Here is a 113,217-nt window from a genome sequence, read left to right on the forward strand (position 1 = left end):
GGGGATGGCCCGTGATTCGATGCCGATGACGGACACCGGGATTCCGGCGAGGTGGGCGTCGAACACCACGGAGGTGTCGGCGTCGGCCATGTCGGCCCAGCGCTCGAGTACCGAGTGGTCTTGGTCCACCACGGCGCGCATCACGGTGCGAATGTCGAACGGCTTCTTGCGGTCCGGGTTGGTGACCGAGGAGAATATGTCGCCGACGGTGGTGAAGTCGCTCGACGGGTGCACGTGTGGGTAGGTGCGCACGTCGCGCTCGGTCGGGTCCGCGGTGGCTGCGCGGCGCGGGAAGCGTTCTCCCGGTGCGGCATACGCGTGGTCGTAGTGCGCGAACAGGATGTCGCACGCGGCCCGCAGGTTCGGTGCCCAGTACTGCGCCTGGCCGTTGGGGCCCATGACGCGGTCGTAGCCGCCGATGCCGAAGTTGTCCTCGGCCGAGACGCCGCCGGAGTAGTCCAGGGACTGCTTTCCGGTGAGTACCATCGCGCTGTCGGGGGTCATGACCAGGATGCCCTTGGTGTGGGTGAGCATGGTGGCTTCGGCGTTCCAGTAGGGCTGTGCGCCGACGTTGATGCCTGCGACGACGATGTTGATCTCGCCGCCGGCCTGGGTGAAGGTGATGATGCGACGCAGGCCGCGTGATACCCAGTCCATGTTCTCGGTGCCCGATTCCATGGAAATCGTTGCGCCGGAGGACAATGCGAACCACTCGACGGGGGCACCGAGTTGTTCGGCGAGGTCGATGGCCGCGACGATCCGCGAGCACTCGGCCTCGGCGACGGTGCCGAGTGCCTTGGTCGGGTCGCCGAACAGTGCGACGCGGGTGATGCCCTCGGGGTACTTGGCGGTCGGTGTGGTGGCCACACCGACGATGACGCCTGCGGAGTTGCGGCCGTAGGGACGATCGACCGGTGCGAGGATGCCGTCGGCGTCGAAGTCGTACTCGGTGAACGTGCCGCCGTTGCTGCTCAGCAACGGAATGAGCTCGTACGGGTACACGGTGCCGCGGGCCTGGGAGCGTTGCACCTTCTGGGTGTACTCGTCGAGTGGACGCATCGGCTCGGTCGGCGGCGGGGTGATCTTGGCGACGATGCCTGCACCGGATCGGTACGACAGGCGCAGCGCGACCTCACGCGGTGTCGCGCCGGGTGTTTCGGCGAGGCGGGCGATGAGGGTGATCTCCTCGAGGCCTGCACCGATCGTCAGGGGCGCGATGTGCCGGGCGATGGTGGCGATGCGGTCGGCGGGAACGTTGAGTACCGGCCAGACGTAGAGCACGACGCGGTTGGCGTCGAGGCGCTTCTTGCCGCGTCCGGCCTGGGCGCGCCGGATGCCGTCGAGGCAGGCTGCGACGGTGCGTTCGATCTCGGGTACGGCGACGATGTTGCCGGCTTCGTCCAACTGTTTTGTGACACCGCGGATCTCGGCCAGGGCGACCAGTCGCTCGTCCGACGGGTTGGCCTTGGACGTCAGGTGGAAGAGGTATGTGCCTGCGCTGGCGGGCAAGCGAACTCCGTCGAAGTTCTTCAGTCGCCACAGGTCGAGTCGTTGGCCGGTCAGCGGGTGCATGTCCCGGATGGTCAGGTCTTCGACAAGATCCCCATCCCGATCCGGTCTCAGGGTGATCTGGCGCGGCGATCCGGAACCGAACACTGTGACGGTGATCCGACGCCATAGTCCCGCATACGCTTTTTGTCCTACGAGTTGTCGAATTTCCGCGCTGAGTCCGTCCTCGCTCAGCGGTGCATCGGGCCACGAAAGGTAGACATCGACGACCCGATGTTCCGGTGTGAGCTCTGCGACGGCCTTGATAGATGACAGAGCAGAAGGCAACGTGGATCGGTCGGTGCGTGTTGCAATGACATGAACCTCTATTGCATTGAGCACGAACGCCCCGGTGACGAACCTCCAATTGTCGTGATCGAAAGTGTCGACGTGTCGGAAGTGGTGAATCCCGTAGGTCTGACGGGTAACGGCTTCGAGCAGTGCATCGAGATCCACGTCGTCGTCGAGAAGATCGATGAGAGGTTCATCCACGTCGACGATTTGCTTCATGCGGGCGGAGTAGTCGGCGGCGTCGGGGTTCTCGGCGAGGTACTGCAGACTGCCGCGGACGCCGTCGTAGATCTTCTCGCGTGCACTGCGGATCTGCGGCTCGTCGAACAACCGGAAACGCAGATTGCGGGCGACGTCGCCGATGACGGGGTAGCGGGCCTGACTGGCACCGATGAGCCGCTCGAGTACCTCGGCCATGGCCGGGGTGGCCTCGGGCTGCGCCGAGCAGTCGGCGAGCCAGTGGCCGAGCAGAGCTGCAATGACCGGAACCTGGTTCTCCATGCGCTGCAGTGCCAGGAAGACGCGGTAGACGGCCTCTTCGAGTTCGGGTGTGCGGCCTTCGTCGATGGCGGCGTCGTAGTGTGCCAGGGCGCGAGTGAGCTTGCCCCGGAACGATTCCGGCAGCCCCTGCACGTCTGCGTCGAGCGACTGCATGAACGAGTGGAAGTGCTCGCGAGGGGAGTGGACGCGCTCGTCGTTGCTCTCTTCGTCCATCGTCGGTCGATTGCGCGAGAGCTCGCAGATATCGGCGAACGTGTTGAGCAGGTCCAGCTCGGCAGAGACGAGCTCCGAATCGTTCCGCGGCACATCGGCGCGCAGAGTCTCGTAGGTGGACAACAAGTTTCGCGCGCGGGCTCCGCTGACATCGAAACCGGTGATCAGGGCTGCGAGTTCGTCGAGGCGGTCCAGGGCGCGGCGCTGCGGCGAGCGCTGCGCGGCGTCGTCGATACCGCGGAACTGCACTCGCGGTGCCTGCTCGGAGACCTTCTGCTCACCGGCCTGATCGACGCGCAGCAGGGCCGCTCCGGCATCGACCTGTCCGTTGACCGAGGCCAGTACCTCCCGCACGGTGCCCGCGTACGGGGACCGGACCGCGGTTTCCATCTTCATCGACTCGAGGACGACGAGGGTCTGTCCTGCTTCGACCTCGTCTCCGACGGCGACCGGGACGGCGACGACGACGGCGGGAGCGGGCGCGCGGACCAGTCCGGCCTCGTCCTGGGAGATCTGGTGGCTGATGCCGTCGACCTCGACGAGGAAGTGGGCGGCTCCGGCGACGGTGACGACCTGGTAGCGGTGGTCGCCGATGACCAGACGGCTCTCGTAGGTGCCGAGGCGTTCGACGTCGACCTGCAACTCTCCGATGGCATCTCCGTCGATGCTGTAGCGGTGCGTGCCGGTCTGGCCCACTTCGATCTTGTATGCCTGGCCCTGGTAGTTCAGTTCGACGGTGCGGCCGATGGCGTGCGTGGCGCGCGGACGACCGCCGCGAGCGGAGTTGAGGAACGCGGTGCGCTCGCGTCCTTCCTCGGCGTCGTAGGCATCGATGGCCGCGGCGATGATGGCGATGTCGGCGACGGCCGTCGGGCCCACCTGGGAGCCGGCTTCGGTGCGGTCGAGCCAGCCGGTGTCGGCGGACGCGGAGATGACTTCCTCGCGGTCGAGCAGGCTCAGCAGGAAGGACTTGGTGGTGGTGCCGCCGTCGATGACGACGGTGGTCTCACGCAGCGCGTTGCGCAACCTCGCCAGCGCTTCGCTGCGGTCGCGGCCCCAGGCGATCACCTTGGCGACCATCGAGTCGTAGTCGGGAGGGATCACGTCGCCCTGAGCGATACCGGTGTCGACGCGGATTCCGGTGCCGAGCGGGAACTTGAGCAGCTCGACGGTGCCCGGTGCGGGTGCGAAGCCGTTGTCGGCGTCCTCGGCGTTGAGGCGGGCCTCGACGGCGTGACCGAACTCGGTGGGGCACGCGCCGGGCAGTGCTTGACCGTCGGCGACGAGGATCTGCAGCTTCACCAGGTCGATGCCGGTGGTGTACTCGGTGATGGGGTGCTCGACCTGGAGGCGGGTGTTGACCTCGAGGAACGTGAAGATCTTCTGCTCGGGCTGGTACAGGTACTCGACGGTGCCTGCGCCCCGGTAGCCGGCGGCCTTGACGAGTTCGGCGGAGGCGGTACGGAGCTGGTCGGCTTGCTCCTTGGTGAGCAGCGGTGAAGAGGATTCTTCGATGACCTTTTGGTTGCGGCGCTGGATGGAGCAGTCGCGCACGCCCGGGGCCCAGACGTTGCCGTGGCTGTCGGCGATCACCTGAACCTCGACGTGGCGGGCGTCGGTGACGAGCCGTTCGAGGAAGACGACGGGGTCGCCGAACGAGCGCTCGGCCTCACCCTGGGTGCGCTCGAGGGACAGTTCCAGTTCGTCTTCGCGCCAGACCTTGCGGATACCGCGGCCACCGCCGCCCGAGCGGGCCTTGATGATCAGCGGGTAGCCGATCGCTGCTGCATGACGGCGGGCGTCGGCGCGGGTCTCGACCGGTCCACCGGACCACGGTGCGACGGGGACGCCGACCTTTTCGGCGAGGATCTTGGCCTGGACTTTGTCGCCGAGCAGACGCATGGCGTCGGCGGACGGGCCGATGAAGGTGATGTTCAGTCGGGCGACGAGGTCCGCGAACGTCGGGTCTTCGGCGACGAAGCCCCACCCGACCCATACTGCGTCGGCACCGGACTCCACCAGCGCGGCCTCGAGGACGCTGTAGTCGAGGTACGCCGAGCCGCTGGCGGGCTTACGCAGCGTGACGGCCTCGTCGGCCTGGCGGACGAACATGGCCCGCTTCTCCGCCTCGGTGTGCAGCGCTACGGTGCGGATGCCGTAATCGTGTTCGGCGTTGAGCTCTCGGACGGCTCGGATCAGCCGTACTGCTGCCTCGCCTCGGTTGACTACTGCAATCCGCTTGAACAACGAATCTCTCCTGTCTGCTAAGTCCATCCACGATTTCGGAGGCACGGCGGGCGCGAAAGCTGTGCTCTCACAACGTCTGCACACTCGGCGGTCGATGTCTTACTCAGCGTCGGTGGATAGGCCCGTCCAGGTCGGACAGTGCGCGACCGGACGCGGCGTGACGTTCGGCGAGGACCTGCGCCACGATGGAAATAGCTGTCTCCTCGGGTGAGTGAGCTCCTAGATCCAGGCCGACGGGGGAGTGAAGCTGTTTGAGCTGCAGGTCGGTGATCCCGACTTGCCGCAGACGGGCAGTCCGATCCATGTGAGTGCGACGCGAACCGAGCGCGCCGATGAACCCGATCTCGTCGAGCCTGAGTAGGGCAGCCAACGCCGGAACGTCGAATTTCGAGTCGTGCGTCATGACGCATGTTGCGGTGCGGAAATCGATTCTGCCAGCCGCATGTTCACGCTCGATATAGCGATGGGGCCAGTCCACGACCACCTCGTCTGCCTCGGGAAACCTTGCAGGAGTGGCAAAGAGCGAACGTGCGTCGACGACAGTCACTCGGTAGCCGAGTTGGCTACCCGTCACGCTCATTGCACGCACGTAGTCGTTTGCCCCCACCAGCAGCATGCGCGGCGGCGGTGCGTACGTGTGAACGAAGGTCCGAGGAGCTGCTGCAGACGTCGCACCGAACATGCCCCCGTGCCCTGCGTCGAACCGCGGCGTGAGCTCGCTGTCGGCGCGATGGGCTCGATCCGTCATGTCGGCGTCCGTGACCAATTGCCGTTCGGGTGCCGCGGTCACTGTTGTCACGAGAGTGATGGACTGACCGGCGTTGCGGTAGTCGATCATTCGCGCGATCATTTCTCCGTGCTGATGATCGAGGCGCTCGATGAAAACCTCGACTTGGCCGCCGCACGTGAGCCCGATTTCGACGGAGTCTGCGTCAGCATAGGAAAAGCGTTCGGTCGCTGACATTCCCAGTTTGATCACGCTCAGCGCGGTGTCGATGACAACAGCTTCCACGCATCCTGCCGACAGTGATCCGATTGGCCGACCGTCTGCGGTGACCAGCATGGTCGCCCCTACCTCGCGAGGCCCGGCACCCGTGGTTGACACCACCCGGGCCATCGCGATCGGGCCTGTTTCGATCAATGCGGCAATGTCTTCGAGAAGTGTGAACACGGCCTGATCCCTGCTCTCTCTATCGGGGGCTTCGCGTGATGTGCGAGCTATCGGCGAACTGGCACCACTTCGCGATCGGGTGCTTGTTCTCGCTTCTTCGGCGTCTGCTGATGCGCGTAGAGCAAGCGAAGTATCCGCTCTGGTGTCATCGGGAGCGCGGGGACAGACGTCACCCCGAGTGCATTCCGGACGGCATTTGCCAGTGCGGCACCGACTCCGGCGTTACCCCCTTCGCCCACTCCTCGTACCCCGAGGGGGTTGCCTGGAGCTGGTGAATCCTCGAATACGTGCACTTCGATGTCCGGCACGCTGAGGGCTCTGGGCAGTTGGTAGTCCCCGAGCGAGGTGTCCAGAGGTATCCCGTCCGGGGAATAGCGCATCTCCTCGAACAATGCGCCGCCGATTCCTTGGACGGCACCGCCGCGTAGCTGCCCGACAACCGCTTCTGGGCTCACGACCCTGCCTGCCTCGAACGTCAATGCGTAGCGCAGCACGTCGACGACCCCGGTTGCCGGATCGACCTCTACCAGGGCGAAGTGTGCGCCGTAGGGGTAGGTCATCGTCGCTGCGGAGTAAGTCGAGCGGCCGATCAACCCGGGTTCGATGCCGGTGGCCACGAATGCAGGAGTAGTGCTTGCCATTGACACTGATCCCAGGTCGACGCGTTGTCGGGGGTTGCTGACGGATACGACGTATCCATCAGCGACGACGAGGTCGGAGGTGTGCAGTTTCAGGATCGTCGCGCCCACCGCAATTGCCCGCTCGATCACCTGGTCGCAGGCGTAGGCGACTGCCGAACCACCGACTACGGTGGAGCGGCTGGCGAAAGTGCCCGCGCCGTCGTGGAGGATGTCGGTGTCCGACAGCACTACCGATACCTGGGAGATGTCCGCGCCGAGTCGGTCGGCGGCGATCTGAGCCATAGCAGTTTCGATTCCTTGGCCTACCGAGGTGCCGCCCATCGCGACCCGGATGGCACCGGTGGTGTCGATTTCGACCACGGCACTGTCATGGCCCAGACCTGCCTTCTCGAGAATCATGGCCATGCCTGCGCCGACGAGCCGCCCGTCACGTCGGCCGGTCTCGGCATCGAGTTGCCACCGGCGATAGTTGGTCCGCTGCACCGCCGCATCGAGGTGCGCAGCATGGTCCGTGCCATCGAGAAGCATGGGTGCGCCGAATATTCGCATGGGGCGTTCCATGGGGAGCTCGGTATGGTCGAGCAAGTTCATCGATCTCAGATCGACCGGGTCGATTCGGAGATGGGCCGCGGCCAGGTCGAGTGCGTGTTCGCGTGCGTAGTTGTTCTGGAATCGGCCGGGAGCGCGGTAGGTCCCGACAGGGGTCTTGTTCGTGAGCACGACGTGAACGGTGCTGCGGAAAGCAGGTACCCGGTATGGGCCGGCGAACATGCCCGATGTCAGAGCAGCCACGACCGCTCCGTGTGTTCGGATCCACGCTCCGGAGTCCAGCCATGCCGTGTCGCGGATGGCGAGGATGTGGCCGGAGTCGTCGAATGCAAGATCGACATCGTGTTCTTGCTCCCGGGCGTGGTTGGCGGCGATGAGGTGCTCGCGGCGATCTTCGACCCACCGGACGTTGGCTCTGAGTGTTTTTGCTGCCCAGGCCACGAGTAGGTCTTCTGGGTAGAGCTCGCCTCTGATTCCGAAACTTCCCCCGACATCGCTTTCGGTCATGTGGATCGAGTGTTCGGTCAGGCCGAGGAACCGAGCGATGATGCGGCGGTTCCAGTACGGCACTTTGCTGGCACCCCAGATGGTCAGTTTTCGTGACCGCGTGTTCCATGATGCGGTCAGTCCACGGCATTCCAGGGGGATGCCAGATTGCCGGCCGCACGTGACGGTGGTGGAGATGACGTGCGCAGCGTCGCTGAATGCGCCTTCGACGTCCCCGTATTCGGATTCGATGGTGCCTACTCTCGCCGCGGCGTTGTTGAGCGACGGGACATGTTCCCCGTCGGCGCTACGGGCGTCGAGTAGGACCGGGATGGCTTCGTATTCGACGAGAATTTCGGCTGCGGCGTCTTCGGCGACATATTGGCTATTTGCGATGACGGCGACGACCGGTTCGCCGACGTACCGGACGAATTCTCGCGCTAGTGGGTATTGGAGATAGGGCGTGAAGTCGATGCCGGGGGTCGGTTGCCGGGCCGGGATGGCCAGTTCGGAGTTCAGGTCGCTCCATACGAGTACCGCTGCGACTCCAGGCATAGACCGCGCCGCTGAGCAGTCGATACGGGTGATGCGCCCGTGAGGAATGGGTGAGCGGACGATGCGCATCCACAACAGATCGCGCAGCTGAACGTCAGTGTGAAATCGCCCTTCGCCTCGTAGGAGGCGGTGGTTCTCCAGGCGCGGGACTGCGTCGCCGATTCTGGTCATGCGGACTCGTCGATGTGCGGAGTTCGTTGGTTGTCGATGTAGTCGCAGAGTGCTGCCACGATCGGCTCGTAACCCGTGCACCTGCAGAGGTTTCCGTTGATAGCGCGGCGGACTACCGCGCCGGAAATCGGATCTGTTTCGTCACGATGGCGCGCAGCGAGCCAGGCGCCCACCATGAGCATTCCTGGAGTGCAGTAGCCGCATTGCAGAGCGCCTGCGCGTGAGAATGCTTGCTGAAGGTCGGTCAGTACCTGTTCGTCCGGTGAGTTCAGACCCTCGGTGGTGGTGATGTCGACTTCGGACATCTCGGCGGCGAGCGCTGTGCAACTGCGGATGGGCTCCCCGTCTGCAAGAACGGTGCAGCTTCCGCACATCCCCTCGCTGCATCCCTCGGGGATAGCGCGAGCACCGACCTCTGCGAGTGCGTCGATGAGCAGTGTTCGATCCTCGGCTTCGATTTGGTGGGGTGTGTCGTTGACGCTCAGATCTATCAGCATGTTGTCGATCGCCTTTCGTACAGGTCGTGCAAGTGGCGAGGAGCTAATGGCGGCCGGCGTGCGCCAATCGTGTGATCAGCCGTTCGGCTATCGCGTCGTGTGACCACGCGGAGGCCACATGTCGTGGCACGTACGGATCCCCGGGGTGACGGGATGCGTAAGTCGGGAGTCGACCGCGTATTCCGACGACGGTGTGTAAGAGGTTTGTCTCGAAACCCGATACGACGCCCACTACGACGTCCGCTGGAACGTTGGACTGCCGGGCGTATTCGTCGAGGGCGGCCGCGCCATCAGGTGGCGTATGGCGCACGGTCGTGAGGACTTCCGCGTCACCGACGTTCCTCGTCGTGAAAAACTCGTTCAAATCGCGCGTTCGAATGTTTCCGTCGGCGTCGACTGTCTCGCACGAGGTGGTTCCGAGGAGCAGAGCGACGAGAAGCTCGGATGTGGACGAAGCAAGTGCGACTGTTCCGCCGACGGTGGCGCGGTGACGAATCGCGGGGCTGGCGGTCATCGCCAATGCCGACTGTAGGTATCGAGCGTGTGGCCTCTGCGCGACTACGGCCTCGAGGGTGGACAGCGTGCAGAGTGCACCGATGGTCAGCCCTGCGTCTTCCCAATGCGCCGTGTCCATACCCCGAGCGGTTTTGAGATCCACGATGAGCGGTGACGTCACGGCCCGGCGGGTCAATTCCGGAATGAGAGTCTGTCCTCCCGACAGAATTCGGGCTCCGGGGTTGTGGCCGAGCATCTGAGCGGCCTCTAGTGCGCTGCGCGCTCTGACATATTGGAAGGGCGCAGGTCTCATGGTGTGTCGACTGCCGGTACGACCAGTGTCGTGTGTCCCAGTTGGCGCATCAAGTCAGCAAGGTCAAAGTGGGCCGAGCGGCGGACGACTTTGTCGCCGCGAAAATAGTCGATGCCGATGGCGGTGAAGTCTGCTCGTTTGCCGCTCGGGGGTAGTCCCCGAAAGGGCCCGAGTTGGGTTCCCAGGCAACGCAACCGAGTGACGACAACATCGCCTTCTGCGATCTGCTCTTCGATTCGATCGTCCATGTCCGGAAACGCGGTCCGGAAAGCGTTGACCCACTGACGCACACCGTCAGGACCGTGCAGATCGAATTGTGGCCAGTAGAAGTCGGGGGCGAAGATGTCGTCGGCCACCGATAGGTCGTTGTGGGTGATCATGTCCCGGAAGAGCCGGGCGATACTTGCTTTACGTGCGTCGTTGAGGGTCTCGATGTTCGAGGTGGTCATGGAATGCTCCTTCGTTGTCGATGGCTGCTGCGGGGACGGCGGAAGATCTGTTACGCCGACTGCGAGACGACGTGTGAGATGTCGTGCGTGAATTCGGCGCGGATCGCGGTATTGCCTATGACGGAGGTGAATTCGACGAACCTCCACTCGCCGCCGTCCATCGGTACCTTGTCGACCGTCTCGAATCGAACGGCAGCAGGAAACCTCAGACCGGCATCGCCGGGTGCCGTGTGGGCCGATGTGTCGTCGGCGTTGTCGCACGGTGTGATCACCGTCCGCATCATCCACAAGGTATTACTGTCGCTGCGCGAGAGCCCGTCGAGTGCGTAGAACAGCACTTGTGCGAGTTGCAGGGTACAGACGAATGCTTCGACGAAGGGGAGCCTGCAGCCGAGGCTGTGTTCGAGACCGTCCACTTCGGGCCAGTCGCCGGACAATTCGATTGTCCCGGTGGCCTCGAGCGCGTCGATGTCTGCGGTGACGTCGCTGATGGTGTGCGATACGCGTCGAAAGCCTTCGTTCCAGTACGACGAGTCGGTCTGCGGGTCGACAGTAAGGGGTTGTCCCAAGTCGTGGCGAATCTGATCGATACGGAGTCCGGAGACGACGAGTGTGACTCGCAGTGACCCCACTTCGCACCGGAATCGACTGTGCCCCTGGACGGTCTGCAGCTGCAGTGTTCCCGATACAGCGATGTTGTCCAGTGTTTCCTGTGGCTTGTCGCCTCCTACCACCGCAACGCGTACGACGCTCAGCTCGGACAGTGGTTGCGGTGACACCTGGGAGAGCAACGTCGCGCAGGAGCGCATCGCGACGACCATCGCGTCGACAGTGCTGACGTGTGGTGGTTGTACACCGCTTTTCTTGACGGACCAGTTGGGAGGCAGTCCAACGTCGATTGTTGCCGCGATTCGCGATGTGAGCGTGTCGATGTCGTGGCTGGTGGTGATCGTGTGAGTGGTGTACGTCGCTCGCTTGTAGCCGTTGGAGAAGAACCGTCCTGATGGATCTCCGAGGTGGTCGGAAATGTCGGACAGTACGAGCTTGTTGGTCGGTTGGGTGATCGAGGTAGTGCTCATACCGCCGCCTTCTGAACGTTGACGTACGCGGCAGCCAGGTCGGAGACCGATCTGATGTCGGGGATTCGTGCGCTGCCGTCATGGAATGGGTCGGACCCGAATTTTGCTTCGAGCTTGATGAGAAGCCGAGCTATGGCGAGCGAGTTGAGTCCCGTTTCGGGAAGCGACATTTCGGGGTTGATGTCGGTGTCGAGTTCGTCGGTGTCGATCATCGTCTCGATGATCTTGATGACTTCGACTTCTGCAGCATGTTGGGTCAGCATGTGATTCCTCCGTCGATTACGAGGGTTTGTCCTGTGATGAACGTCCCGGGTTCGCTGGTGAGATAGTTGATTGCGCCGACCACATCGTCGGTTGTGCCGAGGCGCCCGAGTGGCGTGCGGTTTCGGATTTGCGTGCGGTGATCGTCGGTGACCACCGCTGTGAGATCGCTGTCGAAATAGCCGGGTACGACGCTGTTGATTCGTATTCCGAACGGACCGAGTTCTCTGGCCAGTGGCCGGACGAGTCCGTCGATTCCGGCCTTGGCCGAGGCGTAGGAGGCTACCCCGCGGTATCCGCGGATCGTGTTGATCGAGGAGACATTGACGATCTGGCCGGCGATACCGTTGCCGACCATGGACCGGGCAGCGGCCTGGATGAACACCATGGGGGCGATGTAATTGGTCGCCACCACTGTCTCCAGTGACTCTTGAGGCTCTGAGATGAACAGACCTTGTGCAATCGATCCGATGTTGTTGATCAACAGGTGGGGTTGGGCGGCGGTGATGATGTTGGCCATCTCGGCCCGAGAGGTGGGTGATGCGGCGTCGACGGAGTGCCATTCGATATCGAACCGAGCTCGTAGCTCGTCCAACGCGCTGGTGGGTTTGCGGCTGCACGTCACGACTCGGAATCCACGCTCGGCGAAGTGTTCGACGATCTTCAGCCCGAGGCCGCGAGATCCGCCGGTGACTATCGCGGTGCCTTGTTCGCTCACAACGACCTCAGCTTCTTGAACCGTTCCGATACGTAGCGTCCGTCGATGAACTCGATCAGCATGGGGACTTTGTACGGTTCGAGTGTCGAGTTGCAGTGATGCAGGATGCGTTGTTCGAGCTCGGGGCCGCCGGTTCCGGCCTCGGCTTGTACGGACGCGACGACGACGTGGCCCATGATGGGGCTCGGTCGTCCGCACACGATGACTTCCCGGACATCGTCTACTTCCAGGATCGCGGATTCGACCTCTGCGGGATACACCTTTTCGCCACCGACATTGATGATGTCGCTGTCTCTGCCGAGGATTCGTACATAGTCGCCGTCGACCTCGACTTTGTCCTGGGTGTTGAAATAACCGTGCTCGTCGAAGGGGTTGGGGGCGTTGAGGTATCCGAGCATCGCGGTGTCTGCGCGGACCCAAAGCACATCGTCGCGGATGTCGTACTCGAACCCGTCGGTTCCCAGCTTCATCCACAGCGACCCGTCGTCCTTGGATCGTGTGGGGATGATGCCCAGTTCGGAGAGTCCGTAGGTCTGCTTCAGCGTGACGTCAGGCAGTAGTTCTGTTACGCGTGAGAGTGTGCTGACCGGCATCGGTTCGGTGCCGTATGTGATGAGCTTGAGTGAGGAAAGGTCATACCGTTCTACCGCCCCGGCTACTACGGACATCGTGAGGAAGGTCGGGGTTACCGGCAACGTGTCGACCCCTCGGCTTTGCACAGTGGAGAAGACGTCGTCCGGTGTTCGTTCTCCGCTGATCGTGACTACCGATCCGCCCAGCGACAAGGTGTGAAGAATCGTGTTGACTCCGCCGATATGATCGAGTTGCATGAAGGCCAAGGTTCGGCGTGCTCGTCTGCGATCACCGTATCGTGCAACGAGTTTCGACAGATCAAGAACGGATCCTTTGCTCCGTCCGGTCGTACCCGAGCTGAAGAGAACCAACCCCGCGTGGTGGGCGGTGCGCAGTTGCTCGTAGAAGCGGTGTGGCGAATCCGTGGACGCCGACAGATGTGTAATGTCGGACGTTCCGAGGTCGTGCAGGGTGCTCAGTTGCGCGACTTCAGTGAAGCTCTGCAGCTTCTCGGCAGGGGTATCGGGGCTGAACGGAACGATCACCGCGCCGAGATCGTAGAGACTGATGAACGCGCCACACAGGTCGGCCGAGTAGTGTCCTCGCAGTCCAACGACACTGGTATCGGTTACACCCTCTCTTCGATAGAACTCGCTCCAGCGATCCACTGTGTCGGCAAGATCGTTGTAGGTGAACACTGTGTCATCGATGACAAGTGCGTCTGCATTGCCATTGCTGCGCAACATCTTTGCAAAGTTCACTTGTGATCCTCAAGGATTGGTGAACGGAATGAGGCACCGGTTCGTCGAGCCGGGTAGATGTTCACGTGTGTGAACACCGTTGAACGATAACGGGATTGATCCCGTCACGCGCAATAGTTAGTGACGAACGCCACAATTGTTTACCGGCGGGTGGCGGATTCGTACGGGAGCGTGCAAGCTGAGACTGTTCACAGGCGTGAACAGTCTCAGGTTGCTGATACTCGCGACCTATCCGAATTCGAGGAAAGGTGTTGTCGTGCAGAATATTCGATTGTCGATCTCGGGCACGTACTCCGCAGGTAAAACGTCGACGGCGCTGGCGCTGTCTCATTTGACCGGAATTCCCAAGACACTGGCACTGACGATTCGTGAGATCATGCCGGCCGCGGTGCCCGGTAAAGCCCTGTCGGAGGTGACCCCCGCCGAGTACTTGCAGCTGGCGATGCGGCGCCACACCGGCCGGGCCGCCGCCGAGGCTGCACTCTCGGCGACCAGCGGTGGCTTCATATCGGACGGATCGTCTCTGCAGGAGTGGATCTACGGCGCAGCCCGAGTCCACTATGGGATGGATCCCAGTGCCACAACGGGACTCGACCCGGTCGAGGAGTCGGACCTATCAGACGAAATGCGATTCTTCGGTGCTGTGGTCGAACAGTTCGGAGTGGCTATGCGCCAGCATGTCGCTGTCTCCTTCGATGCCTTCGTGCACCTGGAGAACGAACGCGCAATCGCCGCCGATGGTCATCGGCCGATGAATGAAGGGTTTCGTCGATTCTGCGACGACATGTTGATTGCAACGGTGCAGGATCTGGGGATTGTGACCCACCGAGTTTCAGGAACCATGCAATCGCGTCTCGAGCAGATCGTGTCCTTGTTCGGGTTGCCCACCGTGATGAGTGTGGACGAGGCTATAGCGGCCGCTGGCATCGACTACTCGGCTATCGACAAGCGATTGGAGACCGAGCGGTCGCGCGCGACGGCACCCGTGTTGACCCGGTAGGTGCCCATTCGGCAAGCCTTGCTCGGGGTCTACCCGAACATGTTGGCAAGTTTGATCTCGGCAGCGATCGATTCGGCGCTCGGTGCTACCGGCATCCAGGCGCACTCTCGCTCGAGCAAAGCAGCGCGGGGTTCATGTGCGAGCATGCGGACTAGATCCACAGCGCGTTCGGTGAGGTCGCTGCGATCGGAACGGACCCAGGACACCCACTGCGTTCCGAAGATCGCTGAGGTGATGATGAAAGCAGAGCGTTCGGCGTCGCTACCTGTCGACCCCACAGCTATGAAACGTTCACCGAGGAAGGTGATCAACTTGGTGAATGGTTGTGGGGCGGAGGCGATGCGTTGCCTGTGATGTGCGTGCAGCGAGACCGCGGCTTTGAAGGTAAAGTCGAATTGAAAGCATCGCAGGAGCCGAATGATGAATGCGTGCAGTTGGTCGTGTGGGTCGTCGTAGTCCGATTGGACTTTGGCGTACAGCACGCGCAAGCGGTGGTCGTAGATGTACGATACAGCGCCCGCTACCTCTTCTTTGGTCGCGAAGTGGAAATAGACTGCGCCTTTGGTCATTCCCGATCGCCGAGCTATGTCGTTGAGGGTCACGTCGGAATAGTCTCTGTCCGAGAATTCTTTAGCGGCACCAACTAGCAATCCTGAACGTGTCAGTTCGGATTTGGTGGGCTTGTCTGCCCGGTGCGCGGACTTGTCGTTTCGTGTAACCACTGTCAAAGCTTACGGCGGTCAGTTGGGTGGGCGAGATCTTGATGGGTCGGTCTGTAAGCACTCACTGCATACACCTCGGCAATTGATGTCAACACTCCGGGAAACCGCGACTCGAGGTCTTCCAGCCGCAGGGTCGTCCACTTTCTCCGGCCCTCCTCTCGTTGGTGGATCACGCCAGATTCGCGCAGGACTCGAAAATGGTGGGTCAAGGTCGACGGAGCAACATCCACGTCGAAGGTGCCACACGGACGCTCGACATCCTCCAGGAGGGTGAGAACGATTCGCATCCTTGTGTCATCGGCCAGGGCATGCAGCACCTCGAGTAGGTCCAATTCGTCCGCGGGTGGATGGTGCATCGATGTGCGTTGCCGGGTCCGCATGGCTTGGTTGCCTTCCATTCGAATTCGAGTTCAATGACTGTTCGACATTCATAGTACTTGGCTGTACGCTACCAAACAGTTCGATATACGACGAACATAGAAGGAGTCATCGTGGTCACGTCTCACAGTAAATCTCCGTCCGATCCCCCTCCACCTCTGGCAGTCCCAGAATCTGCCGCTACTGCGCCTCCCAGTGCTGCGGCCGCAACCGGCAGTCATCCTCTCCGATGGGTGATGCTTCCCGTGGTGCTGGTTGCGATGTTCATGGCGCAGTTCGACTTGTACGTCGTCAATGTTGCGCTACCGGTTCTACAACGAGACTTGAGCGCGTCCGAGGCCAGCCTGGAATTGATCGTGGGGGGCTACGCATTCACTTACGCCGCGGGGCTAATCACAGGCGGCCGAATCGGTGATCATTTCGGTCACCGTCCCGTGTTCTTGACCGGCATGTTGCTGTTCGGAATAGCCTCGCTATTATGCGGCCTGGCGCAGTCCTCGACGCAACTGGTCGTATTCCGCCTTATCCAGGGCGTCACAGCTGCAGTGCTGGTACCGCAGGTCTTGGCGCTGATCACGCGTACGTTCCCGCCGGCCGAACGTGGTAAAGCACTTTCGTGGTTCGGGGTCACGATGGGAGTGGGAGCTGTAGCCGGCCAAGTCCTGGGTGGTGTACTGCTGAACTTCGACATCCTCGGCTTGGATTGGCGTGTCATATTTCTGGTCAATGTTCCGATCGCCTTGGCGACCGTGGCATTCGGCCTGCGTACCTTGCCGCGGCACGAACGTACGACTGCAGCGTCGTTCGACGTGCTTGGCGCAGTCGGCATAACTGCTGCACTCTCGCTGATCCTGATTCCGCTTGTTCTCGGCCGGAGTGAGGGCTGGGCTCCGTGGACGTGGATATGTCTTGTTCTTTCTGTGCCGGTGCTTCTGTTGACTCTGAACAAGGAGCGGAACATGGAGCGCCGTGGGGGTCGGCCGATCATCCCGTTGTCGCTCTTCACGGAGAAGGCTTTCAACCTGGGCCTCGGCACGTCGATCGCTCTGTTTGCAGCGTTCTTCAGTGTGGTGTTCACCCTGACGCTGGTTATGCAGAACGGGCTCGGGCTTTCTCCGTTGATGGCCGGGTTGACGTTTGCGCCCCTCGGAGTGGCGTTCGCCGTCGCCTCGATTGTGGCGAAGAAGCAGATCGTCAAGCGGGGGCCTTCGGTGATCGCGTTCGGCACGGGAGTCGTGATCCTCGGACTCGCCATCCTCATTGCATTGCTCTATGTCGCAGGCGATGAGCTTTCCGCGCCGATGCTAGTCATTCCGATGATCCTGATCGGGTTCGGCAACGGAACTGCAGTACCCGCGCTGATTGGCGCTGTGCTCGCCAAAATCAGCGCGCAACACGCCGGTGCCGCAGCCGGAGTGCTCACGACGGCGCAACAGTTCTCCAGCGCCATCGGCATAGCGGCAATCGGAACGGTGTTCTTTTCGGTGCTCGGATCTGCAAACAATGCAAGCGTGGGCAGCTATGCGACGGCACTCGCGGCGGCCGCGATTTGCAGCGTGGTCCTTGCTGTACTCGGTTTCATCCTGACCTCACAGCTCGTGAGGACCACTCGTTCAGAGACTTAGTCCCCGACTCGAACGGTCAACGGTCTGCAGCGCTCAAGCGTCGCAGACCGTTGACCGTTTTGTGTATTTTGTTGCCTTTATTGTCTTTTTCGTGTGTCGCAATACACAAAAACCCACATACCGGCTGGCAGGTTTCAGGGTACAGTTATTACATGGCCATAGCGGGCTCGGGACGCACCTCATCGAGGTCGACCAGAAAGCTGGGGGGTACGCCAAAGTAATTCGCCAACGCAACAACTAGCTGGACCCGTGGATTGTCGGATACGCCATTGCGGAGCTCCGACAAGTACCCAAGGCTGAGCGTCGCCGAAGATTGAGCGTTGAAACTCTCGAGGAATCGTCTTGCGCTCAGAGGCTTCCCATTGGCGTCCGTATGGGTATCGAAGAGTTCGTTCAACCGCTCAGCCAGTGTCGCCTGCATCGTCACACCTTTCGAGAAACCGGGCAGAGGCGCGAGTAAGTGCGCCCAGGCCATCACGACGCGCGAACGCAGTCGCTACTGCACATGTCAACAACTTTATTTGTCTCAGGGAGTTGAGTCAACGCAGTGGGGGTATGAAGTGCACGACCTCAGATCGGATAGACATATATGCCGCCTCCTCAGGCGAGCAGAGCAAACCTTGACCGGCCACCATGAAGCAGCCCTCCGCCGCTACAACCTCAGTATGACTCAATATACCGTTCTTTTGACGTTGTCGGACGTGCCCGATATGTCGGGAGCGCAGCTGGCGCGGTCATGTGGGGTGACCCAGCAGAGCATGGCCGGTGTGCTCAATGGCCTGCACCGAAAGCGCCTGATTGCACGGCAGCAGTCCGACACGCACGGCCGAGTCGTCCTGAGCAACATCACAAGCGAAGGGAGCCTTGTTCTCGGCCGCGCCCTGATCGACGTGGAGCGGGTCGAACGGACCCTGGCTGGAAGCTTCACTCCCGAAGAACACGCTGCCTTTTGTGACTTTCTGGTCCGAACTTCTGCAGTCTTCACTGGTGATGCACTCGATTGACGAACCAGACGACCCTCGTACAACGGCGCGCCACACGGCGTCCGCGGTGAGGTCCATGGCGCACTCCTTGACGTCGAAAGGAAATCGGCAAGGTCCACGGAACTGGTTGAAGATCGGAGAGGGCGACGAATTCCGGGCCCCGACACCCACTGCCGGTCACAGGCTGTCGAGTCCGGATTCAGCTGCTTAAACAGCGGCGTTACGCCCTATCTGCGTTCGCGTCCAACAAGCATGACACTACGGACGAACCTCCTATGTGGTCAGCCGCCGTTGGATCGCGTCGACGAGTTCGCGCTGCAGACGGAATGTCCTTGTCGGGATGGGCCGCTGGATTCCCGCCCCCGCGAGGTAATCCTGCAATGACGTCGGTGGTGTTCCAGTCACGACGGTGCCGCTCATTGCTGCTCTGCGCCAACCGACGATCGCTTGGGCAATGTCGGGTCCCATCGCGCCGTAATGTTCGGCAATCCCTTCGAGTAGCGCGAGGTCGGAGTAGGTGATGACGGTGGGCGTATACAGGCATCGAGTGCCTGCCAAGTCGCCGAACACCTCCTCGGTCCGCCACACCAGGTCGCCCTCGGTGGTTCCGAGGTTGGGTACACCGCTGACCGGCACCACCACGATCGGGACGAACACAGAGTCGTCGGATGCCCCGAATGCGTTCCGTCGCCTGATTTGACGGATGGTTTTCGCGATTTGATCGCATTTTTTGACCAACGATTGTTGGGCGTCCACGGCGTAGTCGTCGATGGTGCCCAGGCCCTGTGCAAGAGCGAAGTTCAGCGAGTGGTTCGTTGCATCGAGTGTCATGAATCCTCGCGGGCCCAAGGGGATTACGAAGTCGCACACAGATGGTGGGCTTCCAACGCTCTCGGTCCACGCGGATTGGAGTTCGTTTTCGCGTATCAGTCGTGTCATCGCTGGGCTTTGGTCGACGATCCGCGTCAGAACCTCGGCGACCGCTTCCTCGAACACGTCGTTCATCGCGAGGCTGAATGATTCGGCCGCGGAGCCGGGATCCGGGCGCCCCAAACTGGAGAAGGTCTGCCAGTAGAGCTGGGACCCGAAGAATCTGTCGAGTGCCCATTGGTAGCGGAGAAGAAGTGCGCTCCCGTCGCTCATGAGTACGAAGGGGTGTTCCGTCATGGCGTACCGCTGGTTCGCGACCTCACCCCGTCGGCGGTCGCGAGCAAGTCGGCGTTGGTATCGCTCGAGCGGCTGGGTCATGTTGGCGAACATGAAGTCCACTGCTGCCTGAGGGGCACCTGCGGACAGCAGGCCGGCGCGTGTGAACTCGTACTCACCGTCGGCGGCGTGTTCGATGACGATGTGTCCCAGCGCAAGCACATCAAGTAGTTCGACTCCGTTGGCTGAGTTGAACGTGTCGGCAGGTGTCGCCCCGAGGCGTGGGTCGGTCACACGGTCAGGCCAGACAGTGAATCACGTCCGCTGTGTGTCAGCTTGAAGTATTTCTATTTTCTGGGGGAGGTTGCTGTGGAATGTGGCGATCTCGTCGAGCATCAGCTCGCGGAGCGTCGTCTGCGTTTGCTCGAGGTCGAGGCTGTAGGCCATCTCTGCGATTCGGTCCATGGCATCGGGGTCCATGGTGCCGTCCTGGCTGTACTCGGTGCGCATGTGTTCGGTGTTCACCGACAGGATCAGGCGTACGAACTCGACCGGTGGCACTGCGCCGGCTGACGGGTTGTCGGTCGAGGATTCGAGTACTTCCCTGAGTAACTGGGTCATAGATCGTGGTGGTACTAGCCGGCCGTTCGTATCCAACCGACCGAGGAGCTGTTGGACCCATGGTTCGTCGATTGCCGCGAGGATAGTTCCTTCGACCCGAGTTTCGGACCACGTCGTTGATGCGGCGATGTCGAGTCGCGACTGGATGATGGCGAGTGAGCGCACAGTTTCCTGGCCGTCATAGTTCGACAGCAGCGTTTGCCTCTCGGTTTCCGTGAGAGCTGTGAGGCCGGCATCGGCCGACACCAGTGGAGTGAGTTGTTTCGCAAGCTCCTCCTCTAGACGCCGCCGTTCGTATGGCGATGCAAGAGCTTCACGGCTGGCTGACGCGTTAGAGCCGTCTGGTGGGGCAGGCCGCTTTTTGGGTGGGCGGTTCTGGCTTCTGCGTCCGTTGCCTTTTGCCACGAGGCCCTCCCTTGTGTACCACTGACCGACTCCGACTGGCCCCCATCCGTATGACTTGCACGGGAGCGTGGGAGAAGGTTAGGCGACTGCACCGACACAGTCGTTCACCATCGGCAGAAGCGGACACGTCACTCAGAACCGGACTGCCTTCGGTGTCACGAGCGTGTCACAAGTTGGTACCTACGACGGTGGATTTGGGTGGTGCTGCCTGGACTATTCAGCCAGCTCAGGACAACTGTGGTGGTTCCATCCGGACGTATCTGGTTGTCTCACAACATACTTGTAAGCGAGCGGTCAACGGTTCAATCCCGTTAGGAGGCTCCACCGCTCTGATCCCGCTCCTGGGGATCGGAGTTCTCTTTGCCCATTGACCGCTGCGAATCAGCTCCTCGGTTTGGAATACCCGACGCCGATCGGAGTCAGGTATTCGAAACTGAGGAGCCGATCCGAGGCATTTCGGCGTGTGAGCGCAGCTTCAGCAGCCCGGCCGGCCACAGCTGAACGATGCGGGCCACCGACCATCGTCGCCGTTGATCGCGAACTCGTTCACATGGATTCGTCCCGCGACGTGCGGGGATGGATGGTCGTCGAGGGTGGAGCGAGTGTCCAACTGGCGAGCAGGTCGAGTGCCTGATGCGACGGTGAGTCGGGCTCGGCGGTGTAGACGTAGAGCGTGCTGTCGGTGTCGCCGGGCAGGGTGAAAGTCTCGTAATCGACGGTGAGCTCGCCTACTACGTTGTGGCGCAGTCGCTTCGAGCCATAGGTGCGCTGATACACCCGGTGCTGGTCCCACCAGTCCGAGAACTCCGCGCTGGCCTCGCGCAGTTGCGTGACGAGCTCGTTCGTGGCGCGGTCGTTGGGGTCTGCGCCGAGTTCGAGGCGCAGACTCTCCGCAGCGGCCCGAGCCTGGACCTCCCAGTCGACGAACAAAGCACGGGCGCCATCATCGAGGAACATCCATCGGGCGTAGTTGCGCTCTGCCGGCGAGCGTGCGTCGAAATCGGCGAACAACGCTCTCGCCATGCGGTTGGTGGCCAGGATGTCGGTGCGCCGACCGAGAACCATGGCGGGTTCACCGTCGAGGGCATCGAGGAGTTGGCGCAGGCCAGGGCGTACCCGCTGGATCGCGCGGGACCGCAGCCCGGGGCGCTCTCGCTGCACCGCGCCGCTGCGCAGACGGCCGGGGGCACCGATGAGGTCGTCGAGGTGTGCCCGGCCCGCGGCGTCGAGATCGAGGGCGCGGGCAAGCGCATCGATGACCGCCGGCGAAGGAATGATGCGCCTGCCCTGCTCGAGGCGAGCGTAGTAATCGGCTGACACGCCGGCCAGCAAGGCGACCTCCTCGCGGCGCAAGCCTGGCACTCGGCGCACGCGGCTGTCGGCGGGCAGCCCGGTGCGGGCGGGGTCGCTCTGGCTACGCGCGCGGCGCAGAAAGTCCGCGAGCTCTCGGTTTCTCTCGGCCATGGCCCTCAGTATGCGCGCTTTTCGCACCGGCACGCCTGGACCTGCGCGTCCTGGTCTGCCTCGTCCTGGGCACCGCAGGGCCGAAGATGGCGACCCACAGCCTCGTTTTCCCGGCCATCGTGGACATCACCGCGGACGGAGAGACCGACCGCTCACCGGAAAGGCACAATCATGAATTTCCCGTCCGACCGTCCGGCCACCTGGTTCGTCACCGGGACCTCTCGGGGCCTCGGTCTCGAGATGGTCGTGCAACTGCTCGAGCGCGGTGACAACGTCGCTGCGACCACCCGCTCGGCGCAGCGACTGACCGACGCACTCGCATCCCACTCTGTCGACACCGCGAATCTGCTGGTCCTCGAGGTGGACCTGCGTGACCAGCACGCGGTCGACGCCGCCGTGGCGCAGACCAGCGAACGATTTTCCTCACTCGACGTCGTGGTGAACAACGCCGGCTACGGATTCCTCGCCGCGGTGGAGGAGACCAGCGAGCGGGCGGTGCGCGACATGCTCGACGTGCAGGTCGTCGGCGTGTGGAACGTCCTACGCGCCACCTTGCCCAGGCTGCGGGCAGGGGGTGGCGGCCACATCGTCAACGTGTCCTCGGTACTCGGGCTGGTATCCATACCGGGGTGGGGTCTGTACTGCGCCGGCAAATACGCGCTGGAGGGTCTGTCGGAATCGCTGGCCGGTGAGGTCGCAGGCCATGGCATCACCGTGACGATCGTCGAGCCCGGCTATTTCCGCACCGATTTCCTCAGCGCGTCGCTGACCCTGCCCGAACAGACCACCGACGCCTACCCCACCATCCGCGACATGGTCGCCACACACCTGGAGATGCCGGGCAGTCAACTCGGCGACCCCGCCAAGGGTGCCCGGGAGATCATCTCCAACGTTGTCGAAGGCGGCACCGAGCTGCGCCAGATTCTCGGCTCGGATTCCCACGCCTACGCGACGGGCAAGGTGGCGTCACTCACCGCAACCCTCGTAGCCACCCAGGACAGCGCCCCGCGAACCGACTTCGCACAGGCCTGAGCCGATTACTCGGCACACCGCTACGACGTGGAATACGGAGGGCCGAGGGGTCGTTGACTACATCGACGGCGTTCGATCCCAATGCCCCGGGTACCAACCATCAGCCGCTACGAGCGGCCACCTGCCGAGAGGCGCACTGGCGAACACCGTCACCCAACAACGAACAGAGCCGCGTACCAACAGGTGCGCGGCTCTGTTCGTTCCACCTGCCCTGTATCACGGCATGTCTTGCTTCTCTGCGGGAGCCAACGATCCCATTTCGGCGGCGAATTCTGTCGCCATGGCTTTCGAGAGTGCCTGCGCAGCCGACAGTGGACGCACCATCACGGTGAAGTTGTCGATCAGACCATCGGAATCGATGTGGAGGATGTCGCAGCCATGGACGGTCACGTCGTCGATGCGGGCTTCGAAGAACAGGACGTGATCGCGGCCGCCGATGTCTTCGACGGTTTTCACGTAGCGCAAGTCCCGGAAGACGCGTGTGACCGCGCGCAGTATCGCCGCGGTCGTCTGCTTGCCGTGGTAGGGCTTGAAAGCAACCGGTGAGCTGAAGACGACGTCGTCAGCGAGGGTGGAGGCCATGGCATCGTGGTCGTTCGCCTCGACGGCTTCTCGGAACAGTTGCACGCGTCATCTCCTGAGTGAGGCCAGGACCTGGACGGCCCACGATCCGGTTGTTACCTGCGAACGATACACAACTTTGCGACTATCGATTAGGCTTTGCGGCGTTCAGCTCGAGCGGAGAGCACCTCGAGGACGCGGGCACCCCAGCGGAGCGATTCCTCCTCGAACATTCGCCCTCGCATCAGGGTGAGGTAGGGGCCGATGCGATCGGCCGTCGCGAGGAAGTCGGTCTCGGTGCGCCCGTCGAGCAGTCGGTGCGCCATCCTGTCGTATCGGGCCAGCTTGTCGCGAGAGAGCTGCATTCGTTCACGGATCGCGCCCGTCATCGGCTCGAGGTCGCCGGCCTCGAGGGCGTGGACTGCGACCAGATGCTCGTCGCGGATGGCAGGAAGTTTCGATCGCCTGTGACTGACCTGGCGTAACGCCGCTCGACCCTTGTCGGTCAGGCTGAACAGTTTCTTGTTGGGCCGACCGTCCTGCTCGACCAGCCTTGCCGAGATCACGTCGTCTCGATCCATTCGATCGAGCTCGCGGTAGAGCTGCTGGGGAGTGGCGGTCCAAAAGTTGGCGACCGTTGCATCGAACGCCTTGGACAGGTCGTAGCCCGACAGCTCCCCGTCGACCAGTGCGGCGAGCACGGCATCACGTAGCGACATGATCCGGCACAGTACCCGTCGGTCATGCCACGGGGCGTTCAGATAGTCAACTTGTTGTATATTGACGCTCGACGAAGGAGCGGTGAACGTGGTGAAGGAAAAGGACCAGTTGCGTTACGTAGCCCTCGGCGACAGTCAGACGGAGGGGCTGAACGATGGCGACGAGGAAACGGGCTTTCGTGGCTGGGCCGATCGGCTCGCCGAGCACATGGCCGAGAGCGACGACGGGGTCGTCTACGCCAATCTCGCGGTGCGTGGTCGCAAAGCCGCGCAGGTCAGAGCCGAGCAGTTGCCCGCTGCTTTGGCAATGAGGCCGACCGTCGTGTCCGTCGCTGCCGGCGTCAACGACATCTTGCGGCCGAATTTCGACGCGCGCACCGTGGCAGGTGAGCTGGGCACAATGTTTGCCGCGTTGCAGTCCGCCGACTGCACCGTCATCACCATGACGTTTCCCCGTCTTGCTCACCCGGTCCCCGGTAGGTCGGTCATTGCGAGGCGTATGACCGATCTGAATACCGAGATTCGCAGGGCTGCAGAGGAATTCGGTGTCGTGTTGATCGACCTCGAGCGGCATGACGTGGCCTCGGACCCTCGGCTGTGGAGCTGGGACCGTCTGCATCTGAACGAGACAGGACATGCGCGACTTGCCGCGGCCGCCGCGTACGCACTGGGTCTGCCGGGTGCCACGGACGCGTGGAATCGCCCTCTGGCACCACTCCCACGTCCGCAGCGGGTACAACGAGTTCGTGCCGACCTCACCTGGGCGGGAATGTTCCTCGCGCCGTGGTTGACTCGCCGAATCCGTGGACGCTCCTCGGGCGACAGTCGTACGGCCAAACGACCCGAGCTGACCTCCGTGCTCGGGTAGAGATCGGTTCAGCTCGTTCGTCGTAGCGGCTTGGCGACCAGCGCTAGTTCGAGATGGCGGGCGCGCGGCCGATGTAGCGGGTGTCGTCGACTTGTGCGGCGGTGAACGCTGCGATGTCGGCGCGGGTGATCGCGAAGCCGAGTTTGTCGGTGCCGAAGAAGCCCGACCTGACCGTGCCTGTCGCGTCGCCGTTCGTGGGACGAATGAAACGCACTATCGTCCAGTCCAATCCGGAGCTCATGATCGCTGCGGACATGGCGGTCATCTCGTCGTACGCGCGGCGAATGAACGTGCGTGCGGTGTACGAGACGAACCGAGTCATCATGGTCGGATTCTCGTGTGGGTCGAGCACGGAGGGGGTGCCGTGCCCGACATATCGGGTGATGCCGTGACGACTCATGGCGGCGAGGATGTGCCGCACTCCTTCCGTCAGAGGCAGTCCGGAGATCTTGCGGTCCGTCAACGGCCCGAGGGCGCTGACGACAACGTCGGCACCGTGGACGGCGCGGTCGACGGATCCGGAATCGGATAGTTCACCGACCACCAGGCGTACGCGGTCTGCCCACCGCTGGGGGACTTTGGCGGGGTTGCGGGCATGCGCGGTGACGGTATGGCCGGCCTCCAGCAGGCGGTCCACGGTCAGGGCGCCGATGACGCCGGTGGCGCCGAAAACAGTGATGTTCATGGCAGTCGAATCCTCGGATTTGGGTCGCAAGCGAAAGGTGGCGCGACGTGAAGAGCGCCCACGCCGGGTGTCTTCCCTTCGGCTCGATAAGTGGAATGTGCGCTCCGCTTGATTGAACCACATATCTGGAGGATCTATTCCACTTGGCTGCTAGGGTGGCAGATGTGGCCGATGAACAGCGACCGTTGAGGGCCGACGCAGAGCGAAACCGCCAAGCCATCCTCTGTGCGGCGACGACGATTCTGTCGGAGCAGGGCACGGCCACGACCCTCGAACACATCGCCAACGTCGCCGGGGTCGGAGTGGGGACGATCTACCGTCGGTTCCCGACGATCGACGATCTGGTCGCAGTTGTGTTGGAAGAGAAGATGACCCGCTACGCCGACCGTACCGAGGCCGCAGCCGAGCGAGCATCGGTCGAGCCGTGGGAGGCCTTCCGCGACTACGTTCTCTTCTTCTTGTCCGAGCAAGCTGCCGATCTCGGGTTCAGTGACGTCATCCTCTTCGGTGCGAACGGCGCAGGAACCGCCCTGTTCCGAAGCGAGATCCAACGTGCGTTCGACGCATCGGTGACGCTGGTGGATCGTGCGAAAGCGGCCGGTGCGATTCGGGCGGACTTCCACCACAGCGACCTGTTGCTACTCCATCATGCCAACGCCGGTCTCTTGCGTGGTACCCAGAGTACTGCTCCGACTGCATGGAAACGTTTGGGCGACTACATGCTTCAAGCGTTTCGCATGTCGGACCCAGAACCGCTGACATCGGTGCCCGACGCCTGGCAGTGACAACCGCGTCCGAAAATGCCCCGGTCCCGACGATCGGGTCGAGCTCATCAGCGAGTGCGTCTTCGACCGACAGATCTGCATCGACTCCCAGGAGGAACGCCGGACTGTTCGCGAGTCCGCCCTTGGCACCGTAGCGCCAGCAGCGATTACGTCCACGCTAGCTTGGCTCGGTTGTGCCAGTACTCTTCTGGAGATTCCTCAATGTCATGGCGGCTGGCCGCGGCCAGCTCGCGGCCGATCGAAAGCGCGGCAACATTCTGCTCGAGTTGCGCCGCGTCGGCAGCGCCGGAGAGCACGACATCGGCCCACGGTTGTGCGAGTGCAATCGCCAGTGCGAGTGCGTCACGACCGACTCCCGCCGAATCCGCGGCCCTGCCGAGTGCTGAATCTTCGGCCACGAGTCGGCCATTGGCCATTGCCTCTTTGACGACGACGAACCAGCCGGCGTCGTGTGCACGTTCCAGAGCAGGGCCGGCGGACGGCTCGAGGGGGTTCCACGTCGATTGCACCGAGCTGAACACGTCGATCTCCAGCGCAGCATGCACCACATCGGCTTGGTGCGGCCCGCTGGTACTGATGCCGATTCGGGTGCCACTCTCGGCCACGGCGCGCAGGTCGTCGAGCAGTGTCGTGTCGGTGAGAGCAGGACTGTCCGGGGTGACGCTGTGGATCAGGTAGTGATCGGGTGCGCCGCCGAGGTCGTGCAGGGTCTGGGGCCACTGTTCGGCCAGACGGGCAACCGTATGCTCCTTGACCTCGTGCACTTCGGCCCCTCGCTGGAAATCGGCGACGTAGGCGTATCCCCATTTGGAGCCGATCACCAGGTTCTCGCGCCGATTCGGGTGTCGAGACAGCCAGCTGCCGAGGAACCGCTCGGCCAACCCGTAGGAGCGAGCGACGTCGAAGTGTCGAACTCCGCTGTCCCACGCGGCGTCCAGCACTGCGTGGCACAGTTGCTCCAAGGCTGCTGGATCGAATCGCCCGTCCACGGCAACAGAGTGCCCGACGGTCAGGTACTCGGGTCGCCCGAGTGCGGCAAGGCCGAGGCCGAGTTGTGTCATGTCGTCATTACCTTCGTTGCGTCAGGGTTGGAATGCGCGAACGCTCCTCGGGTATGCATACCAGCATGGCTGAGGCTCGATGGTGACTGTCGTCGGGTGCTGGTTCAGAAGCGGGCCGTCCTAGGGCATCATGAGTTGATGAGCGATCTCGAGTACCTTGCCACTTTGCTTGCCGGACTGGATGCTGAGATCGCGCGACTCTCAGCTGCCGAATCGGGGTCTGACGAGCAGTCGTCTGCCGTCGATGACGCGGCCGCTGCCGTCTTGCGGCTGCGCTCGAAGGTCAAGGCCGGTTACCCGGGCAAGAAGGCCTACTACATCGCAGTGTCGACCGATCCGAACGGAATCAGAGTCGAAGGGATTGCAGCGTTGCAGGGAAAACGGGCCCACGAATTGGTGCGAGACGGCGGTTGGATGCATGTGGACTCCACCACGGTGCTCGATCTGCTCGATGACGATCAGATCAGCCGGTACAGAGCCATCGCGGGACGCGGCGTGGCGCAGACATTTCGCGACTCGCGTGAATATCTTGCTACGGCAACAGGTCTGGCCGAGAAGTAGATCACGACCGGAGGAGTGGATCGGATTCACCGACCAGCGCGCGCCGCATCCAGCCGTACACCCTCTCGTCGTTGAGGAGTGTGAAATGGTGCGCGCTGTTGATCGCCAGGCCATCGTCCGGCCGAAGGCCTATGTTGCGCAGCTTGTTTCGTCCTCCGGCGCTGTCGGTGCGGACGAGGCCGTCGCCCACGAAAATTCCGATCGGGTTGCGCGGGTTTCCGGTGATGACGGCGGACGCGTGATGATGCCGCACCCCGTCCGGGACCGAGATGTCCGCGGCCGCTCCGACGTCGAATCCGTCGGCGTAGCTGGCATGTCCGTCTTCTTCGGTGATCGATCCGTGAATCAGGTCGCGGACTCCGGCGCTTCGACGCGCCAACAGGTGTGCGAACGGCCGGGTCTCCGGTGCGAGTGCCAACGCCGCCGCAGCGACATGCACGCCGCGCGCAAGCGGCGCACCCAGATGTGGTGTCCCCAGGGTGAATACGTCCGTCAACAGCTCCACCCATCGGCGGCCGTTCTCCGCAGCGTGGTGTGCGGCGCTGCGTGAGACCAGCCCGCCCATGGAGTGCCCGACCAGTGTGATTCGGTGAACCCGTACTGGCCAGGCCGGCACGAGCTGTTCCAGCAGGTCCGACAGGTCGGCACCGTTGGTGGCAATTCGACGGCCGGTGTTGTAGCGCAGGAAGATCGAGGTGGTTCCGGCTTCGGCGTCCAATCGCTCCCCGTATGTGGGCCGCCCACCGAGCCGCCATGCCGATTCGGTCTCGACGAGACCGTGAAGGAAAAACACGAGGTGCGCTCCCGCGTCGGGAAACGCCGTGGCCAGAGCGCGGTACTTCGGAACTACCGGGCGTCCGTCGACACGTATCGACATCGGGTAGGCGAGGACCCGGGCAGTGCGCTCCATATCGTCGCCGATGAGACCGTGCAGGACAGCGATGGTCTGAGCGCCGCCGGTGGTGTGCGACGGAGACGGTCGGGTGTCGTCCTCGGTTACCTCATCGCCGGTCACTTCGAAACTGCCGGTCAGCGCGCCGACTGCCTTGGCTGCGCCGGTGCAGGCGGCGGCGATGCCCGCGTAGGTGCCGGCGGCGATCGCGTCGTGCATGAGCTGTGTCGGCAAGGCAGCCGGCCCGACGCCGAGTTTCACGGCGGCAAATGTGCGTCGTGCAATAGCCGAGTGAACTGAGCGAACACCACCCGCGGCCGACGCCAGCTCGCGAAGCGCGATTTCTGCGAGTTCACCCAACTCCTGTGTGCGCTGAGTTCTCTTCCCCACTCTTTTCAGAGTACGTATGTCCACTGGATCTGTCAGGGCTGGGATGGCTGCGGTTTCCCACGTCACCGTCGCTCGAAATACTCGTGGACCTGGCGTACCGACATCGCTCCTTCACCGACTGCGGATGCGACTCGCTTCACCGAGCCGCTGCGGACGTCGCCCGCGGCGAACAGGCCGGGTCGGCTCGTTTCGAGCGTCCCGCACAGCGCTGCTCCGATCTGCAGGGCACCGTCTCCACGAGCGAGAGCCGCGTCCGTACCGGTGACGACGAACCCGTGTTCGTCGAGTGCGATGGCGTCGGCAAGCCACCCCGTGTAAGGCGTCGCTCCGATGAACACGAACAGGGCGTGCGCCCTGATCGTGTCCTGTTCGCCCGTGCGGTTGTTCTCGACCACGACTTCGTCAAGGTATTTCTTGCCGCGGACCGCGCGAACCTCGGTATGACGATGCACGGTCACGTGCGGGTGGTGCTCGATCTGGTCGACCAGGTAACGGGACATGCTCTTTCCGAGATCGTCATTGCGGATGAGCAAGTGGACGTCCGAAACATGTTCGGCGAGAAACACTGTCGCCTGGCCTGCGGAGTTACCGCCGCCGACGATGGCCACCGGGTCGGTCCCGCACATGCGGGCTTCCTGATGAGTGGCGGCGTAGTACACACTCGTGCCTTCCAGTTCCGCGATACCGGGAACGGTCAACTTGCGGTAGCGCGCGCCGGTGGCGAGCACGATGGACCGGCCGCGAACCGTGCCGCCGTCAGAGAGCCGGAGCACGTGGTACCCGGCTTCGGACGTCAATCCGGTCACCTCTGCCGAGACCAGGATGCGGGCACCGAACTTGTCGGCCTGGATCACAGCCCGCTCGGCCAATTCGGATCCGGAGATTCCGGCCGGGAATCCCAGATAGTTCTCGATTCGGGAGGAGGTGCTGGCCTGTCCCCCTGCGGCGATCGTCTCCAGTGTCACCGTGTTCAACCCGTCCGACGCTCCGTATACGGATGCGGCCAGTCCGGCCGGTCCTGCACCCACGACGACGAGATCGAACACGTCCTGGGCCGCGTTCGGCACGGAGAGTCCGACGATGCGTGCGAGCTCTGTGTTCGTCGGATTGCGCAGTACCTTCTCGCCGTGCCAGATGACGACGGGAACGTCCTCGGGGGCGATGTCCAGGCTGCGCAACAGCCGCTCCGCCCGCTCGTCCCGCTCCAGATCGATCCATTTGTGAGGCAATCGATTTCGCATTGCGAATTCTCGAAGCCGCAACGTGTCCGGTGAATAGCAGGACCCGATGATCCGGAACCCCGAGCCGAGCCCGATCAGCAGGTGTCGACGCAGCAGGTAAGCCCGCAGGATCAGATCGCTCAGCACTGGATCGTGGGCAACCAGTTCGCGCACCCGCTCGGCGGGAGTGACGAGCAGCTCGCCGTATTCGATCGCTTCGGCGGTGTAGAACGCCACCTGACCTTCGAGCAGTCCGAGCTCACCCAAGAAGCGGCCGGGTCCGTGCACGCGAAGTATCCGACGTTCACCGTCCCGGTCACCCTCGTCGAGAACGGCGACCTTGCCGGACAGAACGACGAAGAAGTCGTTGCTGGGCGCACCCTCGCGTATCAGCACTTCTCCGGTACGAACCGATCGACGTGTGCCACCGACCTCGAGCACTGCGACCTGATCGGCCGTCAGCCGCGGGAACGCGCCGTGCTCGTCCGTGGTCTCGTCGACGGCCGCTGGGCCGGCGTCCTCAGACGAAATTTCGGTCGACATAACACCACCTCCAATCTTCTCCGGGTTCCATCGACCGAACGATCGGATGGCCGACGACATGTGCGTGCGCGCTCGCGTGTTGTTCCGGCGAGGAGTCGCAACACCCGACGTGTCCGCACGTCAGGCACAGCCTCAGGTGCACCCACGGGGTGCCGAGACGGAGGCATTCTTCGCAGCCCTGCGGAGTTCTGGGCACCACGGACCGGATCGCATTCACGTGCGGGTCCACATGCACGAACGTCATGATGTCACCTCCTTGCCTTCATTCTTCGAGAGCGCTCGATCGAGCCATTCGCGTAGCTGGGGTACCGGGGCTGCACCGGCCTGCCGAGCGAGGACTTCGCCCCGATCCATCACCAGCAGGGTCGGCACGGCGCGGACGGTGAACCGTTCGGACGTCAGGGGCGCGGCATCCACGTCGACCTTGACCAGCTTGATCCGCCCTGCTCGTTCTCCGGCGAGCTGTTCGAGCGCCGGGCTGACCATGCGGCACGGTCCGCACCAGGTCGCCCACAGATCGACGAGTACGGGTACCGACGATTGTTCGGCGACCGCTGCGAAGTCCTCGTCTCGTGCTGCGGCGATCCACGGCAGCGGCTCGTGGCAGTTCCCGCACCGGGGTGTCCCGTCCGCTGCGGCAGGCACCCTGTTGATCTTGCCGCAGTGCGCGTATTTCACCTTCTCCGGTTCCATGGAGACATCTCCTCTCAGGCCGCCGCGACGGCGGGTTCCGCATACGCGACGACGAGTTCTCCGTCGACCACCGTGACGGCGATGGTGCCGCCGGGTTCGACGTCTCCTCGCAGTAGCGCGCGACCGATCTTGGTCTCGACCTCGTGGGCGATGTATCGACGCAGTGGCCGTGCACCGTAGACCGGGTCGAATCCGCGTTGGGCGACGAGCCTGCGCGCGTCCGGGGTGATGTCCAGGTCGATCCTGCGCTCCGACAACCGGTTCCGAAGATCGGCGAGCTGCAACCCGACGATGTGCTCGATCTGGGGCAGGGTGAGTGGGGTGAACAGCACGATGTCGTCGACCCGATTGAGGAACTCGGGACGGAAATGCCCACGCAGTTCCGCGAGAACCCGCTCGCGGGCGTTCGGCTCGATCTCGCCGTCGGGTGTGACTCCTTCGAGGAGATGCGGGGAGCCGATGTTGGAGGTCATGATTATCACCGTGTTCCTGAAATCGACCTGCCTACCTTGTGAATCGGTGATCCGGCCGTCGTCGAGCACCTGGAGCAGGGTATTGAAGACATCTGCGTGCGCCTTCTCGATCTCGTCGAAAAGCACTACGGAGTAGGGCTTTCGGCGCACCGCCTCGGTGAGCTGCCCGCCCTCGTCGTACCCCACGTATCCGGGAGGTGCCCCGATGAGCCTGCTCACCGTGTGCCGTTCCTGGTACTCGCTCATGTCCAGGCGCACCATGTTGTCTTCGCTGTCGAAGAGAGCACCGGCCAGTGTTTTCGCGAGCTCGGTCTTTCCCACGCCCGTCGGACCCAGAAAGATGAACGACCCGATCGGCCGGCGTGGATCACGGATGCCGGACCTCGCCCGGATCACCGCGTCCGCGACCAGCTGCACCGCCTCGTCCTGGCCGACGACCCTCTCGTGCAGAATCTCGTCGAGCTGCAGCAACTTCTGCCGCTCGCCTTCCTGCAGCCGAGCGACCGGAATCGAAGTCCACGCAGCCACGATTTCGGCGATCTCGTCCTCGGTGACCACTTCGCGCAACAACGGGCTCCGGCCTTGTCTGGTGACCAGTTGCTCCTCTGCCGACTCGAGCCTGCGTTCGAGCTCGACGATCTCGCCGTAGCGCAACTCGGCGGCCCGATTGAGGTCGTAGGCGCGCTCCGCCTCCTCGGCCTCGTGGCGCAGGCGCTCGAGCTCGCTCCGTAGCTCTTGCACCCGGCGGATCGCCTGTCGTTCCGCCTCCCACTGAGCGTGCCGGGCATCGGCCTCGGCCCGCAGGTCGGCCAGCTCCTTGCGCAGCTCGTCGAGACGTGCCTTGCTCGCCCCGTCGGTCTCTTTGGACAGCGCGGCATCTTCGATCTCGAGCCGGGTCACCTTCCGGGTGAGTTCGTCGAGTTCGGCCGGCATCGAATCGATTTCGGTGCGCAACCGGGCGCACGCCTCGTCGACCAGATCGATGGCCTTGTCCGGGAGAAAGCGGTCGGTGATGTAGCGGTGCGAGAGGGTGACGGCAGCGACGAGAGCGCCGTCCTGAATCTTCACGCCGTGGAACACCTCGAGGCGTTCGCGGAGTCCGCGCAGGATCGAGATGGCGTCCTCGGCGCTCGGCTCGTCGACGAGGACGGTCTGGAACCGTCGCTCCAGTGCCGCATCGGATTCGATGTGCTTGCGATACTCGTCGAGCGTGGTGGCACCGATCATGTGCAGCTCGCCTCGGGCGAGCATCGGCTTGAGCATGTTGCCGGCGTCGAGAGACCCCTCACCGCCCACTGATCCCGCACCGACCACGGTATGCAACTCGTCGACGAACAACAGAATCCGCCCGTCGGCTGCCTTCACCTCGGCCAGCACCGCCTGCAGACGCTCCTCGAATTCCCCGCGGTACTTCGCGCCGGCCACCAGGGAACCCATGTCGAGTGAGAAGATCGTTCTGTCGCGCAGGCCTTCCGGAACGTCGCCGCGGACGATCCGCTGGGCAAGGCCCTCGACGATCGCGGTCTTCCCGACGCCGGGGTCGCCGATCAGAACCGAATTGTTCTTGGTCTTGCGGCTCAGGATCTGCGTGACCCTGCGGATTTCGGCGTCTCGTCCGATCACCGGATCGAGTTTGCCCGCCCGCCCCTCGGCGACCAGGTCGCGTCCGTACTTCTCCAGCGCGTCGTACGCACCTTCCGGGCTGGCCGAGGTGACGCGTTGATTGCCGCGCACCTTCGTCAGCGCTGTGAGGAAGGAGTCCCTGGTGATTCCATGACGGGCGAGTACTTGCCCTGCCGCAGTGGCCGAACCCTCTTCGGCGAGGCCCATCAGGAGATGCTCCACTGACACGTAGGAATCTTTGAGCCGCTTCGCCTCTCGCTCGGCGGCGTCGAGGAGCACGGACAAGCGTCGGGTGATCGTCACCTGACCGGTCCCGGCACCGGGGCCGCTGACCTTGGGCCTTCGCGAGAGTTCACGTTCCAGATCGGATTGCAGAGCATCGACCTCGGCACCGGCCTGCTCGAGCAATCGGGGCACCAACCCATCCTGCTGACCGACCAAGGCGAGCAGTAGGTGCTCTCCGTCGACCTCGGTGTGACCCATTCTGGTCGCAAGGCTCTGGGCCTCCTGCAGTGCTTCGCGCGACTTCTCGGTCAGGTTGCCGATGTCCATGTGGTTGTCCTCCTTCTGCGGGAAGATGCTTCGAGTGTCTCGATTCGTTCCAGCAGGTCGAGCACGAGCCCGATTGCCGAGTAGTTCAGGCCGAGACCGGTCCGCAGTCGTCGAATGCGGGCTGCATGGGCCACTTCGTTTGGCGCGAAGAACATTTCGCCACCTACGACGCGGTCGGCGTCGAGCAGACCGAGGGCCACGAGTTTCCGTGCAAGTTCCGGATGCAGCCCCGTACGTTCGGCGAAGGCGTCGGTCGACAATTCGGTGCGTCGAACCAGTACGTACCGGACCACCGGGTTCGGGTCGCTCATGTCTTTGTCCTCGGATCGAAGTTCGATTCTGCGGCCAACTGCTCGAACAGTGCGTGTTCGCGCGCTGTCGGTTTCGACGGCACCATCACCTTGATCTCGGCGTACAGGTTACCGTTGGTGCCACGTGGATTCGGCATTCCTTCGCCGCGCAGTCGCAGCTTCCTTCCAGTCGACGAGCCCGGGGCCACTTTGACTTTCGCCTCGCCACCCGGGGTGGGAACGGCGACGGTCGCCCCGAGGACCGCCTCCCATGGCGATACCGGGAGGTCGACGTGAATGTCTCGGCCCTGTACTCGGAACCGGGAATGTGGCTCGATCCGCACCACGAGGTACAGATCCCCCGGCGGCGCGCCGCCGTTGCTCCGTCCGCCTTGTCCGGCCAACCGAATTCGCTGGCCGTCCACGACCCCGGCCGGAATGTCGACGTCGTACTGCCGTCCGTCAAGACCGAGCGTGCGTGTGCCGCCCCGGTACGCCTCCTCGACCGTCAAGGCCAGTTCCGCTTCCTGGTCGGCACCGGGAATCGGCCCGTACCCGCCACCGCCGCCGAACATCTGCCCGAAGAGGTCGTCGAGATCGACGCCGCCGTCGCCACCGGGACCGAAGTGCACGCGTCTGTCCCCGCGGTCGTATCCTCCGCCGCTGTTCCCGCCAACGCTGTACCCACCCGAGTGGGTGCGGGTCCGTTCGTCGTAATCCTCGGGTACACGCCTGAAGTCGGCACCGAACCGGTCGTAGCGTTTCCGGGTGTCCGGATCGGACAGCACCTGGTAGGCCTCGTTCATCTCCTTGAACGTGTCTTCCGCAGTGGGGTCCTTGTTCACGTCGGGGTGGTACTTGCGAGCCAGCTTGCGGTAGGCCTGCTGGATCTCGTCGGTACCCGCGCCCCGCGGGACTCCGAGTGATTCGTAGTGGTCACGCGCCATCGGTGCTCACCCCTCGGGGCGGCTGACGACCACCGACGCCGGCCGCAGTTGCTGCCCGTCCTCTCCGTAACCCGGACGGACGACGTCGATCACGGTCCCGGACGGAAGGTCGGGCCGGACCACCACGCTGACCACTTCGTGCAGTTCCGGGGAGAACGGAACTCCGACCTCGTCGTGGCGCTCGAAACCGAACCGTGACAGCACCTGCACCGCCTGATCGCGGATCGCCTTCACGCCGTCGACGACGGTCTGCGGATCGCTGCCCGCATGGGCCAGCGCAAGTTCCAGATTGTCCAGAACCGGCAGCCACGCCGCGGACACCTTGGTCGCCTCCGCGGCACGTTCACGCTCCAGATCCTTGGCATACCGCTTGCGCAGGTTGTCCAGATCTGCAACGGCTCTGCGCCAGCGGTCGTCGAGTCGAGCCGCCTCGGCACTCGTGTCGGCGTGATCCGGCACCGTCTCGGTTCGATCTACTTCCGTGACGTCGGCCGCTGGTTCGGGTGTCGAATGATCTGCAGCCCTGTCCATCTCGTAGCTCAACTTCGATCGAATTCGGCGTCGATCACGTCGTCGTCATCGGTCGAGGCCGCGTCCGCGCCACCGACCTGACGTCCGTCACCGCCGTCCTGTACCGGCACGAGCCCGTAGAGGAGCTGTTGGAGCTCGGAGGCGAGTGGTTGTACATCTGCAGGCGAAGCGCCGTCCTTCACGGCCTTTCTGGCATCGGCGATCAGCATCTCGGCCCGTGCCCTGTCGTGCGGTGGCGCGCTGTCGCCGAGTTCGGCGAGTCGCCGTTCCACCTGATACGCAACGGAATCGAGTTCGTTGCGCGCGTCGACAGCTTTGCGCAGCGCCTCGTCCTCACCCCGATTCCGTTCGGCCTCGGCCAGCATGCGTTCGACCTCGCTCGGGTCCAGATTGCTCTGCTCACTGATCGTGATGCTCTGTTCCTTTCCGGTGTCCTTGTCCCTGGCCGTGACATTGAGGATGCCGTTGGCGTCGATATCGAACGTGACCTCGACCTGGGCGTCGCCGCGCGGTGCGGGCCGGATGTCTTCCAGACGGAAACGCCCGAGCGAACGGTTGTCGGCGGCCCGCTCGCGTTCGCCCTGCAGCACAACGACGTCCACGGCGGACTGCTCGTCCTCCGCGGTGGAGAACACTTCGCTGCGGCGGGCCGGGATGGTCGTGTTGCGCTCGATGATCTTGGTCATCACCCCGCCCTGTGTCTCGACGCCGAGAGACAGCGGGGTGACGTCGAGCAGCAGCACGTCGGAGACCTCGCCCTTGAGCACGCCGGCTTGAACCGCCGCGCCGAGAGCGACGACTTCGTCCGGATTGACGCCCATGTGGGGGTCCTTGCCGCCGGTGAGCCGGCGAACCAGGGCTTGCACCGCCGGGATGCGCGTCGAACCACCGACCAGAATCACTTCGTCTATGTCGTTGGCGGTGACCTTGGCATCACTCATTGCCTGTTTCACCGGGTCGAGGCAGCGCTCCACGAGATCCGCCGTCAGATCCTCGAACTTCGATCGCATGACGGTGGTCGTGAGGTGCTTGGGACCGTCCGAATCGGCGGTGACGAACGGCAGGTTGACCTGGGCCTGGGTCACCGAGGACAACTCGACCTTGGCCTTCTCTGCGGCCTCGAAAAGGCGCTGCAACGCCTGTGCGTCCTTGCGCAGATCGATGTTCTCCACCTGCTGGAAGTCGTCGGCGAGGTAATCCACCAGGCGTCGATCGAAGTCGTCCCCGCCCAGGTGAGAGTCGCCGGCCGTCGACCGAACCTCGACGACACCCTCGCCGACGTCGAGCAAGCTCACATCGAAGGTGCCGCCGCCGAGGTCGAAGACCAGTACGGTTTCGTGGACCTGCTTGTCCATGCCGTACGCCAGCGCCGCAGCCGTCGGCTCGTTGATGATCCGCAGGACTTCGAGGCCCGCGATGCGGCCGGCGTCCTTGGTGGCGTTGCGCTGCGCGTCGTTGAAGTACGCCGGAACTGTGATGACCGCTTCCTTGACCTTCTCGCCGAGAAACTTGCTCGCGTCGTCGACGAGCTTGCGCAGTACGAGGGCACTGATCTCCTCCGGCGCATACTTCTTGCCCCGCACATCGATTCGGGCCTCGCCGTTGTCACCGGCCACGATGTCGAAGCTGACCGCTCTTGCCTCATCGGAGATCTCGTCGTAGTGGCGTCCGATGAAGCGTTTCGCCGAGTAGATCGTGCCCTTCGGATTCAAGATCGCCTGCCGTCGGGCAAGCTGACCCACCAGCCGTTCTCCGCTCTCGGTGAAGGCCACCACCGACGGCGTAGTCCGCGCTCCCTCGATATTGGAGATCACCACCGGCTCGCCGCCTTGCCAGCTGGCGATGACGGAGTTGGTGGTGCCCAGGTCTATACCCACAGCAGTCGCCATGACTCGTTCCTTTCGATCGGTCCGGCCGGTGAGCATGTGGACAGCGTCGTCCGTTACCCCGACATCGGCGAAGACTTCGTAGTGAGGTGGTTGTACTGGCTGGTACGAGTCGAGATCGGCACGCCTGTTGGGAAATGCAGGTCGAGAAGGTGGCCGACGCACCCGCAGCGAAAAATGATTGAATGAGAACGAATGCGGCTGGTAGACAGCATTATTCACCGTACAACGGAGGTCGACCGCCTGAATCCCTGGTCGCGACTGTCGTCGTCGGCCAGTGTCGGTCGTTCGATATTTCTGTATCCGTGCAAACAGATCGTGATGTTCGAGCCGATACGCGGTGTGGGCAGTTTGCAGCAGCACACTGAATTGACCGGTAACCCAAAACGTTGGTACATCAACATGTTTCGCGACGTGACCGAAATTCGGCCGGCGCTGCACCTGGCGTGTCTATTCCCTCTACCGGTCGAGTCTCCTCTCTCGGCTCCGAGATTACTGGTGGCAAAACAAAATTCGTTCGTGCGCGGACTGGAAGCTCTTCCCTTTGCCGGTCGATGGTGTGATGCTTGGCCGTGTCCACCACCCCGAACAGGAGAACCGTCATGGTTACCAAAGCACTGCTGGTCCGACTCGAAGCCAAGCCCGGCAAGGAAGGCGCAGTCGAGGAGTTTCTCCGGTCGGCCCAACCCCTCGTCGAACAGGAACCCGGCACCCGACCCTGGTTGGCGGTACGGTTCGGTCCCTCGACGTTCGGCATCGTCGACGCATTCCCCGACGAGGCCGCCCGTGAGACGCATCTCAACGGTCCGGTCGGCCAGGCTCTCGGCGAACGTGCGGACGAACTTTTCGCCTCGCCGCCCGAAATCAGTTATCTCGATGTGCTTGCCGAGAAACTCTGACGGATTCCAAAGTCTGCGATGCGGCCGACCACCGGATTCAGCTCGGAAGCCGCGAGGCCGCCGGGCTCGACGCCGGGGAGGAACTCGCGCCACGTGCCACTGATCAGCGTCGGCGATTCCACGACCCGAGCACCGTCGGCGAAATAGGTGGTGGCCAGCGCACGACGAGGCTGCGTCGTCAGGTTCGGCCCTGCGGTGTGGAAGCACAGCGCGGAATGGAACGACACGTCGCCCACTGCGAACGGTTCCGACTGCACCGCGACGTCACGCTCGACGAAGCGCTGCGCGACGGCCTCGTCGTACGACGTGCCGACTTTGTCGAACTCCAGGTCCGCAACCTCGTCCAGCGCCTTTCGGCCGCGAGCGAACGACAGCGGACCCATTCGGCCGGGGATCGCCGACATGGGCATCCACGCAGTGACCGCCTGGGTGGTGTGCAACGGGAAATGCTCGGCGTCGTGGTGCCAGGGTGTGCGTCCGCAACCGGGCTCCTTCGACAGCGCGTTGTCGTGATAGAGCCGAACGGCCGGTTCGTCGAGCAGAGCCGCGGCCAAGCCTCCGATTCGGGGAGACAGCGCCACGGCGCGCATCAGGTCGTCATGGAGCCACATCTGTTCGAGCGCAGTGAATCGGCCCGCGACGTCGTCACCGTGCTCGGCTCGCAGCAGCTCCTCGAGGCGCTCGGCGAGGCGACGTACGACGGCCGGCGTGAAGACAGCGGGCAGCCGCACGAAGGCTTCTCGAGCGAAGGACTCGACCGCGGCCGGGTCGAGGTCGTACGGCTCGGCAAGCTCACGTTCGACCTGCGAGTCCGTCGCCGGCTCGATGTCGGGTAGGCCGGGACCGTCGACCAGCTCGGTCGGCATCGTGTCGTTGGCGGCCAGCGTGACATACCAGTCCCACCAGTCCTGATCGTTGCCTGCCCAGTCCTGATCGATACCGCCGTCGCGATTCTGTTCGGGGAGAAGCTCATTGGTCGTCGGGTCCAGAGCCGCAGCAGGTTCGTTCAGAGCCACAACAGGGCCGCCTCGTGCGAGAAGGTGTACGAACCGGACGCGTCGCGACAGGAGGCAAGGTAGTCGCCCAACACCGGTGCCGCCTCCATCTCCTCGAGCGATACGGAGTCGTCGAAGGCGCAGCGCTGCAGAAAGCCCTCGGCGACAACGCGATCGGACGTGCTGGTGGTGTAGCTGACGCGCTGGTCGCGCACGTCCGCGCCGGCTCGGATCAGTGCGTCACGCACTTGCTCGGCCGTTGTGTACGGCGTCGCCTCACGGACGCCTGCGCGGAAGGCGTCGTAGAACGCGATGTAGTGGGACGCTTCGGTGGCCTGCGCGACGAGGCCGAGACCGCCGGGGGCCAGCGCGGCGACGAACCGCTCGGCGGCGGCGTCCAGTTCGGCCGGAGGAAGTGCATAGAGCGCGTGGGTGGCCCAGACGACGTCGTAGCCGGTGTTCTCGGTGGGCAGGTCCTGCAGCGTCATCACCAGGTCACGGCGGGCCATGAACGGTGCCTCGAGCGCCCCTCGTGCCTCGGCCACCGAGAACGCAGACGGGTCGAGCAGATCGTAGGCCAGCTCCGGCACGGCGGACAGATCGGTGTAGCGGCGTAGCGCGGTGGGAAATTTGCCGCTGCCGCAGGCCACATCGAGCAGTGACCAGTTCTCGTGCGCCCGTCCGGCGAGCAGGGTGGGCCAGTCGGCGGCCAGGGCCAGCTGGTGGTAGTCCTCGGTAGCCAGAGCGTAGAACGCCTCCATGCCCGTGCGACCGGCCTCGCTCCAATGCTCGAGACTGCGTTCGGCCGTATCTCCGCTGCTCATGCCACTCCTTCTGGAAGCCGACCGCGAAGCACCGGGTGGGTGCGTCATGATGGACTTACTGTGACGTCCAACATAGCTCCGAATCCGCCGACCGACATCGCGGCCGTGCTTCTGGACGGTGTGCGAGTGGCGCGGCGTGGTGCGGTAGCCCTGGCCGGCCTCGAGCCCGAGTCCTATGCACGCGAGCATGCCGCCTTCGAGGGCCTCTCCGACCAGCGCAGCCTGATCGCCGAGCACCTCGCCGGCCGGCTGGCAGCGATCGGGGACAGACCGGTCTCGGTGCTGTCGGTGGGCTGTGGCGACGGCTCGCTGGACGCCCGCCTCGCCGCGGGGATGGTGCGGGATGTTCCCGGCCGACCGGTGCGGTACGTCGGCGTCGACCCCTGGGTGGGGAGCGCGGAGCGCTTCGTCGCGACGATGGCGGCTCTGGGGGCGGACGAGCTCAGCTCCGACGCGTACGTGGCGTCGTTCGACGACTCCTCGGTGGGCGAGACCTTCGACGTCGTGATGTTCGTGCACTCGATGTATTACGTCGCCGACCTGGTGTCGACGCTTCGTGTCGCACTCGGCCTGCTGCGCCCCGGCGGCGAGCTGTGGGTGGCCATTGCGCCGACGGCTGCGCTCAACGCGCTGGTCGGCGTTCTCGCCCCGCCGCTGCAGGGCCACCGGCAGTGGTTCAGCGCCGACGTCGAGAGTGCCTTCGTCGACGCCGGCATCTCCCTCGAGGACGTGGTCACTCTGGACGCGCAGATCGACCTCTCCTCCGCGAGCGACGAGGTGCTCGACTTCTCCGTACAGGCCAGGCTGACCCCAGATCTACGCGGGCCGGTGCGTGCCTACCTCGATGCGGTCTCGGTGCCCGGTGCCGATGGCAGGCCTCGGGTGCCGCATCCGGTCGACGTGTTCGCCGCGACGCGTCGATGAGTAGGCCCGCCGAGTTCTGATTCTTCGGCTCGAAACGAGCCTCTACGGAGGCGCGGGCCCCACCGTCGGATACTCGGGGCGTCCGGGTGTGGCAAGGACGAGGCCGAGTCCACATGTTGCGAGACAGAAGGTTTCGGCTGAGACTGGGACGTCGGGCGGCCGGGCGTGGTCTCGAGAGGCCCAGCCGAAGAACCACTACGAAGGAGAGAGCTCGTGACCGGTTTCGAAGGTAAGCCCTTGATCAACGAGATTCGACTTGCACGCGCACGAGCTGGACTGAGTTGGGCCGGCTTGGCCGCGGCTATCGACATGCCGGTGGCATGGACGGTGTCGGCACTGTACGGCCAACATCCGCTGAGCGTCGCTCATGCCGATCTGCTTGCAGAGAAGCTGAACATGCCCGAGGGCTCGCTGTTCGAGCTGACCTTGGCTCCCTATCGCGGGTCACTCGACATCTCCTCGGACCCCACGGTCTACCGGTTTCACGAGGCGCTGGAGGTGTACGGCCCGGCGCTCAAGGAACTGATCGCCGAGGAGTTCGGCGACGGCATCATGAGTGCCATCAACTTCACGATGAACGTCGAACGACGCCCGCACGACGATGGAGATCGGGTCGTGGTGACGTTCGACGGTAAGTTCCTCGACTATCGATGGACCGAGTAGGGGCGGGTGCCAACGACACCCGTTGCCGGTCCCCTCGCTGGTTCGGAGAAGCTCCAACACCAGATCTGCTGCAGCGCGCATACCCTCGGCAGTCGGATGGAACGACCCGGCAAGGAGTCCGTCGGGGCGGAAGCCGTGAAGCCAGGGTTGTGCTGATCCAGTACCGTGGCCAGGCTCGAAAGATAACGCGGACACTATCTCTGCCCCGGTCTTCGATCCGGCGGCGAGATAGATGTCGGACAGCGTCGCCGCGACGTTGCGCGCGAACGTAATCTCCTCGGCGGTGCGCTACCCGGTTCGCCGCAGCACATCCGAGTAGTGCGCCCAGGTAGCCCAGATCGTTGCCGCCCGCGGTGATCGTCACCAGATCGGTGGAGGTTCGGACTGCGTCGATCTGTGGCGCGAACCGCGTCGTGGACACTCGTTGCTTCTTGTCGAGGATCGTGGCCGTGGTGGCACCCGACACCGTTGCATCCGGGAGTGCGGCACCCAAGTCCTCGGCGACCAAGTGTGCGTAGTTTCTGCCGGACCTCATCGCCTTGTCGTCGACAACGGGTTCGATTCCGGGTCCGGCAGCGAATGAGCTGCCCAGAGCGACCATGTCGGAATGCGTTCGTCTACCCCTGTTGTGCGAGAGTGCGTTTGGGTATGCCTTCCGAAACGGAGCGAATTTCGTTGTCGAATTCGATTACCAGGCGAATTCGATCGATGAAAATAGGCTTTCACTGCTCGAGATCGAGGTGCTGACACTCCGGCGGTTCGGTTCGGTTCGCTCGATCCGAGGTCCTTCGTCTGCGGCAGTGACAAGAGCTGGGTGAGGACTTCATTCGGTGATGTCGACGAGGTCGCGTCATTGACCGACTCCGATGCATCGCGGGATAGTGGTGTCATGAACTCGCTGAATCCCGATGTACCGGATGACGTCTTCGCGGACGTCTTGACGCAGGTTCACCATTTCGTTCGGTCACGTGTCGTGCCGCGTGAACTCGAGATCATGAACACCGATTCGATTCCGGAGGATCTTCGCAAGCAGTCGGCGGAGATGGGACTGTTCGGCTACGCGATCCCGCAGGAGTGGGGCGGGCTGGGCCTGAACCTGATTCAGGACGTCGAGTTCGCGATGGAGCTCGGTTACACCTCGTTGTCGTTGAGATCGATGTTCGGCACCAACAACGGGATCGCCGGGCAGGTGCTCGTGGGCTTCGGTACCGAGGAGCAGAAGGCAACGTGGTTGCCGGGCATGGCATCAGGCGACATCGTTGCCTCCTTCGCTCTGACCGAGGACGGGGCCGGATCCAATCCGGCGGGCCTGAAGACCACTGCGAAGGTCGACGGCGCCGGGTGGGTCATCAACGGCAGCAAGCGATACATCACCAATGCGCCTATCGCGAACATGTTCGTCGTCTTCGCCAAGCTGGACCCGAAACCGGAGAGTGGCAACGGTATTGCGGTATTCCTGGTTCCCGCCGACACCGCGGGAATCGAGGTGGGCGTCAAGGACGCGAAGATGGGGCAGCAGGGCTCCGGAACCGCCGATGTGAACTTCACCGATGTCCGGGTCGAGGCCGACGCGTTGGTCGGGGGGAATGGCGACATCGGGTACAAGGCGGCGATGACGTCTCTGGCGCGGGGACGGGTGCATATTGCTGCGCTGGCTGTCGGTCAGGCGCAGCGCGCGCTGGACGAGTCGGTGTCCTATGCCGCAGCGTCCACTCAGGGCGGTGAGCCGATCGGGAATTTTCAGCTGGTGCAGGCCATGATCGCCGATCAGCAGGTCGGTGTCATGGCGGGCCGGGCGATGGTGCGTGAGGCTGCGCGGGCGTGGGTGCAGGAGACCGATCGGCGTATCGCTCCGTCTGCGGTGAAACTGTTCTGTACCGAGATGGTGGGGAGGGTCGCCGATCTGGCCGTCCAGATCCATGGTGGTGCGGGGTACATGCGCGAGGTTCCGGTCGAACGCATCTACCGTGATGTACGACTGCTCCGGTTGTACGAGGGCACCAGCGAAATTCAGCGGTTGATCGTCGGTGGCGGCCTGATCAGGGCCGAACAGAAGCGCACCTCGTGAACGCACCACGCGAAGGCGATCCGGACGTGTCCTTCAGAATTCTTCGCTCCGACCATGTCGGATTCTCCGTGGGTTCCCTCGACGAAGCCCTCCGGTTCTGGATCGACGGTCTCGGAGCCACCCTGGAACGCACCGGTGAGATGGGTGGAGAGTTTCTCGGAGAGGTCACCGGAGCGCGCGGCGCCGCAGTCCGGATGGCGGTGGTCACCATCGCGGGTCAGACGATCGAGCTGCTGGAGTATCGCGATGTTCGCGGAGAGTGTGGGTCGTCTCGCCCCTACGATCCGGGTTTCGCCCACCTTGCTTTCGAGGTCGACGACATCGATGCGGTTCTGACGCGCATCGCGGAGTTCGGGTGGAGGGCGCAGGGAACTCCGCAACCGATTGCCGGCGGCACCAAGGTGGCACCCGAGTCATGTACGCAGTGGGCCCGGATGGAGAGACCATCGAATTCATGGAGCCGCCCAGGTGACGATCAGGCCGGTGTGCGCGGGAAGTCAGGTACCGCAGAACGTCTGAAAACCGGCACTGAAGTTCTCGGGTGCAGGCAGGGCGTAGTCCGACCAGTTGTCGCGTCGATCGAACGGTGACGTGACGACGTCGAGCAACCGCTCGAAAGGTTCGAGGTCGCCCTCGGTCGCGGCATTCAGGGCAGCGTCGACGAGGTGATTGCGAGGAATGTATGCCGGGTTGACGCGATCCATATCGTCGGCGACAGATGAAAAGTCTTGTGCCCGTACCGAAACCGCAGTCCGCCAACGTTCGAGCCAATTCCTGGAAGCGTCGGGTGGGACGAGGGCGTCGAACGGTTCCGAGTTCCCGCGTAGGTTTTCGGCGAGGGCGCGGAAAGTCAGGGTCCAGTCGGCACGGTGGTCGGTCAGCAACCGGTGCAGGTCGTCGACGAGTGCTGCGTCCATGGCGTCGTCTGCCAGGCCGAGCTTGAGGGCCATAGCGGCAGCGTAGTGGTGTCGGTAGCGATCCCCATACGTGTCGAGGACCGCGGTGAGGGCTGTGATGGCGGTGTCCGGCGTCGAATTCACCAGTGGCAGCAGCGTTTCACCGAATCGTGCCAGGTTCCATCCGAGAACCGCAGGTTGATTGCCGTAGGCATAGCGTCCGCCATGGTCGATGGAGCTGAACACCGTCGCCGGATCGTAGGCGTCCAGAAAGGCACACGGTCCGTAGTCGATGGTCTCGCCGGAAATCGTCGTGTTGTCGGTGTTCATGACGCCGTGCACGAATCCGACCGACATCCATTGTGCGACAAGGGCCGCCTGGGCCTCGACGACGGCTTCGAAGAAGGCGAGGTAGCGATCCTCGGGCGCTCGCTCGACGAGTTCGGGGTAGTGGCGGGCGACCGCGTAGTCCGCGAGGGTCTGCGCGAGTCCTTCACGCCGGGCAGCGAACTCGAAGGTGCCCACCCGCAGATGGCTCGATGCGACCCTGGCAAGTACCGCGCCGAGTTGCGGACCCCCTTCTCGCAGTACCTGTTCCCCGGTCGTGACGACGGCGAGTGAGCGCGTGGTGGGAATGTTCAGTGCATGCATCGCCTCGCTGATCAGGTATTCGCGCAGCATCGCTCCCACTACCGCGCGCCCGTCGCCGCCACGCGAGAACGGCGTAGCGCCGGACCCTTTGAGGTGCAGATCGACTCGACTGCCCCGATCGTCGCGAAGCTCGCCGAGCAGCAGCGCTCGGCCGTCGCCCAGCAGTGGCTGGAAATTGCCGAACTGATGACCCGCGTACGCCATCGCGACGGTGGCGGTCTCTGCAGGCGGAATGGACCCGGACAGCACGCCTGCACCCTCCGGAGTGCGCAGCGACGCCGGGTCGAGGGCGAGTGACCGGGCCAGGCCGTCGTTGAGGATCAGCACGCGAGGGTCCGGTGCGTGGGCACCTTGCCACGGCAAAGTGACGCCGGGAACCTCGTCGGCCAAAGTCGACTCGAACCCGAATGCGGGCAGGCTCGGGGTCGGGACTGCTGGGTCGTTCGAGGATCCACTCATAGTTCAAGGTTAGCGACGAACTACCTCGGGCCGTGCCGCCGCGTCGAATCGGATGTGCACTCGCCCGTCGTCACCGTCGACCGACACTCGCGCTCGCACCTCGTAGACCTCGGCAATCAAGTCCTCGGTCAGCACATCCGCAGGTGTGCCCCCTGCGACGACCTTTCCGCCCTTGAGCACCACCACCTCGTCGCAGAACATCGCAGCCAGGTTCAGGTCGTGCAGCGCGACGATACTGGTGATCGGCAGGCGCGCGACGAGCGTAAGCAATTCGAGTTGATGGTGAATATCGAGATGATTCGTGGGCTCGTCCAACAGCATCTCGCGGGGCTGTTGGGCGAGAGCGCGTGCGATGTGCGCGCGCTGCTGCTCACCACCGGAGAGCGTGCGCCACAGTCGATCCGCTTTGTCGGTGAGTCCGGTCTGCGCGAGCGCATCGTCCACTGCGTCGTCGTCCAGATCGCTTCCACCGAAGGCCCCGCGATGCGGGATGCGTCCCAGACGGACTACATCGCCGACCGTCACATCGACGTCCGTGTGGGCATGCTGACCGACGACCGCGACGGCGCGGGCGATGTGCTTGCGTTTGAGCGAACCGAGCTCGGCACCGTCCAGTTCGACGACACCAGCAGTGGGCGTTGCCGCCCCGGCCATCAGATGCAGCAGCGACGATTTACCGGAACCGTTGGGGCCCAACAGCCCCACCATGCGCCCGGGTCCCGGATGCAGGGTCACTCCGTCGACCACCAGAGCGCCGCCGCGTTTCCAGGATACGCTCGACGCGTGCAGTGTCATCGAATTCCTCTCTTGCGAGCCATGATTGCGATGAAGGCAGGAACGCCGACCAGTGCTGTTCCGACGCCGACCGGCAGCGGGGTGGGGGCGAACGCGACTCGGGAGACGGCGTCGACCCACACCATGAAGATCGCGCCGATGATGGCGGTGGTGGGCACGAGGCGGCTGTGGTTGGGACCCACCAACAGTCGCGCAGCGTGCGGGAGAATGAGGCCGACGAAGCCGATCGCGCCGGCCACGCTGACGAGCGTCGCGGTGATCAGGGCGGTGCCGACGAGCAGTACCAGGCGTACCTTCTTGACGTCGAAGCCGAGCGAGGACGCCACCGAGTTGCCGAACGCGAACGCGTCGAGCACGTACGCGTAGTAGCAACACACCACCGCACCGATGCCCGCCACCGTCACGCACAGCACGACGTCGTTCCATCGCACTCCCTCGAACGATCCGAGGAGCCAGAACATCACGCCGCGGGTCTCGTCGGAGTCCGCGAACGCGAAGATCACGAAAGACGTCAGCGCAGAGAACAATTGAGTGGTCGCGACACCGGCGAGGATGACGCGGTCGTTTCCGCTGCCGGACATGCGGGCGAGGAAGAGCACCAGAGCGAACGCGACGAGCGCACCGATGAACGCGCCTCCCGACAGCCCGAGTGCGGCACCTCCGACACCGAGAACGCCGACCACGACTGCTCCCGTCGACGCACCCGAGGACACCCCGAGCACGAACGGATCCGCCAGCGGATTGCGGAGAAGAGACTGCATGATGACGCCGCAGATCCCGAGTCCGACGCCACTGGCTGCAGCGACGAGTGCTCGGGGGAGCCGCTCCTCCCAGATGATCGCGTTCTTCGACACCTTTACCGGTACATCGGTGACGCCGAGATGGTTCAACACCACATCGCGGACGTTGACCAGCGAAATGTTCGCCGGACCGAGCGTGATGGCGACGAGAACCGACACCACACACAGCACGACGCCGCCGAGTACGGCCAGCACCCAACGCCACAGGTGGCGGGAGGTCTGCGATCGCTTGGCGGTGCGCTGCGGGGTGGTGGTCGCGGTCAGGACGACAGTCCCAGGTCGCGCAGTCCGGCCGACACCTTTTCGACGCCGTCGACGGCCCGGATCGACGGGTTCATCTCCGCACCGTGCAGCGAGATGTAGCGCTTGTCGCGGACGGCGGCCATCGTGCTGGTGACGGGGTCGGACTCGAGGAATGCGATCTTGTCGGCGAGCAGGTCACCGGGAAAACGGTTGCGTGCCAGGTCGCCCAGCACGAGGACGGTCGGATCCCGATCCACCATGGTCTCCCAGCCGACGGCAGGCCAGTCGTCGTCGGTATCGGCGAAGACGTTCGTCATACCGACTGTTCTGGCGAGCAGGTCGGCCGAGCCGCGTCCGCCCGCAATGTAGGGGCTCTTGGTGTCCGCGAACCAGAATGCCACGGAGACACCCGATTTCGCAGTGGTCGCGGTGGCGTCGGCCATGCGGGTCTTCAGTTCATCGACGAATTCGGCACCGCGCTCGTTGACGTCGAAGATCGCCGCGAGTTCGGTGATCTCCTGGTACAGCGAATCCATGGTCAGCGGCATCGTGCGAGTGTTGCCGCCGTTGACACTGCGACCGGCGTCGCAGTCCGTCGGAGACAGGTAAGTGGCAGCACCGGTTTCGCCGAAGCGTGAGCGTTCTGCAACGCCGCCCTGCTCGAAATGGCGTCCGAACGATGCGGTGACGAAATCGGGTTCGGTATCGACCACGACCTCGTAGGTGGGCGCGTTGTCGGCCAGTCGGGGAACCGGGGCGTTCGCCTCGGCCAAATTCTCACGGACCGGATCGGTCCAGGATGCGGTGCCCACCATACGATCCTGTACACCGAGCGAGAGCAGGATTTCGGTGGAGTTCTGATCGAGTGACACCACGCGCTGCGGAGCGGAGGCGAAGGTCACCGACTCCCCGCAGTTCTCGATCGTCAGTGGATAGGACGTCCCACCCGCGGTTGTGTCGGAGATCGCGTCGGGCACCTCTTCGGATGCCCCGCAGGCGACGAGTGATCCGACCATGGCGACCGTGGCGGCGAGGGTTCCGGCGCGGCGAGGAACGTTGAGCACTTGGAGATGTCCTTCGGTTTCAGACAGCAACGAGCCGCCGGGGATTGCCCGACGGCGATGCGCACCGACGTGCGTGTGAGCACAGGCTAACCTTTGGCTCGCGTCGATGGAAATCGTCGGATTCGATCAGGTCCGAAACGACGTGATGAGCGGCATACTCGTTCCATGGCCGACTTCAATCAGATGATCATCGACGAGTTTCGTAGCAACGGCGGACACGTGTCGACGGCAGGGTTCGGTGATGCGCTCGTCGTGCTGCACTCCATCGGGGCCAAGAGTGGTGAGATCCGGTTGAACCCACTCATGGCGATTCCCGAGGACGGCAGCTGGTTGATCGTCGGCTCGGCAGCCGGCTCACCGAAACATCCCGCGTGGGTGCACAACCTGCGCGCACACCCCGCTATCGACGTCGAGGTTCCCGGCGACGGTGCCGTCCGGACCATCGCGGTGACTGTGTCGGAAATCCCCGACGACGAGTGGGACGCGAACTGGCAGAAATTCTTGGACGCGTCCGAGGGCTTCGCGAAATACGTCGAGACAGCCGAAGGGAGACGGTTCCCGATCTTCCGGTTGACTCCTGCCTGACGTTCGATGCCGACTAGCGTCGGAGCATGACCGCTCCGGACGCATCGAACCTGCACCCCATTCCCGGGCAGCCGAGGGTCGTGCTGTTGAAACCGCTGGTGTCCAGCCCACTCATCGACATCGGTGAGTACACGTACTACGACGATCCGGAGTTCGCCGAGCACTTCGCTACTCGAAACGTATTGCATCACTACGGACCCGATCGTTTGGTGATCGGCAAGTTCTGCGCCTTGGCCACCGGAGTCACGTTCATCATGAACGGGGCGAACCACCGAATGAGCGGGGTATCGACATATCCCTTTCCCATCATGGGTGGTGCCTGGGCCGAGCACTCGGATTTGGTGTCCCATCTGCCGTCGCGGGGAGACACGGTGGTGGGCAACGATGTCTGGATCGGCGGCAACGTCACGGTGATGCCGGGTGTGCGGATCGGACACGGGGCTGTGATCTCCACCGAAGCCGTTGTCACCAAGGATGTTCCGGACTATGCCGTCGTCGGCGGCAACCCCGCCCGTGTGCTCCGAGAACGGTTCACCGCGGACGAGATCCGGACTCTGCTGGACATTGCCTGGTGGAACTGGCCCATCGACTCGATCACCGAACACATCCGCACGATCTCCGACGGGTCGGTATCGGACCTTGCCGCGGTGGCAGCGCGATTCGACTGAGTGGGAGGCGACTACGCACCGCGAGTTCTACACCGTCGCATGTGAATTCGAGTCGGTCAGTGCTGTATTGCGTGCAGCTGTGTGAGACGGCCGATCCTGCACGCGCGCGGCCATGGTAATGCCGATCTCGCTGATTTCGACAGCGAGGTCCTCGCGCGTTCTGGAATCCGACTCGTATACGAATGTCGTCGAACCGACCGTCGCCCCGCAGTATTCGACGATGCCGCGCTCGATCTGCGTGCGGAACGCGTCGTGCACGCCGTGGCGTTCGAAGCTCTCGGCGTCGTCGCCTGCGATAACTACCAGGTGGACCGTGAGTCGGTCCAGCTTCTTGATGAGCTCGACTCCCGGGTTGTATTCGTACGCCCATCCGCTGACGAAGACGCGATCGATCCACCCTTTCAGCAGGGCGGGCATCGACCACCAGTACATCGGGAAGGCGAGAACCAGATGGTCTGCCCGGTCGATTCGTTCCTGTTCGGCGATGACATCAGCAGGGGTGGCGCCGTTGCCGTGGAACAGGTTCAGGTCGGTGATGGCAAATCGGGGATCGAAGTTCTCCGCAGCGAGATCGGCTGTCTCGACGGCTCCGCCCGTGGTGCGGATCGCGTCCGAAATGGATCTTGCGACGGAGTGGGTGAGCGAGTCGGGATCGGAATGGGAGACTACGACGAGTGCGGTCATGGCTGGCTCTTTCGTGGAGGCGAACGGCTATGTACCAAGAGTAGGTTACTATTCGTATATAGCGCAAGGAGGTCCTCGATGACTCGAACGAGGCTGTCTCGATCGGACAGATACGACCAATTGGTCGAGGTCTCGTGGGCTCTCGTCCGGGCCGAGGGGGCCGACGCCCTGACGCTGGGGCGACTGGCCGAACACGCCGGAGTCGCAAAGCCGGTGGTGTACAGCCATTTCGGCTCACGAGCCGAGCTCCTGGCTGCGTTGTTCACGGAATTCGACGACCGACAGGCAGCGATGCTCGAGGCTTCTCTCGAGACGGCACCCGCGACATTGGACGGACGCGCCAGCGCTATTGCCAATTCGTACGTGGGCTGCGCACTGGCCCAGGGGCGTGAGCTGACGGGAGTGCTTGCCGCGCTGGAAGGTTCACCCGAACTGGAGAAGGTCAAGCGCACCGCCGAACATGCCTATTCCGAACGCTGTCGACAGATCCTGCAGCCGTTCAGTGCCACAGTCGGCTTGTCTGCGCCCGCCCTCACCGCCATCTTCGGTGCCGCGGATGCACTGTCGCACGCGGCTGTATCGGGTGCGCTCGCCCCCGAGGAGGCAACAGGGGAGCTGGCGGAGTTGATCGTCGCGATTGTCGGTAAGGCCTGACGCGGCAGGCTGGATGGGAGTGTGAATCGGGCCGCGTCTACTGCGTCGTCGGCGCGTTCATGATGGGGAACCGGTTACGCAACGCATCGAGCTGGCGGTGCAACTCGTACAGGGCCCGCCTCTGGGTGTGCGCTTCCTCGCTGTGCCACACCTGACTGCGGGAATCGCCGACCCGGGACGCCTTGCGCGCACAGTGCTCGGACTCTTCCACGCGAGCCGACGCGGAAGCGATCTCGGCGACCAGCATGTCGGCAAACACCCGCGCCTGGGCCTCGTCCGAGCTCTCCGCCATGCTTCTCCATTCACCAACAGCGCCGAAGTGCTCAAAAGTTCGAGTACCGAGGATCAGGATAACCACTCGCAAACATACCGATTGATCGGATATGAGTTGCGGCCGTCGTTCTGCCGGAACCGACCACTCACCGGTCGGGATCGAGTACCGTCCACGCGCAGGGGTCGGCGGGACACAGGGGTGCCGCCGAGTTCGGCCGGGGGACAACGATCGAGGGGGTGGGCGATGATCCATGAGCAGATGACGTTCGAGGTGGACGGCACCGAGGTGTCCGCCGTGCTGACCTTGCCCGCGGGGGAGAGCGTCGAGCCTTGGCCCGCAGTGTTCACTGCACCGGGATTTGCCGGAGTCAAGGAAATGCTGATTCCTGATTACAGCGAAGAGCTCGCTGCGGGCGGCGTCGCCTCGCTCGCGTTCGACTACCCCGGGTTCGGAGCGAGCGCCGGGGCCGTGCGGCAGCACATCGATCTGCCCCAGCAGCTGCGTACCTTCCATGCTGCGCTCGATGTGTTGATCGCCGATCCTCGAATCGATTCCGAACGAATCGGGGTGTGGGGAACCAGCATGTCCGGAGGGCACGCTATCGCTGTTGCCGCCGCGGACGCACGGGTGAAGGCGGTAGCCGCAATCATCCCCTTCATCCGCCTCACTCCTACGGCCAATCTGGAACTCGTGCCGGTCATCGTGCGAGACGCACTGCGTCGGCTGGTCCGCAGGCCTGGACTGACCATCCCTGCTGCGGGACGGCCGGGCGAGGTCGCGGCGATGAACTCGGACGGAGCGTACGAGTGGGCAGAAGGCATGGCACGCGGCGCGAAGAACTATCGCAACGAGGTGACCGTTGCCTCGCTACCGGCGATGTTGCGGTGGTCGACCCGTAGGGCTGCAGCCCGTCTCGCCGTGCCGGTTCTGGCGGTTCTGGCCGAATCCGACACCATCACTCCGCCCGCACGAGTACGCAAGGCACTCGCCGACGTCGAGAGTGTCGAGTACGTGTCCTATCCCGAATCGCATTTCGAGCTGTTCACCGATCACGCCGACGCAGTTCGTGAGGCGACGGTTCAGTGGTTGATCGGCCGCCTGGCGACGTGACGTTTGTCGGTCGATGCAGGCGGAGAGCAGGTGATCGCGGAGCGACATCCGACCGGGCGTGCTGAGCAACTCATGACTACTACCTGGTGTAGTCGATAGTAGGATCCCCAACATGTCTGCCACGGATGGATGCGCGCCCCTGCGCGGTGCCTCCGTGGGCGCACTGTCTGCGCTGGTCACAGCCACCGCGCACGCGTTCGGCGGCGGGATGTTCCCCTCCGACGCGGCGATAGTGCTGCTGGTGCTCGTGTGCGCGGCCGTCGGCTACGCGACCGCAGTGGTACCGACTGCGGTGGCGCCCCGGGCGCAGCTGCTGGCCGTTCTGGCCGCAGCTCAGGCGATCGGGCACCTGTTGCTCACCGCCGTCGACGGTCACCATCACGGTTCGATGCTGACCCAGCAGATGCTCGCCGCACACGCCGTCGCAGTCCTGGTCGGCGCACTCGCCATTCGCGGAGCCGAGCACGGCATCCGGCGCGCGGTCACGTCGCTTCGCAGAGCACTGCCCCTGCTGGCAGCTCTCGTCGTCGACGAGTCCAGCATCGCCCCCGAACTCCCGGTCTATCGCGTCCCGGCATCGACGCTACTGCTCGACCTCTCGGGTTGTGGGAACAGAGGACCACCGGTCCGAACTGTCTGAGCGCAACCCACCGTCTCACCCGCCCTGTTCGTCAGGCGTCGGGTAGGCGGTTGTTGCCGCATTCGATCCTGTACATCGCACCGTCGTGGATTCGCGCCGTCTCCGCACGGCTCGGTCCGTCGTGCGATGCCACCTCGCGCACACTCGCGCGCCCGCATACATTTCGAGAAACGAGTCCTCGTGTCCACACCGGAAAAAGAACGTATTGCCGATCCGTCGCCGCCCACCCGGCCGTCGAGCCCTCGCAGCTGGCGTCCGCTGATCCTGCGCCTGCACTTCTACGCGGGCATCCTCATCGCACCGTTCATCCTGATCGCCACCATCAGCGGCGGGCTGTACGCCGTCGCACCGACAATCGAACAACTGATGTATCGGGACTACCTGCACGTCGACCCCACCGGCCCGGCCGTTCCGGTGGCGGATCAGATCCGAGCAGCACAGGCCGAACGACCCGACCTCACCGTCGCCGCAGTGCGCCCCGCCGCCGACCCCGGCGACACAACCCGAGTGATGTTCACCGATCCGAGTCTCGGCGAATCCAAGCGGCTGGCCGTCTTCGTCGATCCCGCGACCGCGACGTCCGTGGGTGAACTCCCGGTCTACGGCTCGTCCAGCGCATTGCCTGTGCGCACCTGGATTTCCGAACTGCACCGCCATCTGCACTTGGGAGAGCCGGGTCGCCTCTACAGCGAACTCGCTGCCTCATGGTTGTGGGTGATCGCGCTCGGCGGTCTCTACCTGTGGTTCGAGCGCTATCGACGCAACCGAGGCCGGGCGAAACTGCTCACCTTCGATCGTAAGTCGAAGGGCCGCAACAGGTCCTTGAACTGGCACGGCGTAGCCGGGATCTGGATAGCCGTCGGTCTGATCTTCCTGTCTGCCACCGGACTCACGTGGTCCACCTATGCGGGCGAGAACGTCACCGAGCTGCGGTCGGCGCTGAGCTGGACCACGCCCGCCATCACCAAGACCATCGGCACTTCCGGCGCGGCGACGACCGATCATTCCGGTCACGGCGGGCATTCGATGGACATGCCCGCCGATGCATCGACGGTCGACAGCAATGTGGGCCGCATCGATTCGGTCCTCGATATTGCGAAAGCCAACGGCGTCGACGGAGCACTGGAGGTGTCGATCCCGGCGTCGGACGACGTGGCGTTCGTCGTCGCCCAAACGCGTCAGCCCTGGGTGATGTCGAACAACTCCATCTCGATCGACGGCAGTACCGGCACAGTGATCGACACGGTGTTCTTCTCCGACTGGCCTCTTGCGGCCAAGCTGTCTGCCTGGGGTATCCAGTTGCACATGGGGACGCTGTTCGGTGTGGCCAATCAGCTTGCCCTGCTTGCACTTGCAGTCGCGTTGGCGTCGGTCATCGTCCGCGGCTACATGATGTGGTGGAAACGCCGTCCCACCAAAGCAACCGGTCTCACCGTGGGACGGCCGCCGCTGCGTGGCGGTCTTCGCCGGATCTCACCGATCTCCGTCGTACTACTGGTGGTCGTCGCGGTCGCCGTCGGCTGGTTCGTCCCGCTGCTCGGGCTGAGCCTGGTGGCCTTCCTGGCGGTCGACGTCGTTCTCGGTTCGATTCGTCGAACGCGGACCAGAGCCGCCAATTCCGCTGCTTCCCATCATGAAAGCGAACTCTCATGAAACTCCCGCTCGCGGGGAACCGAGAAATCGGGCACCACGATGCGCAATCTGATGGGACAGGTCGACGGCACCGTCAATCCAACAGCACGAAGTACCGACTTCGACGGTCTGGTCTGGGACGACGGTAGCGATCAGTCCTGGATGAAGCACGGAATGTCGATGGTGTTGCGACGCATCCGAATCGAGATGGACACCTGAGACGAGCTGGACCGACCCGGCCGTGAGTTGTCGGTGGGGCGAACTCTCGACACCGGTGCCCCGCTGTCCGGAACCGCCGAGTTCGACGAGGCCGACTTCGATGCGCTGAACGAATGGACAACGCCGATAGGTCTGCGGTGTTCGCGATACTGCCGGGTGTGGTCGACGACGGTTATCTGGGGCAGAGCCTGCTCGGCTGACCATGACAGCCGTCCACCGACACGCGGGTGCACTCAGAAGGCGGTCGCCAGGGCGACGCCGAGTGCAGTCAGCGTGTCGACGAACTCGGCCTCGGTGAAGTTCAGATCTCCGCGGAACCACCGGTCGAGCAGCTCGGTCGTCCCTGCCACCATCAGAACGGTCGCTGCCTCGGCCCGTGGGTTCGCGGGGTCGGCATCGAGCACTTCCCGCATCAGCACTGGCGTGAACCGGTCGACCATCTGCCGGCGTCGCGCGTCCAGTGCGGGATTGGCCGACGCCGCGGTGTACAGCAGTGATGCTCGAGGGTCTGCGGTGAGCGCGCGGACCAGAACCGCGGCCGTGTGCCCGACGCGGTCGGCCGTCGATCCGTGCCGGTGCACTTCGTCTCCCAGAGCATCGCCGACGTTGTCGATGACGCCGTCGAGGGCGCTCACCAGAATGGCGTCGCGGTCGCCGAAACTTTCGTAGAAGTATCGCTTGGACAGGCCTGCGCGAGCACAGATGCCGTCGACAGTGACGGCGGCGACGCCTGACTCCGCAACCACGTCGAGGCAGGCGTCGAGCAGTTTCTCGCGGCGCTCACGACGACGCTTGTCTGCGGCGACACCTCGGTAGGGACGAACGACGGGCGGCATGACTACATCTTGACACGGGTGTGTGCCTAGTTGCATGGTGAACTGAGAACGGTAGCGTTCCAATTTTGAGCCGGTGTCGATCGAGTGGAGGACGAGCATGGCGTCGAGCAGAGAGCTCATGTCGAAGCGATGGGTGATGGGTCGATCCATCGGACGTCGAATAGAGGAACTCGACCCCGTCTCGGGCAACGAGGAGGCCACCCACCTCAGCCTCGAAGTGCGTTATGGCGACGCTGTTTTCGCACACGCCGCGTACACGGTGGCCTTCGCCAGGCAGGTGGCCATCCCGTCGATTGCACGCATTCTGTACCGCACCGGCACCGGTGACATGATGCACGACGTGCGTAGGCGCAACGACGACACGCTGCTCTTCTTCGGTGAGATACTCCATCACGGCCATTCGAGCGCGCATGGTCGGTCGGTCATCGACCGGATGGAGCAGATCCACTCCCGGTTCGGCATCACCGACGACGACAAGCTGTACACGCTGGGTTCCCTTGCTTTCGAGCCGGATCGAATCGTCGAGCATCTCGGTGTGAACGTCTTCACCGACAACGAACGAGAATCACGCTTTCACTTCTGGCGGCAGGTGGGGGAATTCATGGGCCTCGACGTTCCTGCGGCCAGAAGTCAATTCCTGCACTGGACATTGCAATACGAGTCTCGCTACGCCTATACCGAAGGTGCGCGCGCGGTCGTCGACCAGTTGTTCGCCGATTGGCAGGACCGTTGGTTCCCCGGGCCAACGAAGCGAATTGCCGCAGGCGTGCTGCTGGCGGTGTTCACCGACGACCTCCGTGAGGTCCATCGACTGCCGATGCCGTCAGCGGCTCATCGCCGGGCCGTACCGCCGGCCATCGCAGCGTACCTGAAAGTCCAAGGGATGCGACCACATCGGCCACATCGCTCGTGGTCGGATCACTTCGGAACACGCCATCCAATGCCCCTCGACGTGCCCACACTCGGCCATCGAACGGCCATCGCGCCACGGGTCGAGTAGGTCGATCGGAACTAGGCCGGTGCGAGAGCCTTGTCCACGTTGGCCAGCGCCAGGCCCATGCTGGTGGTCATGCCGATGCCGGTGGTGACGGTGACGACGTGCACGCCATGGACGGGTTCTTCGAGCAGGAACTCCGAACCCGGCGCCGAACAGTACGTGCCCTGCCACCGCTCGGTGACGTCGATGCGGTCGACTCCGAACAGCGTCTTGGCCTCGGTGATCAGCACCTCGAATCCTTCCTCGCTCTGGAAGGGGGACGCGGTGATCTCGCGAACGTGTGTGTCACCCAACAGAATCGACCCGTCGGGCTGCGGTGTGTACATCTGGTGTAGATCGAGTTCGACGTAGTCTGGGTGCTCGGCCCGCAGACGAGCGGCGACGTCTGCGACGGCGGGAAGGGTCTCGAATCCCGAGTACCGGAGCAGTGACCAGCCGGTGAACAGTGGCGAGGGTAGCGGTGCACGCAGCGGCATGGTGGCGCGCATCATGTGCAATCGGCATCGCACCAAACCGCCGCGCTCCGCGTACTCGGGGAACAGTCGATCGATGTCGTGGTTGACGGTGACGAACACGGTGCCGGCCTGCACGTCGCCGCGCGAGGTGTGGACCACTCCGGGTGCGAACGACGTTGCAGCGGTGCGCCAGTGGAAGTCCACCCCGGAGTCGGCGAGCCAGCGCGCGATGGCGGGTGCGGCGGCACGCGGGTCGACCTGAACGTCGGTCGGCATGTACATGCCGCCCACCACATCGGTGTCGGAGATGGGGAGCCGGTCGAGCACGTCGTCGCGGTTCAGCAACCGCCCGTGGTCGTGGCCGCGTAGTTCGGCGAACTGCTCGAGCACTGTGTACTCGTCCTCGTGCCGGGCTACGCAGTGCGTTCCGGACTCGGCGGCCCAGAAGCCCGCTGTGCGAGCGAGTTCGAGCCAGTGACTTCGGCCGGTTCGTGCGTACTCGAGCGCGTCGCCGGATTGCGCTGTGATGCAGGCGTGTCCGAAGTTCTGTACCGATGCGCCCGCGACACGGTCGGCGTGGTCCACCACCGCGACGGTCAGGCCACGTCGGTGAGCGTGGTAGGCGTGAGCGAGGCCGACGATCCCGGCCCCGACGACCACGACGTCGTACTTCGATGTCATGAGGGGAGTCTTTCTTCTGTGGTCATGTCAGGCATCCATGACGGCGGTGAAGGTCATGCGGTCTCCGCGATAGAGCGAACGTCGGTGCTCGATGGGAACCCCGTCGGTGTCGTAGGAGACACGGCCGAGCAGAAACATCGGTGTGCGGGTGTCGACGGTGAGGAGCGCGGCTTCTCGGGCGTCGGGAAGGACGGTCTCGATGGTGTCGACGACTCGTCCGAAGACCACTCCGCGCGTTCGCAATTCGGCATACAGCGACGTCCGGTGATCGAAGCTGTCCTGCAGCCCCGGAATTCGGTACGCGGGAATGCGAGTCGTTTCCAGGCCCACGCGTACGTCTCCGGTGGTGAAGACACGCTCGAGCTGTACCACGTCCGCACCGCTGTCGATTCCGAGTAGATCCGCCAAGGCGTCGTCGGCTCGGAACGTATCCCAACCCACCAGGATTCGGGTTGCGCTCATGCCCTTCTCGCGCGCTGCCTCGGTGTACGAGCCGATGGCGAGCGGCAGTACGACCTTGGGTTCGGCGACCACCGTTGCTCGACCTCGTCGTTCGATTCGACCGGCTACCAACAGTTCTCGGATGGCCTGGCGCAGTGTCTCACGTGACACGTCGTATCGATCGGCGAGATCACGCTCGGACGGAAAGGCGTCCCCTGCGGACATCCCGTCGAGCATCGCGTCGAGACTTCTGCGCACGATCTGGTGCTTGAGAACCCGGGGTTCGGTGTCGACAACCATGAGCCGACCATAGCATCAATTGGTCTAGACCTAATTGTTGCGCGACGTTCACGATTCGTTCACCCGAGTTCCACGCAATGGTCTATACCAAACGGCAGTCTCTTCCCCATGCCGAACTCCACCACCTCGAACACCAGCATCGACATCGAACTCGTCGTCCTCGACATGGCAGGAACAACCGTCACCGACGACGGCCTCGTGCTGGATGCATTCGACGCCGCAGCGACGGCCGTCGGCCTCGCGAACGACGGACCCGAACGCGACGACGCCCGACGCTACGTACTCGACACCATGGGGCAGTCAAAGATCGAGGTGTTCCGGGCATTGTTCGGATCCGAGGATCGCGCCCAGGCCGCCAATCGGGAATTCGAGTCTGCCTACGACGCCCGCATCGACGACGGCATCGCGCCCGTTCCGGGTGCAGCCCAGGCCATCACAACGCTTCGCGAATCCGGGATCAGCGTCGTCCTGACAACAGGGTTCTCGGCACCGACACAGAAGCGCATCATCGACACGCTCGGCTGGCAGGACCTGCCCGACGCCTTCCTCGCGCCCGGCGATGCCGGTCGTGGCCGTCCACACCCGGATCTCGTCCTCTCTGCTGCGTTGCGCGCGGAGGTCAGTGACATCGCTGCCGTCGCGGTCGTCGGTGACACCTCGAGTGACATCCTGTCCGGTCGCCGCGCCGGCGCATCCGTACTCATCGGTGTGCTCAGCGGAGCTCACTCCGAGGACCTTCTGCGCGGGGCGGGCGCGACCCACGTGCTCGACAGCGTCGCCGATCTTCCCCCCATCGTTCTGCCGTGAACACCCACTCGACCCCACCTCACCGAACGGACATCATTGCCATGATCACCACCTCTCGCCGTCGTGCCGTAGCCGCCGCGGCCGTGCTCTCCGCAGCGGCTCTGGTCGCCTCCGGTTGCGGGGGCTCCTCCGACGGAGCCACCACCGACCAGGGATTCCCCGAAACCATCACCCTCGCTGCGATTCCCGCCGAGAACTCGACCGACCTGAAGGCCAGCTACGATCCGGTGATCACACGGTTGGAGAAGGAGACCGGTGCGAAGGTCGAGTTCATCCAGGCCTCCGATTACGCCGGTGTGGTCGAGGGCCTCATCGCAGGCAACGTCGACATCGCATTCTTCGGGCCCTTCGCCTACGTCGTCGCCGGAATCAACGGCGCCGAGATGACGCCGCTCGGTGCCGTCGTCCAGGACGAGGGTGGCAAGCCCGGTTATCAGTCCTACGGAATCGCCCGCTCGGACAACGCGTCGGTCGACGACCTCGCCGACTACGCAGGTAAGAAGGTCTGCTTCGTCGACCCGAGCTCGACCTCCGGATTCCTCTATCCGACAGCGGGACTGATCGAAGACAAGGTCATCGCATCGGGCTCGGAGGCCGACATCTCCGCGGCCATGACCCCGATCTATGCCGGCGGGCACGATGCATCGGTACTTGCTGTGAAGGCGGGCGATTGCGACGCCGGATTCGCGTTCGACACCATGGTCGACCGGACGATGAACGACAACGGCGAGATTGCACCCGGCGAGCTGAAGACCGTCTGGAAGTCCGATACGATCGCCGGTTCGCTCTTCGCCGCCAACGACGATCTGGGTGCCGACGCCATCGCGAAGCTTCAGGACGTGTTCAGCGAAGGCATGAACTCGGATGCCTTTGTCGCCGAGGGCATCTGCGCCGAAGAATGCCGCATCACCGACGAGGATGCCTGGGGCGTCGTACCGGCACAGGACAGCGACTACGACGGTGTGCGCAACGTCTGCGAGATCACCGGCTCCGAGAAGTGCAAGGGCTGACGATGTCCACTTCCTTGGACAGGGCCGACGTTGTCGTCAGCGTCCGTAACGTCACCAAGACATTCGGGTCGACCACCGCGCTTGCAGACGTCAACCTCGATGTGCACCGCAGTGAAATGCTGGTGCTGCTAGGGCTTTCGGGCTCCGGCAAGTCGACGCTACTGCGATGCATCAACGGTCTGCATCCCATCACCTCGGGCAGTGTCACCGCACTCGACATTCGGGTCGATCTGGCGAACCGTCGCCGGGTGCGCGAGCTACGCCGAGATGTCGGCTTCATCTTTCAGCACTTCAATCTCGTCGGTCGGTTGAGCTGCCTCGAGAACGTACTCGTGGGAGGCATCGGTCGGCTGTCCCTACCGCGGTACGGAGCACTCACCTACCCGAAGGTGATGCGAGAGGAGGCTCGGGCCTGTCTCGACCGAGTCGGATTGGCAGACTTCGCCGAACGCCGCGCCGACACTCTGTCGGGCGGGCAGCAGCAACGGGTGGCGATCGCACGCACCCTGATGCAGCGGCCGCGGATCGTGCTCGCGGACGAGCCGGTTGCCTCGCTGGACCCCGAGAATGCAGGGGTGGTGATGGATCTGTTGCAGCGGGTGTGCAGCGAGGAGAAACTGACGGTGGTGTGCACCCTGCATCAGGTCGATCTCGCGCTCGGTTGGGCGCACCGACTCGTGGGTCTCCGGGACGGTCGGGTGGTGCTCGATCGCCCGGCCACCGGTCTCCAGCGCGATGACATCATGCCGATCTATCAGCGAATAGTTCCCGACGCCGGGAACATCTCTGCGGTGGCACCGACGTGACCGTCACCGTCGAACCGAAGCCCACGAACGCTGCAGTACAGAATGATCCGCGGCGACGTCGATGGTTGTTCCCGGCGCTGGGCGTTGTCGCGCTCGTTGTCACGGTGCTCTCGGCGGGGTACATCGACTTCGCGCCGACCACGTTGCTCGACGGTCTCGACGACGTCGGCCGTCTCCTCGAACGGATGCTGCCGCCCCGGGTCGACGACACCGGCCGGATCGTCTCACTTGCGGTCGAGACGTTGCTCATGGCGGTGCTGGGTACCGTGCTCGCAGCGATCGTCTCGGTGCCGTTGGCCTTTCTCGCCGCGCGGAACACATCTCCGCATGCTCTGCTGCACAACGCGGCTCGTGCGATCATCACCTTCTGCCGGGCGATGCCGGACCTGCTGTTCGCGGTGCTGTTCGTCAGGGCGCTGGGAATCGGGGTGCTGCCCGGCATCCTCGCGCTCGCGCTGCACTCGATCGGCATGCTCGGCAAGCTGTTCGCCGATGCCATCGAGGAGACCGACGTGGGACCGCGTGAGGCACTGAGGGCAGCGGGAGCCGGCTACCTTCGCGAGATGATCAATGCCGTTGTACCGCAGGTCGTTCCAGCATGGATCGGAGCGTTCGTCTACCGGATCGACATCAACCTACGCATGTCGGTGGTCCTCGGCTTCGTCGGGGCAGGCGGTATCGGCTTCGCCCTGCAGGACGCCCTGCGTGGATTGATCTACCCGCGTGCTCTCGGAATCGTGCTGGTGATACTGGTGATCATCGCGGCAATGGAGTTGGTGGCCATGGCTCTTCGCCGCATGCTGCTGGTTCCGTCCGCGGCCGGTCCGCAGCGCGATCGACTGATGCGGATCGGGGCGTCGATCGTGCTCGTCGTCGCGGTGGTGTCGTCCTTCGTGGTCCTCGAGCTGGATCCGCGGTCGCTGCTGACGTGGATCGGGCCGTCGGTCGAGGTGTTCGGAAGAATGGTCCCACCGGACTTCTCGTCCCTGGGATCGGACTTGCTCGACGCCGCCGTCCAGACCATCGCCATCGGTGTCGTGGCCACCGCAATCGGGATCGTACTGTCGATACCCATCGGAGTCCTGGCCGCGCGCAACGCAACTCCGCATCCCGTGGTGTATTGGTGTGCCAGGTCCTGGATTCTGTTGGTGCGGGCTGTTCCCGAGCTGATTCTCGCCGTGGTGTTCGTGGCGGCGCTCGGATTGGGTCCGGTGGCGGGAACCTGCGCACTGGCCATCGGATCCGTCGGGTTTCTCGGCAAGCTCGTCGCCGACGCGATCGAGGAGATCGACCCCGGTCCCCTCGAGGCCGTCGCGTCGGTCGGCGGTGGTTGGTGGAACAGAACACTCAGTGCCGTCGTTCCTCAGGCAGTTCCGTCGATGGTCGGGTCGAGTCTGTATCTGCTCGACGTGAACATCCGTACCTCCACCATCCTCGGGATAGTCGGCGCCGGCGGTATCGGCTTCCTGCTCTTCGAGTCGATTCGTACCCTGAACTTCGACTTCGCCGGTGCGATCGTTCTCGTCATCTTCGTCGTCGTGTACATCGTGGAAAGGATCTCCGGATGGATCAGATCACTGTTGGTCTGACGCAGGCCGCCGTCTGGACGGGGGGCGGGATCGACATGTGGGACATCGAGATTCCCGCACTCGAATCGGGTGACCTGCTGGTCCGCGTCGATCTGGCGACGGTGTGCGGGAGCGATCTGCACACGGTGTCGGGTCGGCGGGGCGGAGCGTGTCCGTCGGTACTCGGGCACGAGGCAGTCGGTCGCGTCGTCGCCGTCGGCGACGCCACATCCCATGCGGTGGTGGGGGATCGGATCGTGTGGTCGGTGACCGTGCCATGTGGCCGGTGCGCTCGGTGCACGTCCGGCTTCACAGCCAAATGTCCGGCCGTGCGCAAGGTGGGCCACGAGTCTGCCGAAGGGGCATGGGTTCTCAGCGGCTCGTACGCCCGACATATCGTGCTTCCTCGCGGTACCGCGGTGGCGCGTATTCCTGAGAACATGCCCGACGCCGTCGCCGCACCCGCCGCCTGTGCGACGGCGACGGTGATGGCCGCTCTCGACGCGGCGGGTGCTCTCGACGGACGACGGGTACTTGTCGTCGGGGCAGGAATGCTGGGGGTCACCGCCGCAGCGGCTGCCTCGGAGCGAGGCGCATCGGTATCGGTGGTCGATCGAGACTCGGAGCGGCAGAGACAATCTCGTGCATTCGGAGCCGGAGAGGACGACGGCGAACGGACGGACGTGGCAATCGACTTCTCCGGGTCCTCGTCGGCGGTGCAGGCGACGTTGGGAAGACTGGATATCGGCGGCCGCCTGGTGCTCGCCGGATCCGTCGCGCCGGGTCCGCCGATCACCGTCGACCCCGAAGCCGTCGTGCGGAACTGGCTGACCATTACCGGTATCCACAACTACGAGCCGCGGCATCTCGATCAGGCCGTTGCCTTCCTGCACGACACCGGCGCGAAGTATCCGTGGGAATCCCTCGTCGAGGCACCGGTACCGTTGGCCGAGCTCGCATCGGTGTTGCGGCCGACGCCGTCGGGCATCCTGCGATCCTCGGTTGCGCCGTAGGGGAGCGCAGGATTGCGTATGCGGAAGTAGGGATACACCACAGGCATGCCCGAAGGCGACACGGTATTCGCGCTGGCCGCAAGGCTGCGGCGAGCCCTGGACGGTGCCGTCCTTCGGGCCGGCAGATTGAACGTCCCGGCACACGCCGTGGAAAATCTGGTCGGGCGAACCGTCGTCGCGCATCGAACCCACGGCAAGCATCTGCTCACCGATTTCGATGACGACACAACGCTGCACACGCATCTGCGAATGAGCGGTTCGTGGACGGTGGTACGTGCCGGTCGGTCGATTCCGCAGCGTGTGCGCCCAGATGTTCGTGTGCAGTTGGCCGTGGTCGACGGGCCCACCGCGTACGGAATTGCGCTGCCGGTCGTCGATTACGGATACACGCGGGACATGAACGCACTCATCGCGCATCTCGGGCCGGACCCGCTGCACCCGACGTTCGATGCCGACAGAGCGGCGGCCAACGTGGTCGCCCAGACGGATCGCCCGATCATCGCGACCCTGCTGGATCAGAGAGTGATTGCTGGGCCCGGCAATCTGTGGGCGAACGAACTGTGTTTCTTACGCGGACTGTGGCCGTGGACTCCATCGCGCGACGTGGACGCACAGAAGTTGGTCGCGCTGCTCGAGCGAGCGATGCGCCACTCCGCCACCGTGCCGGGAGCGATGCAGGTCACCACCGGAGACACTCGAAAAGGCCGCTCGCACTGGGTCGCCGGACGAGCGGGCAAACCGTGCCTGCGGTGTGGGACGCTCGTCCGTGTGGTCGCGGAGGTTCCCGGTGACCCCGATCGGCGTCGAACATGGTGGTGCCCCAGGTGCCAACCCGAGCATTAGCGACGGGCGGTCGAGCGCTGTTGGCTCAACGACATAACCGCCCGCGGATACCGCGTGTTGCCTGCCGGTACCACCGACAGCCTTCCTCCTCAGCGGAAATCGAAACCTGGGGGCGTCGTCAGAAGGTCGATTTTGTCGGGTGATCCGTGTCGATCAGGTCCTGAGCCACCGTGCGCAAAGGCTGGTTCTGTTGCTGCGACAGCTTCGCGAGCAGCTCGAACGCTTGGACTGCATCGAGGTCGTAGCGCTCCATGATCATCCCCTTGGCCTGACCGATCAGGTCGCGGCTGGCCAAGCCCGCGCGAAACTGCTCGTTGTCGCGGGCGCTGAGCATGGCGATGGCGGCATGCGCCGCGAGAGCTTCACCGATCTCGACGGCGTCGGCGTCGAATGCCCCCGGCTCGTCGCTGTAGAAAATCAATGCACCGAGGTCATCGACGTTGCTGAAGAGCTGAAACGCCGCCAAGGACTTGAATCCTTCTTTCACGGCCAGAACCGCGAACTCCGGCCATCTGGGTTCTGCCGTGAGGTCGTGCGAGACGACGACGTCGAAGTGGCGAACCTCGGTGGGAATAGGGCCCTCGTCGAGTTCGTACTGCAATCGACACAGCTTTTCCGCCAGGGGGTCGGTGGTCGCAACGACGGTACGCACGCCCTTGCTCACCGTGGTGACACAGCCGACGGTTGCACCAGGGATGAGCTGGATCGCTGTGCGCAGAATCTCGCTCATCGTCTCGGGCATCGATCGGCGGGTATCGCGCAGGGTTCGAGCGAACTCGGCGAGCGATGATGCGGGGGACGATCCGGGAAGGTGTACACCGGTCGATGGTTGCGACATTCAGAGAGTCCTCTCGCACAAGACCTCTGCCGCCTTCCGCCGGAGAGATCCACGATCATGCGCCTTTTGCTGGACGCCCTTACCGGCCGAACAGCCAGCGCTGTGCATTTTATACGCTTCCACCGAATCAGTTGTTCGTCGAACAGCGTGAGGGCCGCCGATCACCCGACCGGCGGCCCTCACTGAAGTACGACTTACTTGAAGGTGTCCTTGATGTTCTCGCCGACCTTCTTCACGCCTGCCGAACCCTGATCCTTCTTGCCCTCGGCCTCGAGGTCCTTGTTGTTCGTGGCGTCGCCCACAACTTCCTTGGCCTTGCCGATGGCGTCTTCTGCTGCGTTCTTGGCCTTGTCGATGAAGCTCATGTGAGTTCCTTTCCTCGTGCCTGGTTGGTACTGAGGACTTAGTCGGAGCCCGTCGGCGAAAGCACACGTTCGCATGTCGAGATCTGGGTCACACATGCCGTCGACGTTTCCGGGGCGCCCGGGGTGGATACATTCGACCGATGATGGTCGCCAAGGTGGACAGTTATCAGCGCAGTCATCCGTCGGCGGGTTTCCCGCTGGCGGTGCTGTACAAATTTCTCGACGACCGAGGCGGCTACCTCGCCGCTCTGATCGCGTACTACTCGTTCCTCTCGCTGTTTCCGCTGCTGCTGTTGTTCACCACCGTGCTGGGGATCGTGCTGGCAGGCGACCCCGAATTGCAGACCCGAATCATCGATTCGGCGATGAGCCAGATTCCTGTCATCGGTGATCAACTCGGTCAACCGGATCGCCTCAGCGGCGGAACCACCGCCATCGTCATCGGCGTCGTGGGGTCGCTGTACGGCGGACTCGGAGTCTCCTTGGCTGCCCAGTACGCAATGAACACCGCGTGGTCGGTGCCCCGAAACGAGCAACCCGATCCGATCAAGGGACGCCTGCGTGGGTTGTTGCTCCTGAGCACCGTCGGCACGGCGATCATCGGGTTGACCGTCCTCAACGGCGTCGCGTCCTCGGGTGTGTTCGGGTTCGCGGGAGGTGCGTTGGCACTGATCGGTGCGGTGATCGTCAACGTCGTGGTCTTCACAGCGGCATTTCGTATCGGAACCGCACGTGCACTGAGTGTTCGCGAGGTGCTGCCCGGTGCGGCGATCGCCGCCGTGATCTGGCAGGCGCTGCAGTCCTTCGGAGGAATCTACATTCGCTACGTCGTCGGCAATGCCAGCGCCGCGAACGGAATCTTCGCGATCGTCCTCGGTCTGCTCGGCTTCCTGTACGTCGCATCGGTGCTCATCGTGTTGTGCATCGAAATCAATGCCGTACGAGTCGATCACCTGCATCCCCGGGCGCTGTTGACGCCGTTCACCGACAACGTCGAACTCACCGAAGGGGACAAGAACTCCTACACCGGACAGGCAGAAGCGCAGCGCAACAAGGGATTCCAGGACATCACGGTCACCTACGACGAGCCGGATTCGGTAACGGGGGAGGGCTCGCCGAGTAGGTGACCTGCGTGTCCACTATTCGTGCTCTCGAGCGGTATCCCGTGTTCGGATGCGAATTGTGGACACTGGCGACGCCTCTGAATTTCTGACATGTCTGGGAAAAATTGTGCAGTGGTGCTAAAGTTGGGTCCATGCCATCGCCCAAGGCAGACCGCCGAGAACTCACGTTCATTCAGAACGCCCGTCGCGAACAGCTGATCGAATGCGCTGTCGATGTCATCGCGGAAGCGGGGGTGGAGAAGGCGTCGTTCGTGCGCATCGCCGAGCGCGCCGGAATCAGCCGCGGCGTCATTTCGTACCATTTCGGCACCCGCGAGGAACTCCTCGATGGTGTTGTCCAGCTCGTCTACGCGCTCGGTGAACGGGAAGTCGGTCCTCTCGTTCGTGCGGCACGTTCGAGTCGAGAGGCGTTGCTGGAGTTCATCAGCGCCAGCGTCATGTTCTACGCTGCCTACCCACGGCACATGAAGGCACTGTCGGCCATCTTCGCTACTGCCCCCACGCGCACCGAACGTTCGGAGCACGGAGCCGAGATGCTCGAAGTGCACACGCTGCTCGAGGCGGGGCAGCGGAGCGGTCAGTTCCGATCCTTCGATGCGCGCATCATGGCCATGACAATTCGCGCCGCTCTCGACGCGGCAGTGTGGCGAGTAGGTGCCGGCGACGATGCGGCGACGCTCGCGAACGAACTGCGTCGAACATTCGACGCTGCAACACGATCGGACGAAGTATGAGGACGATGCCGGTCGCCCTCGCTGCAGTGCTCCTGGTACTTGCCGGGTGCGCATCGACCTCGGATCGATCCGACAGTGCGCCCCTCGAGGTCGCCACGGCCACAGCTACCGTGCATGGGGTTGCCGTGGAGAACACCCGGCAGTTTCTCGGCATCAGGTATGCCGAGCCTCCCATCGGTAATCTGAGATGGTCACCTCCACAACCGCTTCCGACGTCCGACGGTGATGTCGACGCCACTGCGCCGGGTTCGCAGTGTCCGCAGAGCGCGACCGAGTCCGGTGGCGCACAGACGACGGACGAGGATTGTCTCTTCCTGAATGTGACAACGCCGCTGGTGACGTCGAACGATCCACTGCCGGTGATGGTGTGGTGGCACGGTGGCGGATTCACGTCGGGATCGGGCTCGGCCTACGAAGCTCAGCGGATCGCTTCGGAGGGCAATGTCATCGTGGTGACGGTGAACTACCGACTGGGCATGCTCGGTTATCTCGGTCTGCCCGGTTTACGCGGCTCCGGAAACTTCGGGTTCGCCGATCAGATCCAGTCCCTGCGGTGGGTGAACGACAATGCCGCAGCATTCGGGGGAGACCCCGACAACGTCACCGTGTTCGGAGAGTCCGCAGGTGGTATGGCGGCGTGTGCTGCGTTGACATCGCCTGCGGCGCAGGGGTTGGTGGACAAGGCGGCCATCATGTCGGGCTCGTGTGCATTGGACTTTCCTACCGACTCGATCTACCCGGGTGTGCCCGAACAGCGGCCGTACGTGTCGCTGGCCGACAGTGAGGCGACCGGAATCGAGGTCGCGCAGCAGCTGGGCTGCTCGGGCTCGAATACCCTCGAGTGTCTGCGGGCTCTGCCCACCGACGCTCTGGTGGCACAGGGACAGAGCTTCTCCAACAACCTCGCCTACGGTACCGAGATGCTCCCCGCCGATCCGGTTCGTGCCGTCGAAGACGGTGCAGCACTCAATGTTCCGGTGTTCTCCGGCGGGAACCGGGCCGAACAGAACTCGTTCGTCGGGGGCGCGCTGTTGGCGGATCCGAGCACGGTGACAGCCGATTCGTACCCCACCCTCCTTACCGATGCATTCGGCTCCGATGCCGCCCGCGTCGCCGATGTGTATCCGCTGCAGCACTTTCCGTCTGCGGCGTTGGCATGGGCCTCGGTGACCACCGATGCCGCTTGGTCCTGCCCCACCTATCGAAACAATCGGGAGTTGGCAGCGACTGCCCCGGTGTATTCGTACGAGTTCGCCGATACCGGGACCGCCGATGTCAGTGGCGTCGGCGCATCCGGCGTACCACAGGACGCTGCACACGCAACCGACATGCCGTACTTCTTCGACATTGCGGGTCACGATCTGCTGAAGACTCCGGCGCAGCACGATCTCGCCCGAACGATGATCGCGTACCTCACCTCGTTCGCCCACACCGGAATACCCAGTGCAGCCGATGCACCGCAATGGCCCCGTACCACCGCAGACGTCAGCCCCGTTCTGCAGTTCGCCTCCGGCGACATCTCGGTGATCGACGCCGATGCCGAGCATCACTGCGACTTCTGGAATTCACTCGCGCGCTGAGTGGCGTGGTCCGGTCGACTCCGCAAACGCGCGCGCATTCGTCAGGTGCGCGCGGATTAGCGAGCCGATCGGGCACTATTTCGCGCGCGGATGGCAAACGCGCGTGCGTTTGCGAGAACTGGGGAGGCGGGGAGTCGGGCGGCGGCGGCGAGAACTGCGGAGGCGAGGGCTGCGGCGGCGGAGGCTGATCGATTCCGCAAACGCGCGCGCATTCGTCAGGTGCGCGCGGATTAGCGAGCCGATCGCGCACTATTTCGCGCGCGGATGGCAAACGCGCGCGCGTTTGCGAGAACTGCGGAGGCGACCGGCGAGGGAGGACCGGGGAGCGAGAACTGCGGAGGCGACCGGCGAGGGAGGACCGGCGAGCGAGAACTGGGGCGGCGACCGGCGAGGGAGGACCGGGGCGTCGAGGACCAAGTGCCGAGCCGCGTGACCCCCGTCACGAACCGGTCAGCCGGTCGGCTAGAAAATACTCCGAGTTTGTTTCGCGAAAGCGCATGCGCAAGCGCTTGTATGCGCCTTAGGCTCCTGCAATCGAGCGACGCGACCGCGTGGCTAGGGGACAAGGGAGTCCACATGTTCAATCACCGTCGGAAGTCTGCGCTGACGATCGGGACCGTGCTCATGGCCGGTTCGCTCGTCTTCGGCCTGACCGCATGCAGCAGCTCGGACTCGGACAGCGTCAAGGTCGGGCTCATCACCAAGACGGATTCCAATCCGTACTTCGTGAAGTTGCGCGAGGCCGCACAGGCGCAGGCAGATTCGAGTGGTGCCGAGTTGGTGGCTCTGGCCGGTGCGTTCGACGGTGACAACGAAGGACAGGTCGCAGCCATCGAGAACCTGGTGGGACAGGGCGTGAAGGGAATTCTGATCACCCCGAACTCCTCGACCGGAGTGTTGGACGCGATCAAGAAGGCGCGTGACGCCGGCGTCGTCGTCATCGCCCTCGACACTGCCACCGACCCCGAGGATGCGGTGGACGCCACGTTCGCGACGGACAACAAGGCGGCAGGAGTCAGCCAGGGCGAATGGGTCAAGGGCACCCTCGGAACCACTGCGCCCCAGGTCATCATGCTCGACGGCACCGCGGGCGGCACCGTGGACACATTCCGTCATGACGGCTTCCTCGAAGGAATGGGTCTGACCGACAGCTCGTCGGAGATCGTCGGCCAGGAAAACACCAACGGCGACCAGACCAAGGCACAGACGGCCATGGAGAACCTGCTGCAGCGCGCACCGGGCGTCAACGCGCTCTACACGATCAACGAGCCCGCCGCGGCGGGTGCGTACCAGGCAATCCAGTCCGCAGGCCGCGCCGATCAGATCACCATCGGCTCCATCGACGGTAGCTGCACCGGCATCGCGAACGTCAAGTCCGGCATCATCGGCGCAACGGTGCTGCAGTTCCCGGCGAAGATGGCCGAGCAGGGCGTCGACGCGGTCGTGAAGTTCGCTCAGGACGGCACCAAGCCCAGCGGATTCAACGACACCGGCTCGCAGCTCGTCACCGACAAGCCGGTGGCCGGCATCGAATCCCAGGACACCGCGTGGGGCGAAGCGAATTGCTGGGGCTGATCGCGACCTACCGGCGAACACAGGGATCTGATTCGTGACTACCGATACCGCTGCGCCTCCCAAGGCACCGAGCCGGTTCAACGTGGGGACCATCCTGCGTGAACCGCTGCTCGGGCCACTGGCCGCACTCGTCATTGCCATCATCGTGTTCAGCTCGATTTCGAGCTCGTTCCTCAACCCGCAGAACGTCTCTCTGATTCTGCAGCAGTCTGTGGTCGTCGGCATTCTCGCCGTCGGCCAGACCCTGATCATCCTCACGTCCGGTATCGATCTGTCGATCGGCGCGGTCGCGGTGATGGGAACCATCGTGATGGCGCAGTCGGCCGGGGCGAACGGACCGGTCGTAGCGTTGGGTTCGACGCTCGCCGTGTGCGTTGCGTTCGGCGCGATCAACGGCGGATTGGTGACGGTACTGAGACTGCCGCCGTTCATCGTCACGCTCGGCACGTTCACGGCGATCCAAGCGGCCACCAGACTGCTGGCCGGATCCGAGACCTATCAGGTGCCCAGCGGACCGCTGACGTTTCTCGGCACCTCGTTCAAGATCGGTAGCTTCTCCACCACCTACGGCGTGGTGGTGATGCTGCTGGTGTATGCCGTGATGTGGTACGCCCTGTCCCAAACATCCTGGGGTAGACACATTTACGCGGTCGGTGGCAGCCCGCAGGCCTCGGATCGCTCCGGCATCAAGTCCGGTCGTGTGCTGTTCTCGGTGTACATCGTCACCGGTGTCATTGCGGCGATTGCGGCATGGGCAGCGCTCGGGCGGATCCCCAACGCCGACCCGAATGCGTATCAGAACGCCAACCTCGAAACGATCACCGCGGTCGTCATCGGTGGAACCAGCCTGTTCGGTGGCCGCGGCACCGTCATCGGGACTCTCGTCGGAACCCTGATCGTCGGTGTGCTGCGCAACGGGCTCACTCAGGCCGGCGTCGACAGCCTCTACCAGAACATCGCGACCGGCATTCTCGTCATCGTCGCGGTGGCCGTCGATCAATTCGCACGTAGGAGGTCACAGTGAACGCACCCCTCGCTCTGGAAGCGCGTGGTCTGGTCAAGACCTACGGCAGCGTGACGGCCATCAACGGTGCAGATTTCGAGTTGCGGGCCGGTGAGGTGTTGGCGGTGATCGGCGACAACGGAGCCGGAAAGTCCAGTCTCATCAAAGCTTTGGCCGGAGCTGTCATTCCGGATTCGGGTGAGATCCTGATGAACGGATCGCCGGTGTCGTTCAAGAACACGCGCGACGCACGGGCGGCCGGCATCGAGACGGTCTATCAGGACCTGGCCGTCATTCCGGCGCTCGACATCGCGTCGAACGTCTACCTCGGACGCGAGATCAAGCGTAAAGGCATCAGCGGCAGTATCTTTCGCAGGCTCGACATGCCGCGGATGCGGGAGGAGTCATCGAAGCATCTGCAGGATCTGAAGATCGGAATCAAGTCGGTCAATCAGGCGGTGGAGACGCTTTCCGGTGGTCAACGTCAGGGCGTGGCAGTTGCCCGCGCAGCAGCGTTCGGCCGCGGAGTGATCATCATGGACGAGCCGACGGCCGCACTCGGCGTGCGGGAGTCGGGGATGGTGATCGATCTGATCCGAACCATCCGCGACCGCGGCATTCCGGTAGTGCTCATCAGTCACGACATGCCACACGTGTTCGAGGTCGCCGATCGTATTCACATCCACCGGCTCGGGAAGCGTGCGGGCGTGGTCGATCCGAAGAACCGCACCATGTCCGAGGTCGTTGCGCTCATGACCGGCGCGGAGGAGCCGACCGACGATGAACGCGCCGGGCTCTGAATCAGCCGCTCCGGTCGGGGTTTTCGTCGGGCTGGCGACACTCGATGTGATCCATCGAGTGTCGGCAGCGCCGGCACCGAACCAGAAGATCACCTCGAGCGCGCAGTTCGTCGCGTCGGGTGGGCCTGCCGCCAACGCTGCCGTCACCTTTGCCGCGCTCGGCGGGACGGCCGTGCTCGTCACCGCACTCGGTGACGACCCGGTGGCCGCGCTGGTGAAGGCGGACCTCGCTGCGTTCGGCGTCCGCGTGATCGACGCGGCCGAGGGCTCCACCAGGTCGGTGCCCCTCTCGGCTGTGACGGTGATCGAATCGACCGGCGACCGATCGGTCGTCTCGGCGGACGCCGTGAACTCGGACGCCACACCGCCGGCCGATCTCGCAACCGTCGTCGCCGGTGCCGACGTCGTTCTGGTCGACGGGCACCACCCCCTGATCGCCTGCGCCGCCGCGGAACATGCGGCGGCGCGGGTCACCACGTTGATCGTGGACGCCGGCCGCTGGAAACCGGTGATGCGAGAGCTGATCCCACATGTCACGGACATGGTGTGCTCGGCCGACTTTCGCGTTCCCGATACTCAGGACACCGCCGGTAGCGCCGCTGCACTCGTCGGCTCGGGTGTGCGTACCGTCGTCACCACCCACGGCGGCGAGCCGGTCGAATGGTGGTCCGAGGGATCCTCGGGATCGGTGGACGTCGAGCCGGTGACGGTGGTCGATACAGTGGGGGCCGGGGATGCCTTCCACGGCGCGTACGCGTACTACTCGACGCAGGCCGGCTCCCTCTCCGAGCGCATCGGCAGGTCGGCTCACGTTGCGGCACTGCGCTGCTCGATGATCGGCCCCAGAGCGTGGCTACGCCAACTATCCACTGCCCCAACTGTGTACTGACGGACTCGAAAGCGACAACGGTGAGCATTGACCAGGATGTACAGGAAGCGACCCTCGACGAGCTCGTGGAGCTGGCCGGGCGCCTTGCCGTGGCAGGCGAGCGACACATACTGGGTCTGACCGGCGCGCCGGGTGCCGGAAAGTCCACGGTGGCGCAGCAACTCGTCGATGCTCTGGGACCGGAACGTGCGGTGTTGGTTCCGATGGACGGATTTCATCTCGCGAACGAGGTGTTGATCGAGTTGGGTCGACTCGAGCGCAAAGGTGCACACGACACCTTCGACGACGACGGGTTCGCGCGTCTGGTCGCGGCAATCCACGACCAGCGACCCGGGGACCCCCTGGTGTACGCGCCGAAGTTCAGGCGCGAGATCGAGGAATCGATCGGCTCGGCCGTTCCGGTCCCGTCGAACGTTCCGCTCGTGATAACCGAAGGCAACTACCTGCTCATGGAGTCGGACGCATGGCCTGCCGCGCGGGCGATGATCGACGAGGTCTGGTTCCTGGCCCCGCACACGAGGGTTCGGCAAGAACGATTGGTCGCCAGGCACGAGGCGTACGGAAAGTCGCACGAGGACGCGGAGTTCTGGGCACTCGGTTCGGATCAACGCAACGCAGAACTCATCGGGTCGACCGCGCTCCGCGCCGACCGAATCCTGCGTCTGACATGACGGTGCCGCAGACCCGCCGGCACCGGCCACGACAGTGCCGGACCGACTGACATGCCCACGATGGACGATGTCGCCCGCATCGCACGAGTGTCGGTATCGACTGTCTCGCACGTACTCAACGGGACCCGCAAGGTCAACCCGGCCACCCGAGAACGCGTCGACGCGGCGATACTCGAGATCGGCTACCGACGCAACGTCGTCGCGCGATCCCTCGCCGCGGGCCGGACCCACACCGTGGGGCTCTCGATCGCCGCGTTGACGAACCCGTATTTCGGCAGTCTGGTGTACGCCGTCGAGCAACGGCTGTCCGAGGCCGGATACGTGTTGATTCTGGGCGACTCACACGATGAGCCGCGATCCGAGCGCAGGGTCACGGATTCGCTGCTGGACCGTCAGGTCGACGGGATGATTCTCGCGCCCGCGGCGGGCTCGGAATTCTCGACGATTCCCGAGATCGTCCGCAGCGGAACGCCTCTGGTGTTGATCGACCGAATGCTCGACGTGCCGTGCGATCAGGTCGGACCGGAGAACGACGCGTCGGCGTACGAGCTCACCGCCCATCTCCTCGATGCCGGTCATCGACGCATCGCCATCGTGCGCGGCATCGAGGGAATCTCCTCGACGACAGAGCGATTCGACGGTTATGCCCGTGCACTGGCCGATCGAGGGATCGAGTTGGACCCTCGGTTGATCCTCGACGGTCAGTCCAACGTCGAGGTGGCCGAGTCCCGGGTGCGCGAACTGATGTCGAACCCGGACCGGCCGTCGGCTCTGGTGTCGATGAACAACTCGATGACCATCGGATCACTGAAAGCCGTTCGCGGCCTCGGCTTGTCGATCCCCTCGGACCTCGCCTTCGTGTGCTATGACGACTTCGAGTGGTCGGATCTGTTCGAGCCCCGGCTCACAGCGGCGGCTCAGGACGTGCAGACGATCGGCCGAACCGCAGCCGACCTGGTTCTCGGACGCATCGAGGGACGCGAGGACGCGCCTCGATCGATCCGCGTACCGACCACTTTCACCCACCGCAATTCTTGCGGCTGCGCCGCAACCTCGGCCGGAATGCCGGCCGTACCCGAAAGATAGGACAGCTCATGCCCATTGCCAGTCCGGATCAGTACGCGGCCATGCTGGACCGTGCGAAGGAGGGCGGGTTCGCCTACCCGTCGATCAATGTCACCGGCTCGCAGACGCTCAACGCTGCGTTACAGGGCTTCGCCGAGGCAGAGAGCGACGGCATCATCCAGGTGTCGGTCGGCACCGCGCTCTACCTCTCCGGAAACGCCGTGCAGAACCGCTTTGCCGGCTCGAAGGCGCTCGCCCAGTACGCCCACGAAGTGGCGCAACACTATTCGATCTCGGTTGCGCTGCACACCGATCACTGCCCTGCCGAGAATCTGGACGACTGGGTGCGGCCACTGCTGGCCGACGCCATCGACCGACGTGGACGCGGACTCGATCCGCTGTACCAATCGCACATGTGGGACGGTTCGGCGGTGCCACTCGACGAGAATTTGCGTGTCGCTCGAGAGTTGCTCGATCTGTCGGTGCAGGCGAACACGATCCTCGAAATCGAAGTAGGCGTGATCGGCGGTGAGGAGGACGGAGTCTCGCACGAGATCAACGAGCAGCTGTACTCGACGGTCGACGACGCGCGCGCAACGATCGCTGCGCTCGGCGCAGGGGAGCGCGGCCGATACATGACTGCCCTGACCTTCGGCAACGTGCACGGCGTGTACAACCCCGACTCGGTGCACCTACGCCCGGAAATTCTCGCCGAGATCCAGGCCGTGGTCGGAGCGGAGACCGGTAAGGACAACCCGTTCGATCTGGTGTTCCACGGTGGATCGGGATCCAGCGCAGAAGATATCGCCTCCGCGGTGGCCAGCGGAGTGATCAAGATGAACATCGACACCGACACTCAATACGCCTTCACCAGATCCATCGCAGGGCACATGATCAGCAAATACGACCAGGTGCTCAAGGTCGACGGCGAGTACGGCAACAAGAAGGCCTACGACCCCCGGTCCTGGGGCAAGCCTGCCGAGACGGCGATGGCGGCGAGAGTGGTCGAGGCGACGCAGATGCTCGGCTCGGCAGGCCGAACGATGCGCTGAGAAAATAGTTTTCTCGACGATGTCGAATTCTGTGGACCGGCTACGTCCCAGGGTCGAATGCAGAAAGAATGGCTGCATCCGACGCTAGGAGACATCATGGCCAAGTACCTCATGCTCAAGCACTACCGCGGCGCTCCCGAGCCTGCCGACTGGATCCCGATGGATCAGTGGACGCCGGCCGAAGTGCACGACCACATCAAGTTCATGCAGGACTTTGCCGCCGAGCTCGAAAAGACCGGAGAATTCGTCGATGCGCAGGCGGTGGCCCCCGAGGGCACCTGGGTGCGCTCGGACGGCGAAGGGAAACCCCCGGTCACCGACGGTCCGTTCGCGGAGACCAAGGACCTCATCGCAGGCTGGATGGTGATCGATGTCGACTCCTACGATCGCGCGCTCGAGCTGGCCGGGCAGCTGTCAGCAGCACCCGGCGCCGGTGGGAAGCCGATCGACGAGTGGCTCGAGCTCCGTCCGTTCATGGAAGCTCCTCCCACGATCGCCGACTGACGGTAGTCGGCCGACGACCATCATGGATCCCGGAGTGCTGCGGGCACTGACGCCTGCCGTGATCGGCGTCCTCGTCCACCGCGGAGCAGATTTCGCGGCGGCCGAGGACGCCGTGCAGGAGGCGATGCTCGAGGCGACGTCGACCTGGGTCGCCGAAGCACCGGCCGATCCCAAGGGCTGGCTGGTGACCGTAGCGTGGCGAAAATTTCTCGACGCGCAACGCTCGGACAAGGCGCGTCGAGCCCGCGAGGATCGCCTTGCTGCCCAACCGGATCCCGGCAGCGTGGGTGACGTCGACGACACGTTGCAGTTGTTCTTCCTGTGTGCGCATCCGGCGCTGACTCCGGCGGCAGCGGTGGCTCTGACGCTGCGTGCCGTCGGGGGACTGACGACACGGCAGATCGCGCAGGCGTATCTGGTGCCGGAGAAGACCATGGCGCAGCGCATCAGTCGCGCAAAACGTGCGGTGCGTGATGTGCGTTTCGACGCGCCGGGCGACCTGAACACGGTGCGGCGGGTGCTGTATCTCGTGTTCAACGAGGGGTACACCGGAGATGTCGACCTCGCGGCGGAGGCCATCCGGTTGACTCGGCAGTTGTCGACGCTGTCCGACGACGAGGAAACGGCGGGCCTGTTGGCGCTGATGGTGGTGCACCACGCGCGCCGTTCGGCGAGGACCGGATCCGACGGTCGACTCATCCCCCTGGCCGAACAGGACCGATCCCGTTGGGACACAGCGTTGATCGCCGAGGGCGTACGGATTTTGCAGGCGGCACTGGCCCGAGATCGGTTGGGGGAGTTTCAGGCCCAGGCGGCGATCGCCGCCCTGCATGCCGACGCGATGCGGGTGGAGGAGACCGACTGGGTGCAGATCGTCGAGTGGTACGACGAGTTGCTCGCCCTCACCGACAGTCCCGTCGTGCGGCTCAATCGCGCGGTGGCCATCGGGGAAGCCGACGGCCCCGCCGCGGGGCTCGCGGCGCTGTCCGAGGTCGATTCCACGGTACCGAGGCACACGGCGGCAGCCGCGCATCTGCACGAGAAGGCCGGTGACCTCGCACAGGCCGCAGAGTTGTACGCCCGAGCGGCGCAGTCGGCTCCTTCGCTACCCGAGCGGCATCATCTGACGCTGCAGGCCGCTCGGATACGGGCGGTGAATCGGTGACCACGTCGAGCGAGCGTACGAACCGATCGGTTTCGTAATCTGATCGTTAGCGGGAGAAAGCGGAATTCGTGCAACCCTCGTATGGTGCTGATGTTGCCAGTGGGACTCAAGGGGAAGAAGCGAACTCGATCCGCTGCGGTGGTGACGGTCGCCGTGCTGGGATCGATGCTGCTGACCGGTACGTCGGCCCAGGCACTGCCGGGCAGCTCGGGATCGGCCGACGCCGCGGCGGGCGCCGTTGGGATCCATCAGGTGTCGGCCACTCGTGCCGTGCTGAATGTGTTCTCCCCGTCCATGAATCGCGTCATCTCCAACGAGATTCTGCATTCGCCGGAGGGTGGACCTGCCCCGAGCCTGATCTTGCTCAACGGTGCACTCGGCAACGAAGACGGTGTGGGGTGGCTCAACAACTCCGGCGTCGAGCAGTTCTTTCTGGACAAGAACGTCACGGTCGTCGCGCCCATCGGCGGACGCTTCAGTTTCTACACCGATTGGCAGACTCCGGACCCGGTCCTGGGCAGCAACATGTGGCAGACATACCTCACTCGCGAACTGCCTGCAGCCGTCGACGCCGCCTATGGTTCCAACGGTCGACGCGGTGTGGCAGGACTGTCGATGAGCGGCGGGCCCGCACTCGACCTGGCGATCCAGGCCCCGGATGTGTTCGACGCGGCCGCGTCCTTCAGCGGATGCCCGGCACCATCGAATCCGCTTGCCACCGCTGGTATCTCGGCGATGATCGCCGGTGGACTCAACAATCCGTTCAACATGTGGGGGCTGCCGGGAAGCCAGGGCTGGCGCGATCACGACCCGTCCCTGAACGTCGAACGCTTGCGCGGAACAGCGGTGTACGTCAGCTCGTCTCGCGGGCTTCCTGGACCGGTGGACCGAATTCCCGAGGGCGCGGTTCCACCGTTCGGCGGGATGGCGGTCGAAGCGATGGTCAACTACTGCACGTCGATCTTCGTCGACGCTCTGCGCCGAGCCGATGTGCCGGCGACGGTCTCGATGCGCGACGAAGGCGCACACACGTGGCCGCTGTTCGAGGATCAGCTACGCGAAGCTTGGTTCACCACACTGGCACCGGCTCTCGGAACCAGCTGATTGCGCCGAGACTCCCGTGGGTACTCGTCGATGCACATCGCCGACGAAAGGACAGCCGACCATGGCCGAAGACGAATTCCACAAGGGCGACAAGGTCGAATGGCAGACCCACGGAACCACGACCGAGGGTGAGGTGAAGGAGAAGATCACCTCCGAGACCGAAGCGGCAGGCCGAACGGTGAAGGCATCGAAGGACGACCCGCAATACCGGGTCGAGAGCGACAAGTCGGGCAAGGACGCAGTGCACAAGCCCGACGCGTTGAAAAAGAAGGGCTGAGCCCCGTTCGTGGGCTGAGAAACGGGTCGACTGCCGACTATCTGTACTCTCGGAAAGTACTGATCGTCACTTATGGAGGCAGCAATGGGGACGACCCCGATGCGAATTCGGCATGGAAGTTCGCGTCCCGGTCGGTGGGGTGGAGGCGTACAGAGCGCAGGACGTGCGATTCTCGCGTCCGTGTCGCTACTGGTGGTGACGTCGCTGATCGCCGGTTGCGCTGTGTTCGGGTCCGAGGCTCCGGCCACGACTCCGTCGGCCAGCTTCACCGGCCAGATCGAGACGACCGAGGGTCTGTGTGTACAGGCCGACAGCTCCGATGCCCGTGAGGACAGCCCGGTGCGGCTCGGTTCGTGCAACGGGACGAAGACGCAACTCTGGGTTGCCGAGACCGACGGCGCAGTCCGCATGCAGTCGCGTTGTCTCTCGCCGCAGAGCGGCACACTGGATGCCGGTGCTGCTGTGGTTCTGAGCCGGTGCACCGACGAGACGAGCCAGAATTGGACTGCAGGCGACTCGGGCTCGATCGAGGTCGCGGGCACGACGTGGTGTCTGGCAGTCGGAGAGAGCAGTGACGCAGACGGGCCCGGTCTGCAGTTGTCGGCCTGTGACGGGTCCGATGCGCAGACGTGGGTTCCGGTCGTCCCCGCGCCGTCCACCGCGGACAATCCGGGCGGTATTGCCGCGCCCCAAGGTGACCTGCCGGGGTGGAAGCAGATCTTCGTCGACGAATTCACCGAACCGTCTGCTACCGGCAGTTGGGCAAACGACTGCGATCCATCCAAGATCGTGTACACCGGAAACGAGGGGCAGCAATGGCGGACGTATCCGACGTGCTTCCCCGACACCTACGACAAGCGTCCGTACCGCCCCGACGCGGTTCTGTCCACCGAGAACGGCGCACTCGAATATCACCTCCGCCAGGTCGACGGAATGCCGGCCGGTGCCAGCATCTCACCGGTCATCGATGTCGACAGCCAGTACCAGACCTACGGCCGATACACCGCACGATTCAAGGTCGATTCGCCCGACCTGAACGAGTACTACGTGGCCTGGCTACTGTGGCCACAATCCGAGAACTGGCCCTACGACGGCGAATTCGACTTCCCCGAGGGCTCGTTGGCAGGCAACGTCGGTGGGTTCCACCACTTCGCAGGCGAAGGATCGTGCGCCGATGGGTGCAAGTTGGCCGCTACCGATATCGGTGCCCGGTTCACCGACTGGCACACCTACACCATGGAGTGGTCACCGGGCAGAATTCGGTACATCCTCGATGACAAGGTCGTGCTGGACACCACGGACTTCGTGCCGTCCACGCCGATGCGCTGGGAACTGCAGACCGAGACGAAGGGCTTCGGGAACAGCGAGGGCAATCTGATTCTGGACTGGGCCTCGGTCTACTCCTGGAACGGCTGACACGCAGCACGGACCGATCTGCCTGCACCCCAACTGCGTTCGACGAATCCCACGATCGTCTCGATGTCTTCCACCGGGATCTTCTCCGGTTCGCCGTTCTCGAGTGGATCGGTGTGGAAGATGTAGAGCCGCGAGGCGAATTGGTCGAACGGGAGCGAACCTTCGCCTGCGCGTTCGCCGTTGCCCGCAGTTCCCACCACCACTCCGTCGCCCCAGTCCTGCCCGCTGTCGTTGTTCGGGTTGAAGAAGTACACCCGCATGACGCCGTCGGGGTCGGCCGCCACCCGCAGGATCGTGATGGCATGCCACCCCACATACCGTGCAGCGCTGTCGGTTACGGCGACACCCGCCGGTTGCGGATGGATCAACGGCTGGTGCCCGTTGTACTCCGGGTGATAAGCCGCGTAGAACTGCCGCAGGAAGGCGTCCAGATCGACGATGTTTCCGGTGGCGACATCGACGTCGATATGGAACTCACGCGCCGACCACCACCCATGGAACTCCGGGTTGACCCAGCGGTGTGGATCTCCCGGGCGTTCGGCGCAGCGTCTGACCATCTCGGCATAGATGCGGTCGAGGTGCGGAACCAGCAGCAGTGACACCGGATCGAGATCGACCGGATCGGACGTGGCGACGCCACTGACACTCTCGGTGGACGAGATCGACTGCCCCTCGAAGTGCATGACGATCTCCTCGTCGCGGGCCGCCCACACCACCATCTGCAGCAGATAGTCGGGATCGTTGTAGGCCCACATCGACAATGCCCTCGCCGATTGGCACGTCGGATTGTCGCCCTGGCCCACGCCGAGCGGCTGCCCGAGCATCGACAACAATCCGCCGAGCAGACGCGACTCCGGTGCCGGGACGGGCCCGAACGTGGTGTTCAGCTTCTCCTGCACTGCGGGTGCGAGTTTCAGTGACATCTGTCGCCACAGGGACGGCACGATCGGTGGTTGATGCAGAATTCCTCGATCGAGCAGCAGTGCCAATCCGTAGAGGCACTGTGCGGTTTCGGGGAACACCGTCTCCTCGATGAGGCGATGGACCAGCTCGGGATAGCGCGTCAGACAGGTGCGACCGGTATCGGACAGACCCAGTGCCTCGGGGAGAACATAGGAGTAATGATCGACGAGGTACTGCGTCAGCGTCGCGTGGTACGGCGAGACCAGCCCGGTGTCGTGCATCGCTCGTGCGAATCCGCGGGCCTCGAACTGGAGTGCCTCGACGTCCATCGCCTCGAGCCGCGACCGATACACCTCGACACCCGGATCCTCTCGGCACGCATCGGTGGTGCCGAACAGGGCCGTGATCAATCGATCCAGACCCTGCCCGGACGTGCCGAGATCGACGGTCGGATCGTCGCGATATATCGCGATGCGGGTGACCATCTCCTTGATGGTGTCGACCTGGATCGGGCGCTGGCGCAGAATTCGCCAGATTTCGTCGAGCAGCTCGTCCAGCACGCTGTCGTAGCCGATCTGCTGGGCGACGTAGCCGAACAGATCACGGATCAGGTGTGCTGTGCGGCCCAGGCGAACTCGCTCGGACTCGGACGGCGGGGTGAACAGGACGTCGAGATTGAGCGCGAGCACCTGCGAGAGGAATCGCCGCGCATCCTCTGCAGAGACGGCCGGGTGTTCGTACTCGCCCGCGACGATCGCGATCATGCGCAGTTCGCTGGTCGCCTCCAGCGCCACGGTGTCGTCGTTACCGCAGCGCAGACTGGGCCCCACGAAAGCGGGAACCAGAATGTCCGGCTGCGCCCAATCCGAACCGGCGAACAACCCCGCATTCTCGAGCTTCGCGGCGCGTTCACGAATCGCGCCGCAACCACCGGGCTGCAACAACACTCGATGCAGACCGTCGAGAACCCGGCGCACCTTGGTGCTCTTGCTGAACTCGGGTGCACCGGCCAACGCGTCGGTAGCGTGGTCGAGTTGGGCCAGCCTCGACGCCAGAGCTTTGTCGACCGGTTCCGGTTCGGTCATCGTCTGCGTCGTGGGTTCGTGGTCGTTCCCGAGTTGCTGCTTCACACGTAGAAGTCCAGTTCTTCCTGTTGCTTGAGCAGGTCACGCATACGGTAAGGGTCGTCGCCGAAGAAATACAGCAGACCCCAATGGGTGCCGAATGCCGTTCTCTTGGTGACGGTTTCCTCGACCGGTGCCGACAGGTCGTTGGTCTCGTAGTAGTCGTCGTCCGCGGTGACCTCGGGGATGACGAGATCGCTGACCACGCGCCTGCGCGGGTAAACGCCGAAGCATCCGGCATGACCGGTGGCGTCGACCACTTCCGTCGGGAAGAACGCGTCGATCTCCTCCTCGGTGGTCTTCGGGTCGAACGCCAATGCCAGACCCTGGTAGGCGTTGAAACCGTAGGCTCGCTCGAGCAATTCGAACACCTTGAAACCCGGTGGGCGGTAGGCAACCTCACCGAAGTACATCTCACCGTCGCTGGTGACGAAGTACTCGGGGTGGATGAAGCCGAACTCGATGTCGAAGGCCTTGATCAGCTTCTCGATCTGCACCGTGATCTGCTCGCGGTATCTCTCCAACTCCGGTGTCGCAGGCACGAATACCGAGTAGCCGAGCGTGACGTACTCGGAGATGTTGAGAAACTTGATCTTTCCGTTGTGAATCCACGCCTCGACTGCGAATTCCCATCCGTCGAGATGCGATTCCATCAGCACCGGGAATTCCTCGTCGGGGATGGAGTCGACCTCGTCGGGCGTACGAATAACCCGGTGGCCCAGGCACCCTGCTTTGTCGAAGGCCTTGAGGTGAATGGGGTCGTTCGGATCACCGTCGAGCTTGAGCAGTGTCTGATTGACCCGGCGGAGGAAGCGGATGACGTCTTCGCGGTCATGAGCTTCCTCGAAGATTCCGACGCGAATTCCGCCCAGCTGGGCTCGGCGCTTCATCAGTGCCTTGTCCCGCAGCAACATGGCCTGACCGAACAAGCGAGGGTTGCCGAGCAGTACCGAGTTGATGGCACCGGCCCACTCGACCGTCTCCTCGTAGAGCGGAATCGCGACGTCCACGCCCTCGCTCTGCAGCGTTTCGGCGATTTCGAGCGAGCGATCGTTGAGTCGCTCGAAGTTCCACGGGAGGTACGGAATGTCGTGCTCGGTGCAGTACGCCTCGGCCCATTCGGGGGCGACGACGACGTAGCGCCGATCGAACTTGTCCAGTGCTTCCACCGCGGCCAAACTCCAGCCCAGCAGGGCTACGAAGCCTTTGTTCGGGTCTTTCTCCAGCCTGTCTGGCTGAGCCATGAAGTTCCTTCCCCTTGATGCTGCACGGTCGAGGTCCTTCGCTCCACCGTACAGAGGCAACAGAATGCGATACCGGCGGGTGGTGTCCACCTGGGCCCCGTAGCGAGTTCTCGACCGGTAATGGGCCGCCGTAGCGGGTGCGGCGCTCGCATCGGGGTGCTTACAAGGATTCACTGGCTGATTGGAGCCTGTACGAATTGCTTGCGAAAGAATTGAAGCCTTTCAAAAATCTAAAACTCCGGAATTATTCCACTACTGAATTCCGGTATTACCTGGATAGAGTCGAGTGGACGAGAATGGTGGGTCTCCACCGCCGCGATCGCCGTTGTTCACCCATGTGAAAGGTGTGCCGTGCGCATTTCGATCCTCAAAAGGTACCGGTCAGTTCCCTTCGGTGCTCGTGCCATTTCGTTGATTGCTTTGGCGTCGGCTCTCGTGGCCATCTCCATCGTGTCGCCGCCACCGGCCGACGCTGTGACGGTCGGTCAACTCAAGACGCCCGCCGGGCTGTGTCTGGACAACAAGGGTGGTGTGACGTCGCAGAACAACCCCGTCTTGATCTGGACATGCAACGGAGGTCCACAGCAGACGTGGACAGGTGCCGACAACGGCACCATTCAAGTGCAGGGCCAGTGCCTGACCCCCTACGGAGGCATCATCAGAGCCAACGTTCCGGTCGTCATAGCCCGGTGCAACGGCGGTAAGGCTCAGGCTTGGACGCTGCGCAGCAACGGAACGTTCTCGATTCGCGATTCGACTGTGTGCCTGGATAATCCGAACAACTCGACCACTCCTGGCAATGCGGTTCAACTGTATGCCTGCAATGCGTCCGACGCGCAACGGTGGTTGGTGGTCGTCAACGGCTTCCCCGCGCCGACAACTCCGGGCACGGTCCCTCCTGTCACCACGACGCCACCCACCCCACCGGCGTCGGGCAATCCGAGTGGCGTCTCGGCACCGAGAGGCGACCTGCCCGGGTGGAAACAGATATTCGTCGACGAATTCGGCAAACCATCCGCAACGGGTAGCTGGGCGAATGATTGCGACCCGACGAAAATTGTCTATACGGGGGCCGAAGGGCAGAAATGGCGTACATATCCCAAGTGCTACAAAGATACGTACCAGAAGCGCCCTTACCGGTCCGACGCGGTGATGTCCACGCACGACGGTGTCGCAGATTATTGGTTACGTCAGGTGGACGGCATCCCCGCAGGGGCGAGCATTTCTCCGGTTATCAATTCCGCCGGGCAGAATCAGACTTACGGCCGATACACCGCGAGGTTCAAAGTCGATAGTCCGAATTTGCGAGAGTATTACGTTGCATGGCTGCTCTGGCCGCAATCCGAGAGGTGGCCGGCCGACGGGGAAATGGATTTTCCGGAAGGCAGTTTGGCCGGTAGCCCAGGTGGCTTCCACCATTACTCGGGGGCCGGCTCGTGTGTGGGCGGGTGTCAGGACCAGGCCGCGAGGACGTCCGCGACGTTCACCGGCTGGCACACCTACACGATCGAATGGTCACCGGGTCGGGTGCGATACATCCTCGACGACGCGGTACTCCTGGACAGCACCAAGTGGGTTCCGTCGAGCCCGATGAGGTGGGAGTTGCAAACCGAGACCAACGGGAACGGCTACAGCAATGGACATCTACTGCTCGACTGGGTATCGGTATACAGCTGGGTAGGCTGACCCAGCCGCGCACCGCCGCCGAGGAATGCGCGTTCACGAGGAGCGAGGAGCGCGCAATGACGGTCGACAAAACGGGTGCCGAGGTGGAGATCGCGCAGCAGGCAGATCGTTTCACGGTCTCGGTCGACGGCACACAGGTCGGCTTCACCGAGTTCGTCGACGACGAGGATGCGCGACGCATCTTCTTCCACACCGAGGTGGACGCGGCATACGGCGGACGTGGCCTGGCAACGATTCTCGTACAGCAGGCACTCGACACCACCCGGGCCGACGCCAAGCACATCGTTCCGATCTGTCCGTTGGTCGAGGCGTTCGTGGGCAAGCACTCGGAATTCGACGACATCGTCGAGCAGCCCACCGACGAGATCCGGCAGTGGCTGGCCGACCAGCAGGGCTGAGGGCGGGAATACCGTCGGACGCCGGTAGGTTGACCCGACTAGTAGTTGCAGAGTCAACTACCATGCCGAAAGGGAAGCCATGCCAGCAGTGACGGTCGACAACATCCTTGCGTTGCCCCGCATACCCATGCCCGACGCCACCGCCGTACCGCGGCCGGTCCGGTCCGTCACGACGGCACCGACGGGATACGAGGGTGAAGGCTTTCCGGTCCGCCGGGCGTTCGCCGGGCTGGACATGTCGTCTCTCGACCCGTTCATCCACATGGATCAGATGGGCGAGGTGAACTACGCGCCCGGTGAGCCCAAGGGGACGCCGTGGCATCCGCACCGCGGATTCGAGACGGTGACCTACATGATCGATGGGATCATGGAGCACAAGGACTCTCACGGCGGCGGCGGAATCATCAGCGGTGGCGACACCCAGTGGATGACGGCGGGCGGGGGCATTCTGCACATCGAGGCCCCACCGGAGCATCTGGTGCTCTCGGGCGGGTTGTTCCACGGCGTTCAGCTCTGGGTCAATCTGCCGCGCGAGAACAAGATGGCGCACCCGCGCTATCAGGACATCACCGGGAGCAAGGTGGCATTGGCGTCGAGTCCCGATGGCGGCGCGTTGGTGCGCGTCATTGCCGGCGAGATCGCAGGCATGCAGGGACCGGGGTCGACGTACACTCCGATTGCCCTCTCGCACAGCACGATCGCGCCAGGAGCAGAGCTGACGCTACCGTGGAACAGGGAGTTCAACGCGCTGGTCTACGTTCTCGCGGGCGAGGGCACCGTGGGCGCGGAGAAGCGCCCGATCCGGATGGGGCAGACGGCTCTGTTCGGCCGCGGTGACACCATCGAGATGGCCGCGTCTGCAGTGGGGGAGTCGCTGGAGGTGTTCGTTCTCGGCGGCAAGCCGATACGAGAACCCGTTGCGATGGCGGGCCCGTTCGTCATGAACACCAAATCCGAAGTGCTGCAGGCTTTCGAGGACTACCAGGCCGGGCGGCTCGGCGTTCCCGTCGAATGATCTCGCCCACCGTGCGACGATCTCCTGCATGACCGACGCCGAGCCCCGTATACGCAGAACCCGGTTGTACCGCCGGTTGGTGACCCGTGCGGACGGTCCCCTCGAGCCCGCACGGGCAGCCAGGAGGCTCTCTGCCTACGTCTACGGGAACATCCTGATCCTTGCGGCGGTTGCGGCGTCGACGCCGGGTTCGATCGAGCACGGAACAGCTGCCGTTCTCGTCCTGGCCACAGCGCTGACGACGTTCCTGGCGCACGTCTTCGCGGATTTCGTCGCCGGCAGTCAGATCCCCGAGGCGCACGGTGTCGTCACCGACGAGCAGCGCAAGTTCAAGGCCGTCGAAGAACTTCGCGATGCGGTCCCCATCCTGAGTTCCGGCACCGTGCCCGCGCTGATGCTCGCGCTCGGCTGGCTGTCGGTGCTTCCGACGCAGTGGGCGGAACTACTGGGCGGAGGTGTCATCGTGGTGCGTATCGCGACGATTCAGATGGTCACAGAGCGAATTCGCGGCAACGCGTTGACCTTCCGTGCAGTTCTCGGTGGGCTGGCGACGGCGGTGGTCGCTGCGCTCATCGTGTTGGCGAAGGTGCTTCTGGGGCACTAGTTTCGAACTACTGACCGCCGAACTCTGCGTACAGCTCCGGCAGAAAACCGGCGAGATGGTTCATCTCCTGCCCACAATGCAGCATGAGATCTCGCGCGAGATCGAGCCCGAGTACGAGGTCGGTCGGGTCAACCGATGCTCCCCGGCGGACGGCGCACGTAGCCTGTTTCACGTCCGGTACGTGCAACCCGCGCAGGTTCAGGTGGAAGCGGCTACGCATCTCGGCACCGCCGTCGACGGGTCGCACCTGGTGGGCCAGCCAGCCCAGGTCCACCGGTGCGATGGAGCTGCCTACTCGGCCGAAGACGATCGTCTGGTCCGCGGGAACGTCGAACCCGTGCGCGATCGGATCGCGGAACCCGATGCCCAGTTGCTGCAGCTTCGGCCCGACGTATTCGTCCACGAACGTCGTGTTGCCGATGTACTTCGCCTTGTCGGGGATGTTCAGAGCCGTCCTGTACTCGGCGAGGGCGGCGTAGAGGTGAGCGTCGGGGTGCCACAGCTTGTAGCGGGCGGCCTCGGTGGAATGCCAGCCGAACCACCAGTCCCACATCGCCGCCGTCACTCGCGGCATCACGGTGCGTACGGCCACGAACGCCACCCCATCGGCGCGCCGACCGTATCCGGTCTCGACCGTGGAGTATCCGGTGGGCGCGAGATCGGTTGTGATCGAGTCGAATCCGGGAACCGAATCGGGTGCGAGAGCAGGGCCGGCGTAGGCCTCTGCGACGACCGCCGGTGCGGGAGTGGTTCGCTGCGCCATGAACCGGGCATAGGGCAAGCCTCGGTCGGCATCCCGGTAGCCCTGGTAGCGCTCGCCGCAGTCGTCGACGGAACCCAACGTGGGTGCGGCCAGTGCCCTCGTGGCCGGGCCGAGGACGGCTGCCGTCACCGCCGCAGCTGCTCCCACGACCACCTGTCGCCGCGTCGGCACCCAGCTCATAGCCCCACCATGCTCAACATGCGTTGAGGCTAGGGCGCGAAAACGCGGGATGTCAAGACCCTGCCAGTACACTGCGCGGTATGAGTCCTGCCAACCCCAAGGACGACGAGTCCCGAGTGCGTCGGCGTGACGAGATCGCTACGGCAGCGATCGAAGTGCTGGCCACCAAAGGTTTTCGCGGTCTGACTCACCGGGCCGTCGACGCTGCGGCGGGACTCGGTCCCGGATCGGTCAACTACCACGCCCCCACTCGAAGCCGCTTGCTGCACTTGGCGCTCGGGCAGCTCTTCGCGCGCGACTTCGAGATTGCCGGAGCGACATTCGGCAGCCTGGTGGATGTCAAACCCCTGTCCGTCGATATCGTGGTGGCCCGAATCGTGGATTTCATCGAGGCGATGACGACCGGCGACGCGGCCAAGCGGGTGATCGCCCGGGCCATCATGCTCGGCGAGGCTCAGCACGATCGTGAGGTGCGCGAGTTGTTCGATACGCAGCGCGGCGCATTCGTCACCTACACGCAGTGGATCGTCGCCTCGCTGGACTCCGAGGACCCGCAGGCGGAGGCCGAGACACTGGTCGTGATGATCGAAGGTTTGATCCAACGCCAAGTGCTCATCGGGTCACGTCTGCCCCGGTCGATAGTGGAGCAGATGCTGCGCACGATCATAGAATCTTCACCGCTGATGACGGAGTGACGGCCGGCGTCGCGTCAGCCCAACAGCGACTTACGCTCGGTATGAGTGAACGTGAAGATCGTTGCGCCGAAGCTGATCAATGCCGTGAGTAGCAGGACTTGCGGTCCGGTGATGACGACGCCGATGAATGCGCCGACCATCCCACCCAGTGCGAAAGACCCGAGAAGGGCTGTGTAGCAGAGCCAGTCGTAGTACGTTCCGCCGCCGAACAGATGTCTCTCGATGCCCTGGCCGAGTTTGACCATCGTGCCCGTGACGTAGCTGAGAGGGATGTAGGTCTCTTCCTTCTTCGTGAAGGCGGTGTTCAGCGCACCGAGTGCAAATGCCACCAACAGAATCGGATAGAAGTTGACGTTGGCGGACGACCATCCGGAGATGGCGATGTCGATCATTCCCGCTGCGGCGAGCGCGATGGTGGTCAGCACCGTCGCACCGTGCGGATGATTGGACCAGTAGCGACGACGGCAGATCGAGGAGACCACCACGCCGGCCAGGAACGACGCCATGAGCGCAAGAGCGGCCCACGGGGAGGCACCTGGGGCAACCTCCTTGCCCTCGGGGTGCCCGAAGTGTCCGACGACCGCCCGCTCGGTATTTCCGGTCATGAAGGTCACGAAGTAGCCGGCAGAGTGCAGGAACGCGACCGCACCCACCATTCCGGCGAGCCCGGAAAGGATCCAGGACAAACGAGCTTCGGCACCGACGGCTGTTTCGCGGGTGATCGACAGAGGTGATGTCATGACTCGATTCTCCGGGCGTGAGGCCGACCGGCAAATTTTTGAGTCGTCGGTCACAAAACCGACACGATCTCCATATTCGCGATCATTCCGCGGTGCATCACCCTGTTCCCCACCACGCCGCTGTGGTCGGCGCGATGCATCACACATCGGTTGTCCCACATCACCAGATCGTCGGGAGCCCACGTGTGCCGTAGAACGTTGTCCGAACGGGTGGAGTGCTCGAACAGGTACCGGATCGTCTGCCGTGCGTCGTCGGGACTCATTCCGCTGATCGCGACGCAGCGCGCGGGTGCCGTCAGTGCGAGGGCAGTGCGGCCCGACACGGGATGTACTGCGAACAAGGGGTGTTCGGCGGAGGAATCGGTGTCCGACGCCACCCCGGTCACTCGGTGGGTCATCGTGCGTCCGGCCAGGTCCGCCTTCCGGTCCGCAGGCAAGGTCTCGTACGCCGCGTACTGATCGCTGAACAGCGTGCTGCCGCCGGCCTCGGGTACGCATACCGCGCGTAATGCGGTGTAGGTGGGCGGGTTCGGCACGTACGTCGTGTCCACGTGGAACGTCGACTTCGGCGGCGTCGTGCGGCCGACGTTGCTGACGACGTTCAGGTCGGGGTAACCCGGCACGGGGGTCTCGCCTTCGGTGAACATCATCTCACCGAACCGGCGGAGAAACGCCAGAAAGCGCATGTCGTCCACCGGTTGTTCCCGCAGGATCAATACGCCGTGTTCGGCCAGCAGCGTGCGTAGTTCGTCGATCGAGACCGAGTCCAGGTCCAGACCTCGAATCACCTTTCCCAGCGTCACGAGGACAACTCCTTCACCGATAGCTCTCGAAGCGATAGTGCGAACAGTCGATCGACGGAGATCCCGGCCGCCGCAGCCATCACCGCGACGACGCTCGAGGGGGAGTACGAGCAGTACAGGCCGGCCTCGAGAAACCATGGTCTGCCGTCGGGATCGATGCGAAAATCGAACAGACCGTAGTGCCGACAGCCGAGAGACCGGTAGCACAACCGCGCAGCCGCCCAGACCTCGTCGGTGATCGGATCGGAGACGTCCACCATCCACGCCTTGGTCTGTTCCTTCGCCACCAGGTACAGATCCCCGTCCGTGGTGCGGCTCAACTTGTCTGCACTCGACCGCACGGACTCGACGGCGTACTCCTCGAGCGGAAGGCAGATCAGCTCACCGCCCGACTCGATGATGCCGCAGCGGACCTCTCGTCCCAGGGGGATATACGACTCCACCAGTGCCGCAGCAGAATACGTCAGAGCCTCGCGGACCGCGGGTGCCAGCGCGCTGTCCTCACGCACGAGGGTGACCCCCATCGAGTTGTCCGAGTCGACGGGCTTGACGACGACCGGTAGGCCGAGTCCGATCCGGTCGGCGCTTCGTACCACCTCACCGGCGGGGACGGCGACCCCGGCAGCGGCCACGACGGCACGCGCGCGAGCTTTGTCCGCCGTCATCGCCATCACGTCGGGACCGTTGCCCACGTACGGCACACCCAGGAGGTCGAACAGACTGCGATACGTCGTCATGCCGGGCAGGCAGAACATCTGCGGCACCATGACGTCGAAGTGCCACGAGGACATGACTTCGACCGCCTGCGCCAGTGACATCTGCTGTGCAGCAGCCACACTGGCGGAGTCGATACCGCCCGGAAAGCTCCACAGCCCGCCGGGAGAGACGAACGCCACCTCGAACCGGTACGCAGGATCGTCTCCGAACGCATCGAGAAAGCCGCCCGCGTACACCCGGGACAGATCGCAGTGGAACTCGTCCACCGAGGATCCGACGAGTACCAGGACCGACAGTGTCATCAGTCGCCTCCGCTCTCCACGAGTTTGCCGATGTTGAAGTCGATGCGAGACCACTCGCCGCGAGCCAGAAGGTTCCGGATCAGCAGGGACGGGATCTGGAGGTGGTGCACCAGAATGTACGGCAGCGGGTCCCACCCCGTCAGGATGGCGTCCTTGCCGCGGAAGATGCTGCGAAGGCGTGCCTTTCGGTTGCCCTCGGTGAGCAGACGCCACAGCTCGTGGTAGATCCAGTACGTCGGCCGAGCCGTCGGGCGCGGCACGATCATCGGATGGTCGTCGTCGAGGTACGCGGCAGCCAGATCGGGGTGGTCGTAGAACATCGTGATGGCCGAATGGGTGCGGGGGTTGCACTCGATGGCATAGATGTGGCCGTCGGCAGCGGACTCGATGAAGTCGAAGGACAGCTGGCCGGTGACGTCCAGCGAGGAGACGAAAGTCTGTACCCAGAGCAGGATTTCGGGCTTGTCCACCATCTCGTAGTTGACCTGGAAGGCCGAGGACACGCAGCAGCCGTACACCTGTAGGCGGCCCTCACGCACCGTGCCGTGTGTGCAGTACTCCTGACCGGCGATGAATTCCTGCAGAATCCACGGATCGTCCTCCGTGATGTGCAGACTCCGAGCGAACGAGGCGTTGCGCTGTGGCGTCTGCGCAGACAGTCGCGTCAGATCCATGCGGCCGACGGGGTTGTACGAGATTCGCTTGAGGATGTACTCGCGACCCGGTGGAAAGTCGAACTCGTCGATCTGAGCAGGATCGGTGATGCGCCGAAAGTCCGGAACGCGAAGCCCCAACGATGCTGCGTGTTCGGAGAATCGGGACTTGTCGTCGACCATCCGCACGCTACCTGCGTCGCCATGGATCACCTCGCAGTGCGGGTCGAGCACGGTCCTGGCGTCCGCGTCGTGAATGCTTGCTGCCGGGCTGGCCACGGGGACGAACACATCGACGTTCTCGCGTCGAACGATGTCCAGCAGAGCCTGCGCGTATTCCGGGGCACCCGGATCGGGCACACAATGGAACCGATCGACAGCGCGGGAGAATCTGTGTCCCGAAAAGCGATACTTGGCCGACTCCACCAGGATCACTCGATGCCCGGCGAGGTGGAAGGACCGAGCGAGCTGCAGTGCCTTGGTCATCTTGCCGCCGCTGATCAGAACCGTTCTGGGTGAATCGGATCGGCGTGTGGGCGGTCGGGTGCCGCGCATCGCGGCCACCCCTGCCGCCGCGAGGTCGACGGGCAGGGTGACCGCGAGGCCGAGCAGTGCGGCTACCGTGCGAATCATGTTCGACGGATCAGCGTCACGCCGTCGCGCAGAGGAAGCAGTACCTGCTCCACGCGGGGGTCGTTCGCCACGTAGTCGTTGAATTCGGCGACGGCCTTGCCGTTCTCGGTGGGCTGTTCGGAGTACGGCTGACCCTGCAGAAGGGTGTTGTCGACGGCGATCACGGCGCCGTCGGAGAGCAGATCGCTCTCGAGCAGATACTCCACGTACGCGCGGTATCCGGTCTTGTCGGCGTCGATGAACACCAGGTCGAACGTCCCGTCGAGCCGACCGAGGGTGTCGAGCGCGGGACCCACCTGCACCGTGATGGCAGATCCTGCAGTCGATTCTGCGAAGCAGGACTGCGCGAACTCGGCAACGTACGGATCGACCTCGCAGGCGACGACCTCGCCGCCTGCGGGCAGCGCCTCGGCCATCGCCAGCGCCGAGTAGCCGGTGAACATGCCGATCTCGAGCACCCGCGTCGCCCGGGTCATGTGCACGAGAAACGCCAGGAAACGTCCCTCCACATGGCCGGAGAGCATTTCCATCTCCAGGGGCCCCGAGCCGGAGATCACGTCGCGTGACCTCCAGTCCTCGGAGCGGGTCCGCGACGCAAGTGTGGCCAGCGCGGCGGATTCGGAGGTGGTGCAGGTGTCCAGATACGGGTCGAGGCCCGCGGCGAGATCGCGGGCACGACGTATCCGAGTGGTCAGCTCGTCGGGCACCCCGGCATGGGCGTCGAGCAACTCGGCTATCTCGCCCAGCTCGCGCGCAAGGATTGTCGTCGGGGTCACCGGTCGCGGGGCCTCCGTCACGATGTCGGCGCGGTGAACATGTCGAGGCCCTCGCCTGCTCGTGGGAAGTCGAGGCAGATCTTCTTGTGCAGGGTCAGCACGTCACCCAGCTCGTCCGCATCGAGATCGTTGAGGAATCTGCAGGTACCGATCGGATCTGGTACCGCGGCGCGCAAGATCCCGTCGCGGGTCTTGAGGATCGATGCCGTTGCGTCGGAAAGCAACTCGGGTGTCAGATAGGGGCTGTCGAGTGCCAACCCGATGCTGCTCATGACACCCAGTACGCGATCGCGGTCTGCAGTGGACAGGTGCCCGCGCTGCTCGGCGACCGTCGTGGACAGCGCCATGTCGATATTGATCGCGTGGCCGTGGAAGAACGGAGCGGGCGGAGTCAGCTCCAGGGTCGGGCTCCAGGTGTGTCCGAAGGCAATGACGCGATCGAGATCGATCTCGTGCAGGTTGGGGGCTTCGAGCTCGAGCATCGTGGCGATGGCCGAGTACGTCAATCGGTCTGCAACCGAACGCAATTCCGCCGTGCCGTCGAGGTGACCGAAGCGGGTGCGCAGCAGTTCCGGCCCGTACTGCTCCAGCAACTCGAAGATCTCCAGATTTCCGACGACGGAGATCTTGATCAGCTCCGCCATACCGTTGCGCACCTGGTCTTCCGGCAGCGTGCCGAGGAACGAGAAGTCCAGCAATACCTTCTGCGAGGCGTGGTACGCACCGAGACGGTTCTTGTGCTTGCCGTAGTTGACGGCCACCTTGATAGACACACTCGCGTCGATCAAGCCGATCAACGTGGTGGGAATGCGAATGTACGGGGTGTTGCGGCGGTAGCTGGCACACGCGAATCCCGCTACGTCCGTGGTCAATCCACCGCCCACCACCAACACCGGCTCGGTCCGCACGAGGCCGAATGCGTCGAACTCTCCCACGATGCGCTCGAATGTCTCCAGCGACTTCGCGGTCTCCGCTATCTGCACCGGAATCACCGTCAGGGCGATGTCGTGATGATCGAAGTACGCGCGGATCCGGTCCCCGTAGATCTCGTGAACCGACTCGTCGACGACCATCAGCGCGCGTCCGTACTGACGGTAGCTGTCGGCCAGTTCGGTGTTCTCGATCGCGAAGACACCGTCGACGTAGATCAGGTCGTATTCGATGCGCTCGTAACCCTCGACGCGAAATGACCTGTCCCCGGCAACGACCTGGGCCTGAAGATTGCTCACTATTACTCCTGGGTGGATGAAGGGTCAGGCTGAAATCAGAGCGCGTACACGCTCGGGATCGAGTGCATCGACGGTGTCGGTGGCCGAGCCGAAGTCGGCGTCGGCGGTGTTCTCGTTGGGGAATGCGACGCAGGTGATGCCTGCGGCGACGGCCGCCTCGACTCCGCCGGCATTGTCCTCGATGGCGACACTGTCGGATGCGTTCTCGCCCAACGTCTTCAACGCGAAATTGTAGGATGCGGGATCGGGCTTGCCTGCGTCCACCGAGGACGCGTCGACGATGACGTCGAACGAATCGGCGGTCAGCTCCGGGCTCAGGGCCGCCAGCAGTGCGTCGATGTTGTCGCGCGACGTGGTGGTCACGAAGCCGACCTTGACGCCGTTCGCCTTGGCGGAATCGATCGTATCGGCAACGCCGGGACGCGTTTTCACGTCCGATTCGCCGACCAGACGCTGGAATATCTCGGACTTCGTTGCATGCACCGCGGCAGCATCGACCTCGGTACCCGTGTCGGCCGCGTACTCGCTGATGCGGTCGGCACCACCGTTCGACCCGAGCATCGCCCGGTAGTCGTCCCGAGACCAGTTCCAGTTCAGATCGTGGGCTGCGAAGGCCTCGTTGAACGAGCGGCGTTGCAGTTCGGACGTGTCGACGAGCGTGCTGATCGAGCCGAACAGAATTGCGGACATGGGTGCCTTTCGGAGCGAGAGACGTTGTATCAGTCAATGTCTCGCGCATGCGCGATGGGGTGAGTTGGTTCGGGGTATATGCCCCATCGGCACCGAACGGGAAACCTTCGAATTTTCTAGGGTGTGGCGGACTGTCGGCCGGGGTGGACGGGCGCGGCCAGAGTTGTCGGTGCGGATCGTCCGCGCAGCGTCACGGACTCACCTGTTTGCCAGTGCTTTCTCTCGTCCGCTGTTGCGTGATCGAGCACGACCGACGACGTGAGCACATCGGTGTTCGGGTCGTCCTTGGCGAGATCGGTGAGCCGGGCCGCTTGATTCACGGTGTCGCCGATGACGGTGTACTCGAAGCGGGACTCGGCTCCGATGTTGCCTGCGATGACCGGCCCGTACGTCACGCCGATGCCGATCTCGAAGCCGCCGTCGGACGCGAGGGCAACGGCCAGGGTGCGTGCGGTGCGCAGTGCCGCCGTGGCGGGATCGGGGTGATCGACCGGAGCGCCGAAGATCAGCAATGCGGCATCACCCTCGAACTTGTTGACGAAGCCGCCGTGTCGTTCGCCGTGCTCGACCACCACTGCGAAGAACCGATTGAGAAGTTCGACCACCGCCTCCGCGGATTCTCGCTCGGCCATGGCCGTCGAACCCACCAGGTCGATGAACAGCACGGCGACCGTCCGGCTCTCGCCGCCGAGACGCGGAGCACTTGCCAATGCCCGCTGCGCCACGTCGTGGCCCACGTGCCTGCCGAACAGAGAACGCAGTCGCTCGCGTTCGTCGAGACCGACCACCATCTTGTTGAACCCGTTCTGCAACCGGCCGATCTCGGAAGCGTCGTAGACGTCGACCCGGGTGTCCGTCGCCCCGGCTTCGACGCGTTGCATCGCGCTACTGACCTGCTGCAGCGGGTCCGAGACGGAGCGTCCCACCAGAAACATGCCGCCGAATCCGACGACAAGGGCAACGGCGGAGAGCGACACCATCGCGGGGGACAGATCGACATCGGGAGGGATGACGGTGTCGATCAACCTGCCGAGTCCGATGAGTCCCAGCCCGAGAACGGGAATCGCTGTGCTCAGGACCCAGATGAGAACGACGCGAAGTCGAACACCGAGAGCTGCGGAATCGGTGACCGCACCGACCTCCATCACCGCGGCTGTGATCGGGCGAAGAGTGCGTTCGGCCACCAGGTAACCCAGCGAGCACGTCGCCAAGCCGCCGAAGCTGACGGCGATCGCGACGATGATCGACAGCGCAGCGCCGGCCGACGCATTGACCGAGACGAACACCGCGACGCCGAGCGCCCACAGCAGAACGTGGACGCCGAGTTGGCGCAGAGGCAATCGGACGACGGCGATGGCGGTCTCGTCCGACGGCGTGCCTCCGGTGTGCAGCCACCGAACCAGGGGTGCTGCGACGCGGAGTCCGAGCCCGATGCCGATGGCGATCGCGACCGGGAGATACACGAAGAACGCCAGGTAATTTCGGTCGGACAAGATCTCTTCGGAACCGACCGGCAGCGGCAGGACGAAGCGTGCCAATACGAACACGATGACGGCCCCGATGGCGTTGGCCGACACCATTCCCACCGCGTACAGACGCATGGGTGTGCGGTCGAGGGCAGATCGCAGGGCGGCGATCACCGGTGGTTCTCCGTGTTCGGCACGCTCGAACTCTAGGGGTCCGGCGAAAAGAATCCAGGAACTTCTGCCCAAGTGGCTACCTGTGTCGCCGAGTACCTGGTAATCTCCGTAACAGTTACCTACAGATTTTCGACGATGGAAGGAACCACGGCGATGACCAGCACACTCTCCAGGAACGACGTTCTCGAGCCCGAGGACGTTTCCGCTCGTTTGCTCGATTCCGCCGCCCAGCTGTCGTACGACCCGTCCGAGGAGGTCGACTGGGAAGCCGATCTCGATCCCTCCCTCTACGGACTCAACCCGGAGTGGAGCACCCTCTACGGCACGAAGCTGTGGGACGAGATGAGCGAGGAGCAGCGCATCACGCTCACCCGCCACGAGGTCTGCTCGATCATGAGCACCGGCATCTGGTTCGAGATGATCCTGCAGCAGATGGTTCTGCGCGATCAGTACTGCAAGGACTCGTCGAACTCGGACTTCCAGTTCGCGCTCACCGAGATCGCCGACGAGTGCCGTCATTCGATCATGTTCGCCCGCGCCTGCCAGAAGATGGGCATCAAGGCCTACCTGCCGCGTCGATCGAGCATCGAGCTCGGTCGTGGCTTCAAGGCTCTCGCGTCCGCCGAGGTGGCCTACGGCGGCATTCTCGTCGCCGAAGAGGTTCTCGACGTCATGCAGCGCGACTGGATGCGCGGCGAGAACGTCCTGCCGCTCGTGCGCACCACCAGCAAGATCCACGTCGTCGAAGAATCGCGGCACATGACGTTCGCACGCGCGCAGATGCGCGAAGACATCGCCGGAAAGAGCCCGGCCCGCCGCAAGGCCAGCGCGTTGGTCGTCGCAATTGCCGCGCGCCTGATCGTGTCCAACATGGTCAACAAGGAGGTCTACGCAGCAGCGGGCCTCGACGTCGACCGCGCGGTGAAGGAAGCGAAGAACAACGCTCATCACCACACGATGATGCGCACCTCGAGCGAGCATCTGATGGCATTTCTCCTCGACTGCGGTTTGGTCACCAAGCCGGCCGAGATGATCTACCGTCGTCTGCACATGCTCTGACCACTCTCTTCGAGGCCGTGAAGGACATCTGAGAAACCCATGCCGTTCGCGATCACGCAGAACTGTTGCAACGACGCATCCTGCCTGTCGGTGTGCCCGGTCAACTGCATTCATCCCACGCCCGACGAGCCGGATTTCGGCAAGACGGAGTTGCTCTACATCGATCCGCGCTCGTGCATCGACTGCGGGGCCTGTGCCGACGCGTGCCCGGTGGACGCGATCACTCGCGTCTCCCGACTGACGCCGGACCAGCAGATCTATGCCGACATCAACGCCGAGTACTACAAGGACAAGCCCGCGGTCGCGGAGTGGGGCGCGCCCCGATTCCCAGTGGCGACGGTCAACGACCTGCCGCCGATCGACATCGCCATCGTCGGAACCGGGCCTGCTGCCTGCTACACCGCTCAGGCGTTGCTGCGGGTGCCCGGCACCAATGTCACCTTCTACGACCGGCTGCCCACCGCGGGCGGTCTCGCCCGCTACGGCGTCGCTCCCGATCACCTGGGTACCCGACGCATCAGTGAGCACTTCCGTGGAATCTTCGTGCATCCACGAGTGACGATGAAGCTCGGTGTCGAGGTCGGTAAGGACGTCGACCACGTGGAACTGGCCCGAAAGTTCGACTCCGTCGTGTACGCCGTCGGTGCCGACAAGGACCGAGCCCTCGAGATTCCCGGTATCGACCTCGACGGATCAGTCAGCGCGCGCACCTTGGTGGGCTGGTACACCGGTCACCCGGACGTTCCCGCCGACGCGATCGATCTCGCCGGCGTCGAGCGCGTCACCATCATCGGAAACGGCAACGTCGCCCTCGACGCGGCTCGTATCCTCACTGCCGACCCGGACCAGCTCGACGGGACCGAGATCGCGCCTCATGCTTTGGCCGAGCTGCGTCGCCATCGGGTGAACGAGGTTGTCGTCCTCGCCCGTCGTGGCCCCGAGTTCGCGGCCTTCACGCGTTCCGAGTGCAAGGCTCTGGTCGATCGCGCGGGCGTCGACGTCGTCGTGGCAGGTCCGGACGGAATCGTCGACGCCATCGATCGGCTGCCGCTCTCGTCCTCGGCCTCTGCGCTGGCAGGAGCTCAGCGCGTCGATCTCGGCTCTCGCGCGCCAGGGCGTCGCATCGTCTTCGCGTTCGGGCGGGCACCGTCCGCCCTGCACGGCAGCGGCTCGGTGGAGTCCATCGACGTGGGGGTGGGCGAACACGCGATCACTCTGTCCACGGAGCTGGTTCTGCTCGCGATCGGTTATCGCGGAACTCCGTCACCGGGCATCCCGTTCGACGACATCACCGGCACCATTCGCAACGAGAGTGGTCGCATCACAGCTGCCGACGGCACTCCGGTTCCGGGTTGCTACGTGGTCGGATGGGCCAAACGTGGTGCCACGGGCGGCATCGGCGACAACAAGATCGACGCCGAGGAAACTGCCGAGGCCTTGCTCGCAGACGTCCCGACGCGAGGCTCGGCGCGTCCACTCGGCTGGTACGGAAAGGTGAGCGCCGCTCTCGGCGATCGGGTCTCACGAGCGCGCTGACCGGCGGTAGCGCCCTGTTCTGTTCACATTGTGTAGCAGTCTGATTCGAGTCTGCGCGATTCGTACGCACGGCGAGCTTCTCGGAGTTACCGTTGAGTATGGCTGAACGGGGGGCCAAGCCCCAGGTTTCTTTTGTAAGACGGACGATGCTGCGCGCAGTCCGATCGTTGTTCAATCCGCTCCGGCCTGACGACTACTTGTCGATGATCAATCCGCTGTGGACCACTCGCGAACTTCGGGGGAAGGTCGAGCGGGTGGTTCCCGAGGGGTCGGAGGCCGTGTCGGTGTACATCCGTCCCGGTTTCGAGTGGCAGGGCCACACACCCGGGCAGTACGTCCGACTCGGAGTACTCATCGACGGTCGGTACCACTGGCGGGCGTATTCGTTGACGTCCGACCCCGATCCCGTGGACGGGTTGGTCAGTGTCAGCCCCAAGTTGGTGCCGTCGGGCACGGTCTCGCCGTATCTGGTGGGAACCATCAGGACCGGCGATATCGTCCGTCTCAGCGAGGTCGAGGGTGAGTTCACTCTGCCTAGCCCGATTCCGGACAAGATGGTGTTCATCAGTGCAGGCAGTGGGATCACACCGATCATCAGCATGCTTCGCGCCCTAGATCACCAGGATCGGATGACCGACGCGGTCGTCGTGCACTCGGTTCACAACCGGGAGCAACTGATGTTCGCCGATACTCTCGACGAACTCGAAGCCAAGCACGACGGGCTGACGGTGAAGCTCAGGATCACCAGCGACGAAGGTCGGATGAAGGCCTCCGAATTGGACGAACTGGTTCCCGATTGGCGTGAACGCGAGGCATTCTGCTCCGGTCCTGGTGAACATCTGGACGATCTGCGCTCGTACTGGAAAGACCAGGGCGACTACGACAAGTTCCATCACGAAAGTTTCCAGCCCGTCATCGGCGGCGGAGACGACGCTGGTGAGGGCGGCACCGTCAAGTTCCTCAACAGCAAGAAGGACGTCGAATGCGACGGTGCCACAACTATTCTCGCCGCAGGTGAGGAAGCGGGACTGGATCTGACGTTCGGCTGCCGTATCGGCATCTGCCACACCTGCGTAGGTACCCTGAAAAAGGGGCGTTTACGTGACCTACGTAACGGGGATGTCTCCGAACCTACGGGGCAAGCGGTTCGGATCTGTGTCAACACTGCTGAGGGCGACATCGAAATCGAACTCTGATCTTCCATTCGAACAGGGGAATGTATGTCTATCGACGAAACCACCAGGCGGGTCACCGACACCGATGGGCCGGTGAACCCGCTGGCGCACCTGAGCGACGAGACGATCGCCGAACTCGCCAAGGAATTCGACGCCATTCACGACGAGGTGTACGCCAGCCTCGGTGACAAGGACCGCAAGTACATCACCTCGGTGATCGCAGCACAGCGTCAGCTGCTGGTCGCCGGCCGCGTGCTGTTGCTCGGTTCCACCAGCAAGCCCGCGTGGCTGGCCGGTACCGCATGCCTCGGGATCGCGAAGATCCTCGAGAACATGGAGATCGGCCACAACGTCATGCACGGCCAGTGGGACTGGATGAACGATCCGGAAATCCATTCGTCGGTGTGGGACTGGGATACCGCGTCCACCGCCAACTCGTGGAAGCACTCGCACAACTACGTGCACCACACGTACACGAACATTCGCGGCAAGGACAAGGATCTCGGCTACGAGATCATGCGCATCGATCCGCGTCAGAAGTGGAGCCCCGTCTACCTGGCCCAGCCGTTCTACAACGTGCTGCTGATGGCCTTCTTCGAGTGGGGCGTCGCTCTGCACGACCTCGACATCGAGGCAATTCGCCGCGGCGAGAAGCCGGTCAAGGAACTCGTCGAGGACCTCAAGGGCATCGGCGTCAAGGCACGCAAGCAGTTCGTCAAGGACTACGTGGGCTGGCCGCTGATCAGTGCCGGGGCATTCGCTCTGGCGCAGCTCGCCTCGGGTGGTCGGTTGCCCGAGAGCAAGAGGTCTCGCCTGGCAACCAAACTGCGGGGATCCGCGCGTTTCGGCAAGAACCGCCGGACGGCCGCCCTGTTGGACAGTCGCCTCAGCGGTATCGAGAGCACGTTCCTGTCGACGGTGGCGGCGAACTTCACCGCCAACATCATTCGTAACGTCTGGTCGAACGCGATCATCTTCTGCGGCCACTTCCCGGATCAGGCCTACACCTTCAGCCAGGAAGAGGTGGAGAACGAGACCCGCGGTGGCTGGTACGTCCGTCAGTTGGTCGGAGCCGCGAACATCGATGGTGGTCCACTGTTCCATCTTATGAGCGGAAACCTGAGCTATCAGGTGGAACACCACCTGTACCCGGATATGCCCAGCACTCGGTACTCGGACGTCGCGCCGAAGATCAAGGACATCTGCGAGCGCTACGAGCTGCCGTACAACACCGGACCGTTCTTTCAGCAGTGGGGCATGGTCCAGCGGACCATCGCGCGATTGGCCTTCCCGGGTGGCAAGGTTCGGCCGAAGCCGGGCCCCTACCGTCCCGAGGAGAGTTGGCGTCGCAAGTTCGCCGAGGGTGCCACCAAGGACAGTGAGGCCGCCAAGACTCGCGGTCGCGTGCCGGCAGAGCATCCTGCGGCGGGACCGGAGCACAACTCCGGCGGCGTCGATGTTCAGCCGCCGCCCCGTGGCGACGACTGAGTTTCGTCCCCGCTCAGCTGACAAGAACCGCGGCCACCCGACTTCCGGGTGGCCGCGGTTCTGCGTTGTGGTGGGTCAGGCCATGTCGACGTCCTTGGTCTCGATCAGTCGCTTGGTGCAGACCAGACTCAGCACCGACAGCAGAGCCAGCATGACGCCGATCGAGATGCTGCCGAATGCGGCCGTGAGCGGTGCGGCCAGCATCGGCGGAATCGCGCCACCGAGAACTCCGGCGAGGTTGTAGCCCAAACCCGCTCCGGTGTAACGGAATCGGGTCTGGAACAGCTCCGGCAGCAATGCTCCGGTCGGCCCGTAGGCAACTCCGAAGATGGCCAGCGTCACGCACATGCCGATCACGAAGGCTGCGGATGAGCCGGTGTCGAGTATCGGGAACAGTGCGATCGACCACGGTACTGCGATCATGCACGCCGCCATGATCACTCGCCGCCGCCCGACGCGATCGGAGTAGGTTGCCGAGAGCGCGATCGCGACTCCGAAGATCACCGCAGCGCCTATCCCGGTGACCAACACGAAGGGACGGTCGAACCCGAGGGTCTTGGTGCCGTAGCTCGTCAGGTACGCGGTGCCCATGTAGAAGAAGGCGAAGAGGGACGCCAATGCGCCTGCGGCGGTGATGATTTCGCGCTTCTGGATGCGCCACGCGTCGAAGATGGGCAGTTTGGTGGGCGCGGCGCTCGCGGGGGCCTGCTCCTCGGCGAGCTTGTTGGCCCGAAAGACCGGGGTCTCCTCGATGGCCAATCGCATGTACAGGCCGATGAGCACCAGAACGGCGCTGAGCAGGAACGGGATTCGCCAGCCGTAGTTCAGGAACGTCTCGTTCGTGTCGCCGAGCAGCAGGCCGGTCGCGAGGAAGGTAGCGCTCGAGAAGATGAAGGCGGCCGATGGTCCCAGCTGGGGGAACATCGCATAGAAGCCGCGCTTGCCCGGAGGGGCGTACTCGGCCGTGAGCAGTGTCGCGCCGGCCCATTCTCCGCCTACTGCGAACCCTTGTCCGAACCTGAGCAGCACCAGGATGATCGGAGCGGCCACGCCGATCGTCTCCGCCCCGGGCAGCAGACCGATGGCGAACGTGGACACGCCCATCAGCAGCAGCGTCGAGATCAACGTCTTCTTGCGGCCGATGCGGTCCCCGAAGTGTCCGAACAGCACAGCGCCGACGGGCCGGGCGATGAACGCTACCGCGAACGTCGCGAACGAGGCCACGGTGCCGGCCGTGCTTCCGAGGGCTGGAAAGAAGATGGTGGGAAAGACCAACGCGGCAGCGGTTCCGTAGATGAAGAAGTCGTAGAACTCGATCGTCGTACCGATGCCACTGGCGACAGCAACCCGCCGAACACTGGTCTTGGTCTGCACAGAGGGTGTCGTCGATGCGGACACACCCGGTTCGTCGGGTGAGACAGTGGTCATGGTTCCTCCGTTTTGTCGGGTATCGGGCGAATGTGCGATACCGAATGCGACGAACGGTAGTGATCCGGGTCACCCGTCGAATACCCCCGGATGGGGGGAACGACAACACCCTCCCTCCGAGCTACTGCCAATGAGCAGTCTCGACAGCAGCACGGTAGGTGTTGTCGAGGAAGGCGAGCAGAAGCGCATCGGGGTCCTCGGCAGTGCGTACGGCCTCGTAGGGGAGGATGTACTCGCCGAGATCGCGATCGAAGTACGCAGGGGCGGTGACGGCCGGATGGCTGTCGTAGCCGTCCGGATTCGGGTAGGCGTAAGCGTAGAACGCGCCCTCAGCTGCCCCGCCCGGCCAGAAGCCGGCACTGGAGACCTCGTCGCTGTACGCCTCGTGCATCACCCAGTCCGGGCAGTTGGGAACGCCGCCGGGATGCTGCGGGGCAGACCTACCCGAGAAGCGCGTGACAGCGAGATCGAAAGCGCCCCAGAAGAAATGGACGGGACTGGATTTGCCGCGAAAGTCGGCGCGAAACTCGGAGAACACGCGATGTGCGCTGACGAGGGCACGCCAGAACCTCTCCATCGCGTCCGCGTCGTAGGAGGCGTGCTCGACGTCCTCCGCGAACGGGGTGGCGTGCGGTAGTTCGACAGGCTTACCCACGATCGTCGCGTCGACCCCGAGTTGCGTGAGCAGGTCGGTGTATTCGGCGAAGAAGTCTGCGACGGTGCGTGGTTCGAGCTTCATGGTCCTGGTCTGGCCATCGGTGGTGGCCAGTATCAGTCGGTGGCCCAGGAAATCGAAACGAATCTCGAGCCCGCGGTTGCCGAGTGGGATCAGCGACGTCGTCAGTCCGGACGCATCGACGTACAGCGCGACTCCCCACCAATGGTTGAGTGCCGGCGACAGTGCCATTCGGGTCTTGCCGACGATCTGGGTCCACAGATGCACCGTGTCGCGAGTGTCGGACCAGCTCTCGATCGGAAGTTCCGGCCACGCGTCGTACGAAGTTGTCATGTGTCGATGATGCACACAGACCCCGGTCGAAGGCCATAGCTGTGCTACCTCAGGCGCACCTCAGGGTTCGCCGGTACCGTCTGACCGCAGGGGCGAGACGCTTGTGTCGGCGGTCTTGGAAGCGGAGGTGATCGCGTGTCCACAGACCACAATCGGAACGTGTTCGACAGTGCGCGGGTGGCTGCGGCGTATGTGGAGTACGCCGGTCCGACCGACGGCTTTCTCGACCGTGGGGAGGCAGCCGCTCTGGTTGCTGCGGCCTCGGGTGCTCGCGGAACGCCGGTTCTGGACGTGGGAGTCGGCAGTGGCCGAACCACGGCCCTGCTTCGGCTGATCAGCGACCAGTACGTTGCGATCGATTACGCACCGAATATGGTCGACGCCTTTCGCCGGAATTTTCCCGACCTGCAGGCGAATGTGGCCGACGCGCGCAATCTGGCAGATTTCGGGGACGGCGAGTTCGGCCTGATTGTGTTCAGCAACAACGGAATCGACACCGTGACCCACGACGAACGGAGCCTCGTTCTCGGAGAGTTTCGCAGACTACTCACGGAGTCGGGAGTGTTGGTGTTCTCCACTCTGAATCGCAACGGACCGTCGTTCGGCGAGACCCCGTTTCAGCTGAGCCGGCCGACCCAGCGTTTCAGATTTTCACCGAGGCGGGCCGTGACAGCCGTCGGAAGACGGCTGCTCGACCCTGCCGGTGTCGTTCGCAGCGTGAGGAATTGGTGGTCGGCCAGATCCCGCATCGACGATCGTGGATCCTGGGCGCTCGCCCCTCTCGCTGCACACGACTTCGCGCCGTTCATGCACTTCACCACCATCTCGGACGTGCGGACTCTGGTTACGGACGCCGGGTTCACGATCGACGAGATATTCGCCGACGACGGGTCGATGGTGCCGCCCGACGCTCCGGACAGTACGGCGGACAATTTCACGATTGTCGCGCGCAAGTAAGCCGTCAGTTCAGCCGCTCGAGCGCCTCGGTCATCTTCTCCACGGTGTCCGGCGCGACCTTCGCCTCGAAACCCGCTTTCAGGAACGGACCGGCAACCTTTGCGGCACCGTTGAATTCGACGTGAGCGTGATAGTCGATACGGGTCGAGAGCGGACCCTCAGCCGTCAGCGTGATGTCGTCGACGCTGGTGGCCGTCTTGTTCTCACCTTCGAGCACGAGGTGATTCTGCTCGTCGGTGACCAGTGTGTAGGTCAGCTCCGTGGTGATCCCGAACAACTTCGAGACGTTGTGCCACTGTGTCCCGACGGCGACCGGGCCGTCGGAAAGCTGAGTGCAGCTCTGGGTTCCGGGATCCCACGACGGTGCATTGGAAAAATCGCGAAGAAATGCGGCCGCCTTCTCCAGCGGAACAGCGGCGGTGAAGGTGCGAGTGACGTCGACCATGAGAGTTCTTTCCTGTCGTTGGGGTTCAGTCTTCGAGCGGGACGCCGAGGTGTTCGGCGAGCCGGCGCATAGTGCCGACGATCTGGTCCTCGGTCACCCGCGGAAACCCGGCCATCTTCCGAAACTCCGGATCGGTGACGCGCGACCAGTCGTACACCTGAGTCAACGCTGTCCGGTCGTCGGCGATCTCCTCGAGCTCCCAGGACCATCGCGTCCCGCGGGGGTCGATGCCTTGGCGATTGGGGATCCAGCCGATGCGCCGGTCCTGCTCGAACACGAAGACGGTGTTCTCCATGACGTACTCGCCGAGTTCCGGCTGGTACATGTCCATCGTGAAGGTGTCGCCGACCGCGCCCAGCGGCATCGGGTCGATCGCGCCTCGCAGCATTTCCGAGCCGTCGACCGCGGCCTGAACCTCGGGATTGGCCAGTGCGGTGAACACCGAGGCGGCGGGAGCATCGATCACGCGGCGAACGGTCAACTGGTCGGTCATGGGGCTCACTTTCGGTTGTTTACGCTGGCTACGGAGTTACCCCGTCGGGGTGGAAAGAAACTTCGATCGCCGTTTTTGCCTCCTCGTCCGTTTTGCATCGCAGTGGACACAGCGACGAAACACGACCGCCACGTCGCGTTCGTACAGTCGCCGGGTCGGACTCCGCAAAATCCAGCTGCGGAGCAGCACCTTGTCAAGGGGTAGCCATGAGTGGAAATACCGTCCGCCTGCAGGCGATCAAGGACGTCGAGGCGTATGTACCGCCTGCGGTCAGCTTCGTCGGCGACGAGAAGCCGGGCGAGATCTTCGGTGAGAACGTCTTCAGCAAGGTCGTCATGCAGAAGCGTCTTCCCAAATCGGTCTACAAGTCGGTGATGGCGACGATCGACAAAGGAAAGAAGCTCGACCCGATGGTCGCCGACGCGGTGGCGTCGGCGATGAAGGATTGGGCCCTCGAGAAGGGTGCGACGCACTACGCGCACGTTTTCTACCCGCTCACCGGGTTGACGGCCGAGAAGCACGACAGCTTCTTCGATCCCGTCGGTGACGGCAGTGCACTCGCCGAATTCGCAGGCAAGACGCTGATCCAGGGCGAGCCCGACGCGTCGAGCTTCCCCAACGGCGGTCTGCGCAACACGTTCGAGGCTCGTGGGTATACCGGCTGGGACGTCACCAGCCCGGCGTACGTGCTCGAGAACCCGAACGGCAACACCCTCTGCATCCCGACGGTCTTCGTCTCGATGACCGGTGAAGCACTCGACCACAAGACGCCGCTGCTGCGTTCTCAGCAGGCCATGGGCGGGCACGCCGAACGCATTCTGAAGCTGTTCGGGCACGAGAACATCGAGAACATCGTCTCGTTCTGTGGTCCTGAGCAGGAGTACTTCCTCGTCGACCGACACTTCTTCCTGGCCCGGCCCGACCTGCTCAACGCGGGCCGCACCCTGTTCGGCTCGAAGCCGCCCAAGGGCCAGGAATTCGACGACCACTACTTCGGAGCCATTCCCGAGCGCGTGCTCGGCTTCATGATGGACACCGAGCGTGAGCTGTTCAAGCTCGGCATCCCGGCCAAGACGCGGCACAACGAGGTCGCTCCAGGACAGTTCGAGATCGCGCCGATGTTCGAGCGCGGCAACATCGCGGCCGATCACCAGCAGCTGCTGATGACGACGTTCAAGACCATCGCCAAGAAGCACGGCATGGAGTGTCTGTTCCACGAGAAGCCGTTCGAGGGCGTCAACGGCTCGGGCAAGCACGTCAACTTCTCGCTCGGCAACTCCGAACTCGGATCGCTGCTGGTGCCCGGCGACAACCCGCACGACAACGCGCAGTTCCTGGTCTTCTGCGCAGCCGTCATCCGCGCGGTACACAAGTACGGCGGTCTGCTGCGCGCCTCGGTGGCCTCGGCGACCAACGATCACCGTCTCGGCGCGAACGAGGCCCCGCCCGCGATCATCTCGATCTTCCTCGGCGATCAGCTGGCCGACGTGTTCGACCAGATCGCCAAGGGTGCGGCCACCTCCTCGAAGGGCAAGGGCACCATGATGATCGGTGCCGACACCCTGCCCGTGCTACCGACCGACCCCGGCGACCGCAACCGCACCAGCCCGTTCGCGTTCACCGGCAACAGGTTCGAGTTCCGCGCCCCCGGCTCGATGCAGACCGTCAACGGCCCGATGGTCACGATCAACACGATCATGGCCGAGGCACTCGATTACATGGCGACCAATCTCGAGGCCGCCGTCGCTGACGGCACCGAATTCGACACCGCCGTGCAGAACCTGCTGACGGAGATCATCACCGAACACGGTGCAGTGGTGTTCAACGGTGACGGCTACTCCGACAACTGGCAGATCGAGGCCGAGGCACGTGGTCTACCGAACCTGCGTACGACGCTCGACGCGTTGCCGGAGCTGATCTCGGACTCGGCCATGGAGCTGTTCGAGAAGTACAAGGTGTTCAATCACCGAGAGATGCACTCGCGCTACGAGATCGGACTCGAGCAGTATGCGCTGACGGTGTTCGTCGAAGCGCGGTTGACGCTGGAGATGGGGCAGACGTCCGTCCTGCCCGCAGCGGTGCGTTACCAGACCGAGCTGGCACAGAACGTCAGCGCACTCAAGGGCGCAGGCGTCGACGATGTGGACATGACTGCGCTGCAGGCCGTCTCGGCTCCACTGTCGGAGCTGCGCGCAGCGCTGGCGATGTTGAAGGCCGCTCTCGAAGCCGACCCCGGCGGCGAGGCCCTCGCCGAGGCCACCCACGCCAAGGACGAACTGCTGCCCGCGATGGCCGCCGTTCGAGCCGCGGCGGACACCCTGGAAGCAATGGTGGCCGACGATCTCTGGCCGCTGCCGACCTATCAGGAGATGCTCTACATCCTGTGAGTGCGCTCCACGCAGTGGTGTGGCTGTGTCCCCTCTGGGGGACTCGGCCACACCACTACGTGAGCAATGTCTCGGATCGGAATAGCTTCGTGGAACTCTGGCGTTTCGAGTGACCAGTGGCAAAGACTGTGCACGCACTCGTGAGGAGAGAGATCCATGAAGTTGTTTTCCCCGTTGGCGCTCGGTGACCTGAAGCTCGACAACCGGTTGGTGATGGCACCGCTCACGCGGGTGCGTTCCGGGAAGGACGGCGTGCCGGGTCCGCTGGTGGTCGAGCACTACAAGCAGCGCGCATCGCTGGGTCTGATCGTCAGTGAAGGCACCTACCCGAGCCACGCGGGCCAGGGCTTTCCAGGTCAGCCGGGCCTGGTGACGGACGAGCAGATCGAGGGTTGGCGCAACGTTGCCGACGCGGTGCACGCCGATGGCGGACTGATCGTCGCGCAGGTCATGCACGCCGGTCGGGTGACCCACGAGGCGACGACGGGTGGCCGCGAGGTCGTCGGGCCCAGCGCCATCGCCATCGAGGGGGAGACTCACACGTACGAGGGCAAGAAGGCGTATCCCACCCCGCGCGCGCTGCGAGAGGACGAACTGCCCTCGGTGATTGCCGATTTCGTACAGGCATCGAAGAACGCGATTGCCGCCGGGATGGACGGCGTCGAGATTCACGGTGCCAACGGTTACCTGCTGCACGAGTTCCTCTCGCCCGCATCGAACCAGCGGGACGACGCATACGGCGGCTCGCCGGAGAACCGTGCCCGCTTCGTGGCCGAGGTGGTCGAGGCAGTGGTCGCGGCCCTCGGAGCAGGCAAGGTGGGAATTCGTATCTCACCCGAGCACAACATTCAGGATGCCCTCGAGACGAACGCCGACGATGTGCGTGCCACCTACCGCGCGTTGGTCGACCGAATTGCTCCGCTGGGCCTGGCGTATCTCAGCGTGCTGCACAAGGATCCGGCCGGTGAGCTGGTTCAGGATCTGCGGCAGGCGTTCGACGGCTCGGTGCTGGTCAACAGCGGCTTCGGTGAGATCACCAGCCGCGACGAGGCACTCTCGCTCCTGGACAACGGAATCGGCGACGCCGTCGTCGTCGGACGTCCGGCGATCGCCAACCCCGACCTCGCCTACCGCTGGCGCGAGGATCTGCCGTTGAACGAGCCCGATCAGAGCACGTTCTACTCCGAGGGTGCGAAGGGCTACACGGACTACCCGGCGTTGCAGCACTGAGAGTGCCTGCGGCAGTGGTGTGATTGGGTACCCCAGAGGGTTTTCAACCACACCACTGCGCGGAGCGCACTCAGAAGTCGGCGGTCTTGCGGGCCCTGATCTTGCTGACGATCGAGAACAGGACGGCGATGATCATCAGTGCGTAGAGCACGATGGTGATCCCGCTGCTGACCAGGATCGACGGGTCGCCCTCGCTGACGGCCAGCGCGCGTCTGAGCGATTCCTCGGCAAGTGGGCCGAGGATCACCGCGATCAACACCGGTGCGAGCGGAATCTCGTAGCGCCGCATCATGAATCCGACGATGCCGAGCCCGAGCATGAACATCAGGTCCACGATCGACGCACTGGACGCGTAGACGCCGAGGGCAGCGAACACCGAGATTCCGGCGTAGAGGTAGTTCTTGGGGATCTTCAGCAGTTGGGCCCACAACGGTGCGAACGGCAGGTTGAGGATCAGCAGCACGATCATCGCCAGAAAGAGGCTGGCCAGCAGGGCCCAGACGATGTCGCCGCTGCGCTCGAACAGGAGCGGTCCGGGTTGCATACCGTACTGCTGGAAGGCCGCCAGCATGATCGCCGCCGTGGCGGACGTCGGTAGGCCCAGGGCCAGCAATGCGCCCATGGCCGTTCCGGCTGTGGAGTTTCCGGCTGCCTCGGGTCCTGCCACGCCACGAATGGCACCCTTGCCGAACATCGGCTTGTCCCGCTTACGATCGAGCCGACGCTCGGTGCCGTAGGCCAGGAAGCTCGGCACCTCGGCACCGCCCGCTGGGATGACGCCGAACGGAACACCGAATGCCGTCCCGCGCAGCCAGGCCGGGAGTGCTTCGCGGAACTCGGCTTTGCTCAGCCACGGCCGCCCCTGCGACTTGATCAACGACCGATCCTCGGGCCGTCCGATCTTCGACGCGATATGGATGACCTCACCGAGGGCGAGCATCGCCACGGTGATGACGACGATGTGGATGCCGTCGAACAGGGCCGGCACTTCGAAGGTGAATCGTGAAGCGCCCGAGGGTCCGTCGATACCGATGACCGCCAGGGTGAGGCCGATGAGCAAGGCGGTCAGACCCTTGAGGGCGGAGTCCGAGACCACCGCCGACGTCGCGATGAACGCGAACACCGCCAGGGCGAGATATTCGGCGGGTCCGAAGTTGGTCGCCAATGCCGCAAGTGTCGGGGCGAAGAACACGACCAGGGTCGTGGCGATCATGCCACCGATGAACGACGCGATGGCCGAGGTCGCCAAAGCCTGTGGGGCGCGGCCGTTCTTGGCCATTCGATGTCCCTCGAACGTACCGGCGATGGCGGTGCTGTTGCCGGGGGTGTTCATCAGGATGCCCGAGATGGAATCGCCGAACAGGCCACCGAAAT

Annotated in this window: 111 protein-coding genes and 1 pseudogene (1 of these 112 only partly in view); 53 read left to right on the forward strand and 59 right to left on the reverse strand. The window is 63.8% G+C overall.

Translation table 11 applies throughout. The features are described 5' to 3' along the window. The 10 genes from CH275_RS26960 to CH275_RS27005 all read right to left on the reverse strand — a co-directional run. Positions 1-4,800, reverse strand: a 4,800-nt coding sequence (locus tag CH275_RS26960) for an ATP-binding protein (RefSeq protein WP_094681229.1), incomplete at its 3' end; no start/stop codon positions are given. A 103-nt stretch (positions 4,801-4,903) separates the two neighbouring features. Further along, positions 4,904-5,971, reverse strand: a complete 1,068-nt coding sequence (locus tag CH275_RS26965; protein ID WP_179276380.1) for an XdhC family protein — start codon at positions 5,969-5,971, stop codon at positions 4,904-4,906. Positions 5,972-6,018: 47 nt separating this feature from the next. Continuing rightward, positions 6,019-8,373 (reverse strand): xanthine dehydrogenase family protein molybdopterin-binding subunit, encoded by a 2,355-nt coding sequence (locus tag CH275_RS26970; protein ID WP_094681230.1) that lies wholly within the window; start codon positions 8,371-8,373, stop codon positions 6,019-6,021. Continuing rightward, positions 8,370-8,870 (reverse strand): (2Fe-2S)-binding protein, encoded by a 501-nt coding sequence (locus tag CH275_RS26975; protein ID WP_094681231.1) that lies wholly within the window; start codon positions 8,868-8,870, stop codon positions 8,370-8,372. Before CH275_RS26975 ends, CH275_RS26970 begins: the two co-directional genes overlap by 4 nt. A gap of 43 nt (positions 8,871-8,913) precedes the next feature. Further along, positions 8,914-9,678 carry an FAD binding domain-containing protein gene (locus tag CH275_RS26980; protein WP_094681232.1) on the reverse strand — a complete coding sequence of 255 codons (765 nt, stop codon included), beginning with the start codon at positions 9,676-9,678 and terminating at the stop codon, positions 8,914-8,916. Then, positions 9,675-10,127, reverse strand: coding sequence for an ester cyclase (locus CH275_RS26985; RefSeq protein WP_094681233.1), 453 nt, complete (start codon positions 10,125-10,127; stop codon positions 9,675-9,677). Before CH275_RS26985 ends, CH275_RS26980 begins: the two co-directional genes overlap by 4 nt. A 50-nt stretch (positions 10,128-10,177) precedes the next feature. Continuing rightward, entirely contained in the window at positions 10,178-11,206 is a 1,029-nt protein-coding gene (locus tag CH275_RS26990) for an AvrD family protein (RefSeq protein ID WP_094681234.1), read from the reverse strand. Continuing rightward, positions 11,203-11,469 carry a phosphopantetheine-binding protein gene (locus tag CH275_RS26995; protein ID WP_094681235.1) on the reverse strand — a complete coding sequence of 89 codons (267 nt, stop codon included), beginning with the start codon at positions 11,467-11,469 and terminating at the stop codon, positions 11,203-11,205. Before CH275_RS26995 ends, CH275_RS26990 begins: the two co-directional genes overlap by 4 nt. Further along, positions 11,463-12,185 carry an SDR family NAD(P)-dependent oxidoreductase gene (locus CH275_RS27000; protein ID WP_218828829.1) on the reverse strand — a complete coding sequence of 241 codons (723 nt, stop codon included), beginning with the start codon at positions 12,183-12,185 and terminating at the stop codon, positions 11,463-11,465. The genes CH275_RS26995 and CH275_RS27000 overlap by 7 nt, the downstream gene beginning before the upstream one ends. Next, the gene (locus tag CH275_RS27005; RefSeq protein ID WP_218828830.1) at positions 12,182-13,519 is read right to left on the reverse strand and encodes a class I adenylate-forming enzyme family protein; all 1,338 of its coding nucleotides are present in this window, start codon (positions 13,517-13,519) and stop codon (positions 12,182-12,184) included. Before CH275_RS27005 ends, CH275_RS27000 begins: the two co-directional genes overlap by 4 nt. 256 nt (positions 13,520-13,775) lie before the next feature. Here CH275_RS27005 and CH275_RS27010 point away from each other — a divergent pair, with 256 nt between their 5' ends. Continuing rightward, positions 13,776-14,519, forward strand: a complete 744-nt coding sequence (locus tag CH275_RS27010; protein ID WP_256991239.1) for an ATP-binding protein — start codon at positions 13,776-13,778, stop codon at positions 14,517-14,519. A 29-nt stretch (positions 14,520-14,548) separates the two neighbouring features. Here the strand turns inward: CH275_RS27010 and CH275_RS27015 are convergent, their stop codons facing one another. Beyond that, positions 14,549-15,241, reverse strand: a complete 693-nt coding sequence (locus CH275_RS27015; RefSeq protein ID WP_179276381.1) for a TetR/AcrR family transcriptional regulator — start codon at positions 15,239-15,241, stop codon at positions 14,549-14,551. Positions 15,242-15,243: 2 nt separating this feature from the next. Then, positions 15,244-15,639: an ArsR/SmtB family transcription factor gene (locus CH275_RS27020; protein ID WP_306436969.1), complete on the reverse strand. Its 396-nt coding sequence runs from the start codon at positions 15,637-15,639 to the stop codon at positions 15,244-15,246. A 216-nt stretch (positions 15,640-15,855) separates the two neighbouring features. Between CH275_RS27020 and CH275_RS27025 the strand changes: the two genes are divergently transcribed. Beyond that, positions 15,856-17,244: an MFS transporter gene (locus CH275_RS27025; RefSeq protein ID WP_094681237.1), complete on the forward strand. Its 1,389-nt coding sequence runs from the start codon at positions 15,856-15,858 to the stop codon at positions 17,242-17,244. A 148-nt stretch (positions 17,245-17,392) separates the two neighbouring features. On the opposite strand, the gene CH275_RS27030 is transcribed toward CH275_RS27025, so the two are convergent. Beyond that, positions 17,393-17,665: a hypothetical protein gene (locus tag CH275_RS27030; RefSeq protein WP_094681238.1), complete on the reverse strand. Its 273-nt coding sequence runs from the start codon at positions 17,663-17,665 to the stop codon at positions 17,393-17,395. Positions 17,666-17,954: 289 nt separating this feature from the next. Here CH275_RS27030 and CH275_RS30480 point away from each other — a divergent pair, with 289 nt between their 5' ends. After that, positions 17,955-18,248, forward strand: a complete 294-nt coding sequence (locus tag CH275_RS30480) for a MarR family winged helix-turn-helix transcriptional regulator (RefSeq protein WP_373453753.1) — start codon at positions 17,955-17,957, stop codon at positions 18,246-18,248. Positions 18,249-18,500: 252 nt separating this feature from the next. Here the strand turns inward: CH275_RS30480 and CH275_RS27040 are convergent, their stop codons facing one another. The 3 genes from CH275_RS27040 to CH275_RS27050 form a co-directional block, all read right to left on the reverse strand. Further along, positions 18,501-19,667, reverse strand: a complete 1,167-nt coding sequence (locus CH275_RS27040) for a hypothetical protein (RefSeq protein WP_094681239.1) — start codon at positions 19,665-19,667, stop codon at positions 18,501-18,503. Positions 19,668-19,688: 21 nt separating this feature from the next. Next, positions 19,689-20,399 carry a hypothetical protein gene (locus tag CH275_RS27045; protein ID WP_143546897.1) on the reverse strand — a complete coding sequence of 237 codons (711 nt, stop codon included), beginning with the start codon at positions 20,397-20,399 and terminating at the stop codon, positions 19,689-19,691. Between the two features lie 546 nt (positions 20,400-20,945). Beyond that, positions 20,946-21,863, reverse strand: a complete 918-nt coding sequence (locus CH275_RS27050; RefSeq protein ID WP_094681241.1) for a helix-turn-helix transcriptional regulator — start codon at positions 21,861-21,863, stop codon at positions 20,946-20,948. A 171-nt stretch (positions 21,864-22,034) separates the two neighbouring features. Between CH275_RS27050 and CH275_RS27055 the strand changes: the two genes are divergently transcribed. After that, positions 22,035-22,895, forward strand: coding sequence for an SDR family oxidoreductase (locus tag CH275_RS27055; RefSeq protein WP_094681242.1), 861 nt, complete (start codon positions 22,035-22,037; stop codon positions 22,893-22,895). A gap of 216 nt (positions 22,896-23,111) precedes the next feature. Here the strand turns inward: CH275_RS27055 and CH275_RS27060 are convergent, their stop codons facing one another. Further along, positions 23,112-23,522, reverse strand: coding sequence for a nuclear transport factor 2 family protein (locus CH275_RS27060; protein ID WP_094681243.1), 411 nt, complete (start codon positions 23,520-23,522; stop codon positions 23,112-23,114). Between the two features lie 86 nt (positions 23,523-23,608). Then, the gene (locus CH275_RS27065) at positions 23,609-24,175 is read right to left on the reverse strand and encodes a PadR family transcriptional regulator (protein WP_094681244.1); all 567 of its coding nucleotides are present in this window, start codon (positions 24,173-24,175) and stop codon (positions 23,609-23,611) included. An 88-nt stretch (positions 24,176-24,263) separates the two neighbouring features. On the opposite strand from CH275_RS27065, the gene CH275_RS27070 reads away from it, so the two are divergent. Next, positions 24,264-25,043: an SGNH/GDSL hydrolase family protein gene (locus tag CH275_RS27070; RefSeq protein ID WP_218828832.1), complete on the forward strand. Its 780-nt coding sequence runs from the start codon at positions 24,264-24,266 to the stop codon at positions 25,041-25,043. 43 nt (positions 25,044-25,086) lie between these two features. Here CH275_RS27070 and CH275_RS27075 read toward each other — a convergent pair whose 3' ends face one another. Then, positions 25,087-25,728 (reverse strand): NAD(P)-dependent oxidoreductase, encoded by a 642-nt coding sequence (locus CH275_RS27075; protein ID WP_094681245.1) that lies wholly within the window; start codon positions 25,726-25,728, stop codon positions 25,087-25,089. Between the two features lie 164 nt (positions 25,729-25,892). On the opposite strand from CH275_RS27075, the gene CH275_RS27080 reads away from it, so the two are divergent. Beyond that, a complete protein-coding gene (locus CH275_RS27080; RefSeq protein WP_179276382.1) occupies positions 25,893-26,513 on the forward strand; it encodes a TetR/AcrR family transcriptional regulator in 621 nt (206 codons plus the stop codon). A gap of 146 nt (positions 26,514-26,659) precedes the next feature. Here CH275_RS27080 and CH275_RS27085 read toward each other — a convergent pair whose 3' ends face one another. Continuing rightward, entirely contained in the window at positions 26,660-27,574 is a 915-nt protein-coding gene (locus CH275_RS27085) for an aldo/keto reductase (RefSeq protein ID WP_094681247.1), read from the reverse strand. A 138-nt stretch (positions 27,575-27,712) separates the two neighbouring features. Between CH275_RS27085 and CH275_RS27090 the strand changes: the two genes are divergently transcribed. Continuing rightward, entirely contained in the window at positions 27,713-28,135 is a 423-nt protein-coding gene (locus CH275_RS27090; protein WP_094681384.1) for a phosphate acetyltransferase, read from the forward strand. A 1-nt stretch (position 28,136) separates the two neighbouring features. On the opposite strand, the gene CH275_RS27095 is transcribed toward CH275_RS27090, so the two are convergent. The 9 genes from CH275_RS27095 to dnaK form a co-directional block, all read right to left on the reverse strand. Continuing rightward, positions 28,137-29,417, reverse strand: a complete 1,281-nt coding sequence (locus CH275_RS27095) for an esterase/lipase family protein (protein WP_094681248.1) — start codon at positions 29,415-29,417, stop codon at positions 28,137-28,139. Between the two features lie 62 nt (positions 29,418-29,479). Further along, a complete protein-coding gene (locus CH275_RS27100; RefSeq protein ID WP_094681249.1) occupies positions 29,480-31,180 on the reverse strand; it encodes an FAD-dependent oxidoreductase in 1,701 nt (566 codons plus the stop codon). Further along, positions 31,158-31,424, reverse strand: coding sequence for a UBP-type zinc finger domain-containing protein (locus CH275_RS27105; RefSeq protein ID WP_094681250.1), 267 nt, complete (start codon positions 31,422-31,424; stop codon positions 31,158-31,160). The genes CH275_RS27100 and CH275_RS27105 overlap by 23 nt, the downstream gene beginning before the upstream one ends. Continuing rightward, a complete protein-coding gene (trxA, locus tag CH275_RS27110; protein ID WP_094681251.1) occupies positions 31,421-31,873 on the reverse strand; it encodes a thioredoxin in 453 nt (150 codons plus the stop codon). Before trxA ends, CH275_RS27105 begins: the two co-directional genes overlap by 4 nt. A 14-nt stretch (positions 31,874-31,887) precedes the next feature. Further along, positions 31,888-34,521 carry an ATP-dependent chaperone ClpB gene (gene clpB, locus CH275_RS27115; RefSeq protein ID WP_094681252.1) on the reverse strand — a complete coding sequence of 878 codons (2,634 nt, stop codon included), beginning with the start codon at positions 34,519-34,521 and terminating at the stop codon, positions 31,888-31,890. After that, a complete protein-coding gene (locus CH275_RS27120; RefSeq protein ID WP_094681253.1) occupies positions 34,503-34,832 on the reverse strand; it encodes a chaperone modulator CbpM in 330 nt (109 codons plus the stop codon). The genes clpB and CH275_RS27120 overlap by 19 nt, the downstream gene beginning before the upstream one ends. Beyond that, positions 34,829-35,758 (reverse strand): DnaJ C-terminal domain-containing protein, encoded by a 930-nt coding sequence (locus tag CH275_RS27125; RefSeq protein ID WP_094681254.1) that lies wholly within the window; start codon positions 35,756-35,758, stop codon positions 34,829-34,831. The genes CH275_RS27120 and CH275_RS27125 overlap by 4 nt, the downstream gene beginning before the upstream one ends. A gap of 6 nt (positions 35,759-35,764) precedes the next feature. Continuing rightward, on the reverse strand, positions 35,765-36,289 hold the full coding sequence (locus CH275_RS27130) for a nucleotide exchange factor GrpE (protein ID WP_094681255.1): 525 nt from the start codon (positions 36,287-36,289) through the stop codon (positions 35,765-35,767). Between the two features lie 8 nt (positions 36,290-36,297). Beyond that, the gene (gene dnaK, locus CH275_RS27135; protein WP_094681385.1) at positions 36,298-38,178 is read right to left on the reverse strand and encodes a molecular chaperone DnaK; all 1,881 of its coding nucleotides are present in this window, start codon (positions 38,176-38,178) and stop codon (positions 36,298-36,300) included. A 599-nt stretch (positions 38,179-38,777) separates the two neighbouring features. On the opposite strand from dnaK, the gene CH275_RS27140 reads away from it, so the two are divergent. Then, on the forward strand, positions 38,778-39,074 hold the full coding sequence (locus CH275_RS27140) for a putative quinol monooxygenase (protein ID WP_094681386.1): 297 nt from the start codon (positions 38,778-38,780) through the stop codon (positions 39,072-39,074). Here the strand turns inward: CH275_RS27140 and CH275_RS27145 are convergent. Continuing rightward, positions 39,044-40,090, reverse strand: coding sequence for a phytanoyl-CoA dioxygenase family protein (locus tag CH275_RS27145; RefSeq protein ID WP_094681256.1), 1,047 nt, complete (start codon positions 40,088-40,090; stop codon positions 39,044-39,046). The genes CH275_RS27140 and CH275_RS27145 overlap by 31 nt on opposite strands. Beyond that, entirely contained in the window at positions 40,081-40,893 is an 813-nt protein-coding gene (locus tag CH275_RS27150) for a class I SAM-dependent methyltransferase (RefSeq protein WP_179276383.1), read from the reverse strand. The genes CH275_RS27145 and CH275_RS27150 overlap by 10 nt, the downstream gene beginning before the upstream one ends. Before the next feature lie 60 nt (positions 40,894-40,953). On the opposite strand from CH275_RS27150, the gene CH275_RS27155 reads away from it, so the two are divergent. Both CH275_RS27155 and cynS read left to right on the forward strand, forming a co-directional pair. Continuing rightward, entirely contained in the window at positions 40,954-41,817 is an 864-nt protein-coding gene (locus tag CH275_RS27155; RefSeq protein WP_179276384.1) for a class I SAM-dependent methyltransferase, read from the forward strand. Positions 41,818-42,030: 213 nt separating this feature from the next. Continuing rightward, positions 42,031-42,480: a cyanase gene (cynS, locus tag CH275_RS27160; protein ID WP_094681258.1), complete on the forward strand. Its 450-nt coding sequence runs from the start codon at positions 42,031-42,033 to the stop codon at positions 42,478-42,480. On the opposite strand, the gene CH275_RS27165 is transcribed toward cynS, so the two are convergent. Beyond that, positions 42,386-43,081 (reverse strand): GDSL-type esterase/lipase family protein, encoded by a 696-nt coding sequence (locus CH275_RS27165; RefSeq protein WP_094681259.1) that lies wholly within the window; start codon positions 43,079-43,081, stop codon positions 42,386-42,388. The two genes, cynS and CH275_RS27165, sit on opposite strands and share 95 nt — an antisense overlap. Positions 43,082-43,369: 288 nt before the next feature. Between CH275_RS27165 and CH275_RS27170 the strand changes: the two genes are divergently transcribed. Both CH275_RS27170 and CH275_RS27175 read left to right on the forward strand, forming a co-directional pair. Further along, complete coding sequence (locus tag CH275_RS27170; protein ID WP_094681388.1) at positions 43,370-44,548, forward strand: acyl-CoA dehydrogenase family protein; 1,179 nt, start codon at positions 43,370-43,372, stop codon at positions 44,546-44,548. Beyond that, the gene (locus CH275_RS27175) at positions 44,545-45,138 is read left to right on the forward strand and encodes a VOC family protein (RefSeq protein ID WP_218828833.1); all 594 of its coding nucleotides are present in this window, start codon (positions 44,545-44,547) and stop codon (positions 45,136-45,138) included. Before CH275_RS27170 ends, CH275_RS27175 begins: the two co-directional genes overlap by 4 nt. On the opposite strand, the gene CH275_RS27180 is transcribed toward CH275_RS27175, so the two are convergent. The 4 genes from CH275_RS27180 to CH275_RS27195 all read right to left on the reverse strand — a co-directional run bounded on the left by CH275_RS27180 (position 45,046) and on the right by CH275_RS27195 (position 49,408). Beyond that, positions 45,046-46,554: a protein adenylyltransferase SelO gene (locus tag CH275_RS27180; protein WP_094681260.1), complete on the reverse strand. Its 1,509-nt coding sequence runs from the start codon at positions 46,552-46,554 to the stop codon at positions 45,046-45,048. The two genes, CH275_RS27175 and CH275_RS27180, sit on opposite strands and share 93 nt — an antisense overlap. Before the next feature lie 9 nt (positions 46,555-46,563). Next, positions 46,564-47,349 carry an ABC transporter ATP-binding protein gene (locus CH275_RS27185; RefSeq protein WP_094681261.1) on the reverse strand — a complete coding sequence of 262 codons (786 nt, stop codon included), beginning with the start codon at positions 47,347-47,349 and terminating at the stop codon, positions 46,564-46,566. After that, on the reverse strand, positions 47,346-48,344 hold the full coding sequence (locus CH275_RS27190) for a FecCD family ABC transporter permease (protein WP_373453750.1): 999 nt from the start codon (positions 48,342-48,344) through the stop codon (positions 47,346-47,348). Before CH275_RS27190 ends, CH275_RS27185 begins: the two co-directional genes overlap by 4 nt. Before the next feature lie 65 nt (positions 48,345-48,409). Next, positions 48,410-49,408: an ABC transporter substrate-binding protein gene (locus tag CH275_RS27195; protein WP_094681390.1), complete on the reverse strand. Its 999-nt coding sequence runs from the start codon at positions 49,406-49,408 to the stop codon at positions 48,410-48,412. A gap of 213 nt (positions 49,409-49,621) precedes the next feature. Here CH275_RS27195 and CH275_RS27200 point away from each other — a divergent pair, with 213 nt between their 5' ends. Continuing rightward, positions 49,622-50,041 (forward strand): nitroreductase/quinone reductase family protein, encoded by a 420-nt coding sequence (locus tag CH275_RS27200; RefSeq protein WP_094681262.1) that lies wholly within the window; start codon positions 49,622-49,624, stop codon positions 50,039-50,041. A gap of 26 nt (positions 50,042-50,067) precedes the next feature. Beyond that, the gene (locus tag CH275_RS27205) at positions 50,068-50,709 is read left to right on the forward strand and encodes a CatB-related O-acetyltransferase (RefSeq protein WP_094681263.1); all 642 of its coding nucleotides are present in this window, start codon (positions 50,068-50,070) and stop codon (positions 50,707-50,709) included. A gap of 27 nt (positions 50,710-50,736) precedes the next feature. On the opposite strand, the gene CH275_RS27210 is transcribed toward CH275_RS27205, so the two are convergent. Continuing rightward, positions 50,737-51,393, reverse strand: a complete 657-nt coding sequence (locus CH275_RS27210; protein ID WP_094681264.1) for an NAD(P)H-dependent oxidoreductase — start codon at positions 51,391-51,393, stop codon at positions 50,737-50,739. A 78-nt stretch (positions 51,394-51,471) separates the two neighbouring features. Here CH275_RS27210 and CH275_RS27215 point away from each other — a divergent pair, with 78 nt between their 5' ends. Then, positions 51,472-52,047: a TetR/AcrR family transcriptional regulator gene (locus tag CH275_RS27215; protein WP_094681265.1), complete on the forward strand. Its 576-nt coding sequence runs from the start codon at positions 51,472-51,474 to the stop codon at positions 52,045-52,047. A 37-nt stretch (positions 52,048-52,084) separates the two neighbouring features. Here the strand turns inward: CH275_RS27215 and CH275_RS27220 are convergent, their stop codons facing one another. Then, on the reverse strand, positions 52,085-52,339 hold the full coding sequence (locus CH275_RS27220; protein ID WP_143546899.1) for a hypothetical protein: 255 nt from the start codon (positions 52,337-52,339) through the stop codon (positions 52,085-52,087). Positions 52,340-52,564: 225 nt separating this feature from the next. Between CH275_RS27220 and CH275_RS27225 the strand changes: the two genes are divergently transcribed. The 4 genes and pseudogenes from CH275_RS27225 to CH275_RS27240 all read left to right on the forward strand — a co-directional run. Then, the gene (locus tag CH275_RS27225; protein WP_094681267.1) at positions 52,565-53,431 is read left to right on the forward strand and encodes an alpha/beta hydrolase; all 867 of its coding nucleotides are present in this window, start codon (positions 52,565-52,567) and stop codon (positions 53,429-53,431) included. A 112-nt stretch (positions 53,432-53,543) separates the two neighbouring features. Further along, positions 53,544-54,071, forward strand: coding sequence for a hypothetical protein (locus CH275_RS27230; protein ID WP_094681268.1), 528 nt, complete (start codon positions 53,544-53,546; stop codon positions 54,069-54,071). 180 nt (positions 54,072-54,251) lie between these two features. Further along, positions 54,252-55,724 carry a PepSY-associated TM helix domain-containing protein gene (locus tag CH275_RS27235; protein ID WP_256991241.1) on the forward strand — a complete coding sequence of 491 codons (1,473 nt, stop codon included), beginning with the start codon at positions 54,252-54,254 and terminating at the stop codon, positions 55,722-55,724. A 9-nt stretch (positions 55,725-55,733) separates the two neighbouring features. Next, positions 55,734-56,122 (forward strand): annotated as a pseudogene (locus CH275_RS27240) (Dyp-type peroxidase); the annotation flags it as partial. Between the two features lie 33 nt (positions 56,123-56,155). Here CH275_RS27240 and CH275_RS27245 read toward each other — a convergent pair. Continuing rightward, positions 56,156-56,758 carry a TetR/AcrR family transcriptional regulator gene (locus CH275_RS27245; protein WP_179276385.1) on the reverse strand — a complete coding sequence of 201 codons (603 nt, stop codon included), beginning with the start codon at positions 56,756-56,758 and terminating at the stop codon, positions 56,156-56,158. 97 nt (positions 56,759-56,855) lie between these two features. Between CH275_RS27245 and CH275_RS27250 the strand changes: the two genes are divergently transcribed. Next, the gene (locus CH275_RS27250) at positions 56,856-57,758 is read left to right on the forward strand and encodes an oxygenase MpaB family protein (RefSeq protein WP_094681271.1); all 903 of its coding nucleotides are present in this window, start codon (positions 56,856-56,858) and stop codon (positions 57,756-57,758) included. A gap of 11 nt (positions 57,759-57,769) precedes the next feature. On the opposite strand, the gene CH275_RS27255 is transcribed toward CH275_RS27250, so the two are convergent. Both CH275_RS27255 and CH275_RS27260 read right to left on the reverse strand, forming a co-directional pair. Continuing rightward, a complete protein-coding gene (locus CH275_RS27255; RefSeq protein ID WP_094681272.1) occupies positions 57,770-58,891 on the reverse strand; it encodes a TIGR03364 family FAD-dependent oxidoreductase in 1,122 nt (373 codons plus the stop codon). A gap of 27 nt (positions 58,892-58,918) precedes the next feature. Continuing rightward, entirely contained in the window at positions 58,919-59,632 is a 714-nt protein-coding gene (locus CH275_RS27260; RefSeq protein WP_094681273.1) for a GntR family transcriptional regulator, read from the reverse strand. A 108-nt stretch (positions 59,633-59,740) separates the two neighbouring features. Here CH275_RS27260 and CH275_RS27265 point away from each other — a divergent pair, with 108 nt between their 5' ends. From CH275_RS27265 to CH275_RS27290, 6 genes are all read left to right on the forward strand, one after another. Further along, positions 59,741-60,439, forward strand: a complete 699-nt coding sequence (locus CH275_RS27265) for a phosphonatase-like hydrolase (protein ID WP_094681274.1) — start codon at positions 59,741-59,743, stop codon at positions 60,437-60,439. A gap of 41 nt (positions 60,440-60,480) precedes the next feature. After that, positions 60,481-61,449, forward strand: coding sequence for a phosphate/phosphite/phosphonate ABC transporter substrate-binding protein (locus CH275_RS27270; protein ID WP_094681391.1), 969 nt, complete (start codon positions 60,481-60,483; stop codon positions 61,447-61,449). A 2-nt stretch (positions 61,450-61,451) separates the two neighbouring features. Beyond that, the gene (gene phnC, locus CH275_RS27275) at positions 61,452-62,255 is read left to right on the forward strand and encodes a phosphonate ABC transporter ATP-binding protein (RefSeq protein WP_094681275.1); all 804 of its coding nucleotides are present in this window, start codon (positions 61,452-61,454) and stop codon (positions 62,253-62,255) included. A gap of 65 nt (positions 62,256-62,320) precedes the next feature. Continuing rightward, the gene (gene phnE, locus CH275_RS27280) at positions 62,321-63,844 is read left to right on the forward strand and encodes a phosphonate ABC transporter, permease protein PhnE (protein ID WP_256991257.1); all 1,524 of its coding nucleotides are present in this window, start codon (positions 62,321-62,323) and stop codon (positions 63,842-63,844) included. Then, entirely contained in the window at positions 63,820-64,836 is a 1,017-nt protein-coding gene (locus CH275_RS27285; protein ID WP_094681277.1) for a zinc-binding dehydrogenase, read from the forward strand. The genes phnE and CH275_RS27285 overlap by 25 nt, the downstream gene beginning before the upstream one ends. Positions 64,837-64,881: 45 nt before the next feature. After that, on the forward strand, positions 64,882-65,679 hold the full coding sequence (locus CH275_RS27290; RefSeq protein ID WP_094681278.1) for a DNA-formamidopyrimidine glycosylase family protein: 798 nt from the start codon (positions 64,882-64,884) through the stop codon (positions 65,677-65,679). Between the two features lie 118 nt (positions 65,680-65,797). Here the strand turns inward: CH275_RS27290 and CH275_RS27295 are convergent, their stop codons facing one another. Next, positions 65,798-66,517: a GAF and ANTAR domain-containing protein gene (locus CH275_RS27295; RefSeq protein WP_094681279.1), complete on the reverse strand. Its 720-nt coding sequence runs from the start codon at positions 66,515-66,517 to the stop codon at positions 65,798-65,800. A gap of 194 nt (positions 66,518-66,711) precedes the next feature. After that, positions 66,712-66,882: a CsbD family protein gene (locus CH275_RS27300; RefSeq protein WP_027495724.1), complete on the reverse strand. Its 171-nt coding sequence runs from the start codon at positions 66,880-66,882 to the stop codon at positions 66,712-66,714. Between the two features lie 140 nt (positions 66,883-67,022). Between CH275_RS27300 and CH275_RS27305 the strand changes: the two genes are divergently transcribed. The 15 genes from CH275_RS27305 to CH275_RS27375 all read left to right on the forward strand — a co-directional run bounded on the left by CH275_RS27305 (position 67,023) and on the right by CH275_RS27375 (position 81,841). Continuing rightward, a complete protein-coding gene (locus CH275_RS27305) occupies positions 67,023-68,009 on the forward strand; it encodes a YihY/virulence factor BrkB family protein (protein ID WP_373453751.1) in 987 nt (328 codons plus the stop codon). 128 nt (positions 68,010-68,137) lie between these two features. After that, positions 68,138-68,740, forward strand: coding sequence for a TetR/AcrR family transcriptional regulator (locus CH275_RS27310; RefSeq protein WP_094681280.1), 603 nt, complete (start codon positions 68,138-68,140; stop codon positions 68,738-68,740). A gap of 5 nt (positions 68,741-68,745) precedes the next feature. Further along, positions 68,746-70,320 carry a carboxylesterase/lipase family protein gene (locus CH275_RS27315; RefSeq protein WP_256991242.1) on the forward strand — a complete coding sequence of 525 codons (1,575 nt, stop codon included), beginning with the start codon at positions 68,746-68,748 and terminating at the stop codon, positions 70,318-70,320. 576 nt (positions 70,321-70,896) lie between these two features. After that, complete coding sequence (locus tag CH275_RS27320; RefSeq protein WP_032405682.1) at positions 70,897-71,895, forward strand: substrate-binding domain-containing protein; 999 nt, start codon at positions 70,897-70,899, stop codon at positions 71,893-71,895. Positions 71,896-71,929: 34 nt separating this feature from the next. Beyond that, entirely contained in the window at positions 71,930-72,919 is a 990-nt protein-coding gene (locus tag CH275_RS27325) for an ABC transporter permease (protein WP_094681282.1), read from the forward strand. Continuing rightward, positions 72,916-73,698, forward strand: a complete 783-nt coding sequence (locus CH275_RS27330) for an ATP-binding cassette domain-containing protein (RefSeq protein WP_094681283.1) — start codon at positions 72,916-72,918, stop codon at positions 73,696-73,698. Before CH275_RS27325 ends, CH275_RS27330 begins: the two co-directional genes overlap by 4 nt. Next, positions 73,679-74,587 carry a PfkB family carbohydrate kinase gene (locus CH275_RS27335; RefSeq protein ID WP_094681284.1) on the forward strand — a complete coding sequence of 303 codons (909 nt, stop codon included), beginning with the start codon at positions 73,679-73,681 and terminating at the stop codon, positions 74,585-74,587. The genes CH275_RS27330 and CH275_RS27335 overlap by 20 nt, the downstream gene beginning before the upstream one ends. A gap of 20 nt (positions 74,588-74,607) precedes the next feature. Further along, positions 74,608-75,258 carry a nucleoside/nucleotide kinase family protein gene (locus tag CH275_RS27340; protein WP_094681285.1) on the forward strand — a complete coding sequence of 217 codons (651 nt, stop codon included), beginning with the start codon at positions 74,608-74,610 and terminating at the stop codon, positions 75,256-75,258. 51 nt (positions 75,259-75,309) lie between these two features. Further along, the gene (locus CH275_RS27345; RefSeq protein WP_094681286.1) at positions 75,310-76,344 is read left to right on the forward strand and encodes a LacI family DNA-binding transcriptional regulator; all 1,035 of its coding nucleotides are present in this window, start codon (positions 75,310-75,312) and stop codon (positions 76,342-76,344) included. An 8-nt stretch (positions 76,345-76,352) separates the two neighbouring features. After that, positions 76,353-77,375 carry a class II fructose-bisphosphate aldolase gene (gene fbaA / locus CH275_RS27350; RefSeq protein WP_094681287.1) on the forward strand — a complete coding sequence of 341 codons (1,023 nt, stop codon included), beginning with the start codon at positions 76,353-76,355 and terminating at the stop codon, positions 77,373-77,375. A 96-nt stretch (positions 77,376-77,471) separates the two neighbouring features. Then, the gene (locus CH275_RS27355) at positions 77,472-77,879 is read left to right on the forward strand and encodes a YciI family protein (protein ID WP_094681393.1); all 408 of its coding nucleotides are present in this window, start codon (positions 77,472-77,474) and stop codon (positions 77,877-77,879) included. 22 nt (positions 77,880-77,901) lie between these two features. Further along, the gene (locus CH275_RS27360; protein WP_094681288.1) at positions 77,902-79,044 is read left to right on the forward strand and encodes an RNA polymerase sigma factor; all 1,143 of its coding nucleotides are present in this window, start codon (positions 77,902-77,904) and stop codon (positions 79,042-79,044) included. Between the two features lie 90 nt (positions 79,045-79,134). Further along, positions 79,135-80,148, forward strand: coding sequence for an alpha/beta hydrolase (locus tag CH275_RS27365; RefSeq protein WP_256991243.1), 1,014 nt, complete (start codon positions 79,135-79,137; stop codon positions 80,146-80,148). Positions 80,149-80,209: 61 nt separating this feature from the next. Continuing rightward, the gene (locus CH275_RS27370) at positions 80,210-80,425 is read left to right on the forward strand and encodes a DUF2945 domain-containing protein (protein WP_094681289.1); all 216 of its coding nucleotides are present in this window, start codon (positions 80,210-80,212) and stop codon (positions 80,423-80,425) included. Positions 80,426-80,605: 180 nt separating this feature from the next. Next, a complete protein-coding gene (locus CH275_RS27375) occupies positions 80,606-81,841 on the forward strand; it encodes a ricin-type beta-trefoil lectin domain protein (RefSeq protein ID WP_256991244.1) in 1,236 nt (411 codons plus the stop codon). Here the strand turns inward: CH275_RS27375 and CH275_RS27380 are convergent. Further along, a complete protein-coding gene (locus tag CH275_RS27380) occupies positions 81,823-83,829 on the reverse strand; it encodes a hypothetical protein (protein WP_094681395.1) in 2,007 nt (668 codons plus the stop codon). The two genes, CH275_RS27375 and CH275_RS27380, sit on opposite strands and share 19 nt — an antisense overlap. Positions 83,830-83,870: 41 nt before the next feature. Continuing rightward, positions 83,871-85,112 carry an ATP-grasp domain-containing protein gene (locus CH275_RS27385; RefSeq protein WP_094681396.1) on the reverse strand — a complete coding sequence of 414 codons (1,242 nt, stop codon included), beginning with the start codon at positions 85,110-85,112 and terminating at the stop codon, positions 83,871-83,873. A gap of 351 nt (positions 85,113-85,463) precedes the next feature. Here CH275_RS27385 and CH275_RS27390 point away from each other — a divergent pair, with 351 nt between their 5' ends. The 4 genes from CH275_RS27390 to CH275_RS27405 all read left to right on the forward strand — a co-directional run bounded on the left by CH275_RS27390 (position 85,464) and on the right by CH275_RS27405 (position 88,815). Next, on the forward strand, positions 85,464-86,798 hold the full coding sequence (locus CH275_RS27390; protein WP_256991245.1) for a ricin-type beta-trefoil lectin domain protein: 1,335 nt from the start codon (positions 85,464-85,466) through the stop codon (positions 86,796-86,798). Between the two features lie 56 nt (positions 86,799-86,854). After that, the gene (locus CH275_RS27395) at positions 86,855-87,196 is read left to right on the forward strand and encodes a GNAT family N-acetyltransferase (RefSeq protein WP_094681291.1); all 342 of its coding nucleotides are present in this window, start codon (positions 86,855-86,857) and stop codon (positions 87,194-87,196) included. 79 nt (positions 87,197-87,275) lie between these two features. Beyond that, the gene (locus tag CH275_RS27400; protein ID WP_094681292.1) at positions 87,276-88,211 is read left to right on the forward strand and encodes a pirin family protein; all 936 of its coding nucleotides are present in this window, start codon (positions 87,276-87,278) and stop codon (positions 88,209-88,211) included. Between the two features lie 28 nt (positions 88,212-88,239). After that, positions 88,240-88,815, forward strand: a complete 576-nt coding sequence (locus CH275_RS27405; protein ID WP_094681293.1) for a hypothetical protein — start codon at positions 88,240-88,242, stop codon at positions 88,813-88,815. Between the two features lie 7 nt (positions 88,816-88,822). On the opposite strand, the gene CH275_RS27410 is transcribed toward CH275_RS27405, so the two are convergent. Next, positions 88,823-89,758: a DAPG hydrolase family protein gene (locus CH275_RS27410; protein ID WP_256991246.1), complete on the reverse strand. Its 936-nt coding sequence runs from the start codon at positions 89,756-89,758 to the stop codon at positions 88,823-88,825. An 80-nt stretch (positions 89,759-89,838) separates the two neighbouring features. On the opposite strand from CH275_RS27410, the gene CH275_RS27415 reads away from it, so the two are divergent. Beyond that, positions 89,839-90,453, forward strand: a complete 615-nt coding sequence (locus tag CH275_RS27415; RefSeq protein ID WP_094681294.1) for a TetR/AcrR family transcriptional regulator — start codon at positions 89,839-89,841, stop codon at positions 90,451-90,453. A 14-nt stretch (positions 90,454-90,467) separates the two neighbouring features. Here CH275_RS27415 and CH275_RS27420 read toward each other — a convergent pair whose 3' ends face one another. The 8 genes from CH275_RS27420 to CH275_RS27455 form a co-directional block, all read right to left on the reverse strand. Next, positions 90,468-91,193, reverse strand: a complete 726-nt coding sequence (locus CH275_RS27420) for a YoaK family protein (RefSeq protein WP_094681295.1) — start codon at positions 91,191-91,193, stop codon at positions 90,468-90,470. 50 nt (positions 91,194-91,243) lie between these two features. Beyond that, a complete protein-coding gene (locus tag CH275_RS27425; RefSeq protein ID WP_094681296.1) occupies positions 91,244-91,996 on the reverse strand; it encodes a TauD/TfdA dioxygenase family protein in 753 nt (250 codons plus the stop codon). Continuing rightward, the gene (locus CH275_RS27430; protein WP_094681297.1) at positions 91,993-93,015 is read right to left on the reverse strand and encodes a D-alanine--D-alanine ligase family protein; all 1,023 of its coding nucleotides are present in this window, start codon (positions 93,013-93,015) and stop codon (positions 91,993-91,995) included. The genes CH275_RS27425 and CH275_RS27430 overlap by 4 nt, the downstream gene beginning before the upstream one ends. Beyond that, entirely contained in the window at positions 93,015-94,301 is a 1,287-nt protein-coding gene (locus tag CH275_RS27435) for an ATP-grasp enzyme (protein WP_094681298.1), read from the reverse strand. Before CH275_RS27435 ends, CH275_RS27430 begins: the two co-directional genes overlap by 1 nt. Further along, positions 94,298-95,077, reverse strand: coding sequence for an O-methyltransferase (locus CH275_RS27440; protein WP_094681399.1), 780 nt, complete (start codon positions 95,075-95,077; stop codon positions 94,298-94,300). Before CH275_RS27440 ends, CH275_RS27435 begins: the two co-directional genes overlap by 4 nt. A gap of 17 nt (positions 95,078-95,094) precedes the next feature. Further along, positions 95,095-96,306 (reverse strand): sedoheptulose 7-phosphate cyclase, encoded by a 1,212-nt coding sequence (locus CH275_RS27445; RefSeq protein ID WP_094681299.1) that lies wholly within the window; start codon positions 96,304-96,306, stop codon positions 95,095-95,097. A 24-nt stretch (positions 96,307-96,330) separates the two neighbouring features. Then, the gene (locus CH275_RS27450) at positions 96,331-96,996 is read right to left on the reverse strand and encodes an HAD-IA family hydrolase (RefSeq protein WP_094681300.1); all 666 of its coding nucleotides are present in this window, start codon (positions 96,994-96,996) and stop codon (positions 96,331-96,333) included. Positions 96,997-97,112: 116 nt separating this feature from the next. Next, positions 97,113-98,636, reverse strand: coding sequence for an adenylate/guanylate cyclase domain-containing protein (locus tag CH275_RS27455; protein WP_094681301.1), 1,524 nt, complete (start codon positions 98,634-98,636; stop codon positions 97,113-97,115). A gap of 153 nt (positions 98,637-98,789) precedes the next feature. On the opposite strand from CH275_RS27455, the gene CH275_RS27460 reads away from it, so the two are divergent. From CH275_RS27460 to CH275_RS27475, 4 genes are all read left to right on the forward strand, one after another. Next, positions 98,790-99,695: an AurF N-oxygenase family protein gene (locus CH275_RS27460; protein WP_094681400.1), complete on the forward strand. Its 906-nt coding sequence runs from the start codon at positions 98,790-98,792 to the stop codon at positions 99,693-99,695. Positions 99,696-99,734: 39 nt separating this feature from the next. Further along, positions 99,735-101,231 carry an FAD-dependent oxidoreductase gene (locus CH275_RS27465; RefSeq protein ID WP_094681302.1) on the forward strand — a complete coding sequence of 499 codons (1,497 nt, stop codon included), beginning with the start codon at positions 99,735-99,737 and terminating at the stop codon, positions 101,229-101,231. A 98-nt stretch (positions 101,232-101,329) separates the two neighbouring features. Continuing rightward, complete coding sequence (locus CH275_RS27470) at positions 101,330-102,427, forward strand: ferredoxin reductase (protein WP_179276387.1); 1,098 nt, start codon at positions 101,330-101,332, stop codon at positions 102,425-102,427. A gap of 24 nt (positions 102,428-102,451) precedes the next feature. Continuing rightward, entirely contained in the window at positions 102,452-103,894 is a 1,443-nt protein-coding gene (locus CH275_RS27475) for a fatty acid desaturase family protein (protein WP_094681304.1), read from the forward strand. A gap of 75 nt (positions 103,895-103,969) precedes the next feature. Here the strand turns inward: CH275_RS27475 and CH275_RS27480 are convergent, their stop codons facing one another. Then, positions 103,970-105,322, reverse strand: coding sequence for an MFS transporter (locus CH275_RS27480; RefSeq protein ID WP_094681305.1), 1,353 nt, complete (start codon positions 105,320-105,322; stop codon positions 103,970-103,972). Positions 105,323-105,443: 121 nt separating this feature from the next. Then, positions 105,444-106,331 (reverse strand): DUF5996 family protein, encoded by an 888-nt coding sequence (locus CH275_RS27485; protein ID WP_094681306.1) that lies wholly within the window; start codon positions 106,329-106,331, stop codon positions 105,444-105,446. Positions 106,332-106,466: 135 nt separating this feature from the next. Between CH275_RS27485 and CH275_RS27490 the strand changes: the two genes are divergently transcribed. Beyond that, positions 106,467-107,288 carry a class I SAM-dependent methyltransferase gene (locus tag CH275_RS27490; protein ID WP_094681307.1) on the forward strand — a complete coding sequence of 274 codons (822 nt, stop codon included), beginning with the start codon at positions 106,467-106,469 and terminating at the stop codon, positions 107,286-107,288. A gap of 4 nt (positions 107,289-107,292) precedes the next feature. Here CH275_RS27490 and CH275_RS27495 read toward each other — a convergent pair whose 3' ends face one another. Beyond that, entirely contained in the window at positions 107,293-107,733 is a 441-nt protein-coding gene (locus CH275_RS27495) for an SRPBCC family protein (protein WP_094681308.1), read from the reverse strand. 25 nt (positions 107,734-107,758) lie between these two features. After that, positions 107,759-108,226, reverse strand: coding sequence for an SRPBCC domain-containing protein (locus CH275_RS27500; RefSeq protein ID WP_094681309.1), 468 nt, complete (start codon positions 108,224-108,226; stop codon positions 107,759-107,761). A 206-nt stretch (positions 108,227-108,432) separates the two neighbouring features. Between CH275_RS27500 and CH275_RS27505 the strand changes: the two genes are divergently transcribed. Together CH275_RS27505 and CH275_RS27510 are read left to right on the forward strand one after the other, a co-directional pair. Further along, a complete protein-coding gene (locus CH275_RS27505; RefSeq protein ID WP_094681310.1) occupies positions 108,433-110,613 on the forward strand; it encodes a glutamine synthetase III family protein in 2,181 nt (726 codons plus the stop codon). Positions 110,614-110,769: 156 nt separating this feature from the next. Then, the gene (locus tag CH275_RS27510; protein WP_094681311.1) at positions 110,770-111,843 is read left to right on the forward strand and encodes an alkene reductase; all 1,074 of its coding nucleotides are present in this window, start codon (positions 110,770-110,772) and stop codon (positions 111,841-111,843) included. A 70-nt stretch (positions 111,844-111,913) separates the two neighbouring features. Here CH275_RS27510 and CH275_RS27515 read toward each other — a convergent pair whose 3' ends face one another. Beyond that, positions 111,914-113,217: the 3' portion of a tripartite tricarboxylate transporter permease gene (locus CH275_RS27515; protein WP_094681312.1), read on the reverse strand. The gene runs 202 nt beyond the window's last position; 1,304 of the gene's 1,506 nt are visible here — the last part of the coding sequence; its start codon lies beyond the right edge, outside the window; it ends in the stop codon at positions 111,914-111,916.

Origin of the sequence: Rhodococcus sp. 06-235-1A, from assembly GCF_002258785.1 — a bacterium.
GTDB lineage: Bacteria > Actinomycetota > Actinomycetes > Mycobacteriales > Mycobacteriaceae > Rhodococcoides.

What these genes read in the sequence shown, in the direction of transcription:
- CH275_RS27120 (WP_094681253.1), bottom strand. Translation starts at nt 34,832, where the DNA reads ATGAGCGACCCGAACCCGGTGGTCCGGTACGTACTGGTTCGACGCACC.
- CH275_RS27165 (WP_094681259.1), bottom strand. Translation starts at nt 43,081, where the DNA reads ATGGTCGCTCTGGGCAGCTCATTCGCTGCCGGACCCGGAATCGAACCC.
- CH275_RS27360 (WP_094681288.1), top strand. Translation starts at nt 77,902, where the DNA reads ATGGATCCCGGAGTGCTGCGGGCACTGACGCCTGCCGTGATCGGCGTC.
- CH275_RS26985 (WP_094681233.1), bottom strand. Translation starts at nt 10,127, where the DNA reads ATGACCACCTCGAACATCGAGACCCTCAACGACGCACGTAAAGCAAGT.
- CH275_RS27220 (WP_143546899.1), bottom strand. Translation starts at nt 52,339, where the DNA reads ATGGCGGAGAGCTCGGACGAGGCCCAGGCGCGGGTGTTTGCCGACATG.
- CH275_RS26975 (WP_094681231.1), bottom strand. Translation starts at nt 8,870, where the DNA reads ATGCTGATAGATCTGAGCGTCAACGACACACCCCACCAAATCGAAGCC.
- CH275_RS27065 (WP_094681244.1), bottom strand. Translation starts at nt 24,175, where the DNA reads ATGTCGCTACGTGATGCCGTGCTCGCCGCACTGGTCGACGGGGAGCTG.
- CH275_RS27310 (WP_094681280.1), top strand. Translation starts at nt 68,138, where the DNA reads ATGCCATCGCCCAAGGCAGACCGCCGAGAACTCACGTTCATTCAGAAC.
- CH275_RS27410 (WP_256991246.1), bottom strand. Translation starts at nt 89,758, where the DNA reads ATGAGCTGGGTGCCGACGCGGCGACAGGTGGTCGTGGGAGCAGCTGCG.
- CH275_RS27140 (WP_094681386.1), top strand. Translation starts at nt 38,778, where the DNA reads ATGGTTACCAAAGCACTGCTGGTCCGACTCGAAGCCAAGCCCGGCAAG.
- CH275_RS27105 (WP_094681250.1), bottom strand. Translation starts at nt 31,424, where the DNA reads ATGACGTTCGTGCATGTGGACCCGCACGTGAATGCGATCCGGTCCGTG.
- CH275_RS27030 (WP_094681238.1), bottom strand. Translation starts at nt 17,665, where the DNA reads ATGCAGGCGACACTGGCTGAGCGGTTGAACGAACTCTTCGATACCCAT.
- CH275_RS27265 (WP_094681274.1), top strand. Translation starts at nt 59,741, where the DNA reads ATGCCGAACTCCACCACCTCGAACACCAGCATCGACATCGAACTCGTC.
- CH275_RS27510 (WP_094681311.1), top strand. Translation starts at nt 110,770, where the DNA reads ATGAAGTTGTTTTCCCCGTTGGCGCTCGGTGACCTGAAGCTCGACAAC.
- CH275_RS27250 (WP_094681271.1), top strand. Translation starts at nt 56,856, where the DNA reads ATGGCGTCGAGCAGAGAGCTCATGTCGAAGCGATGGGTGATGGGTCGA.
- trxA (WP_094681251.1), bottom strand. Translation starts at nt 31,873, where the DNA reads ATGGAACCGGAGAAGGTGAAATACGCGCACTGCGGCAAGATCAACAGG.
- CH275_RS27100 (WP_094681249.1), bottom strand. Translation starts at nt 31,180, where the DNA reads ATGTCGACCGAAATTTCGTCTGAGGACGCCGGCCCAGCGGCCGTCGAC.
- CH275_RS27215 (WP_094681265.1), top strand. Translation starts at nt 51,472, where the DNA reads ATGACTCGAACGAGGCTGTCTCGATCGGACAGATACGACCAATTGGTC.
- CH275_RS27085 (WP_094681247.1), bottom strand. Translation starts at nt 27,574, where the DNA reads ATGACACAACTCGGCCTCGGCCTTGCCGCACTCGGGCGACCCGAGTAC.
- CH275_RS27320 (WP_032405682.1), top strand. Translation starts at nt 70,897, where the DNA reads ATGTTCAATCACCGTCGGAAGTCTGCGCTGACGATCGGGACCGTGCTC.
- CH275_RS27365 (WP_256991243.1), top strand. Translation starts at nt 79,135, where the DNA reads ATGTTGCCAGTGGGACTCAAGGGGAAGAAGCGAACTCGATCCGCTGCG.
- CH275_RS27195 (WP_094681390.1), bottom strand. Translation starts at nt 49,408, where the DNA reads ATGGTCGGATCACTCGTCGCCTGCGGGGCATCCGAAGAGGTGCCCGAC.
- CH275_RS27205 (WP_094681263.1), top strand. Translation starts at nt 50,068, where the DNA reads ATGACCGCTCCGGACGCATCGAACCTGCACCCCATTCCCGGGCAGCCG.
- CH275_RS27305 (WP_373453751.1), top strand. Translation starts at nt 67,023, where the DNA reads ATGATGGTCGCCAAGGTGGACAGTTATCAGCGCAGTCATCCGTCGGCG.
- CH275_RS27505 (WP_094681310.1), top strand. Translation starts at nt 108,433, where the DNA reads ATGAGTGGAAATACCGTCCGCCTGCAGGCGATCAAGGACGTCGAGGCG.
- CH275_RS27405 (WP_094681293.1), top strand. Translation starts at nt 88,240, where the DNA reads ATGACCGACGCCGAGCCCCGTATACGCAGAACCCGGTTGTACCGCCGG.
- CH275_RS27465 (WP_094681302.1), top strand. Translation starts at nt 99,735, where the DNA reads ATGCCGTTCGCGATCACGCAGAACTGTTGCAACGACGCATCCTGCCTG.
- CH275_RS27225 (WP_094681267.1), top strand. Translation starts at nt 52,565, where the DNA reads ATGATCCATGAGCAGATGACGTTCGAGGTGGACGGCACCGAGGTGTCC.
- CH275_RS26990 (WP_094681234.1), bottom strand. Translation starts at nt 11,206, where the DNA reads ATGAGCACTACCTCGATCACCCAACCGACCAACAAGCTCGTACTGTCC.
- CH275_RS26980 (WP_094681232.1), bottom strand. Translation starts at nt 9,678, where the DNA reads ATGAGACCTGCGCCCTTCCAATATGTCAGAGCGCGCAGCGCACTAGAG.
- CH275_RS27500 (WP_094681309.1), bottom strand. Translation starts at nt 108,226, where the DNA reads ATGACCGACCAGTTGACCGTTCGCCGCGTGATCGATGCTCCCGCCGCC.
- CH275_RS27370 (WP_094681289.1), top strand. Translation starts at nt 80,210, where the DNA reads ATGGCCGAAGACGAATTCCACAAGGGCGACAAGGTCGAATGGCAGACC.
- CH275_RS27495 (WP_094681308.1), bottom strand. Translation starts at nt 107,733, where the DNA reads ATGGTCGACGTCACTCGCACCTTCACCGCCGCTGTTCCGCTGGAGAAG.
- CH275_RS27380 (WP_094681395.1), bottom strand. Translation starts at nt 83,829, where the DNA reads ATGACCGAACCGGAACCGGTCGACAAAGCTCTGGCGTCGAGGCTGGCC.
- CH275_RS27255 (WP_094681272.1), bottom strand. Translation starts at nt 58,891, where the DNA reads ATGACATCGAAGTACGACGTCGTGGTCGTCGGGGCCGGGATCGTCGGC.
- phnC (WP_094681275.1), top strand. Translation starts at nt 61,452, where the DNA reads ATGTCCACTTCCTTGGACAGGGCCGACGTTGTCGTCAGCGTCCGTAAC.
- CH275_RS27435 (WP_094681298.1), bottom strand. Translation starts at nt 94,301, where the DNA reads ATGATTCGCACGGTAGCCGCACTGCTCGGCCTCGCGGTCACCCTGCCC.
- CH275_RS30480 (WP_373453753.1), top strand. Translation starts at nt 17,955, where the DNA reads ATGTCGGGAGCGCAGCTGGCGCGGTCATGTGGGGTGACCCAGCAGAGC.
- clpB (WP_094681252.1), bottom strand. Translation starts at nt 34,521, where the DNA reads ATGGACATCGGCAACCTGACCGAGAAGTCGCGCGAAGCACTGCAGGAG.
- CH275_RS26995 (WP_094681235.1), bottom strand. Translation starts at nt 11,469, where the DNA reads ATGCTGACCCAACATGCTGCAGAAGTCGAAGTCATCAAGATCATCGAG.
- CH275_RS27130 (WP_094681255.1), bottom strand. Translation starts at nt 36,289, where the DNA reads ATGGACAGGGCTGCAGATCATTCGACACCCGAACCAGCGGCCGACGTC.
- CH275_RS27290 (WP_094681278.1), top strand. Translation starts at nt 64,882, where the DNA reads ATGCCCGAAGGCGACACGGTATTCGCGCTGGCCGCAAGGCTGCGGCGA.
- CH275_RS27480 (WP_094681305.1), bottom strand. Translation starts at nt 105,322, where the DNA reads ATGACCACTGTCTCACCCGACGAACCGGGTGTGTCCGCATCGACGACA.
- CH275_RS27210 (WP_094681264.1), bottom strand. Translation starts at nt 51,393, where the DNA reads ATGACCGCACTCGTCGTAGTCTCCCATTCCGATCCCGACTCGCTCACC.
- CH275_RS27315 (WP_256991242.1), top strand. Translation starts at nt 68,746, where the DNA reads ATGCCGGTCGCCCTCGCTGCAGTGCTCCTGGTACTTGCCGGGTGCGCA.
- CH275_RS27075 (WP_094681245.1), bottom strand. Translation starts at nt 25,728, where the DNA reads ATGAACATCACTGTTTTCGGCGCCACCGGCGTCATCGGCGCCCTGACC.
- CH275_RS27475 (WP_094681304.1), top strand. Translation starts at nt 102,452, where the DNA reads ATGTCTATCGACGAAACCACCAGGCGGGTCACCGACACCGATGGGCCG.
- CH275_RS27485 (WP_094681306.1), bottom strand. Translation starts at nt 106,331, where the DNA reads ATGACAACTTCGTACGACGCGTGGCCGGAACTTCCGATCGAGAGCTGG.
- CH275_RS27430 (WP_094681297.1), bottom strand. Translation starts at nt 93,015, where the DNA reads ATGACACTGTCGGTCCTGGTACTCGTCGGATCCTCGGTGGACGAGTTC.
- CH275_RS27470 (WP_179276387.1), top strand. Translation starts at nt 101,330, where the DNA reads ATGGCTGAACGGGGGGCCAAGCCCCAGGTTTCTTTTGTAAGACGGACG.
- CH275_RS27450 (WP_094681300.1), bottom strand. Translation starts at nt 96,996, where the DNA reads ATGTCCGCAATTCTGTTCGGCTCGATCAGCACGCTCGTCGACACGTCC.
- fbaA (WP_094681287.1), top strand. Translation starts at nt 76,353, where the DNA reads ATGCCCATTGCCAGTCCGGATCAGTACGCGGCCATGCTGGACCGTGCG.
- CH275_RS27385 (WP_094681396.1), bottom strand. Translation starts at nt 85,112, where the DNA reads ATGGCTCAGCCAGACAGGCTGGAGAAAGACCCGAACAAAGGCTTCGTA.
- dnaK (WP_094681385.1), bottom strand. Translation starts at nt 38,178, where the DNA reads ATGGCGACTGCTGTGGGTATAGACCTGGGCACCACCAACTCCGTCATC.
- CH275_RS27025 (WP_094681237.1), top strand. Translation starts at nt 15,856, where the DNA reads ATGCTTCCCGTGGTGCTGGTTGCGATGTTCATGGCGCAGTTCGACTTG.
- CH275_RS27300 (WP_027495724.1), bottom strand. Translation starts at nt 66,882, where the DNA reads ATGAGCTTCATCGACAAGGCCAAGAACGCAGCAGAAGACGCCATCGGC.
- CH275_RS27285 (WP_094681277.1), top strand. Translation starts at nt 63,820, where the DNA reads ATGGATCAGATCACTGTTGGTCTGACGCAGGCCGCCGTCTGGACGGGG.
- CH275_RS27055 (WP_094681242.1), top strand. Translation starts at nt 22,035, where the DNA reads ATGAATTTCCCGTCCGACCGTCCGGCCACCTGGTTCGTCACCGGGACC.
- CH275_RS27355 (WP_094681393.1), top strand. Translation starts at nt 77,472, where the DNA reads ATGGCCAAGTACCTCATGCTCAAGCACTACCGCGGCGCTCCCGAGCCT.
- CH275_RS27020 (WP_306436969.1), bottom strand. Translation starts at nt 15,639, where the DNA reads ATGGAAGGCAACCAAGCCATGCGGACCCGGCAACGCACATCGATGCAC.
- CH275_RS27090 (WP_094681384.1), top strand. Translation starts at nt 27,713, where the DNA reads ATGAGCGATCTCGAGTACCTTGCCACTTTGCTTGCCGGACTGGATGCT.
- CH275_RS27270 (WP_094681391.1), top strand. Translation starts at nt 60,481, where the DNA reads ATGATCACCACCTCTCGCCGTCGTGCCGTAGCCGCCGCGGCCGTGCTC.
- CH275_RS27345 (WP_094681286.1), top strand. Translation starts at nt 75,310, where the DNA reads ATGCCCACGATGGACGATGTCGCCCGCATCGCACGAGTGTCGGTATCG.
- CH275_RS27260 (WP_094681273.1), bottom strand. Translation starts at nt 59,632, where the DNA reads ATGGTTGTCGACACCGAACCCCGGGTTCTCAAGCACCAGATCGTGCGC.
- CH275_RS27050 (WP_094681241.1), bottom strand. Translation starts at nt 21,863, where the DNA reads ATGGCCGAGAGAAACCGAGAGCTCGCGGACTTTCTGCGCCGCGCGCGT.
- CH275_RS27180 (WP_094681260.1), bottom strand. Translation starts at nt 46,554, where the DNA reads ATGAGTGGATCCTCGAACGACCCAGCAGTCCCGACCCCGAGCCTGCCC.
- CH275_RS27420 (WP_094681295.1), bottom strand. Translation starts at nt 91,193, where the DNA reads ATGACATCACCTCTGTCGATCACCCGCGAAACAGCCGTCGGTGCCGAA.
- CH275_RS27395 (WP_094681291.1), top strand. Translation starts at nt 86,855, where the DNA reads ATGACGGTCGACAAAACGGGTGCCGAGGTGGAGATCGCGCAGCAGGCA.
- CH275_RS27335 (WP_094681284.1), top strand. Translation starts at nt 73,679, where the DNA reads ATGAACGCGCCGGGCTCTGAATCAGCCGCTCCGGTCGGGGTTTTCGTC.
- CH275_RS26970 (WP_094681230.1), bottom strand. Translation starts at nt 8,373, where the DNA reads ATGACCAGAATCGGCGACGCAGTCCCGCGCCTGGAGAACCACCGCCTC.
- CH275_RS27400 (WP_094681292.1), top strand. Translation starts at nt 87,276, where the DNA reads ATGCCAGCAGTGACGGTCGACAACATCCTTGCGTTGCCCCGCATACCC.
- CH275_RS27295 (WP_094681279.1), bottom strand. Translation starts at nt 66,517, where the DNA reads ATGTCGCAACCATCGACCGGTGTACACCTTCCCGGATCGTCCCCCGCA.
- CH275_RS27150 (WP_179276383.1), bottom strand. Translation starts at nt 40,893, where the DNA reads ATGAGCAGCGGAGATACGGCCGAACGCAGTCTCGAGCATTGGAGCGAG.
- CH275_RS27185 (WP_094681261.1), bottom strand. Translation starts at nt 47,349, where the DNA reads ATGACACTGCACGCGTCGAGCGTATCCTGGAAACGCGGCGGCGCTCTG.
- CH275_RS27230 (WP_094681268.1), top strand. Translation starts at nt 53,544, where the DNA reads ATGTCTGCCACGGATGGATGCGCGCCCCTGCGCGGTGCCTCCGTGGGC.
- CH275_RS27460 (WP_094681400.1), top strand. Translation starts at nt 98,790, where the DNA reads ATGACCAGCACACTCTCCAGGAACGACGTTCTCGAGCCCGAGGACGTT.
- CH275_RS27125 (WP_094681254.1), bottom strand. Translation starts at nt 35,758, where the DNA reads ATGGCGCGTGACCACTACGAATCACTCGGAGTCCCGCGGGGCGCGGGT.
- CH275_RS27415 (WP_094681294.1), top strand. Translation starts at nt 89,839, where the DNA reads ATGAGTCCTGCCAACCCCAAGGACGACGAGTCCCGAGTGCGTCGGCGT.
- CH275_RS27170 (WP_094681388.1), top strand. Translation starts at nt 43,370, where the DNA reads ATGAACTCGCTGAATCCCGATGTACCGGATGACGTCTTCGCGGACGTC.
- CH275_RS27245 (WP_179276385.1), bottom strand. Translation starts at nt 56,758, where the DNA reads ATGCCGCCCGTCGTTCGTCCCTACCGAGGTGTCGCCGCAGACAAGCGT.
- CH275_RS27200 (WP_094681262.1), top strand. Translation starts at nt 49,622, where the DNA reads ATGGCCGACTTCAATCAGATGATCATCGACGAGTTTCGTAGCAACGGC.